The 113076-nt window shown below is 63.8% G+C and carries 105 protein-coding genes, 1 tRNA gene, 1 other RNA gene and 1 riboswitch (2 of these 108 running past the window's edge); of the genes, 49 read left to right on the top strand and 58 right to left on the bottom strand.

Features of this window, described 5'->3' with window-relative positions; translation table 11 throughout:
- The 9 genes from ACEN42_RS12625 to ACEN42_RS12585 form a co-directional block, all read right to left on the bottom strand.
- On the bottom strand, positions 1–1269 hold the 5' portion of the coding sequence (locus tag ACEN42_RS12625) for an ABC transporter ATP-binding protein (RefSeq protein ID WP_371880115.1). It extends 801 nt beyond the left edge of the window; the window shows 1269 of its 2070 coding nt (coding positions 1–1269); its start codon is at positions 1267–1269; its stop codon lies off the left edge, out of view.
- Positions 1266–2129, bottom strand: coding sequence for an ABC transporter permease (locus ACEN42_RS12620; RefSeq protein WP_238209921.1), 864 nt, complete (start codon positions 2127–2129; stop codon positions 1266–1268). The genes ACEN42_RS12625 and ACEN42_RS12620 overlap by 4 nt, the downstream gene beginning before the upstream one ends.
- The gene (locus ACEN42_RS12615; RefSeq protein WP_035497877.1) at positions 2126–3145 is read right to left on the bottom strand and encodes an ABC transporter permease; all 1020 of its coding nucleotides are present in this window, start codon (positions 3143–3145) and stop codon (positions 2126–2128) included. Before ACEN42_RS12615 ends, ACEN42_RS12620 begins: the two co-directional genes overlap by 4 nt.
- Positions 3146–4807, bottom strand: a complete 1662-nt coding sequence (locus ACEN42_RS12610; protein WP_371880114.1) for an ABC transporter substrate-binding protein — start codon at positions 4805–4807, stop codon at positions 3146–3148.
- Between the two features lie 145 nt (positions 4808–4952).
- The gene (locus ACEN42_RS12605) at positions 4953–5435 is read right to left on the bottom strand and encodes a cupin domain-containing protein (RefSeq protein ID WP_187607346.1); all 483 of its coding nucleotides are present in this window, start codon (positions 5433–5435) and stop codon (positions 4953–4955) included.
- A gap of 90 nt (positions 5436–5525) precedes the next feature.
- Positions 5526–7631: an elongation factor G gene (gene fusA / locus ACEN42_RS12600; protein WP_371880113.1), complete on the bottom strand. Its 2106-nt coding sequence runs from the start codon at positions 7629–7631 to the stop codon at positions 5526–5528.
- 214 nt (positions 7632–7845) lie between these two features.
- Positions 7846–8310 (bottom strand): DUF192 domain-containing protein, encoded by a 465-nt coding sequence (locus tag ACEN42_RS12595; RefSeq protein ID WP_035497881.1) that lies wholly within the window; start codon positions 8308–8310, stop codon positions 7846–7848.
- A 252-nt stretch (positions 8311–8562) separates the two neighbouring features.
- Complete coding sequence (locus ACEN42_RS12590; RefSeq protein WP_075583803.1) at positions 8563–8769, bottom strand: hypothetical protein; 207 nt, start codon at positions 8767–8769, stop codon at positions 8563–8565.
- A 384-nt stretch (positions 8770–9153) separates the two neighbouring features.
- Positions 9154–9729 carry a pseudouridine synthase gene (locus ACEN42_RS12585; RefSeq protein WP_371880112.1) on the bottom strand — a complete coding sequence of 192 codons (576 nt, stop codon included), beginning with the start codon at positions 9727–9729 and terminating at the stop codon, positions 9154–9156.
- A 205-nt stretch (positions 9730–9934) separates the two neighbouring features.
- On the opposite strand from ACEN42_RS12585, the gene icd reads away from it, so the two are divergent.
- A complete protein-coding gene (gene icd, locus ACEN42_RS12580) occupies positions 9935–11191 on the top strand; it encodes an NADP-dependent isocitrate dehydrogenase (protein ID WP_238209924.1) in 1257 nt (418 codons plus the stop codon).
- 158 nt (positions 11192–11349) lie between these two features.
- Here the strand turns inward: icd and ACEN42_RS12575 are convergent, their stop codons facing one another.
- On the bottom strand, positions 11350–11556 hold the full coding sequence (locus ACEN42_RS12575; RefSeq protein ID WP_035497884.1) for a cold-shock protein: 207 nt from the start codon (positions 11554–11556) through the stop codon (positions 11350–11352).
- A 519-nt stretch (positions 11557–12075) separates the two neighbouring features.
- Here ACEN42_RS12575 and clpS point away from each other — a divergent pair.
- Positions 12076–12390: an ATP-dependent Clp protease adapter ClpS gene (clpS, locus tag ACEN42_RS12570; RefSeq protein ID WP_014190611.1), complete on the top strand. Its 315-nt coding sequence runs from the start codon at positions 12076–12078 to the stop codon at positions 12388–12390.
- Entirely contained in the window at positions 12387–14690 is a 2304-nt protein-coding gene (gene clpA, locus ACEN42_RS12565; RefSeq protein WP_238209925.1) for an ATP-dependent Clp protease ATP-binding subunit ClpA, read from the top strand. Before clpS ends, clpA begins: the two co-directional genes overlap by 4 nt.
- 69 nt (positions 14691–14759) lie before the next feature.
- On the opposite strand, the gene dut is transcribed toward clpA, so the two are convergent.
- The 6 genes from dut to ACEN42_RS12535 form a co-directional block, all read right to left on the bottom strand.
- Positions 14760–15206, bottom strand: a complete 447-nt coding sequence (gene dut, locus ACEN42_RS12560) for a dUTP diphosphatase (protein ID WP_187607343.1) — start codon at positions 15204–15206, stop codon at positions 14760–14762.
- 11 nt (positions 15207–15217) lie between these two features.
- On the bottom strand, positions 15218–16219 hold the full coding sequence (locus ACEN42_RS12555; RefSeq protein WP_371880111.1) for an LLM class flavin-dependent oxidoreductase: 1002 nt from the start codon (positions 16217–16219) through the stop codon (positions 15218–15220).
- A 4-nt stretch (positions 16220–16223) separates the two neighbouring features.
- Positions 16224–17432, bottom strand: coding sequence for a bifunctional phosphopantothenoylcysteine decarboxylase/phosphopantothenate--cysteine ligase CoaBC (gene coaBC, locus ACEN42_RS12550; RefSeq protein WP_187607341.1), 1209 nt, complete (start codon positions 17430–17432; stop codon positions 16224–16226).
- A gap of 57 nt (positions 17433–17489) precedes the next feature.
- Positions 17490–17996 carry a signal peptidase II gene (lspA, locus tag ACEN42_RS12545; protein ID WP_187607340.1) on the bottom strand — a complete coding sequence of 169 codons (507 nt, stop codon included), beginning with the start codon at positions 17994–17996 and terminating at the stop codon, positions 17490–17492.
- Entirely contained in the window at positions 17996–20827 is a 2832-nt protein-coding gene (gene ileS, locus ACEN42_RS12540; protein ID WP_371880110.1) for an isoleucine--tRNA ligase, read from the bottom strand. The genes lspA and ileS overlap by 1 nt, the downstream gene beginning before the upstream one ends.
- 92 nt (positions 20828–20919) lie before the next feature.
- The gene (locus tag ACEN42_RS12535; RefSeq protein WP_035497892.1) at positions 20920–21915 is read right to left on the bottom strand and encodes a bifunctional riboflavin kinase/FAD synthetase; all 996 of its coding nucleotides are present in this window, start codon (positions 21913–21915) and stop codon (positions 20920–20922) included.
- Between the two features lie 150 nt (positions 21916–22065).
- Between ACEN42_RS12535 and purN the strand changes: the two genes are divergently transcribed.
- The 6 genes from purN to nadC all read left to right on the top strand — a co-directional run bounded on the left by purN (position 22066) and on the right by nadC (position 28948).
- On the top strand, positions 22066–22716 hold the full coding sequence (gene purN / locus ACEN42_RS12530; RefSeq protein ID WP_371880109.1) for a phosphoribosylglycinamide formyltransferase: 651 nt from the start codon (positions 22066–22068) through the stop codon (positions 22714–22716).
- Positions 22713–24011 carry an RsmB/NOP family class I SAM-dependent RNA methyltransferase gene (locus tag ACEN42_RS12525; protein ID WP_187607336.1) on the top strand — a complete coding sequence of 433 codons (1299 nt, stop codon included), beginning with the start codon at positions 22713–22715 and terminating at the stop codon, positions 24009–24011. Before purN ends, ACEN42_RS12525 begins: the two co-directional genes overlap by 4 nt.
- Before the next feature lie 3 nt (positions 24012–24014).
- On the top strand, positions 24015–25379 hold the full coding sequence (locus tag ACEN42_RS12520; RefSeq protein ID WP_371880108.1) for a mechanosensitive ion channel family protein: 1365 nt from the start codon (positions 24015–24017) through the stop codon (positions 25377–25379).
- Between the two features lie 241 nt (positions 25380–25620).
- Positions 25621–26817 (top strand): acyl-CoA desaturase, encoded by a 1197-nt coding sequence (locus tag ACEN42_RS12515; protein WP_035497896.1) that lies wholly within the window; start codon positions 25621–25623, stop codon positions 26815–26817.
- Positions 26818–26936: 119 nt separating this feature from the next.
- The gene (gene nadA, locus ACEN42_RS12510; protein ID WP_371880107.1) at positions 26937–28064 is read left to right on the top strand and encodes a quinolinate synthase NadA; all 1128 of its coding nucleotides are present in this window, start codon (positions 26937–26939) and stop codon (positions 28062–28064) included.
- A complete protein-coding gene (gene nadC / locus ACEN42_RS12505) occupies positions 28064–28948 on the top strand; it encodes a carboxylating nicotinate-nucleotide diphosphorylase (protein ID WP_371880106.1) in 885 nt (294 codons plus the stop codon). Before nadA ends, nadC begins: the two co-directional genes overlap by 1 nt.
- Here the strand turns inward: nadC and nadB are convergent.
- From nadB to radC, 4 genes are all read right to left on the bottom strand, one after another.
- Entirely contained in the window at positions 28945–30543 is a 1599-nt protein-coding gene (gene nadB / locus ACEN42_RS12500) for an L-aspartate oxidase (RefSeq protein WP_187607332.1), read from the bottom strand. The genes nadC and nadB overlap by 4 nt on opposite strands.
- Positions 30544–30727: 184 nt before the next feature.
- Positions 30728–30895: a 50S ribosomal protein L33 gene (rpmG, locus tag ACEN42_RS12495; RefSeq protein ID WP_007180630.1), complete on the bottom strand. Its 168-nt coding sequence runs from the start codon at positions 30893–30895 to the stop codon at positions 30728–30730.
- A gap of 11 nt (positions 30896–30906) precedes the next feature.
- Entirely contained in the window at positions 30907–31140 is a 234-nt protein-coding gene (gene rpmB, locus ACEN42_RS12490) for a 50S ribosomal protein L28 (RefSeq protein ID WP_008351171.1), read from the bottom strand.
- A 244-nt stretch (positions 31141–31384) separates the two neighbouring features.
- Positions 31385–32059, bottom strand: a complete 675-nt coding sequence (gene radC, locus ACEN42_RS12485; RefSeq protein WP_238210523.1) for a DNA repair protein RadC — start codon at positions 32057–32059, stop codon at positions 31385–31387.
- Positions 32060–32335: 276 nt separating this feature from the next.
- Between radC and ACEN42_RS12480 the strand changes: the two genes are divergently transcribed.
- From ACEN42_RS12480 to ACEN42_RS12450, 7 genes are all read left to right on the top strand, one after another.
- Positions 32336–32791, top strand: coding sequence for a peptidylprolyl isomerase (locus tag ACEN42_RS12480; protein ID WP_035497901.1), 456 nt, complete (start codon positions 32336–32338; stop codon positions 32789–32791).
- A 2-nt stretch (positions 32792–32793) separates the two neighbouring features.
- A complete protein-coding gene (gene ispH / locus ACEN42_RS12475) occupies positions 32794–33756 on the top strand; it encodes a 4-hydroxy-3-methylbut-2-enyl diphosphate reductase (protein WP_238295178.1) in 963 nt (320 codons plus the stop codon).
- 431 nt (positions 33757–34187) lie between these two features.
- The gene (locus ACEN42_RS12470; protein ID WP_371880105.1) at positions 34188–35414 is read left to right on the top strand and encodes a branched-chain amino acid ABC transporter substrate-binding protein; all 1227 of its coding nucleotides are present in this window, start codon (positions 34188–34190) and stop codon (positions 35412–35414) included.
- Between the two features lie 213 nt (positions 35415–35627).
- Complete coding sequence (locus ACEN42_RS12465) at positions 35628–36578, top strand: branched-chain amino acid ABC transporter permease (RefSeq protein WP_035497904.1); 951 nt, start codon at positions 35628–35630, stop codon at positions 36576–36578.
- 24 nt (positions 36579–36602) lie between these two features.
- Positions 36603–37772 (top strand): ABC transporter permease subunit, encoded by a 1170-nt coding sequence (locus ACEN42_RS12460; protein WP_035497905.1) that lies wholly within the window; start codon positions 36603–36605, stop codon positions 37770–37772.
- A 15-nt stretch (positions 37773–37787) separates the two neighbouring features.
- A complete protein-coding gene (locus ACEN42_RS12455; protein WP_371880104.1) occupies positions 37788–38564 on the top strand; it encodes an ABC transporter ATP-binding protein in 777 nt (258 codons plus the stop codon).
- 17 nt (positions 38565–38581) lie between these two features.
- Positions 38582–39286: an ABC transporter ATP-binding protein gene (locus ACEN42_RS12450; RefSeq protein ID WP_008351154.1), complete on the top strand. Its 705-nt coding sequence runs from the start codon at positions 38582–38584 to the stop codon at positions 39284–39286.
- A gap of 672 nt (positions 39287–39958) precedes the next feature.
- Here the strand turns inward: ACEN42_RS12450 and ACEN42_RS12445 are convergent.
- The 3 genes from ACEN42_RS12445 to ACEN42_RS12435 form a co-directional block, all read right to left on the bottom strand.
- Entirely contained in the window at positions 39959–40381 is a 423-nt protein-coding gene (locus ACEN42_RS12445) for a GNAT family acetyltransferase (RefSeq protein WP_371880103.1), read from the bottom strand.
- Entirely contained in the window at positions 40378–41562 is a 1185-nt protein-coding gene (locus ACEN42_RS12440) for an acetylornithine transaminase (RefSeq protein WP_238295181.1), read from the bottom strand. Before ACEN42_RS12440 ends, ACEN42_RS12445 begins: the two co-directional genes overlap by 4 nt.
- A gap of 275 nt (positions 41563–41837) precedes the next feature.
- The gene (locus ACEN42_RS12435; protein ID WP_371880102.1) at positions 41838–42869 is read right to left on the bottom strand and encodes a CDP-6-deoxy-delta-3,4-glucoseen reductase; all 1032 of its coding nucleotides are present in this window, start codon (positions 42867–42869) and stop codon (positions 41838–41840) included.
- A gap of 86 nt (positions 42870–42955) precedes the next feature.
- Between ACEN42_RS12435 and ACEN42_RS12430 the strand changes: the two genes are divergently transcribed.
- Positions 42956–43969 carry an NAD-dependent epimerase/dehydratase family protein gene (locus tag ACEN42_RS12430; RefSeq protein WP_371880101.1) on the top strand — a complete coding sequence of 338 codons (1014 nt, stop codon included), beginning with the start codon at positions 42956–42958 and terminating at the stop codon, positions 43967–43969.
- Here the strand turns inward: ACEN42_RS12430 and ACEN42_RS12425 are convergent.
- The 5 genes from ACEN42_RS12425 to ACEN42_RS12405 form a co-directional block, all read right to left on the bottom strand.
- The gene (locus ACEN42_RS12425) at positions 43966–44142 is read right to left on the bottom strand and encodes a hypothetical protein (protein WP_035497911.1); all 177 of its coding nucleotides are present in this window, start codon (positions 44140–44142) and stop codon (positions 43966–43968) included. The genes ACEN42_RS12430 and ACEN42_RS12425 overlap by 4 nt on opposite strands.
- A gap of 123 nt (positions 44143–44265) precedes the next feature.
- Complete coding sequence (locus ACEN42_RS12420) at positions 44266–45105, bottom strand: alpha/beta hydrolase (protein ID WP_371880100.1); 840 nt, start codon at positions 45103–45105, stop codon at positions 44266–44268.
- A 70-nt stretch (positions 45106–45175) separates the two neighbouring features.
- Positions 45176–45898, bottom strand: a complete 723-nt coding sequence (locus tag ACEN42_RS12415) for a pseudouridine synthase (RefSeq protein WP_371880099.1) — start codon at positions 45896–45898, stop codon at positions 45176–45178.
- A 191-nt stretch (positions 45899–46089) separates the two neighbouring features.
- Positions 46090–47190, bottom strand: a complete 1101-nt coding sequence (locus ACEN42_RS12410) for a TIGR03118 family protein (RefSeq protein ID WP_371880098.1) — start codon at positions 47188–47190, stop codon at positions 46090–46092.
- 109 nt (positions 47191–47299) lie between these two features.
- Entirely contained in the window at positions 47300–49120 is a 1821-nt protein-coding gene (locus ACEN42_RS12405; protein ID WP_371880097.1) for a hypothetical protein, read from the bottom strand.
- A 325-nt stretch (positions 49121–49445) separates the two neighbouring features.
- On the opposite strand from ACEN42_RS12405, the gene ACEN42_RS12400 reads away from it, so the two are divergent.
- Positions 49446–49862, top strand: coding sequence for a hypothetical protein (locus ACEN42_RS12400; RefSeq protein ID WP_371880096.1), 417 nt, complete (start codon positions 49446–49448; stop codon positions 49860–49862).
- Positions 49859–50020: a hypothetical protein gene (locus ACEN42_RS12395; RefSeq protein ID WP_371880095.1), complete on the top strand. Its 162-nt coding sequence runs from the start codon at positions 49859–49861 to the stop codon at positions 50018–50020. Before ACEN42_RS12400 ends, ACEN42_RS12395 begins: the two co-directional genes overlap by 4 nt.
- A 111-nt stretch (positions 50021–50131) precedes the next feature.
- Here the strand turns inward: ACEN42_RS12395 and ACEN42_RS12390 are convergent.
- From ACEN42_RS12390 to ACEN42_RS12380, 3 genes are all read right to left on the bottom strand, one after another.
- Positions 50132–50216: transfer RNA gene (locus ACEN42_RS12390), tRNA-Leu, on the bottom strand.
- A 115-nt stretch (positions 50217–50331) separates the two neighbouring features.
- Positions 50332–51492, bottom strand: coding sequence for an ABC transporter substrate-binding protein (locus tag ACEN42_RS12385; protein WP_371880094.1), 1161 nt, complete (start codon positions 51490–51492; stop codon positions 50332–50334).
- A 55-nt stretch (positions 51493–51547) separates the two neighbouring features.
- Positions 51548–52489, bottom strand: coding sequence for a CysB family HTH-type transcriptional regulator (locus ACEN42_RS12380; protein ID WP_035508205.1), 942 nt, complete (start codon positions 52487–52489; stop codon positions 51548–51550).
- 225 nt (positions 52490–52714) lie between these two features.
- On the opposite strand from ACEN42_RS12380, the gene ACEN42_RS12375 reads away from it, so the two are divergent.
- The 6 genes from ACEN42_RS12375 to cobA all read left to right on the top strand — a co-directional run bounded on the left by ACEN42_RS12375 (position 52715) and on the right by cobA (position 58833).
- Positions 52715–54391 carry a nitrite/sulfite reductase gene (locus ACEN42_RS12375; protein ID WP_371880093.1) on the top strand — a complete coding sequence of 559 codons (1677 nt, stop codon included), beginning with the start codon at positions 52715–52717 and terminating at the stop codon, positions 54389–54391.
- 10 nt (positions 54392–54401) lie between these two features.
- Positions 54402–54941: a DUF934 domain-containing protein gene (locus ACEN42_RS12370; RefSeq protein WP_371880092.1), complete on the top strand. Its 540-nt coding sequence runs from the start codon at positions 54402–54404 to the stop codon at positions 54939–54941.
- Between the two features lie 3 nt (positions 54942–54944).
- Positions 54945–55667 carry a phosphoadenylyl-sulfate reductase gene (locus tag ACEN42_RS12365; RefSeq protein ID WP_371880091.1) on the top strand — a complete coding sequence of 241 codons (723 nt, stop codon included), beginning with the start codon at positions 54945–54947 and terminating at the stop codon, positions 55665–55667.
- Between the two features lie 89 nt (positions 55668–55756).
- On the top strand, positions 55757–56719 hold the full coding sequence (gene cysD / locus ACEN42_RS12360) for a sulfate adenylyltransferase subunit CysD (RefSeq protein ID WP_238210525.1): 963 nt from the start codon (positions 55757–55759) through the stop codon (positions 56717–56719).
- 27 nt (positions 56720–56746) lie between these two features.
- On the top strand, positions 56747–58060 hold the full coding sequence (locus ACEN42_RS12355; protein ID WP_222946641.1) for a GTP-binding protein: 1314 nt from the start codon (positions 56747–56749) through the stop codon (positions 58058–58060).
- A 17-nt stretch (positions 58061–58077) separates the two neighbouring features.
- Positions 58078–58833, top strand: a complete 756-nt coding sequence (gene cobA / locus ACEN42_RS12350; RefSeq protein ID WP_187607294.1) for a uroporphyrinogen-III C-methyltransferase — start codon at positions 58078–58080, stop codon at positions 58831–58833.
- Positions 58834–58907: 74 nt separating this feature from the next.
- On the opposite strand, the gene ACEN42_RS12345 is transcribed toward cobA, so the two are convergent.
- The 5 genes from ACEN42_RS12345 to lptF form a co-directional block, all read right to left on the bottom strand.
- Positions 58908–59330, bottom strand: a complete 423-nt coding sequence (locus ACEN42_RS12345; protein ID WP_238209957.1) for a type II toxin-antitoxin system VapC family toxin — start codon at positions 59328–59330, stop codon at positions 58908–58910.
- Positions 59330–59575, bottom strand: coding sequence for an AbrB/MazE/SpoVT family DNA-binding domain-containing protein (locus ACEN42_RS12340; protein WP_187607293.1), 246 nt, complete (start codon positions 59573–59575; stop codon positions 59330–59332). Before ACEN42_RS12340 ends, ACEN42_RS12345 begins: the two co-directional genes overlap by 1 nt.
- A gap of 90 nt (positions 59576–59665) precedes the next feature.
- Entirely contained in the window at positions 59666–60037 is a 372-nt protein-coding gene (locus tag ACEN42_RS12335) for a sirohydrochlorin chelatase (protein WP_371880089.1), read from the bottom strand.
- 22 nt (positions 60038–60059) lie between these two features.
- Entirely contained in the window at positions 60060–61208 is a 1149-nt protein-coding gene (gene lptG, locus ACEN42_RS12330) for an LPS export ABC transporter permease LptG (protein ID WP_187607291.1), read from the bottom strand.
- A gap of 4 nt (positions 61209–61212) precedes the next feature.
- A complete protein-coding gene (gene lptF / locus ACEN42_RS12325; protein WP_238295196.1) occupies positions 61213–62304 on the bottom strand; it encodes an LPS export ABC transporter permease LptF in 1092 nt (363 codons plus the stop codon).
- A 171-nt stretch (positions 62305–62475) separates the two neighbouring features.
- On the opposite strand from lptF, the gene ACEN42_RS12320 reads away from it, so the two are divergent.
- The 3 genes from ACEN42_RS12320 (at position 62476) to ACEN42_RS12310 (ending at position 64877) form a co-directional block, all read left to right on the top strand.
- Positions 62476–63999 carry a leucyl aminopeptidase gene (locus ACEN42_RS12320; RefSeq protein WP_371880088.1) on the top strand — a complete coding sequence of 508 codons (1524 nt, stop codon included), beginning with the start codon at positions 62476–62478 and terminating at the stop codon, positions 63997–63999.
- Between the two features lie 7 nt (positions 64000–64006).
- Positions 64007–64423: a DNA polymerase III subunit chi gene (locus tag ACEN42_RS12315; RefSeq protein ID WP_238209963.1), complete on the top strand. Its 417-nt coding sequence runs from the start codon at positions 64007–64009 to the stop codon at positions 64421–64423.
- A 112-nt stretch (positions 64424–64535) separates the two neighbouring features.
- Positions 64536–64877: a DUF2486 family protein gene (locus ACEN42_RS12310; protein ID WP_187607288.1), complete on the top strand. Its 342-nt coding sequence runs from the start codon at positions 64536–64538 to the stop codon at positions 64875–64877.
- 69 nt (positions 64878–64946) lie between these two features.
- Here ACEN42_RS12310 and ilvD read toward each other — a convergent pair whose 3' ends face one another.
- Entirely contained in the window at positions 64947–66620 is a 1674-nt protein-coding gene (ilvD, locus tag ACEN42_RS12305; RefSeq protein WP_371880087.1) for a dihydroxy-acid dehydratase, read from the bottom strand.
- Between the two features lie 109 nt (positions 66621–66729).
- Between ilvD and ACEN42_RS12300 the strand changes: the two genes are divergently transcribed.
- Together ACEN42_RS12300 and lgt are read left to right on the top strand one after the other, a co-directional pair.
- A complete protein-coding gene (locus tag ACEN42_RS12300; protein WP_238295201.1) occupies positions 66730–67689 on the top strand; it encodes a LysR family transcriptional regulator in 960 nt (319 codons plus the stop codon).
- A gap of 36 nt (positions 67690–67725) precedes the next feature.
- Positions 67726–68628, top strand: a complete 903-nt coding sequence (gene lgt / locus ACEN42_RS12295) for a prolipoprotein diacylglyceryl transferase (protein ID WP_238209975.1) — start codon at positions 67726–67728, stop codon at positions 68626–68628.
- A 29-nt stretch (positions 68629–68657) separates the two neighbouring features.
- Here the strand turns inward: lgt and ACEN42_RS12290 are convergent, their stop codons facing one another.
- The 5 genes from ACEN42_RS12290 to ACEN42_RS12270 all read right to left on the bottom strand — a co-directional run bounded on the left by ACEN42_RS12290 (position 68658) and on the right by ACEN42_RS12270 (position 70950).
- Positions 68658–69389, bottom strand: coding sequence for an SIMPL domain-containing protein (locus ACEN42_RS12290; protein WP_371880086.1), 732 nt, complete (start codon positions 69387–69389; stop codon positions 68658–68660).
- Between the two features lie 76 nt (positions 69390–69465).
- Positions 69466–69924 carry an EVE domain-containing protein gene (locus ACEN42_RS12285; RefSeq protein WP_035508242.1) on the bottom strand — a complete coding sequence of 153 codons (459 nt, stop codon included), beginning with the start codon at positions 69922–69924 and terminating at the stop codon, positions 69466–69468.
- A 70-nt stretch (positions 69925–69994) separates the two neighbouring features.
- A non-coding RNA gene (gene ssrS, locus ACEN42_RS12280) (6S RNA) lies at positions 69995–70176 on the bottom strand.
- Between the two features lie 94 nt (positions 70177–70270).
- A complete protein-coding gene (locus tag ACEN42_RS12275) occupies positions 70271–70585 on the bottom strand; it encodes a cell division protein ZapA (protein WP_035508245.1) in 315 nt (104 codons plus the stop codon).
- A complete protein-coding gene (locus tag ACEN42_RS12270) occupies positions 70582–70950 on the bottom strand; it encodes an ATPase (RefSeq protein WP_187607283.1) in 369 nt (122 codons plus the stop codon). Before ACEN42_RS12270 ends, ACEN42_RS12275 begins: the two co-directional genes overlap by 4 nt.
- Before the next feature lie 258 nt (positions 70951–71208).
- A riboswitch (cobalamin riboswitch) is annotated at positions 71209–71534 on the top strand.
- A gap of 79 nt (positions 71535–71613) precedes the next feature.
- Between ACEN42_RS12270 and ACEN42_RS12265 the strand changes: the two genes are divergently transcribed.
- The 6 genes from ACEN42_RS12265 to cobC are packed head-to-tail and all read left to right on the top strand — an operon-like array spanning position 71614 to position 77670.
- Positions 71614–73488 (top strand): TonB-dependent receptor domain-containing protein, encoded by a 1875-nt coding sequence (locus ACEN42_RS12265; protein WP_371880085.1) that lies wholly within the window; start codon positions 71614–71616, stop codon positions 73486–73488.
- A gap of 35 nt (positions 73489–73523) precedes the next feature.
- Entirely contained in the window at positions 73524–74522 is a 999-nt protein-coding gene (locus ACEN42_RS12260) for a FecCD family ABC transporter permease (RefSeq protein WP_371881122.1), read from the top strand.
- Entirely contained in the window at positions 74519–75295 is a 777-nt protein-coding gene (locus ACEN42_RS12255) for an ABC transporter ATP-binding protein (protein ID WP_371880084.1), read from the top strand. The genes ACEN42_RS12260 and ACEN42_RS12255 overlap by 4 nt, the downstream gene beginning before the upstream one ends.
- Positions 75296–75305: 10 nt before the next feature.
- On the top strand, positions 75306–76358 hold the full coding sequence (cobT, locus tag ACEN42_RS12250) for a nicotinate-nucleotide--dimethylbenzimidazole phosphoribosyltransferase (protein WP_371880083.1): 1053 nt from the start codon (positions 75306–75308) through the stop codon (positions 76356–76358).
- Positions 76358–77116 carry an adenosylcobinamide-GDP ribazoletransferase gene (locus ACEN42_RS12245; RefSeq protein ID WP_371880082.1) on the top strand — a complete coding sequence of 253 codons (759 nt, stop codon included), beginning with the start codon at positions 76358–76360 and terminating at the stop codon, positions 77114–77116. Before cobT ends, ACEN42_RS12245 begins: the two co-directional genes overlap by 1 nt.
- Complete coding sequence (cobC, locus tag ACEN42_RS12240) at positions 77101–77670, top strand: alpha-ribazole phosphatase family protein (RefSeq protein ID WP_371880081.1); 570 nt, start codon at positions 77101–77103, stop codon at positions 77668–77670. The genes ACEN42_RS12245 and cobC overlap by 16 nt, the downstream gene beginning before the upstream one ends.
- A gap of 619 nt (positions 77671–78289) precedes the next feature.
- On the opposite strand, the gene ACEN42_RS12235 is transcribed toward cobC, so the two are convergent.
- The 4 genes from ACEN42_RS12235 to cobU are packed head-to-tail and all read right to left on the bottom strand — an operon-like array spanning position 78290 to position 81681.
- The gene (locus tag ACEN42_RS12235; protein ID WP_371881121.1) at positions 78290–79180 is read right to left on the bottom strand and encodes a cobalamin-binding protein; all 891 of its coding nucleotides are present in this window, start codon (positions 79178–79180) and stop codon (positions 78290–78292) included.
- On the bottom strand, positions 79180–80175 hold the full coding sequence (gene cobD, locus ACEN42_RS12230; RefSeq protein WP_371880080.1) for a threonine-phosphate decarboxylase CobD: 996 nt from the start codon (positions 80173–80175) through the stop codon (positions 79180–79182). Before cobD ends, ACEN42_RS12235 begins: the two co-directional genes overlap by 1 nt.
- A gap of 1 nt (position 80176) precedes the next feature.
- A complete protein-coding gene (gene cbiB, locus ACEN42_RS12225; RefSeq protein ID WP_371880079.1) occupies positions 80177–81118 on the bottom strand; it encodes an adenosylcobinamide-phosphate synthase CbiB in 942 nt (313 codons plus the stop codon).
- A 5-nt stretch (positions 81119–81123) separates the two neighbouring features.
- Positions 81124–81681, bottom strand: coding sequence for a bifunctional adenosylcobinamide kinase/adenosylcobinamide-phosphate guanylyltransferase (gene cobU / locus ACEN42_RS12220; RefSeq protein WP_371880078.1), 558 nt, complete (start codon positions 81679–81681; stop codon positions 81124–81126).
- A 56-nt stretch (positions 81682–81737) separates the two neighbouring features.
- Between cobU and ACEN42_RS12215 the strand changes: the two genes are divergently transcribed.
- Entirely contained in the window at positions 81738–83213 is a 1476-nt protein-coding gene (locus ACEN42_RS12215; RefSeq protein ID WP_371880077.1) for a cobyric acid synthase, read from the top strand.
- Here the strand turns inward: ACEN42_RS12215 and ACEN42_RS12210 are convergent.
- The gene (locus ACEN42_RS12210; protein ID WP_187607272.1) at positions 83207–83626 is read right to left on the bottom strand and encodes a PaaI family thioesterase; all 420 of its coding nucleotides are present in this window, start codon (positions 83624–83626) and stop codon (positions 83207–83209) included. The two genes, ACEN42_RS12215 and ACEN42_RS12210, sit on opposite strands and share 7 nt — an antisense overlap.
- Before the next feature lie 197 nt (positions 83627–83823).
- Between ACEN42_RS12210 and ACEN42_RS12205 the strand changes: the two genes are divergently transcribed.
- A complete protein-coding gene (locus ACEN42_RS12205) occupies positions 83824–84450 on the top strand; it encodes a division plane positioning ATPase MipZ (RefSeq protein WP_371880076.1) in 627 nt (208 codons plus the stop codon).
- Positions 84451–84501: 51 nt separating this feature from the next.
- Here the strand turns inward: ACEN42_RS12205 and panD are convergent, their stop codons facing one another.
- The 4 genes from panD to ACEN42_RS12185 form a co-directional block, all read right to left on the bottom strand.
- Complete coding sequence (gene panD / locus ACEN42_RS12200) at positions 84502–84888, bottom strand: aspartate 1-decarboxylase (RefSeq protein ID WP_035508291.1); 387 nt, start codon at positions 84886–84888, stop codon at positions 84502–84504.
- 10 nt (positions 84889–84898) lie between these two features.
- Positions 84899–85738, bottom strand: coding sequence for a pantoate--beta-alanine ligase (panC, locus tag ACEN42_RS12195; RefSeq protein ID WP_238209992.1), 840 nt, complete (start codon positions 85736–85738; stop codon positions 84899–84901).
- A gap of 70 nt (positions 85739–85808) precedes the next feature.
- Positions 85809–86636 (bottom strand): ScpA family protein, encoded by an 828-nt coding sequence (locus tag ACEN42_RS12190; RefSeq protein ID WP_371881120.1) that lies wholly within the window; start codon positions 86634–86636, stop codon positions 85809–85811.
- An 86-nt stretch (positions 86637–86722) separates the two neighbouring features.
- Positions 86723–86911: a DUF3460 family protein gene (locus ACEN42_RS12185; RefSeq protein WP_187607389.1), complete on the bottom strand. Its 189-nt coding sequence runs from the start codon at positions 86909–86911 to the stop codon at positions 86723–86725.
- A gap of 389 nt (positions 86912–87300) precedes the next feature.
- Between ACEN42_RS12185 and ACEN42_RS12180 the strand changes: the two genes are divergently transcribed.
- Positions 87301–89046 carry an autotransporter assembly complex family protein gene (locus ACEN42_RS12180; RefSeq protein WP_371881119.1) on the top strand — a complete coding sequence of 582 codons (1746 nt, stop codon included), beginning with the start codon at positions 87301–87303 and terminating at the stop codon, positions 89044–89046.
- A gap of 34 nt (positions 89047–89080) precedes the next feature.
- Positions 89081–93217, top strand: a complete 4137-nt coding sequence (locus ACEN42_RS12175) for a translocation/assembly module TamB domain-containing protein (protein ID WP_371880075.1) — start codon at positions 89081–89083, stop codon at positions 93215–93217.
- A gap of 67 nt (positions 93218–93284) precedes the next feature.
- On the opposite strand, the gene metG is transcribed toward ACEN42_RS12175, so the two are convergent.
- On the bottom strand, positions 93285–95414 hold the full coding sequence (metG, locus tag ACEN42_RS12170) for a methionine--tRNA ligase (RefSeq protein ID WP_371880074.1): 2130 nt from the start codon (positions 95412–95414) through the stop codon (positions 93285–93287).
- Positions 95415–95640: 226 nt separating this feature from the next.
- On the opposite strand from metG, the gene ACEN42_RS12165 reads away from it, so the two are divergent.
- Both ACEN42_RS12165 and ACEN42_RS12160 read left to right on the top strand, forming a co-directional pair.
- On the top strand, positions 95641–95820 hold the full coding sequence (locus ACEN42_RS12165; RefSeq protein WP_238295726.1) for a type II toxin-antitoxin system HicA family toxin: 180 nt from the start codon (positions 95641–95643) through the stop codon (positions 95818–95820).
- Positions 95821–95855: 35 nt separating this feature from the next.
- On the top strand, positions 95856–96275 hold the full coding sequence (locus ACEN42_RS12160) for a type II toxin-antitoxin system HicB family antitoxin (RefSeq protein WP_238295727.1): 420 nt from the start codon (positions 95856–95858) through the stop codon (positions 96273–96275).
- A 237-nt stretch (positions 96276–96512) separates the two neighbouring features.
- Here the strand turns inward: ACEN42_RS12160 and ACEN42_RS12155 are convergent, their stop codons facing one another.
- Entirely contained in the window at positions 96513–97169 is a 657-nt protein-coding gene (locus tag ACEN42_RS12155) for an OmpA family protein (RefSeq protein ID WP_035508304.1), read from the bottom strand.
- 264 nt (positions 97170–97433) lie between these two features.
- Here ACEN42_RS12155 and apbC point away from each other — a divergent pair, with 264 nt between their 5' ends.
- The 4 genes from apbC to ACEN42_RS12135 all read left to right on the top strand — a co-directional run bounded on the left by apbC (position 97434) and on the right by ACEN42_RS12135 (position 102299).
- On the top strand, positions 97434–98522 hold the full coding sequence (apbC, locus tag ACEN42_RS12150; protein WP_371880073.1) for an iron-sulfur cluster carrier protein ApbC: 1089 nt from the start codon (positions 97434–97436) through the stop codon (positions 98520–98522).
- Between the two features lie 119 nt (positions 98523–98641).
- Positions 98642–99175, top strand: coding sequence for a superoxide dismutase family protein (locus tag ACEN42_RS12145; RefSeq protein ID WP_187607265.1), 534 nt, complete (start codon positions 98642–98644; stop codon positions 99173–99175).
- 163 nt (positions 99176–99338) lie between these two features.
- Complete coding sequence (dcd, locus tag ACEN42_RS12140) at positions 99339–99908, top strand: dCTP deaminase (RefSeq protein WP_035508313.1); 570 nt, start codon at positions 99339–99341, stop codon at positions 99906–99908.
- Between the two features lie 105 nt (positions 99909–100013).
- Complete coding sequence (locus ACEN42_RS12135; protein ID WP_035508355.1) at positions 100014–102299, top strand: arginine/lysine/ornithine decarboxylase; 2286 nt, start codon at positions 100014–100016, stop codon at positions 102297–102299.
- Positions 102300–102374: 75 nt separating this feature from the next.
- Here ACEN42_RS12135 and gstA read toward each other — a convergent pair whose 3' ends face one another.
- From gstA to ACEN42_RS12115, 4 genes are all read right to left on the bottom strand, one after another.
- Positions 102375–102980: a glutathione transferase GstA gene (gstA, locus tag ACEN42_RS12130; RefSeq protein ID WP_250483200.1), complete on the bottom strand. Its 606-nt coding sequence runs from the start codon at positions 102978–102980 to the stop codon at positions 102375–102377.
- A gap of 184 nt (positions 102981–103164) precedes the next feature.
- A complete protein-coding gene (locus ACEN42_RS12125; RefSeq protein ID WP_371880072.1) occupies positions 103165–104097 on the bottom strand; it encodes a bestrophin family protein in 933 nt (310 codons plus the stop codon).
- A gap of 154 nt (positions 104098–104251) precedes the next feature.
- A complete protein-coding gene (gene argH, locus ACEN42_RS12120) occupies positions 104252–105655 on the bottom strand; it encodes an argininosuccinate lyase (RefSeq protein ID WP_035508320.1) in 1404 nt (467 codons plus the stop codon).
- Between the two features lie 69 nt (positions 105656–105724).
- Positions 105725–106531 (bottom strand): helix-turn-helix transcriptional regulator, encoded by an 807-nt coding sequence (locus ACEN42_RS12115; protein ID WP_371880071.1) that lies wholly within the window; start codon positions 106529–106531, stop codon positions 105725–105727.
- Positions 106532–106642: 111 nt separating this feature from the next.
- Here ACEN42_RS12115 and ACEN42_RS12110 point away from each other — a divergent pair, with 111 nt between their 5' ends.
- Complete coding sequence (locus ACEN42_RS12110; RefSeq protein WP_371880070.1) at positions 106643–107407, top strand: methyltransferase domain-containing protein; 765 nt, start codon at positions 106643–106645, stop codon at positions 107405–107407.
- Between the two features lie 646 nt (positions 107408–108053).
- Here ACEN42_RS12110 and ppc read toward each other — a convergent pair.
- The gene (ppc, locus tag ACEN42_RS12105) at positions 108054–111113 is read right to left on the bottom strand and encodes a phosphoenolpyruvate carboxylase (RefSeq protein ID WP_187607259.1); all 3060 of its coding nucleotides are present in this window, start codon (positions 111111–111113) and stop codon (positions 108054–108056) included.
- A 335-nt stretch (positions 111114–111448) separates the two neighbouring features.
- Between ppc and hemC the strand changes: the two genes are divergently transcribed.
- Positions 111449–112456, top strand: a complete 1008-nt coding sequence (hemC, locus tag ACEN42_RS12100) for a hydroxymethylbilane synthase (RefSeq protein ID WP_371880069.1) — start codon at positions 111449–111451, stop codon at positions 112454–112456.
- A protein-coding gene (hemDX, locus tag ACEN42_RS12095) for a fused uroporphyrinogen-III synthase HemD/membrane protein HemX (protein WP_371880068.1) crosses the window boundary here: on the top strand, positions 112456–113076 show its beginning. It continues 1503 nt past the right edge of the window; the window shows 621 of its 2124 coding nt (coding positions 1–621); its start codon is at positions 112456–112458; its stop codon lies off the right edge, out of view. The genes hemC and hemDX overlap by 1 nt, the downstream gene beginning before the upstream one ends.

The raw sequence follows: 113076 nt of genomic DNA, 5'->3' as shown, positions 1-113076 counted from the left end.
GGGCGATACGAGTCCGAGCAGCAGCTTCGCGAGCGTCGTCTTGCCGCTGCCCGATTCGCCGACGAGCCCGAGCGTCTCGCCTTGCACCAGATCGAGCGAGACGTCGTGCACGGCGCGCACTTCTTCATCGCCGACACGGAAGGTCTTCGAGAGATTGCGCGCGGAAAGCGCGAGCGGCTGATCCTCGCCGTTTGCCACGTACACCGGCGTTTCTTCGGTGGAGCGCGGCAGCGTCTGCGCGCGTTCGTGATAGTGACAACGCGCCATCTGATCGCCGTGCGCCGACGCGACGCGATAGGGCGGCGGCGCGTCCTTGAGACAGCGCTCGTCGGCGAGCTTGCAGCGCGGCGCGAAGATGCAGCCCTGCGCGATCGATCCCGGCAGCGGCAGCGATCCGGGAATCGTGTCGAGACGCCCGCTCTCCTTGCTGCGGCTTTCGCGCGGCAGACAGCGCAACAGACCGACGGTGTACGGATGCCGCGGCCGCGCGAACACGTCGGCGGTCGTGCCTTCCTCGACGAGCTTGCCCGCGTACAACACGCCGACGCGATCGCACATGCGCCCGATCACCGCGAGATTGTGGCTGATGAAGAGCACGGCCGTGCCGAGCTCCGCGCGCAACTGCGCGATGAGATCGAGCACTTCGGCTTCGACGGTGGCGTCGAGCCCGGTGGTCGGCTCGTCGAGAATCAGGAGCTCGGGATTGCACGCGAGCGCCATCGCGATGACCACGCGCTGCTGCATCCCGCCCGACAACTGATGCGGATAACTCTCCATCACGCGCTCGGGCGAGGCGATGCGCACGCGCCGGAGCATCTCGGCGGTGCGGGACAGCGCTTCGTCGGCGGATGCGCCCGTGACTTCGAACGCCTCGGAGACTTGCCGCGCAATCGTGAGCGACGGATTCAGCGCGCGCCCCGGGTCCTGATAGACCATCGACACCGCATTGGCGCGCATGCCGCGCAGCGCGTCGGCGTCGAGCGATGCGACATCGCGCCCGGCAATCGAAATGCGGCCCGCCTTCACGCGCCCGTTGCGCGGCAGGTACCGCAGCACCGCGAGCGCGGCGGTCGACTTGCCGCAGCCCGATTCGCCGACGAGTCCATACGCCTCGCCGCGCTTCACGCGCAACGTGACGTCCTGCAGCACCTCGCGCTCGCGTCCGCGCGAACGATAAGCGACCGTCAGGCCGACGACGGTGAGCGCGTCGGCGTGATCGCCCTTCGCGGCGCCGAAAGTGGGAAAAGCCGATGGCGGCGGTCCGTTCATCGGTCGAGCACTCCTTGCACGGCATCGGCGACGAGATTCACCGCGATGACCAGCGACGCGATCGCGGCGGCATCGAAAACGACGGTCCACCACGCGCCGCCCGCCATCAGCGTGTAGCTTTCGGACAGCGCGAGGCCCCAGTCGGCCGACGGCGGCTGGATGCCGAAGCCGAGGAACGAGAGCGTCGCGACGGCGAAGATCGCATAGCCGAGACGTACCGTTGCCTCGACGATGATCGGCGGCAGCACGTTCGGCAGAATCTCCGCGAACATGATGTACACCGCGTTCTCGCCGCGCAGTTGCGCCGCCAGCACATAGTCCAGATGGCGCTCGCTCAGGACGGCCGCGCGCACGGTGCGCGCGGTGATCGGCGCGAACGTCAGGCCGATCACGAGAATCACCGTCGTGTTGCTCGCGCCGACTGCGGCGAGCGCGAGCAGCGCGACGATCACGAGCGGCAGCGCCAGCATCGCATCGATCACGCGGCCGATGACGGCATCGACCCAGCCGTCGAAATAGCCGACGACGAGCCCGATCGCCGTGCCCGCCGCGGTGCCGAGCAAGGTCGCGAGCGGCGCGATGGTCAGGATGTCGCGCGAGCCGACGATCACGCGCGCGAACACGTCGCGGCCGAGCTGATCCGTGCCGAACCAATGATCGCCGGACGGCGCGACGAGCGAGTTGAGCGGATCGGATGCGTAGGGATCGTGCGGCACGAGCCAATGGCCGAAGAGCGCGCACACGACCCAGAAGAGCAGGATCAGCACGCCGATATCGAACGTGGCCGAGCGCATCAGCGCGTTGAGCGCTTCGAAGCGGCGCGGCTTGACGGGCGCCTGAGGCGCGACGGTCGTGCTCATCGCGCGTCTCCGTCCGAATCGGCGGTGCGCAGACGCGGATTGAGCACGACGTAGAGCGCGTCCGCGATCAGATTCGCCGCCGTATAGATCACGCCGATGCTCAGCACGCCCGCTTCGAGCATCGGGAAGTCCTTGCCCCGCGCGGCGGTGTAGATCAGCGAGCCGATGCCCTGATAGTGGAACAGCGTCTCCACGACGACCAGCCCGCCGATCATGTAGCCGAGCTGCGTCGCGGCGACGGTCACGGTCGGCAGGAGCGCATTGCGCAGCACGTGGCGAAGAATCACGACGTGCTGCGGCAGGCCCTTGAGGATCGCCGTGCGCGTGTAGTCGGCGTCGAGCGCCTCGACCGTGCCCGCGCGCGCCATCCGTGCGATATAGCCGAAGAACACGAAGACGAGCGGCAGCACCGGCAGGATCAGATGCTCCAGTTGCGTGAAGAAGCCCGCGCCGGCGGGCGCGGTCGCTTCGATCGGCAGCCATTGCAGCCACACGCCGAAGATCAGGATCAGCACGATCGACGAGACGAATTCCGGCACGACCGTCGCCGTCAGTCCGCCGATGCTGATGAGCCTGTCGATCCAGCGTCCCGCGTGCAACGCCGCGTAGACGCCGCCCGCGATGCCGAGCGGCACCACGACGACGAACGCGAGCGCGCCGAGCTTCGCCGAGCTCCACAGCGCGTTGCCGATGAACGGCGCGACCGGCGCGCGAAACGCATAGGACTCGCCCATGTCGCCGCGCAGGAAATGGCTGATCCAGCTCGAATATTGCGTGAGCAGCGGCCGATCGACGCCGAGCTGATGATTGAGCGCCGCGACGGCGCGCGCATCGGCGAGCGGGCCGAGGATCGCGCGGCCGACGTCGCCCGGCAGAAGCTGGCCGCCCGCGAAGACGATCATCGACAGAAGCCAGAGCGTGACGAGCGCGAGCAGCAGCCGCACGCCGATGAAGCGCACGACGCGTTTCATTTTGGCGAAGTCGGCTACGTGCGCCGTCGGCGTGACCGTGCTCATTTACGCCGATACCGTCGCGCGGTCGAACCACATCTGCGAGATCGCGTTGAAGCGCACGCCCGAGACGTTGGCGCGCGTGACGATCAACTGGTCGTAGAAGTAGGGGATCACGACCGGCGTTTCGTCGAGCAACAGGCGCTGGATCTGCCCGGACAGCTTTTTCTGCGACGCGACATCGAGCGCCGCGACGAACTGCGCGACGAGCTTGTCGTAGTCGGGATTCTTGAAGTGCGCCGCGTTCCAGGTGCCCGCGCTCGTCAGCGGCGCGTTGAGGAACACGTTCGGCACGCCGCGATGCCCGTAATCCGTGATGCCGAGCGGCGAATCCAGCCAGTCCGACTTGCCGAACGCGCCCGAGCCGTAATACAGGTCCTGGCTTTCCACCTTCAACTGGATGCGAATGCCGATCGCCTTCGCCGCGTTCTGCACGACGACCGCGAGATCGGGAATCTCCATGTACTTCTCGGTGGTGAGCGTGACGTCGAAGCCATTGGCGACGCCGGCTTCGCTCATCAGCTTCTTGGCCTGCGCGATGTCGATCTTGCGTTGCGGCACCGTGAGATCGCTCGACGGGAAGACCGGCGCGAACGGGCTGTCGTTGCCGCCGGTCGCGCGGCCGCGAAACAGTCCCTTCACGATGACTTCGCGATCGATGGAAAGCGCGAGCGCCTGACGCACGCGCTTGTCCTTGAACGGCGCCATGTCGCAGCGCATGTGAATCTGGCGATGCGAGCTCGACTTCGTGCCGAGCACCTTGAATTGCGGATTCGTGAGTATCGAAACGCCGCCCTGCACGGTGAAGTCGCCCATCACGTCGGCCTGGCGGCCTTGCATCGCGAGGAGTTGCGCCTGCTGATCGGCGTAGAAGGAGAAGGTCACGCGATCGGGCAGCGATTTCTCGCCCCAGTAGTCGGGATTACGCACGAACGACGCGCCGACCTTCGGCGTGTATTTTTCGAGCTTCAGCGCGCCCGTGCCCATGAACGTCTTTTCGTAGGGCCCGGTGAAATTCGCCGGCAGGATCACCGCGTTATACGTATCCGAGGAAACGTAATACGGGAAATTGCCATTGGGCGCGTCGAGATGGAATTCGACGGTGTGATCGTCGATGGCCTTCGCCGAATCCTTCGACAGCACGCCCTTCAACACCGACAACGCCGCCGAGCCCGCGCCCGGATCGGACAGGCGATTGAACGTGGCGACGACGTCCTTCGCGGTCATCGGCTGGCCGTCGTGGAACTTCACGTTCGGGCGCAGCTTGAAGGTCCACACGTCGCCCTTCGCATTCGACGACCACGACAGCGCGAGCGCGGGTTTGAGCGTCAGATGTTCGCTGTCGTCGTCGATGAGGAATTCGCCCGTCTGATTGATGAGCGCGAGACCGGCCGCGTCGGTGACGGTGAGCGGATCGACGGCGCCCGCGGGCATCAGATGCGCGACGCGGATCGTGCCGCCCGGCTTGCCCGCGCCTTGCGCGCGCGCGCCCGGCATGCCGAGAAGGCCGCCCGCCGTGAGCGCCACGCCGAGCATGCTCGCATGGCGCAGCAGCTCGCGGCGCGTGAGGCGCCCGGCCAGGAACTCGTCGATCGCGTGATTGCCCAGTTCGCCCGCATGCGGGCGGGCGAGGTCGAGGAGATGCGCGTCGGTCGAAGGTTTTTTCATCGTGTGCGGATGTTGTAGTTGTCGTGCTCGCCCGGGCTTCGCGCCGCGCGAGCGATCAGGTTAGCCGCGCCGAAAAGCGCCGCCGCGTCTTTGGCCGGTAGCAAGGCGCGCGCCGAGTCTGCGTCGCGCGTGTCTCGCGCCCGCTTCAGTGATCGTGCGGATGCTTGTGAATCGGATCGACCCAATAGACTTCCTCGGGCTTTTCCACGGCATCGATGTTGAGATTCACCACCACCGCTTCATTGTCGCTGCGCACGAGCACGCATTCGAGCGGATCGTCGGTGCTGGCATTGATTTCCTGATGCGGCACGTAGGGCGGCACGAAGATGAAATCGCCGGGACCGGCCTCGGCGGTGAATTCCAGATGCTCGCCCCAGCGCATGCGCGCCTGACCGCGCACGACATAGATGACGCTCTCGAGCGCGCCATGATGATGCGCGCCCGTCTTCGCATTCGGATGGATCGTGACCGTGCCGGCCCAGATCTTCTGCGCGCCGACGCGCGCCGCGTTGATGGCGGCCGCGCGGTTCATGCCCGGCGTCTGCGGGGTGTTGGTGTCGAGCTGATCGCCCTTGATGACCTTGACGCCGTGTTCGCGCCAATCGGTATGCTGATGTGGGTCGCTCATGTCGGTTTATCGTCTGCGGATAAGGAAAGTCCGTTGCCGCCACCAACAGAGCGAGCAACGGACTTCCGATACTACACGGTTCGATAGCGATTATTTCGCTTTCGAGTTGATGATCGCCTCGGACACGTTCGTCGGCGTCTCGGCGTAGTGCTTGAACTCCATCGTGTAGGTCGCGCGGCCCTGCGTGAGCGAACGCAGCGAGGTCGAGTAGCCGAACATCTCGGCGAGCGGCACTTCCGCGCGCACGAGCTTGCCGCCGCCGCCCGCTATGTCTTCCATGCCCTGCACGAGCCCGCGCCGGCCGGACAGATCGCCCATCACGTTGCCCATGAATTCCTCGGGCGTCTCGACTTCGACGGCCATCATCGGTTCGAGCAGCACCGGCCTCGCCTTGCGCATCGCTTCCTTGAAGGCGATCGAGCCTGCCATGCGGAACGCGTTTTCGTTCGAATCGACGTCGTGATACGAGCCGAAGGTCAGCCGCACCTTAACATCGACGACGGGATAGCCCGCGAGCACGCCTGCCTTGAGCGTTTCCTGAATGCCCTTGTCCACGGCCGGGATGAATTCGCGCGGAATCACGCCGCCCTTGATCTGGTCGACGAACTCGTAGCCCTTGCCCGGGTCCGGCTCCAGCGCGATCACCGCATGACCGTACTGGCCGCGCCCGCCCGACTGCTTGACGAACTTGCCTTCGATGTCCTCGACCTTGTTGCGCACCGTCTCGCGATACGCGACCTGCGGCTTGCCGACAGTCGCCTCGACGCCGAATTCGCGCTTCATCCGGTCGACGAGAATTTCGAGGTGCAGCTCACCCATGCCGGAGATGATCGTCTGGCCGGATTCCTCGTCGCTCGCCACGCGGAACGACGGATCTTCCTGCGCGAGACGATTCAGCGCGATGCCCATCTTCTCCTGGTCGGCCTTGGTCTTCGGCTCGACGGCCTGCGAGATCACCGGCTCCGGGAAGATCATGCGCTCGAGGATGATCACGTGATTCGGATCGCAGAGCGTGTCGCCGGTCGTCGCTTCCTTGAGACCGACCGCCGCCGCGATGTCGCCCGCGCGCACTTCCTTGATTTCCTTGCGCTCGTTCGCGTGCATCTGCAGGATGCGGCCGAGGCGCTCCTTCTTTTCCTTCACCGGGTTGTAGACGGTGTCGCCCGAATTCACGACGCCCGAATAGGTGCGGAAGAAGATCAGCTGGCCGACGAACGGGTCCGTCATGATCTTGAACGCGAGCGCGGAGAACGGCTCGTCATCGCTCGGATGGCGTTCCGCTTCCTTGTCGTCTTCCGTGTGGCCGAGAATCGCGGGCACATCGACGGGCGAGGGCAGATAGTCGATCACCGCGTCGAGCATCGCCTGCACGCCCTTGTTCTTGAACGCGCTGCCGCACAGCATCGGCACGATCTCGTTGGCGATGGTGCGCTTGCGCAGCGCCGCCTTGATCTCATCTTCCGTCAGGCTCTCGTGATCTTCGAGATATTTTTCGAGCAACTCCTCGCTCGATTCGGCGGCGGCCTCGACCATCTTCTCGCGCCACTCGTGCGCGAGCTCCTTGAGATTGTCGGGAATCTCCTCGTAGTTGAACTTGATGCCCTGGCTGTCGTCGTCCCAGACGATCGCCTTCATCTTCACCAGATCGACGACGCCCTGAAAATGCTCTTCCGCGCCGATCGGAATCTGGATCGGCACCGCGACGCCCTTGAGGCGCTCGGCGATCTGCCGCTGCACGCGAAAGAAGTCCGCGCCGACGCGGTCCATCTTGTTGACGAACGCAATACGCGGCACCTTGTACTTGTTCGCCTGACGCCACACGGTTTCCGACTGCGGCTGCACGCCGCCGACCGAGTCGTAGACCATGCACGCGCCGTCGAGCACGCGCATCGAGCGCTCGACCTCGATCGTGAAATCGACGTGTCCCGGCGTGTCGATGATGTTGATCCGGTGTTCCGGATAGTTGCCCGCCATGCCTTTCCAGAAGGCCGTCGTCGCCGCGGAGGTGATCGTGATGCCGCGTTCCTGCTCCTGCTCCATCCAGTCCATCGTGGCCGCGCCGTCGTGAACCTCGCCGATCTTGTGCGTCACGCCGGTGTAGAAAAGGATGCGCTCGGTAGTCGTCGTCTTGCCGGCATCGATGTGAGCGCTGATTCCTATATTCCGATAGCGCTCGATGGGAGTCTTGCGGGGCACGTGAACCTCCTGTGGATGTGTCGACCCTGGCCACCATGCGGCGGCCATCGGCGCGACCTGAAGTGGTGAGATGCGTCGCGCTGAATCTTTTTAGGATAGCGCGTCGGCAAGCTCTTTGCAGGAATCCTGCCAGCCCGGAGGAAGGGACTTTTCGGACGCAAAAAAACCGGCGTGCCTTGCGACGACGCCGGTTTTCCGATCGGGCGAAGAGGCTTTACTGCGCGCGCGGCAAGCCCTTGAGCTGCATGCCGGGCTTGATGCCCTTCGCGGCGAACCAGCCCTTGGACATTTCGAGCGCGTACACGCCGTTGTTGCGCGGGCAGTGATTGTTCTCGGTTTCGGCCTGCATTTCGTCGATGTCGGTGATCGTGCCGTCTGCGCGAATGAACGCGATCGACAACGGGATCAGCGTGTTCTTCATCCAGAAGCAATGCACGGCGTTTTCGTTGAACACGAAGAGCATGCCTTCGTTCGGCGCGAGCTGCGTGCGATACATGAGGCCTTGCTCGCGATCGGCATCGTTCGCGGCGACGGCGGCATCGATCACGTACATGCCCGCGGTGAGCTTCGCGCGCGGGAAATCGGATGGTTGCTTGGCGCCGGGCGGCATCGTCTGGGCCTGCGCGAGCGGCGCGGCCGCGAATGGCAGCAACAACGCGATCACACATGCGCGAATCATGGCGGCGATGCGCGAGCGCCGGGCCGAAGCCGTCGAACTGAATGGTGACACCAAGGCACGCAACAACAGATTCACGACGATGCTCCTCTCAAGACAAACGTTGTGCCGGAAAGCCGGCGGCCCCGCGCATGTTACTCGATGCGCAAGCACAAAACAAAAGGGCAGACGCCTTGCGGCCATCTGCCCTTCAACGCCGTAAAAACGGCGGTAATGCTCGTTCTTGACTTCGCTATACCGCCGTTTACAACGAACTTACTGAGCTGCCGAAGCGGCTTCCGGAGCCGAAGCGGCTGCCTTCTTGTGCGACTTGTGCGACGACTTGTGCGACTTCTTGTGCGCCGTCGACTTGTGAGCCGACGAAGCAGCTGCCGGAGCAGCAGCGGCCGGAGCCGAAGCTTCTTGTGCGAAAGCGGCAGTTGCGAACAGGCCAGCGACGAGAGCAGCGATCAGTTTGTTCATCTTGTGAATCCTCAGCTTGAGTTAATTAACCAAACGACCCGGTCATTGAGTCATGTCGGTAAACGAGCCACCTACCTTTCGGTTGACAGTCGCTTCGATAAATTAATCGCGATACGACTGTGAACGCTTGAACCTTTCAAACTCCCTGGAGCACACAGGTTGTTGTAATCAGTTTTTCGCTCATGCCGGATAGCTTTACGCGGCATCTGACGCCCTTAACGCATCGCGAGAGGAGTCGGTTGACGCGATTTACAGAGAATTGCGCAGCAGACCAAAAAAATATTCGATTCGAGACACGCGCTACTCGATCTTCATGACACTGCCTTTAAGCGCATCGCAATGATTCGAGCAATGTCGCTTATTTTCGGGATAGTTGAATGCGATTCAACGAAGGCGTTGCCACGGCGCGCCCGGCGGAACCTCAACGGTCTCGCCCGGCGCGATGTCGAGCGTGAAGATATCGAGCGCGCCGATCGCGACGCGCACGAGCCGCAAGGTCGGAAAGCCGACGGCCGCGGTCATGCGTCGGACCTGCCGGTTCTTGCCTTCGGTGATGGCGAGTTCGATCCACGTCGTCGGGATGGCGGCGCGATAGCGGATCGGCGGCGTGCGCGGCCAGAGCGCGCCGGTGTCGCGTTCATCGACGAAGCGGGTGCGGCAGGGGCGCGTCACATAGTCGCCAAGATCGACGCCTTTCGCGAGACGCGCGAGCGTGGCTTCGTCGGGCGCGCCTTCGACTTGCGCCCAGTAGCGCTTAACGAGCTTGTGGCGCGGCTCCGCGATGCGCGCCTGCAACGCGCCGTCATCGGTGAGCAGGAGCAGGCCTTCGCTGTCCGCGTCGAGCCTGCCCGCGGGATACACGCCCGGCGTCTTCACCCAGTCGCCGAGCGACGCGCGCGTTTCGTGCGCGGAGAACTGGCAGATGGTGCCGAACGGCTTGTTGAGGGCGATGAGTGACATGCGAGGCGGCGCGTGGCGTGATCGGATGCGGCATCTTAATGCATGCGCATGGCCGCCTCGGGCGCGCCGGGGCAGGCCAGCATGGTTAGAATGATGTCGTGACCAACATCGGGGCTGTGCGTCGTCGCCCCCGCATGCTGCATCGCATCGCTCTCTATCCAGTTTGTTTGCTCCCATTCAAGTCCGGCCTTATTTGGAGTCGACCATGCCGTATCAGCACATCAAGGTTCCGGCGGACGGTGACAAGATCACCGTCAACCCGGATTTCTCGCTCAACGTTTCGGATCAGCCGATCATCCCGTACATCGAGGGCGACGGCACGGGCGTCGACATCACGCCGGTGATGATCAAGGTCGTCGATGCGGCGGTGGAAAAGGCCTACGGCGGCAAGCGCAAGATTCAATGGATGGAAATCTTCGCGGGCGAAAAGGCGACGCGCGTCTACGGCCCGGACGTGTGGCTGCCGGACGAATCGCTCGACGCGGTGAAAGACTACGTCGTGTCGATCAAGGGGCCGCTCACGACGCCTGTCGGCGGCGGCATCCGGTCGCTGAACGTGGCGCTTCGTCAACAGCTCGATCTGTATGTGTGCCTGCGGCCGGTGCGCTATTTCAAGGGCGTGCCGTCGCCGGTGCGCGAGCCCGAAAAGATCGACATGGTGATCTTCCGTGAGAACTCCGAAGACATCTATGCGGGCGTCGAATGGCCGGCGGAATCGGCCGAGGCGAAGAAGGTCATCAAGTTCCTGCGCGAGGAAATGGGCGTGACGAAGATCCGTTTCCCGGATTCGTCGGGGCTCGGCATCAAGCCTGTGTCGCGCGAGGGCACGGAACGGCTCGTGCGCAAGGCGATTCAATACGCGATCGACCACGACCGCCGCTCGGTGACGCTCGTGCACAAGGGCAACATCATGAAGTTCACCGAAGGCGCGTTCCGCGACTACGGCTACGCGCTCGCGCAGAAGGAATTCAACGCGGAATTGATCGACGGCGGTCCGTGGATGAAGGTGAAGAACCCGAAGTCGGGCAACGACATCGTCGTGAAGGATGTGATCGCCGACGCGTTCCTGCAGCAAATCCTGTTGCGCCCGGCCGAATACGACGTGATCGCGACGCTCAACCTGAACGGCGACTACATCTCGGACGCGCTGGCGGCGCAGGTGGGCGGCATCGGCATCGCGCCGGGTGCGAACATGTCGGATTCCGTCGCGATGTTCGAAGCGACGCACGGCACGGCGCCGAAGTACGCGGGCAAGGACTACGTGAATCCGGGCTCGGAAATCCTCTCGGCCGAAATGATGCTGCGACATCTGGGCTGGGTGGAAGCGGCGGATTGCATCATCGCGTCGATGGAGCAGTCGATCCTCTCGAAACGCGTCACCTACGACTTCGCACGCCTGATGGAAGGCGCGACGCAGGTATCGTGTTCGGGATTCGGACAGGTGATGATCGAGAATATGTGAGGACTCACCTCGGTTCGATGTGTTAAATAAAAACCCCGGAAGGCCTACGCCTTTCGGGGTTTTTAAATTGCGCCCGCGCCTCATATGCGAGAAAGCGCAGGGCGCAAAAAAACCCGGCGCAAGGGCCGGGTTTCACGAGGCAAAGTCCGATCGAACGGTCAGGCCGATTCCTGGATGTTCGAAGCTTGTTTGCCCTTAGGTCCCTGGACGATCTCGAAGCTGACCTTCTGGCCTTCTTTGAGAGTCTTGAAACCGTTCATTTGAATCGCCGAGAAATGTGCGAACAGATCCTCGCCGCCTTCATCGGGCGTGATGAATCCGTAGCCTTTCGCGTCGTTGAACCACTTGACCGTACCAGTAGACATTCGTACTTCCCCTCTAACTCTTGTCGCACCCAGAGCACGCTCGAAATGCGGCCACCCCACAATGTGAACCGCCCCCTCCTCACAAGCTCACCTCGGCCTCTTTTTTCGTCCGTGGTTGGCCCCCGGAAAAAAGTGCCAGTTTGATTGTTAAATCTCTTAAATCGGGTGTCAAGGAATTTTTGGGATGGCCGTTAAGCTCGTTGCAAAGAGCGCATTCGTAGGGTAATTCCTGCTTTGCGTGTGCGCTGCCGTCCAAGCACGCCATCTTGAAAAGTCGCATAATCGACTCACTTGTGTGTTACCTGGCGGCCCGCGGCGCCTGGTGCTCGGTTTGTTTTTTTTGAAGCTGTGCGATACTCGTTTTGACGAGGTGCAAGCGGGCCGCGCCGAAGCGTTGGGCAGCGGCAGGATTCGATGGACGGTAGCTGCGCAATTGCAGTTTTCAGCGTTTCATTCCGACCGGGCGGTTGGTGCTGGAGCGGTGATTGCGGGGACGTCCGTGTTGTTTAGAATGGGTGTATGGCGATCAATCCCAACAAGCAGGATGGCACTGTACTGGAGCGGCAGGAGCAGAAGCTCAAGAAGCCGGCTATGTACAAGGTGGTGCTGCTGAATGATGACTTCACGCCGATGGAATTCGTCGTGATGGTCGTGCAGGAATACTTCAATAAAGATCGTGAGACTGCGACGCAGATCATGCTGAAGGTTCATCGCGAAGGCAGGGGAGTTTGTGGGGTCTACACGCGGGATATCGCGTCGACCAAAGTTGAGCAAGTCGTTAGCCATGCAAGGCAAGCGGGACATCCGCTGCAGTGCGTGATGGAGGAAGCATGATTGCCCAGGAACTGGAAGTCAGTCTGCACATGGCGTTTATGGAAGCACGTCAGGCGCGGCACGAGTTCATAACGGTCGAGCATCTCTTGCTCGCCCTGTTGGACAATCCGACCGCGGCTGAAGTGTTGCGCGCCTGCGCAGCCAACATTGAAGATTTGCGTCAGAACCTGCGCAATTTCATTCATGACAACACGCCGACCGTGCCGGGCACGGACGACGTCGATACTCAGCCGACGCTTGGTTTCCAGCGCGTGATCCAGCGCGCGATCATGCACGTGCAATCGACCTCGAACGGCAAGAAGGAAGTGACCGGCGCGAACGTGCTGGTGGCGATCTTCGGCGAGAAGGACTCGCACGCGGTGTACTACCTGCAGCAGCAGGGCGTGACGCGTCTGGATGTCGTGAATTTCATTTCGCACGGAATCGCCAAGACGAACACCGGCGACGCCGCGAAGACGAACAGCGAAGCCAATCCGGAATCGGAAGACGCCGCCGCGCAGAAGGAAACGCCGCTTGCGCAGTTCACGCAGAATCTCAATCAGCTCGCGAAGGACGGCAAGATCGATCCGCTGATCGGCCGCGAGCTGGAAGTCGAGCGCGTGGTGCAGGTGCTGTGCCGCCGGCGCAAGAACAATCCGCTGCTCGTCGGTGAAGCTGGCGTCGGCAAGACCGCGATCGCCGAAGGCCTCGCCTGGCGCATCACGCGCGGCGAAGTGCCGGACATTCTGGCTGATGCGCAGGTGTACTCGCTCGACATGGGCGCGCTGCTCGCAGGCACGAAGTATCGCGGCGATTTCGAGCAACGCCTGAAGACGGTGCTCAAGGAACTGAAGGAGCGTCCGCACGCCATTCTGTTCATCGACGAAATTCATACGCTGATCGGCGCGGGCGCGGCTTCGGGCGGCACGCTGGATGCATCGAACCTGCTGAAGCCGGCGCTGTCGTCGGGGCAGTTGAAGTGCATCGGCGCGACCACGTTCACGGAGTATCGCGGCATCTTCGAGAAGGACGCGGCCTTGTCGCGTCGTTTCCAGAAAGTGGATGTCACCGAGCCGACTGTCGAGCAGACCGTCGCGATCCTGCGCGGCCTCAAGACGCGTTTCGAGGAGCATCACGGCGTGAAGTATTCGTCGGGTGCGCTGTCGGCGGCGGCGGAATTGTCGGCGCGCTTCATCACGGATCGTCATTTGCCGGACAAGGCCATCGACGTGATCGACGAAGCGGGTGCCGCGCAACGCATCCTGCCGAAGTCGAAGCAGAAGAAGACCATCGGCAAGAGCGAGATCGAAGAGATCATCTCGAAGATCGCGCGCGTGCCGCCGCAGAGCGTGTCGCAGGACGACCGCAGCAAGCTCCAGACGCTCGATCGCGATCTGAAGGCAGTCGTGTTCGGTCAGGACCCGGCCATCGATGCGCTGTCGGCATCGATCAAGATGGCGCGCGCGGGCCTCGGCAAGACGGACAAGCCGATCGGCGCGTTCCTGTTCTCCGGCCCGACGGGCGTCGGCAAGACGGAGGTCGCGAAGCAACTGGCGTTCACGCTCGGCATCGAGTTGCTGCGCTTCGACATGTCGGAATACATGGAGCGTCATGCGGTCAGCCGGTTGATCGGCGCGCCGCCGGGCTATGTCGGGTTCGACCAGGGCGGTCTGTTGACCGAAGCCGTCACGAAGAAGCCGCATTGCGTGCTGCTGCTCGACGAAATCGAGAAGGCGCATCCGGACATCTACAACGTGCTGCTGCAGGTGATGGACCACGGCACGCTGACGGACAACAACGGCCGCAAGGCGGATTTCCGCAACGTCATCATCATCATGACGACGAATGCGGGCGCCGAAACGATGGGCAAGTCGGTGATCGGTTTCACGTCGCGGCGCGAGTCGGGCGACGAAATGGCCGACATCAAGCGCATGTTCACGCCGGAGTTCCGTAACCGTCTGGACTCGATCATCAGCTTCCGCTCGCTGGACGAGGAAATCATCCTGCGCGTGGTCGACAAGTTCCTCATGCAACTGGAAGATCAGTTGCACGAGAAGAAGGTCGATGCAGTCTTCACCGATGCGTTGCGCAAGCATCTCGCGAAGCACGGTTTCGATCCGCTGATGGGCGCGCGCCCGATGCAGCGTCTGATTCAGGACACGATCCGTCGTGCACTGGCCGACGAGCTGCTGTTCGGCAAGCTGCTCAACGGCGGCCGCGTGACGGTGGATGTCGATGCGGACGACAAGGTGCTGCTCACGTTCGACGAGAACTCGACGCCGCCGCGCAATCCGAATCCGGAAGCAATCGAAGTGGATTAATCGTAGGGGTCTTTGGAAGTGAAAACGGCGCGGTTTCGACCGCGCCGTTTTTTTTCGTGCCGAAAAAGCTCAGTGCTTGCCCGTGCTGCCGAAACCTCCCGCGCCGCGCTCGCTCGCTTCGAAGTCATCGACGATATTGAACGCCGCCTGCACGACAGGCACGATCACCATCTGCGCGAGACGTTCCATCGGGTTGAGCGTGAACGCGGTATCGCCGCGATTCCATGTCGAGACCATCAGTTGGCCTTGATAATCCGAATCGATCAGCCCGACGAGATTGCCGAGCACGATGCCGTGCTTGTGGCCGAGACCCGAGCGCGGCAGGATCAGCGCGGCGTAGCCTGGATCGGCGAGATGAATGGCGAGGCCGGTCGGCACAAGCACGGTCTGATGCGGCTCGATAACGAGCGGCGCATCGAGACACGCGCGCAGATCGAGGCCCGCGCTGCCGGGCGTGGCGTAGGCGGGCATGAAGTCGCGCATGCGCGCGTCGAGAATCTTGACGTCGAGTTTCATGGATCGATGTTTCAGCGGCCGAGCTCGAACGCTTCGGCCAAAAGTTGATAGGACCGCGTGCGTGCGGCGTAGCTGCCGGCGACCGTTATCACGATCAGTTCGTCGGCTTCGAATTGTTCCTGCAGCGCGTGCAGCTTCTCTGTCACGCGTTCCGGCGTGCCGATGATGCTCCGCGCTTTCTCATGCGCGATCACCGCGAGTTCGCGCTCGCCGTAGACCTGCGAGATGCCCTGCGCGATCGATGGAATCGGCTGATTGAGCCCGTACGCCATCTGCACGCGGCGCAGATCGACCGCGCGTTCGAGCGCTTCGGCTTCGCGATCCGTATCGGCGCAAATCGCGAACACCGCCGCGGCGAGATACGGCTTCGCTTCGTGACCCGGCGTGAAGCGCTCGCGATACGCCTCCGCCACACGATGCCCATATTGCGCGTTGATGAAATGCGCGAACGCGAAACGGATGCCGAGCTGCGCGGCGAGCAAGCCGCCGAAATCGCTCGAGCCGAGCATCCACAGTTCGGGACGCGTGTCGATCTGCGGTTGCAACAGCACGCCCTTGGCGCGCGAGTCGTCGGGAAGCTTGCCGCTGAAAAGCGCGATCAGTTCGGCGACTTGCTGCGGGAAAATATCGCCGCGATTGTACGAACCCGCTGCGACCGCCTGCGCCGTGTGCATGTCGCCGCCGGGCGCGCGACCGACGCCGAGATCCACGCGATTCGGGAACAGCGCTTCGAGCATCAGGAATTGCTCGGCGACCTTGAACGACGAGTAATACGGCAGCATCACGCCGCCCGAACCGATGCGGATGCGCTTCGTCAGACTGCCGATGCGCGCGAGCATCACTTCGGGACACGGGTTCGACACGCCGTACAAGCCGTGATGCTCGGCGCACCAGTAGCGCGTATAGCCGAGATCATCGGCGAGCTGTGCGAGGTCGAGCGTCGCGGCGATGGCGTCAGCGACGCTGTGGCCGTGGATGACCGGCGTCTGGTCGAGAACGGAGAGCTTGGTCATCGTGTCAGGAGAGCAGCGGGCCGCCGGTTTTCGGCGCGCGTTTGGCGATTTCCGCGATCAGCGTGCGCGCGAGTTCCTGCTTGCCGGCGCGCGGCAGCGGCGTTGTTCCGCTTGCTTCGAAAAGCACGACTTCGTTGTCGTCGCGGCCGAACGTGAGCTGTCCGATATTGCCGATCAGGAGCGGTACGCCCTTGCGCTGGCGTTTCTCCGCGCCATGCACGTCGAGATCGCCGCTCTCGGCCGCAAAGCCGACGCAGTAGGGCGGATTCGGCAACTTCGCCACCGTCGCGAGAATGTCCGGATTTTCGACGAAGCTGAACGTGGGCAACGCATCGCCGGTCTTCTTGATCTTGTGCGCGCTGACATGATCCACGCGCCAGTCCGCGACCGCCGCCACCGCGATGAAGATGTCCGCATCGGGCGTCGCGGCCATGACGGCGTCGTGCATCTGCTGCGCGGTCTGCACGTCCTCGCGATACACGCCCCACGGCGTCGGCAACGACACCGGTCCGGCGACGAGATGCACATCCGCGCCCGCCTGCGCTGCCGCGCGCGCAAGCGCGAAGCCCATCTTGCCCGACGAGCGATTGGTGAGGCCGCGCACCGGATCGAGCGGCTCGAAGGTCGGGCCTGCCGTGATGAGCACGCGCTGGCCGCGCAGAATCTTCGGCTGGAAGAACGCGCAGATCGCTTCGAATGCGGCTTCCGGCTCGATCATGCGGCCGTCGCCGACTTCGCCGCACGCCTGCGAACCCGAATCCGGTCCCAGCACTTCGACGCCGTCGGCGCGAAGCTGCGCGACGTTGCGTTGCGTCGGCGGGCTCTGCCACATCTGCCGGTTCATGGCCGGCACCACGAGCAGCGGACAATCACGCGCGATGGCGAGCGTCGAGAGCAGGTCGTCGCACATGCCGTGCGCGAGCTTCGCGAGAAAGTCGGTGGAGGCGGGCGCGATGACGATGGCATCCGCCTCGCGCGAGAGATCGATGTGCGGCATGTTGTTCGGCATGCGCGCATCCCACTGCGACGTGTACACGGGACGGCCCGAAAGCGCCTGCATCGTGACCGGTGTGATGAACTGCGTGGCCGCTTCGGTCATCACGATCTGCACGGTCGCGCCGGCCTTGATGAGCAAGCGCGTGAGTTCCGCGATCTTGTAACAGGCGATGCCGCCGGTCAGCCCTAAAACGAGATGTTTGCCCGCGAGTTCCAACTTGCCTCCATCGCAAAGAAAGAGCGGCTCCGTGTGAAGGGAGCCGCACTGGAAACATCACTTCGAACCGCGCACGCGCCGCAATTCGTCGAACACCAGCAGCACCGCGCCGACGGTGATCGCGCTGTCGGCCAGATTGAACGCCGGCCAGTGCCACGCGTGAACGTGAAAGTCCAGAAAGTCGATGACGTGACCGTACGCGATCCGGTCGATCACGTTGCCGATCGCGCCGCCCATGATGAGCGCGAGCGCTGTGCAGAAGAGCCGCTGTCCCGAATGCTTCTTGAGCAGATAGCAGATCACGACTGCCGCGACGACGCCCAGCGCCGTGAACGCCCAGCGCTGCCAGCCGCCCGCCATCGCGAGGAAGCTGAACGCCGCGCCGCGGTTATAGACGAGCAGCAGGTTGAAGAAAGGCGTGAGCGCGTGCGGATCGCCATAGGCAAATACGCGCTGCACGGCGATCTTCGTCAACTGATCGAACAGGATCACGATCAGCGCGACGCCGAGCCACGGCGCAAGCGATCCACTGCTGGAAGTTTGTTTCGCCATCGTTCGAGCCATTATGCTGCGCCTCGCGTTTCGCCGGCGCCGAAGAGGTTGGAGAAGCAGCGGCCGCACAGACCCGGATGATCCGCGTGCGAGCCGACGTCCGCGCAGTAGTGCCAGCAGCGCTCGCACTTCATGTAGCTCGACGCGGTGACATCGACGCCTTCTTCCGCTTCGCCCGCCACTCTTTCCAGCCCGGCCGATGACGTGATGAGCACGAAGCGCAGCGCATCGCCGAGGCTCGCGAGCGCGTCGTAACGCGCGCCGCTCGCGCGGACCACCACTTCGGCCTGCAGCGACGAGCCGATCTGGTTCGCCGTGCGCGCTTCTTCCAGCGCCTTCGTCACGTCGCCGCGCGCGTTGCGGATGAGCGTCCACTTGTCGAGCAGTTCGCCCGAGCTCGCGATCTCCGGATACTGCGCGTAGACCTCGGTGAAGATCGTATCCTGACCGGGCTTGAGCACCTTGTACGCTTCTTCCGCCGTGAACGAGAGATACGGCGCGACCAGACGCAGCAGCCCATGCGCGATGTGGTACAGCGCAGTCTGCGCGCTGCGGCGTTCGCGCGAATCGGCCTTCGTCGTGTAGAGACGGTCCTTCAGCACGTCGAGATAGAAGCCGCCGAGGTCTTCCGAGCAGAACGTCGCGATCTTCGCGACCACCGGATGGAACTCGTACTTCTCGTAATGCGTGAGCGCGTCGTTCTGAAGGTTGTGCGTGAGCGCGACCGCGTAACGATCGATTTCGAGCCAGTCCTGCACCGGCACCGCGTTCTTGTCGAAATCGAAGTCCGACAAATTCGCGAGCAGAAAGCGCAGCGTGTTGCGGATACGCCGGTAAGTCTCCGTCACGCGCTTCAGGATTTCCTCGGAGATCGCGAGCTCGCCCGAATAATCTGTCGACGCGATCCACAAGCGGATGATTTCCGCGCCGAGGCGATTGGACACCTCATGCGGATCGATGCCGTTGCCGAGCGACTTCGACATCTTGCGGCCTTCGCCATCGACGGTGAAGCCGTGCGTGAGCAGCGCGTCGTAGGGCGGACGGCCATCGAGCATCGACGCCGTGAGCAGCGACGAATGGAACCAGCCGCGATGCTGATCCGAGCCTTCGAGATACAGGTCGGCCGGGAATTGCAGCGAATCCTTGTGCGAGCCGCGCAGCACGTGCCAGTGCGTCGTGCCGGAGTCGAACCACACGTCGAGCGTGTCGCGGTTCTTTTCGTACATGTTGGCGTCGTCGCCGATCAGTTCGCGCGGATCGAGTTTCTGCCACGTTTCGATGCCGCCTTCTTCGACGCGCTTCGCCACTTCCTCCAGCAGCTCCGGCGTGCGCGGATGCAGCTCGCCGGTTTCCTTGTGCACGAAGAACGCCATCGGTACGCCCCACTGACGCTGGCGCGAGAGCGTCCAGTCGGGCCGGTTCGCGATCATGCTGTAAAGACGCTGCTTGCCCCACGACGGATAGAACGCCGTGTTCTCGACGCCTTCGAGCGCGGTCTCGCGCAGCGTCTTGCCGCCGTCTTTGGGCGTGACATCCATGCCGGCGAACCATTGCGACGTGGCGCGATAGATGATCGCCGACTTGTGGCGCCAGCAGTGCATGTAGCTGTGCGTGTACTTCTCGCTCTTAAGAAGCGAGCCCGCGCCTTCGAGCGCCTCGACGATCTGCGGATTCGCTTTCCAGATCGACAGCCCGCCGAAGAGCGGCAGCGATTCGATGTAGTGGCCATCGCCCATGACGGGGTTGATGATGTCGGAATCGGCCATGCCGTGCGCCTTGCACGACACGAAGTCTTCCACGCCATACGCCGGCGACGAGTGCACGATGCCCGTGCCGCTTTCGGTCGTCACGTAGTCGCCGAGATAGACGGGCGACGTGCGCTTGTAGCCCGGATGCGCGGCCGCGAGCGGATGATGGAAGCGCAGGTTCGCAAGCTTTTCGCCGGTCGCCGTGGCGATGACTTCGCCCGCGAGGCCGTAATTCTGCAGGCACGCTTCGACGCGCTCCTGCGCGAGAATCAGCAGGCCGCGCGGCGTATCGACGAGCGCGTAGACGATCTCCGGATGCACGTTCAACGCCTGGTTGGCGGGAATGGTCCAGGGCGTCGTCGTCCAGATGACGATGCCGCCTTCCGCCTTCGGCAACCCATTCAGGCCGAACGCCTGCGCCGTCTTCTCGGGTTCGGCGAACGCGAACATCACGTCGATGGTCGGATCGGTCTTGTCTTTGTACTCGACTTCCGCTTCCGCCAGCGCGGAGCCGCAGTCGAAGCACCAGTTCACCGGCTTGAGGCCCCGGAACACGTAGCCCTTTTCCATGATCTTGCCGAGCGCGCGGATTTCGCCCGCCTCGTTGGCGAAGTTCATCGTCTTGTACGGATTGTCCCAGTCGCCCAGAACGCCCAGACGCCGGAAGCCGACCTTCTGCTTCTCGATCTGCTCGCCCGCGTAGGCGCGCGCCTTTTGCATCACTTCAGCGGCGGGCAGCGACTTGCCGAACTGCTTTTCGATCTGGATTTCGATCGGCATGCCGTGGCAGTCCCAGCCCGGGACGTAGACCGCATCGAAGCCCGCGAGATTGCGCGCCTTGACGATCATGTCCTTCAGGATCTTGTTGACCGCGTGACCCAGGTGGATGTCGCCGTTCGCGTACGGCGGGCCGTCGTGCAGGATGAACTTCTTGCGGCCTTTCGAGGCGGCGCGGATCTTTTCGTAGATCTTGTCGTCCTGCCATTGCTTGACCCACGCGGGTTCACGCTTGGGCAGGTCGCCGCGCATCGGGAAGGGCGTGTCGAGCAGGTTGACGGGATACTTCGAAGAGGCTTTCTCTTTCTTGTCGCTCATGAATGACTCGGTGAATTCGGTGAGACGGCGCTTGATTCAGCGCGCGATACGTCGATGGCGGGGCAGCGGGCGGCGCAGACAGCACCGCGCGCTCACCTAATTCGGTCGGTCGCCGAAATGGCGAAGCCGGTGGCGCGGCTGCCGGCGTTGCTCGCGGGCGGAAGGCCGAAATACGCGCGTGCGTTGTCGACATCCTTGGCGATCGCGGCGGACAGCGTTTCGAGGTCGACGTACTTCTCCTCGTCGCGCAGCTTCTTCAGGAATTCGACACGCACGAGCTTGCCGTACGCGTCGCCGTGCCAGTCGAGCACGAAGACTTCGAGCAGCACGCGGCCGGAATCGTCGACGGTCGGACGCAGGCCGAGGCTCGCGACCGCGGGCAGCGGTTCGTCGGCGAGACCGTGCACGCGCACCACGAAAATGCCCGCGAGCGCCGGCCGCTTGTGCGCGATCGGCAGATTCAGCGTGGGAAAGCCGAGATCGCGGCCGAGCTTCGCGCCGTGCACGACGTGCCCGCTGATGATGTAGGGGCGCCCGAGCGCGACTTGCGCCGCGTCGAGATCGCCCGCGACGAGCGACGCCCGCACCGACGACGATGAAATGCGCGCGCCGTTCGGATGCGCGACCGTGGCCATCTGCTCGACCTCGAAGCCGTACTTTTCGCCGGCGGCTTTCAGGGAATCGAAGTTGCCCGCGCGTTTCGCGCCGTAGCAGAAGTCGTCGCCGACCATGACCCAGCGCGCATGCAGGCCATCGACGATGACGTTCTTCACGAAGGTGTCGGGCGACTGTCCCGCGAACGTCTTGTTGAAATGCTCGACCACCACGCGATCGACGCCGTTGGTGCGCAGCGCTTCGAGCTTGTCGCGCAGCATCGCGATACGCGGCGGCGCGCCCGCCGGATTGAAGAACTCGCGGGGATGCGGCTCGAAGGTCATCACGCAGACCGGCAGGCCGCGCGCGTCGGCGGCGGCCCGCACGTGCGCGAGCAGCGCCTGGTGACCGCGATGGACACCGTCGAAATTGCCGATGGTCAGTGCGCAGGGCGCCCGGCTTTCGGCATTGGGGAGGCCGCGAAAGACTCTCACGATAGGCGATGGTCGATGGGAGGGGCTGATGCTGCAAAGCGTTAGATTATAAACGCTCGCACGGGAGGAGGGGCGCGAGCGGCCCGGCTCGACGCTTAACCAACCCAGTTTGGCACGATTTTCGCCCCCTTCGAATGATAAAATCCGCGGATGAAAAAAATCGTCATTCTGATCTCCGGACGCGGGAGCAACATGGAGGCCGTCGTGCGTGCGTGCGCCCGCGATGGCTGGCCAGCCCGCATCTGCGCGGTCATTTCAAATCGGCCCGATGCCGCCGGATTAGGCTTCGCGGCCGCGAACGGCATCGAAACCAAAGTGGTGGATCATCGTAAGTTCGATGGGCGCGAATCGTTCGATGCCGCGCTCGCGCAGGAAATCGATCGTTTCGAACCGGATCTCGTCGTGCTGGCGGGCTTCATGCGCGTGCTGACGGACGCCTTCGTCGCGAAATACGCGGGGCGCATGCTCAACGTTCATCCGTCGCTGCTGCCGAGTTTTCCGGGCTTGCGCACGCATCAGCAGGCGCTTGACGCCGGCGTGCGCGTGCATGGCGCGAGCGTGCATTTCGTCACGCCGACGCTCGATCACGGGCCGATCGTCGCGCAAGGCGCGGTGCCGGTCGTCGCCGGCGACGATGCCGCGGCGCTCGCCGCGCGCGTGCTGAAGGTCGAGCACGACATCTATCCGCGCGCGGTGCGCTGGTTTATCGAAGGGCGTTTATCTATCGAGGGCGAACGTGTCGCCCTCGCGCCGTCTGAGCCGCAATGGCTCTTTGCCGACATTGCCGGGGAGGGCGTATGAGGCTGCATGGATTTCTGATCGGACAAACCGAAACTCTGCTCGCGGATGTGCTCCGCTTTTCCGGCCCCGCCGATGCCGCGACGAGCCGCTTCTTCCGCGCGCATCCGAAGCTCGGACACGGCGAGCGCGGCGTGATCGCCGAGGCTGTCTTCGCCGTGCTGCGCCGGAAGATGGAGTTTTCTCACCTCGCGGAAAGCGGCAGCGGCAATCAGGCGCGCCGTCTCGCGCTGCTCGGGCTGATGCAGACCGCCGGCCTCTCTGCGCTGAAGCCGTTCGTATCGGCGGACGAGTATCAATGGCTCGCGCAAGTCTCGAAGATCGATCCGGCGAGCCTGCCGGTGCGCGTACGCACGAACCTGCCGCAGTGGATCTACGACGCGATGGGCAAACGCTTCGCGCCCGAAGAACTCGCGCAGCTTGCCGCGGCGCTGAACTATCCCGCGCCGCTCGATCTGCGCGTGAATCCGATCAAGGCAACCCGTGAAGCCGCGCTGAAGGCGCTGACCGAAGCGGGCATCGACGCGGGCGAAATGCCGTTCGCGCCGTTCGGCGTTCGCGTCGACGGCAAGCCGGCGCTGACGCGTCTCGCACCGTTTCAGGAAGGCTGGATCGAGGTGCAGGACGAAGGCAGCCAGTTGCTCTGCTCGCTGATGGCGCCGCGCCGTGGCGAGATGATCGTGGACTTTTGCGCCGGTGCGGGCGGCAAGACGCTCGCGCTCGGTGCGATGATGCGCTCGACCGGCCGTCTCTACGCGTTCGACGTGTCCGATCGCCGTCTCGCCAAGCTGAAGCCGCGTCTGGCGCGCAGCGGGCTTTCGAATGTGAATCCGGTGCTGATCGACAGCGAGCACGACGCGAAGATCAAGCGCCTCGCGGGCAAGATCGATCGCGTGCTCGTCGATGCGCCGTGCTCCGGCCTCGGCACCCTGCGCCGCAATCCCGACCTTAAGTGGCGCCAGTCGCCCGCGACCGTCGCGGAGCTCACGCCCAAACAGCTGTCGATCCTGACGAGCGCCGCGCGTCTCGTGAAAGTCGGCGGCCGTCTCGTCTACGCGACGTGCTCGATGCTCGAAGCCGAAAACGAAAACGTCGTGAAGCAGTTCCTCGAAGCGCATCCGAACTTCCGCGTCGTGCCCGCGCGCGACGTGCTGGCGGAGCAGCGCATCGATCTGGACACGGGCGAGTTTCTGTCGCTCTGGCCGCACAAGCACGGCACGGACGGCTTCTTCGCCGCGGTGCTGGAGCGCGTTCCAGACGCCGCGAAAGCACCGAAAGCGGCCGAAGAAACCGCGTAAGCAATGCAGAACCACTTCCTGAGCGAACTCTCCGCGCGGCTCTTCCGCGATTTCGGCGAGCCGGAAGTGATCTGGCAGGTGGCGGTGCTGCTCGGCCTGCTCTTGGTCGCCTGGTGGTGCGCGCGTCTGCTTCGCAAGAAGCTCGATGCGCGCCGCCAGTCGCGCTTCGAAGCCGTGCGTTTCGGCGCGGAAAGTCTCAACAAGGCGTTGTTTCCGTTGCTCGGCACGATTTTCGTGTCGATCGCGCAGGTCGTGCTGGCGCCGTTCATCCATACATCGTTCCTGCGTCTCTCGCTCGTGCCGCTGTGCGGCATCACCGTCATCTATACGATGCTCTATGTCGCGCGGCGCGTGTTCAGCCGCGGCCAGGCGGAGCACGAGGCGAACGCGCTGCTCTATCTGTTCGAGAAGCTCGTGACGGTGATCGTCTGGATCGCGATGGTGCTCACCGTGATGGGCATTCAAGACGACGTCGTGCACTGGATGGCGAGCGTGCGCTTCAATTTCGCGAATGCGCACATGACACTTCTCTCGCTCGCCTCGGGCGTGCTGTGGGTGTGCGTGACGCTGATTGTCGCGATGTGGGCGGGCGCGCTGCTCGACGATCGCCTGATGCGCGCCCGCTCGCTCGATGCGAATCTCAAGGTGGTGCTCGCGCGCGTCGGCCGGGCGCTGATGATTCTCGCCGCGATTCTTGTGAGCCTGTCGATCGTCGGGATCGACATCACGGTGCTCGGCGTGTTCGGCGGCGCGCTCGGCGTCGGGCTCGGGTTCGGCTTGCAGAAGATCGCGAGCAATTACGTGTCGGGCTTCATCATTCTGCTGGACCGCTCCTTGCGGCTAGGTGACATGATCAATGTCAGCGGAAGTCAGGGCACGGTTACGCAGATCCGCACGCGCTATACGGTCGTGCGCGGGCTGGACGGCATCGAAACGCTGATTCCGAACGAAAAACTCATCACCGACGTAGTACAGAACCACTCGTCGTTCCTCACGCGCGGCAACGCGAAGATCGCGGTGCAGGTGAGTTACCGCTGCGACGTCGAACGAGCGATGCAATTGCTCGTCGATGCGACGCAGGGCGTGGAGCGCGTGCTGCAGGACCCGGCGCCCGCCGCACTGCTTGCGAGTTTCGGCGCGGACGGCATCAATCTGGAGCTGAGTTTCTGGATCGAGGAGGCCGCGAAGGGCACGGGCGGCGTAAAGTCGCAGGTAAACCGTGCAGTTTGGCGGCTATTCTGCGAGCATGGTATTGAAATCCCGTACGCGCAGCGCGAAATAAGGATTGTCGATGACGCCGGCCAAATGACCGGCAAATCGGTACTAAATGCCGAACATGGCGACCCAGGCGTTGCGCCTGTCGCCTGATTGCGGATCGACAGGATCGATCTTTCGATTTGGCCGGTGAACCAACACCAATTCGGGGCGTGAGATTTCCCTCGTTTTGGTACGATTCAAAAAATTTCACCTTTAGGACAAAGACTTGGAACGCATGAAGTAGAATGCGATCGAACCTGCGCACGTTCCTTTCACGTGCACAACAAGTTGCCCGAAGTCAGTTTTGACTGGCCATTTTTCCCGAATTTCACAGCTACACAGGTAAACTGCCTTGCTGAATTCTTCCCTCGAATTTCTCGCCAACGGATTGCTCGACTTTTCCTGGTGGCAGATTCTGCTGTTCACGCTTGCGATGACTCACGTCACCATCGCCGGCGTCACTATCTATCTGCACCGGTGCCAGGCGCACCGCGCGCTGGATCTGCATCCCGTCGCGAGCCATTTCTTCCGCTTCTGGCTGTGGATGACCACGGGCATGCTGACCGGTCAGTGGGCGGCGATCCACCGCAAGCACCACGCGAAGTGCGAAACCGAGGAAGATCCGCACAGCCCGCAGACGCGCGGCATCTGGAAGGTGCTGCTCGAAGGCGCGGAACTCTATCGCACGGAAGCGAAAAATGAAGAAACGATGCGCAAGTTCAGTCACGGCACGCCGAACGACTGGATGGAGCGCAACGTCTACACGCGTTACCCGATTCTCGGCATCAGCGTCATGATGGTGATCGACGTCGCGCTGTTCGGCATCGTCGGGCTGTCGGTGTGGGCCGTGCAGATGATCTGGATTCCGTTCTGGGCGGCTGGCGTCGTCAACGGTCTCGCGCACTTCTGGGGCTATCGCAACTTCAACTCGGCGGATGCGTCGACCAACATCTTCCCGCTCGGCATTCTGATCGGCGGCGAAGAGCTGCATAACAATCACCACACGTTCGCGACCTCGGCGAAGCTGTCGAGCAAGTGGTACGAATTCGACATCGGCTGGATGTATATCCGCCTGATGTCCATGGTCGGCCTCGCGAAGGTGAAAAAGGTTGCGCCGACGCCGAAGCTCGCCGCGAGCAAGGCAGTCGTGGATCAGGACACGTTGCAGGCCGTGCTGTCGAACCGCTACGAAGTGATGGCGCGTTACGGCAAGGCGCTCAAACGCGCCTACGCGCAGGAACTGGCGAAGCTGAAGGAAGCCGGCGCGCGCGAGAAGTATCAGTTGATGCGTGGCGCGCGCGGCTGGTTCCACAAGGAAGAGGACGGCCTGAACGAGCCGCAACTCAAGCAATTGCCGGAACTGACCTCGGACAACCAGAAACTGCGTACGTTCATCGAACTGCGCAAGGACCTGTCGGCGATGTGGGACCGCTCCAATGCATCGCGCGAGCAACTGGTCACGCAATTGCAGGACTGGTGCCATCGCGCGGAAGAGAGCGGCATCAAGGCGCTGCAGGATTTCGCATTGCGTCTGCGCCGCTACGCCTGACGCGCGATATCCGTTAAAATTTAAGAACGTCACAAGACCCCGCTCTGGCGGGGTCTTTGTTTTTTGGCGGCCGATTTTCGCATTTCGTTTTGCTTAAGCAGCGAGTGGGGATAGGAGACATGGAAGCGATCAGGAGCGTCGAGTACGACCGGCCGCAAGGCCTGACGTGTGGGGTGGGCGAGGCGTGGGCACGCGTGCCGGACGCGCCATCGGCCGAGCGGAAGCGCGAGTTGAAGGAACGCATTCGCGCCCTGCTGAAGCGGGAAGAGGCGGTTCTGGTCGCGCATTATTATGTCGATGCCGAACTGCAGGAACTGGCCGATGAAACCGGCGGCTGCGTCGCCGATTCGCTGGAAATGGCGCGTTTCGGACGTGATCACGCAGCGAAGACGCTGGTCGTCGCGGGCGTGCGCTTCATGGGCGAGACCGCCAAGATCCTGAGTCCGGACAAGCGCGTGCTGATGCCCGATCTCGACGCGACATGCTCGCTCGATCTCGGCTGCCCCGCCGACGAGTTCTCCGCGTTCTGCGATGCGCATCCAGACCGTACCGTCGTCGTGTATGCGAACACGAGCGCTGCCGTGAAGGCGCGCGCGGACTGGATGGTTACCTCGTCGATCGGCCTGGAGATCGTCGCCGATCTCCACGCGCGCGGCGAAAAGATTCTTTGGGCGCCCGACCGTCACCTCGGCGGTTACATCCAGAAGAAGACCGGCGCGGACATGCTGCTGTGGCAAGGTTCGTGTCTTGTCCACGACGAGTTCAAGGGCATCGAACTCGACCTGCTGCGTAACGAATATCCCGACGCGAAAATCCTCGTGCATCCGGAATCGCCGGAAGCGGTCGTGGCGCTCGCGGATGTGGTCGGCTCGACCACGCAACTGATCGATGCCGCCGTGAAGCTCGACGCAAAACGTTTCATCGTCGCGACGGATCTCGGCATCCTGCACAAGATGCGGCTCGCCGCGCCGGGCAAGACTTTCATCGAAGCGCCGACCGCCGGCAACAGCGCGACCTGCAAGAGCTGCGCGCACTGCCCGTGGATGGCGATGAACGGCCTGGCGAACCTTGCCGATGTCCTGGAACGTGGTCACAACGAAATCCACGTCGATCCGGCTATCGGGCTGCGCGCGCGCGTGCCGATCGACCGCATGCTCGACTTTGCCGCGCGTCACAAGAAGCGCGTGCAGGCCAGCGGCGATCTGGCGAAAGACGCGACCTTGTTCACGAATGTGGGGGCCGCGTGATGGCGGGTTCCGTGTTCTATGCGCCGATTTTCGACGAGATCCGCGCCCAGTACGGCCAGGCATTCGACGCGGCGCTCGTGCGCAATGTCGTCGATGCGCTCGATGAAGATGTCGGCGCTGTCGATCACACCGGCCGTCTCGTGCCCGCCGACGCGCGACGCACCGCTCGCATCATCGTGCGCGAGGAAGCGGTGCTGTGCGGTGTGCCGTGGTTCGATGAAGTGATGCGTCGCGTCGATCCGTCGATCGAAGTCGAATGGAAGTATCGCGAAGGCGATCGCATGGCCGCGAATTCGCCCGTCGTGCTGCTGAACGGCCCCGCGCGTTCGCTGCTGACGGCGGAGCGCAACGGTCTCAATTTCCTGCAACTGCTCTCGGGCGTCGCGACCGCGACGCGCCGTTACGTGGAGGCGATCGAAGGCACGCGCGCGCGCATCCTCGATACGCGCAAGACGCTGCCGGGCCTGCGGCTCGCGCAGAAGTACGCGGTGCGCGTGGGCGGCGGCGCGAACCAGCGGCTCGCGCTCTACGACGGCATCTTGATCAAGGAAAACCACATCGCGGCGGCCGGCGGTGTCGGCGCGGCGATGGACGCGGCGCTCGCGCTGAGTGCGGGCGTGCCGATTCAGATCGAAGTGGAAACGCTGGAGCAACTCGAAACGGCGTTGGCGCATCGGGCCGAATCGATCCTGCTCGACAACTTCACGCTCGAGACGATGCGCGATGCCGTGCGCATCACGGCGGGCCGCGCGTTGCTCGAAGTGTCGGGCGGCGTGAACTTCGACACGGTCCGCGCGATCGCGGAAACCGGCGTCGATCGCATCTCGATCGGCGCGCTCACGAAGGACGTGCGCGCGACCGATTTCTCGATGCGGTTGCTTTAAATACTCGTGCGGCGCGCGACCGGCGGCATCAGTACCGTCGGCAGCGCCTTCGGCAAAGTCTCGGGCCAGTCGCGGCTGTAGTGCAGACCGCGGCTCTCGCGCCGCGAGCACGCGCTTTCGACGATCAGCGAAGCCACATCGACGAGATTGCGCAGCTCCAGCAAATCGCGGCTCACCTTGAAGTTCGCGTAATACTCGTGGATCTCGTCGCGCAAGAGCGCAAGCCGATGTTGCGCGCGCGCGAGGCGCTTGTCCGTGCGCACGATGCCCACGTAGTTCCACATCAGACGCCGCAGTTCATCCCAGTTGTGCGCGACGACGACTTCCTCGTCCGGATCGGACACGCGGCTTTCGTCCCAGTCGGGCAATTCGGCGTGACAGCCGTTCGAGAATCCGTCGGCTTCGATCGCTTGCGCGGCCGCGCGGCCGATCACGAGGCATTCGAGCAGGGAATTGCTCGCGAGCCGGTTCGCGCCGTGCAGACCCGTGTACGACGTCTCGCCGACCGCATACAGCCCCGGACGGTCCGTGCGCCCCGCGAGATCGCTGACGACGCCGCCGCACGTGTAATGCGCGGCGGGCACGACCGGAATCGGCTGCTTCGTGATATCGATGCCGAATTCGCGGCAGCGCGCGAGAATCGTCGGAAAGTGCTCTTCGAGAAAGGCGCGCGGCTGGTGGCTGATGTCGAGATACACGCAGTCGATGCCGCGCTTCTTGATTTCGAAATCGATCGCCCGCGCGACGATATCGCGTGGCGCGAGTTCGGCGCGCTCGTCGTGCGCGGGCATGAAACGCGTTCCGTCGGGCAGGCGCAGGACACCGCCTTCGCCGCGCACCGCCTCGGAGATGAGGAACGACTTCGCGTAGGGGTGAAAAAGACACGTCGGATGGAACTGGATGAACTCCATGTTCGCGACGCGGCAGCCGGCGCGCCACGCCATCGCGATACCGTCGCCGGTCGCGGTGTCGGGGTTCGTCGTGTAGAGATAGACTTTGCCCGCGCCGCCCGTCGCCAGGACGGTGTGCGGCGCCTGAATCGTCACGGTGCGGCCGCTGTTTAGATCGAGCGCGTAGAGTCCGTGGCAGCGATGCCCCGGCAGCCCGAGACGGTCCGAGGTGATCAGATCGATCGCGTAATGATCTTCGAGTACGGTGATGTTCGGATGATTGCGCACGCGTTCGCCGAGCGTCGTGACGACGGCGTGGCCGGTCGCGTCCGCCGCGTGGATGATCCGTCGATGGCTATGGCCGCCTTCGCGCGTCAGATGGAAGCCGAGCTCGGCTGAGACATCGCGCGTAAAGGGCACGCCTTCGTTAATGAGCCATTCGATCGCCGCGCGTCCATTCTCGACGATGAAGCGCGTCGCGGCTTCGTCGCACAGGCCGCCGCCGGCCACGAGCGTATCGTCGACGTGGTTGTCGACGCTGTCGGCCGAATCCAGCACGGCCGCGATGCCGCCCTGCGCCCAATCGCTCGCGCCGACGCTCACCGCGCGCTTCGCGAGGATCGCGACGCGCCGCGTTTCAGCCAGATTCAGCGCGACGCTCAGACCCGCGAGTCCGCTCCCTACGATCGCTACATCGAAATTCATGCTGCCGGTTCTCCGTCCGTGTTCTCTTCGATAGCCGGCAAGCATAACCCGCATGAACACTCGGTGACAGTGAAAACCCCCGCACGATCGTGTGTAAAGCGCGTGAAAAGAGCGCCGAAAAACAAAAAGCCCCGCGTTTGCGGGGCTTTTTGCTGTCTTCGTACAGGAATCTCTAAATCAAGAGTTACTTGATCTTGGTTTCCTTGTACTCAACGTGCTTGCGGACGACGGGATCAAATTTCTTGATCAGCATCTTTTCCGGCATGTTGCGCTTGTTCTTGGTCGTCGTGTAGAAGTGACCCGTGCCTGCGGTCGATTCCAGCTTGATCTTGTCGCGTGCGCCCTTGGCCATTTGCGTGCTCCTTAGATTTCACCGCGTGCGCGCAGGTCTGCGAGCACGGCGTCAATACCGTTCTTGTCGATCAGGCGCAGGCCGGCGTTCGAGACGCGCAGACGGACCCAGCGATTTTCACTTTCAACGAAGAAACGGCGGTTCTGCAGGTTCGGCAGGAAACGACGCTTGGTCTTGTTGTTTGCGTGGGAAACGTTGTTGCCCGACATCGGGCCTTTCCCAGTTACTTGGCATACGCGTGCCATGAGGACACTCCTAAATACACGTTAAGTCTGAGTGGAACGCTCGAATCGAAGCACTCGCTTCCAGTTCGATGCCTCTTATCGCCCAATTTGCCGATCGGGGACTTGGCAGCACGGTTATGCCAATGAGGACTGCGCTCAGTTCATCCTAGGATGAACCGTACCCAGAACAGGTGGGTTGAGAAAAGCAAACGCGGATTGTAACAGGAAAAACGCTGCAATATCAAACCATTTATGGTCTTTTCGATCACAGCCAGCCGTGCCGCGCGAACGAGAACACTTCGTTCGCGGCCACGACGATGTGATCGAGCAGCCGCACATCGATCAGCGTCAGGGCGTCCTGCAGCGTCTTGGTCAGCCGCCGGTCGTTCGCGCTCGGATCGACGCCGCCTGAAGGATGATTATGCGCGACGATGAGCCCCGCCGCGTTCAGGGTGAGCGCGCGCCGGACGATCTCGCGCGGATACACCGCGACCCGCGTGAGCGAGCCGCGCGCCGACTCTTCCGCGTGCAGCAACTGATGACGCGCGTCCAGATACAGGCAGATGAACACCTCGTACGGCCGCGTGCCGATCAAGAGCCGCAGATAGTCCTCGACCGCGCCCGGCGCGTTCAACAGCTCGCGATCGCGCGCTTTCTCCGCGAGCGCTCGCCGGCAGAGTTCGGAAACGGCCAGGAGGGTCGCGGCGCGAGCCGGCCCGATGCCATGCTGCTCGCGCAACTCCGCGGCCGACGCGTCGAGCACGCCGCGCAGCGATCCGAAGCGGCGCAAGAGCTGGCGCGCCACATCGACGGCCGTCACACCGGAGACACCGGTGCGCAGGAACAATGCGAACAGTTCCGCGTCCGACAGCGATGCGGGACCGGTATCGAGCAGGCGTTCGCGCGGACGGTCGGCGCGCGCCCATTTGCGGATGGACATGAAGGGCGCGACCTTGGCGATGTCGTCGTCGGGCGAGGCGGGCGCCTTCACGAGTCGCAGATCGGCGTTCATCGCGGCCCTCCGGGACGTCTTGTCGCGCGTGCCGGCGCACGCAGGACACGGCCCCGTGACGCGTCACGACACAACTCTGTCTTACAATAGCGGTTTTGGCGTCCGGTTCGCACCGGCGCCGCGCGGTTCGCTGCCTCGCGCCGAAGAGCCGCCCCATGCCGGGCCCGCGCCCTGCCTTCAAACGAACGGCCACATCCAATACTCATGAGCATCATCGATATCTCCGAGGTGAAACCCGGTTCGCACGTCACGCTTCATTACCGGCTCGCGCTCGCCGACGGTGCTGACATCGTCAACACGTTCACGGACAAGCCCGCGACGCTCCTGCTCGGTGCAGGCCAGCTCGCGGAACCGTTGGAAGAGATTTTGCTGGGGCTGAAGGTCGGCCACCATTCGACCTTTCAGCTAACGCCCGACCAGGCGTTCGGGCCGCGCAATCCGGAGCTCGTCCAGTGGGTGTCGCTCGCGACGCTGCGCGAAAACAGCATGATCGGCGAGGATTTTTCTCCCGGCGATCTCGTCGAATTCAACGCGCCGGGCGGCGGACGCTACGCGGGCGTGCTGAAGGAAGTCGGCGAGACCGCGGCGCTGTTCGACTTCAACCACCCGCTCGCGGGCCAGGCGCTCGTCTTCGAAGTGAAAATCATCGGAATTTTGTAACCATGATTGAAAGCCTCAACGAAGTTCAGACCGACGTCGAAATCCTGCTCGCGCAGCCGCGCGGGTTCTGCGCGGGCGTCGATCGCGCGATCGAAATCGTCGAGCGCGCGATCAAGCTGTTCGGCGCGCCGATCTACGTGCGTCACGAGATCGTCCATAACGCCTATGTCGTCGCGGATTTGCGCAAGAAAGGCGCGATCTTCATCGAAGAACTGTCGGACGTGCCCGAAGGCGCCACGCTGATTTTCAGCGCGCACGGCGTCTCGAAGGCGGTGCGCGGCGAAGCCGAGGCGCGCGGCCTGCGCGTGTTCGATGCAACCTGCCCGCTCGTGACCAAGGTGCACATCGAAGTCGCGAAGATGCGTCAGGAGGGCTTCGACATCGTGATGATCGGCCACAAGGGACATCCGGAAGTCGAAGGCACGATGGGTCAGTCGGGCGAGGGCATGCATCTCGTCGAAGATATCGAGGACGTGCTGAAGCTCGATCTGCCCGATCCGCAGCGCATCGCGTACGTCACGCAGACGACGCTTTCGGTCGACGACGCCTCCGCGATCATCGACGCGCTCAAGAACAAGTACCCGGACGTCAAGGAACCGAAGAAGCAGGACATCTGCTATGCGACGCAGAACCGCCAGGACGCGGTGAAGTTTCTCGCGCCGCAATGCGATGTCGTGATCGTCGTCGGCAGCCCGAACAGCTCGAATTCGAGCCGTCTGCGCGAAGTCGCCGAGAAGCGCGGCATCCCCGCCTATATGGTGGATTCGCCGACGCAGATCGATCCGCGCTGGGTCGAGGGCAAGAAGCGCATCGGCGTGACGGCGGGCGCATCGGCGCCGGAAGTGCTGGCTCAGGCCGTGATCGCGCGCTTGCGCGAACTCGGCGTGCGCAACGTGCGCTCGCTCGAAGGCATCGAGGAGACGATCTCGTTTCCGCTGCCGCGCGGGCTGTCGTTGCCGCAGTGAATCCGGCAGAGTCTTCAGAAAAAGCGCCTCCGGCGCTTTTTTTTTTCGCCCGAAATAAAGCCGCGCGACGCGCGAAAAGGAACCCTTGGGCGAGATACGAAACGAAGCTTGTGCACCGTTTGAGGGCGCGCGCCAGTAAGGCGTTTTCTTCTAAATCGCTTAAGGGTTTGCCCGTAAATCCGATAAGCAAACGTAACCCTGGCATTCCGGCCGAATAAACCTGTTTTCGTTATGGTGCAACTACTGCACAAAATCGAATCGCAACCCGGTTGCGCTTTTGCGGAAAAATAGCCGGGAAATGGTGGTTGCAATGCTGGAAAACCCCGCCACGCAAGAATATTGCTCGTCTCATATTTAGCGTTACAATGCGCGCGTCTTGAGGCCAGAAGCGTTCACGACGACTGTTTTTAGAGGCGCAGGAGACCTATTTGATGCGATTCAAGTTTGCTCACGCCGTGTCCATCGCGGCTGCGGTTGCAATGGCAACTGCATGCGGCAAGAAGGACGAAGGCGGGGCGAGCACGGCAGCGTCGGCGGCGAGCTCCGCCGCGGTGGCGGCCGCGTTCACGCCGGCTTCCGTGCCGGCGAGTGAAGCAACCGTCGTGAAGATCGGTCATGTCGCGCCTCTGACGGGCTTGCAGGCCCACCTCGGTAAAGACAATGAAAATGGCGCGCGTCTGGCACTGGAAGAGATCAGCGCGCAGGGTTTGACGATCGACGGGCATTCCATCCGCCTCGTGCTCGACGGCCTGGACGATGCAGCCGATCCGCGCGTCGGCACCGAAGCCGCGCAGAAGCTCGTCGACGACCACGTGATCGCGGTGATCGGTCACATGAACTCGGGCGTGTCGATCCCGGCGTCGAAAATCTACAGCGACGCGGGCATCGCGCAGATTTCGCCTTCGACGACGAACCCGGAATACACGAAGCAAGGTTACAAGACGACGTTTCGCGTCGTGGCGACCGACGCGCTGCAAGGCCCGGTGCTGGCCAGCTACGCGATGAAGACGCTGCATGCGAAGAAGGTCGTCGTGGTGGATGATGCGTCCGCCTATGGCCGCGGACTGGCCGACGAATTCGTGAAGTCGGTGCAGGCTGGCGGGGTGAAGGTCGCCGCGCGCGAGGCGACCACCGAGAAGGCCCGCAATTACAAGGCGATTCTCACGAAGATCAGGCGCATCCAGCCGGACGTCGTGATGTACGGCGGCATGGACGTGACGGGCGGCCCCTTCGCCAAGGAAGCGGCGGCGCTCGGCATCAAGGCGAAGATTCTCGCTGGCGACGGCGTCTGCACCGACAAGGTGGCCGAACTCGCCGGCGATGCCGTGCAAAACATCATCTGCTCGGAAGCGGGACTCGCGCTTTCGAAGATGGACAAGGGAGCGGACTTCGAAAAGAAGTACGAAGCACGCTTCCACACGCCGGTGCAGATTTACGCGCCGTTCACGTATGACGCGATGTACGTGATCGTCGATGCAATGAAGCGTGCGAACTCCATCGAAGCGCCCAAAGTCCTCGCTGCGATCGCCTCGACCGACTACAACGGTCTGACGGGGCATATCGCATTCGACGACAAGGGCGATCTGAAGGCGGGGACGATCACGCTGTACGACTTCAAGGATAAGAAGAAGGACGTACTCGACGTCGTCAAGCAGTAGGCAGTCTGGCGGCGCCAGCTATCCGGCGGCGCTGTTTTCGTATCCGTCCGTGAAACGCTCGCAGCCTCATCCGGCGGCGGGCGGACGATCGGCGCTCAACCTTTACCGGTTTTTTAAAAAGTACGCGCAGTGCCGCTTCAGATTTCGCTTCCCACCGGTTTATCGGCCGGTGATAAAGGCGTAATCGAATCGCACGGGGCTAAGGAGCTTTAAATGGATATTTTCATCCAGCAGATCCTCAACGGTCTGGTGCTTGGCAGCGTCTACGCCATCATCGCACTCGGCTATACGATGGTGTACGGCATTCTCGGCATCATCAACTTTGCGCACGGCGACGTGCTGATGGTGGGCGCGATGGTTGCGCTCTCGGCCATCGGCGTCATGCAGAATCACGTTCCCGGCTTGCCCGGGCCGATCATGCTGACGATCGCGCTCGTGGTCGCCGCAGTGGTTTGCGCGCTCGTCGGCTACACGATCGAAAAAGTCGCGTACCGGCCGCTGCGCAAGGCGCCGCGTCTCGCGCCGCTGATCACCGCGATCGGCGTATCGATTCTGTTGCAGACCGTCGCGATGATGATCTGGGGCCGCAATCCGCTGGCGTTCCCGCAGCTCCTGCCGACCGATCCGATTAACGTGATCGCCGCCGACGAAACCCGTCCGGGCGCCGTGATCTCGATGACCGAAATCGTGATCATCGTCGTCGCGTTCATCGTGATGGCCGGCTTGCTGCTCCTCGTGCACAAGACGAAGCTCGGCCGCGCGATGCGCGCCATCGCCGAGAACCCGGCCAACGCGTCCCTCATGGGCGTGAACCCGAACTTCGTGATCTCCGCGACCTTCATGATCGGCTCGGCGCTGGCTGCTCTGGCCGGTGTGATGATCGCGTCGGAATACGGCAACGCCCACTTCTACATGGGCTTCATTCCCGGCCTGAAGGCGTTCACGGCGGCGGTGCTGGGCGGTATCGGCAACCTCGGCGGCGCGATGGTCGGCGGCGTGCTCCTCGGCCTCATCGAACAGTTGGGCGCTGGCTATATCGGCAACCTGACGGGCGGCGTCTTCGGATCCAACTACCAGGACGTGTTCGCGTTCATCGTGCTGATCATCGTGCTCGTGTTCCGTCCGTCGGGTCTGCTCGGCGAACGTGTCGCGGACCGCGCTTAAAGACCGTGTGAGGAGCTCATAAAAATGACTTCGATTCAACCTATCGAGCCGTCCACGACGCTCATCCCCGAGAAGAACATGACGAAGACGCTGGTCGTCGGCGTCATCACCGCGATCTTCGTGATCGCTGCGCCGATGGTCATCGGTGCAGCGGGCGGCAACTACTGGGTCCGCGTGCTCGACTTCGCGATGCTCTACGTGATGCTCGCGCTCGGCCTGAACGTAGTGGTCGGTTTCGCCGGCCTGCTCGACCTGGGCTACATCGCGTTCTACGCGGTGGGCGCGTATGTCGCGGCGCTGCTGTCGTCGCCGCAACTGACCACGCAATTCGAATGGATCGCGCATCTCGCGCCCGGCGGATTGCATGTGCCGTTCCTCATCATCGTGCCGTGCGCGATGGCGCTCGCGGCGACCTTCGGCGTGCTGCTCGGCGCACCGACGCTGCGTCTGCGCGGCGACTACCTCGCGATCGTGACGTTGGGGTTCGGGGAAATCGTCCGGATCTTCATGAACAACCTCGATCGTCCGGTGAACATCACGAACGGTCCGAAGGGCATCACGGGCATCGATCCGGTGACGGTGCTGGGCTTCAACCTGTCGCAGACGCATGAGTTCTTCGGCATGAAGTTCCCGTCGGTGTACATGTACTACTACCTGTTCGTGCTGTGCGCGCTGTTCGTGATCTGGGTGTGTACGCGCCTTCAGCACTCGCGTATCGGCCGCGCATGGGCCGCGATCCGCGAAGACGAAATCGCCGCGAAGGCGATGGGCATCAACACCCGTAACGTGAAGCTGCTCGCGTTCGCGATGGGCGCGTCGTTCGGCGGTCTCTCGGGCGCGATGTTCGGCGCGTTCCAGGGCTTCGTGTCGCCGGAATCGTTCACCTTCTGGGAATCGATCGTCGTGCTGGCGTGCGTGGTGCTGGGCGGCATGGGCCACATTCCGGGCGTGATTCTCGGCGCGGTGCTGCTCGCCGTGTTCCCCGAATTCCTGCGCTCGACGATGGGCCCGCTGCAAAACGCCATCTTCGGCCATCAGATCGTCGATACCGAAGTCATCCGTCAGCTGCTCTACGGTCTGGCGATGGTGCTGATCATGCTGTATCGCTCGGAAGGCCTGTGGCCCGCCGCGAAACACGAAGACAAAATCGCGAAGATCGCGAAGCGCAGCGGCAAGAAGCCGGTGCGCGCATAAGGCGGAGATCAGAACATGAGCGAAAAGCAAATACGACTTTCCGTCAAGGGCGTCAACAAGCGCTTCGGCGGCTTGCAGGCTTTGTCGGATGTGGGCCTTCAGATCGAAGAAGGCACGATTTACGGTCTGATCGGCCCGAACGGCGCCGGCAAAACGACGTTCTTCAACGTGATCACCGGTCTCTACACGCCGGATTCGGGCGAGTTCAAGCTCGATGGCCAGGCATATACGCCGACGGCGGTGTACCAGGTGGCGAAGGCGGGCATCGCGCGCACGTTCCAGAACATTCGCTTGTTCGGCGGCATGACGGCGCTCGAAAACGTGATGGTCGGCCGTCACGTGCGCACGAAGCACGGTCTGATCGGCGCGGTGTTCCAGACGCCCGCCGAGCGCCGTGAAGAGCGCGAGATCAAGGAGCGCGCGCTCGAACTGCTCGAATACGTCGGCGTGCTGCAGTACGCGGACTACACGTCGCGCAATCTGTCGTACGGTCACCAGCGGCGTCTGGAGATCGCACGCGCATTGGCCACCGATCCGAAGCTGCTCGCGCTCGACGAACCTGCCGCCGGCATGAACGCGACGGAGAAGGTCGAACTCACGCGTCTGCTCGACAAGATCCGTTCGGACGGCAAGACGATTCTGTTGATCGAACACGACGTGAAACTCGTGATGGGATTGTGCAACCGCATGACGGTGCTCGATTACGGCAAGGTGATCGCCGAAGGTCTGCCGCAGGACGTGCAGAAGGACCCGAAGGTGATCGAGGCATATCTGGGTGCGGGGGTGCACTAATGGCGACCACAAGCGCAATGTTGAAGGTCAAGGGTTTGCAGGTGAACTACGGCGGCATCCAGGCGGTGAAGGGTGTCGATCTGGAAGTCGGGCAGGGCGAACTGGTTACGCTGATCGGCGCGAACGGCGCGGGCAAGACCACGACGATGAAGGCCATCACGGGCCTCAAGCCGTACTCGGGTGGCGATATCGAGTACATGGGCCAGTCGATCAAGGGCGTGCCGACGCATGAACTGCTCAAGCGCGGCCTCGCGATGGTGCCGGAAGGCCGCGGCATTTTCGCGCGCATGTCGATTCTTGAAAACATGCAGATGGGCGCGTATCTGCGCAACGATTCCGATGGCATCCAGAAAGACACCGAGCGCATGTTCGGCTTCTTTCCGCGTCTGAAGGAACGCGCGTCGCAGTATGCGGGCACGCTCTCGGGCGGTGAACAGCAGATGCTCGCGATGGCGCGTGCGCTGCTTTCGCGTCCGAAGCTGCTCTTGCTCGATGAGCCGTCGATGGGGCTCTCGCCGATCATGGTCGAGAAGATCTTCGAAGTGGTGCGGGAGATCTCGAAGGAAGGGCTGACTGTGCTGCTCGTGGAGCAGAACGCGCGTCTCGCGTTGCAGGCGGCGAATCGCGGTTATGTGATGGATTCGGGCACGGTGACGATGTCCGGCGACGCGAAGGTCATGCTCGATGATCCGAAGGTGAGAGCGGCTTATCTGGGGGAGTAAGGGGCGGTCGTTCGGCTACGCGTGATTCCGCCGGATCCCATTATCGTGTTGGTCTATTGGCGCTGCCCCTGTGCGGGGCGGCAGTTACTTTCTTTGCTGCTGCAAAGAAAGTAACCAAAGAAACAGCTCTCCCCAGCCTAAGCACTTCACACCGGCCGCGGCACAGGCGATTGGCCTAATGGCCCGGCAATAGCGAGTGCCCCCACAAGCAGACAAGGGCTTGGATCGCGCACGGTCTGACTCATCGCACCACAGAACAAACTGGTTCAGCACCGAATAGCTCCGGCCCGCTTCGCGGCCGATGGGTCAATCGGGTGTGCGTACGCTTCGTCTTCGATGGTTTCCCTTGCATACCCGGCGGCAGCGCGCAGCGCTGTGCCGAAGCTCTTTGGTGCTGAACCAGCGCGCTAAAACGTCTAGCTCGTCAGACCGTGCGCGAGCCAAGCCCGGTTGGGCCTTTGGGGGCGACACTTAGGCGAGTGCCACCGCGGGCTGGCAAGCATGGCCAACGTGCGTGTGACCGCGGGCGGTGACTAGCTGCTTTCTTTGGTTACTTTCTTTGCAGCAGCAAAGAAAGTGACCCCCGCCCCGGGGAGGGGCAGTGCTAATAAACCGACACGAAAACGGGATCCGGCGACCTCCGAACCCGAGCCGACTCAATCGAAACGCTGTTCAAAGCCGCTTGCCGAGACTCACGACTTCATCCATCCGATACCCGAGCTTTTCGTAGAACCCACGCAACTCGGTCTTAACCGACAGAATCTGCAGATTCACCTTCGGACAGCCAAGTTTCGTCAACACAGCTTCCGCGTGCATCATCAACGCGCGGCCATGACCGCGCCCACGAAGCGATGGCGTGACGGCCAGCGAATACACCCACCCGCGGTGACCGTCATACCCGGCCATCACCGTGCCGATGACCTCGCCATCAACTGCACCGACGAAGAACAGCTCCGGCTGCATCTTCATCTTGTTGGCGATCGACAACGCAGGATCGCGCTGCGGCCGCGATGCATCCGCGTACTCCGGAAACACATCGCGCCACAGGGCGATCACCGCATCGCGATCGCCTGCATCGAAGCTACGGATGATCACAGCGAATCGAGCACCGAACGCAGCATCGTCATCATCTGATCGATCTCGTCCTTCGTCACGTTGAGCGCCGGCATGAAGCGCAGCAGGTTCGGACGCGCGGCGTTGAGCAACAGGCCGTCGGGCTGCATCAGGCGCGCCTTCTCAACGATCTGCGGACCCTTGTCGCTATCGAGCAGCAGCGCGCGCAACAGGCCTTCGCCGCGCTCGCCCTTGAAGCCGCGCTCGTCGGACAGTTTCAACAGTTCCTGCCGCAGATACGCGGCTTTCTCGCGCACTCCTTCGAGGAAGCCCGGCGCAACGAGTTGCGAGATCACCGAGTAACCGGCTGCCGTCATCAGCGGATTGCCGTTATAGGTGCCGCCCTGATCGCCCGCATCGAAGCACGCGACATCGGCCTTCGACAGCAGCGCCGCGAGCGGCACGCCACCGCCGATGCCCTTGCCGAGCGTCATGATGTCCGGCTCGACGCCCGACAACTCGTACGCGAACAACGTCCCCGCACGGCCGCAGCCGCTTTGCACTTCATCGACGATCAGAAGGATGTTGTGCTTCTTCGTCAGCTCGCGCAGTTGCTGCATGAATTCGCGCGTCGCGGGAATCACGCCGCCTTCGCCCTGGATCGGCTCGAGCATCACGCCGACGGTCTTCTCGTTGATGAGCTTCTCGACCGAAGCGATGTCGTTGAGATCGGCCTTCGGAAAGCCCGGCACCTGCGGCGCGTAGATCGTGTCCCAGCCAGCCTTGCCGCTCGCGGACATCGTCGCGATCGTGCGGCCGTGGAAGCTGTGATCGAAGGTGATGATCTCGAACGCGCCGTTCTTGAACTTCTTGCCCCACTTGCGCGCGAGCTTGATCGCGCCTTCGTTCGCTTCGGCGCCGCTGTTGGCGAAGAACACCTTGTCGAAGCAGCTGTTCGCGGTGAGGAGCCCGGCGAGCTGCGCCATCGGCGCGTTGTAGAACGCCGGCGAAGGATTGATCAGCGTGCGCGCCTGCTTTTCCATCGCCTCGATCATGCCTTCGTTGCAGTGGCCGAGCGAGTTGACGGCCCAGCCCTGGATGAAGTCGAGATAGCGCTTGCCCGTGTTGTCGTAGAGCCAGGAACCTTTGCCGTGCGTGAACACGATCTCGGGACGGTTCGTGATGTACATCAGCGAATCAACGGGGTACTCATTGAAATTCATGACAGCGGGCTCCACGAAGGCTAGTGCGAGAGAAAGAGGAAAACGATGCGGAAAAAACAAAAGCCACGGATTTCCGTGGCTTCATTTCGTACGCTTCGAACAAACCGAACCGTGAGCGCAATGCATGACGAGCCAGCGGCATCCCTAGGGAAGCGGCGAGCGGCGACGTCGAAGTGCGTTCAGGATTTTGATCATTCGCGAAGGATACGTTAAGCGGTTGCTGCCTGTAAACCGCGCACGCGGATTTTTTGTCCGCGTGCGGACTACGTGCAACATCACACGGGATGCGCCAGATCCGCCGCGCTCGTGAACGAATCCGCGTAGAACTCGTCCTCCGGCAGGCGATGATGCTGCGTGAAATCGCGCTGCGCCGATTCCACCATCACGGGCGCGCCGCACGCGTACACCTGATAGCTGCTCAAGTCTGGCAGATCTTCGATGACAGCGCGATGAACGAAGCCCGTGCGGCCCGTCCAGTTGTCGTCGGCGTCGGGTTCGGAGAGCACCGGCACGAACGTGAAGTTCGGGATGTCCTTCGACCATTGCGCGGCGAGCTCCATCATGTAGAGATCCTTCTTGCGGCGGCCGCCCCAGTAGAGCGTCATCGGGCGGTTCAGGTTTTTGAACACCGCATGCTCGATGATCGCCTTGATCGGCGCGAAGCCGGTGCCCGACGCCAGCAGCACGATCGGCTTGTCGGATTCGTCGCGCAGGAAGAACGTGCCGAGCGGGCCCTCGAAGCGCAGGATGTCGCGCTCTTTCATCGCGCCGAACACGTGATCCGTGAACGTGCCGCCGGGCATGTGGCGGATGTGCAGTTCGAGCGGGCCTTCGTGATGCGGCGGGCTCGCCATCGAATAGCTGCGGCGCTTGCCGTCCTTCAGGATGAATTCGATGTACTGGCCCGCGTAGTACTGCAGGCGCTCGTTCGCGGGCAGTTGCAGCTTCAGTTCGATGACATCGTCGGCACGGCGTTCGAGCGCATTCACGCGGCACGGCAGCTTTTTCACCTGCACGTCGCCGACGCCCGCGACTTCGCGCACGTCGATTTCGAGGTCGGTCTGCGCGGTCGCGCAGCAGAAGAGGGCCATGCCGCGGGTCTTTTCGTCGTTCGACAACGCCGACGAAGAATGCGGCGCCTGCTCGACTTCACCGCTCACGACGGCGCCCTTGCACGAGCCGCACGCGCCGTTCTTGCAGCCATATGGCAGGCCGATGCCCTGGCGCAGCGCGGCGGTCAGGACCGGTTCGTCGGGTTCTACTTGAAACTGCCGGCCGCTTTGCCGGAGCGTTACGTTGAAAGCCATAGATCGATTTCTGCGATGTGTGGAGTTGTCTCGTTCATCTTGTTCGACGCCGCACGCGGGTTTCGGGCGACGGATAGAATGCCCGGATGATCGCCACTCGAAACCTTCGCCGCGCGCGTGTCCTGATCGTCGGGTGCGGCGATGTCGGCATGCGCGCGCTGCCGCTTCTGCATGCGCGTGCCGGCGCGCCCCGCGTCGTCGCGCTCACGCATCATCCGGAGCGCGCGGGCGAGTTGCGCGCGGCCGGCGCCACGCCGATTTCCGGTGATCTCGACCTGCGCCGCAGCCTCGGAAGGCTCGCGGGCCTCGCGCGCGACGTGCTGCATCTCGCGCCGCCGCAGCGCGACGGCGATTCCGACCGTCGCACGCGCGCGCTGATTGCCGCGTTGCGCCGCCCGCGCCGCTCGGTGGCGCGCGGCGCAAAGACTCACTGGCTGCATCCGGATCGAGCCGGAAAAACGTCTTTCATTGTACCCGACGGCCTTCGCGCGGCCACGAAGCGGCGGACCGGGCCGGGCACGCGCTTCGTCTACGCCAGCACGACCGGCGTGTACGGCGACTGCGCCGGCGCGTGGATCGACGAAACACATCCGGCGCGGCCGGAGAACGAGCGTGCGCGACGGCGCGTTTCGGCGGAGCGGCAACTGCGCGCGGCGGGCGTGGGAAGCGGGTGGCGCGTGTCGATCGCGCGGATTCCGGGCATTTACGCGGCCAATCGCTTGCCAGTTGCGCGCATCGAAAAGGGCATGCCCGCGCTCATCGAATCCGACGATGTCTACACGAATCACATTCACGCCGACGATCTCGCCGCGATCCTTTTGCGCGCGCTCGCACGCGGGCGGCCGCAGCGCGTCATCAACGCCTCGGACGATACGGACCTGCGCATGGCGGATTACTTCGACCGCGTGGCCGATGCGTACGGGCTGCCGCGTGTGCCGCGCATTTCGCGGCAGGAAGCCGAAGCGCGCCTGGAACCGGTTACGCTTTCGTTCATGCGCGAATCGCGACGGCTCTCCAACGCGCGCCTGAAGCGCGAACTGGGCTACGCGCTACGCCATCCAACGGTCGACGATTTCCTGAAAACGGCCACGCGGCGCTAGATCAGCGCCGGGATCGTTTCGAGCAGGACGAAGCACATCAGCGCGCCGATCAATGCGCCGATGAGATTCGGCGAATACTTGTGGCGCATGTGCATGACGATGGCCAGCACCCCGATGAGCACAGCGCTCAGCGCGACGAACGCAATCATCGCGACGGTCAAGTGGGAGACCATGATGCCCTCCTGCTTTTTTGATAGTCATTTTTGGTATCCGTAAGACCAGTATATGAGTGTGGACGGCGGAAGGCATGCTGCGCCGCAGCGCCCGCCATTGAGGGCTTTCACCGATTTGCATGCTCAATGCGCGTCGATGAAGGCGAGCACGTCCGTGAAAACCGGCGAACCCGCGCGTTGCGCCGCCGAAATCGCATCGACGAGCTGAACGTGGCCGAGGCCCGCGTAGGTCTTCAGCTCGACGGCGTCGTCGTGTGCGCGCAACGCGTCGGCGAATCGCGTGCTGTTCGACGGATCGACGACGGTATCGGCGGTGCCGGTCGCGAGCAGCATCGGCGGTTCGTGGCCGGTGACGAAGTCGATCGGTAGCGTCTGCCCGCGCAGCGCCTCCGGAAAGATGTCCGACATATGCGCTTCGCGCGGCGGGATGGCCGCATACGGGCCCGCGAGGCCGATCATCCCGCGCAGTTCCGACTTCGACATGCCGTGCGCCGCGAGATAGCGCGGATCGGTCGCGAGCATCGCCGCGATATGCGCGCCCGCGGAATGCCCCATCACGACGATACGGCCGGGATCGCCGCCGAAGTCGCGCGCATGTTCGCGGCTCCAGCGCACGGCGGCCGCGGCGTCGTCGATGAAGCCGGGGAAGATGGTTTCGGGATACACGCGGTAGTCCGGCACGATCGTCACGATGCCGCGCTGCGCGAGCGCCTGTGCGACGCCGCGTGCGTCCGCGCGCTCGCCGCCTTGCCAGCTCCCGCCATAGAAATACACGACGACGGGCCGCGCGCCGTTCGTGCGGCTGTGCGGGGCATACACGTCGAGCTTCTGGCGCGGTGCGGCGCCGTAGGCGAGGCCATCGGCCTGCTCGTCGTTCTGCGCGCGCGCCCGCGCACCGGCGAGGCCGGACGCGCACGCGACGAGCGTCAGGGAAATGAACCGCCGTCTCGCCGGGATGTGCATGATGGGTTCGTCCTTCGATGTGATCGAACAACGGCTGCGATGCATCCGGCGCGGCGGCTTCGAAGCGAAGCTACGGCGTCGTATCCGGCTCCCGGCGCAGCGCGGCGAGATCGGCTTCATCGAGCCAGCGCCATGCGCCTTCGGCAAGCGTGCCAGGCAAAGCATAACCGCCCACCCGCTCGCGATGCAGTTTCTCCACGCGGTTCCCGGCGGCCGCGACCATGCGCTTCACCTGATGATATTTGCCCTCGAGCACGGTGAGTTCGACGAGCCGCTCGTCGCGTCGCACGGCCGCGAGCGCGGCGCTCGGTTTCGACTCGCCGTGCAGCAGCACGCCATCGCGCAGCTTTGAGAGCTGTGCATCGTCGAGCGGATGGCGCACGGTCGCGAGATAGACCTTCGGCACCTTCCGTTTGGGCGACGTGAACGCGTGAACGAACGCGCCGTCATCGGAGAGAAGGAGCAGGCCGGTGGTGTCCTGGTCGAGCCGGCCGACCGACTGTACGCCGCGTTCGACGAACTGCGGCGGCAGCAGATGAAACACGCTCAGATGATGCTGCGGATCGCGCGAGCATTCGTAGCCCGCCGGCTTGTTGAGCGCGATGTACGCCTTCTCGCGATACGGCCAGAGATGATCGTCGACTTCGAATTCGAGACCGGGCGTGACGGGAAGCTCGGCATGCGGATCGTCGCGCACGACGCCCGCGATGCGCACGCGGCCTTCGGCGACGATGCCGCGGCACTGGCGGCGCGACCCGAAGCCTTGGGAGAAGAGGAGGGTTTCGAGGTCCATCGGATGAGCGGAGTTGAAGCGCGCATTCTAGCAAGCCGCGCTTTCGATCCGCGTTCGCCGGACGCGTCTCGCATCGGCGATACAAAAAGAGCGCCGCCCGAACCGCGGGCGGCGCCGAGCGTGGCGATGCGCATTCGGACGAAGGGGCGTCCGGGGCCGGCGTCATCGCCCAGGGAAACGCGCTGCGCGCTTCATTGCATGTCGATGCGGCCGTACACGCCGTCGGCTTCGAAGTTCGGTCCGGCCGCGAAGAAGAGCGTGTTGGAGGGCTGCGCGCTCAGGTTGTTGCCGAACGCGATGCCCCACAAGCCGCGCTGCACGAGCGGCGTGCCGTCCGTATTCATGAACTGGCCGACGAACGCGCCGCTATTCGGATCGAACGCGTTGATCGTGCCGTCGCCGAAATTGCCGACGAGAATGTCGTTGCTGAAGGTGCCGAAGTTGCCGGGAGCCTGCGCGATGCCCCACGGCGCATTCAGCGGGCCGTTCGCCGCGAAGCGCTGCATCAGGTTGCCGTCGAGGTCGAACACGTCGACGAAGCCCTGGCCCGCGCCCGGCACGTCGTCCTCGGCGTCGCTGTCCTGCTTCGCGTAGGTGACGAAGATCTTCGAGCCGATCGCCTGGATGCCGAAGGGCGCGAAGCCCGCTGGAAGCTGCGTGTCCGTGAAGCCGCCGGGCACGACGATTTTCGTGAAGGTGCCGTCGAAGACGTCGATTCTGTTGTTGTGGAAGTCGGTGGCGTATAGGCGATGCCCGCCCGCCGCCGTGGTGGCGATCGCGAGTCCCTTGTAGATGGCGCCCGATGCGCTCGAATCGACGGCGGTGAACGCGTGCGTCATGTCGACGGCGGGCGCCCACGCGGTGATCGAGCCGCCTTCGCCCGCGAAGATGAATGCGGCGACGCCCGACTTGCCGTTGCGCGCGATCGTGAGATCCGGTCCTTTGTTGAAGACGATTCCGGTGGGAGTGGCCGGACCGTTCGCGGTCGCGGGAATCGACACGACGAGCGATTGAACGACGCCGTTGCCGTCATAGAGCGTGGCCGTTTGCGTGCCATTGTTGGCAACCCACACGAAGCCGTTCGGATTGAACGCGACGCCCCAGCCGTTCTTCAGGTTCGGGTCCGTGTGCGGCGCGGGCACGGCGCCATCGGAGACGACGATCGACATCTTGAAGCGTGTCGCCGCCGGCATGTTGTCGCTCGAGCTGCCGCCGCCGCACGAGGCGATGCCCGTCAATGTCACGACCGCCGCGGCGCAGACGATGAAGCGGCTCCACAATCCGGATTGCATGATGGTGACTCCTTCGGCAGCGAAGCGCCGTCAGTTCGTTCGTCACCTCTAAACGGATGGGCCTCGCGGCTTATTCCGTTCGCAATCCGTGCGCTTGTTTCGATGCGTGTCAGTGCGCGTCGCCGCGTCCCTTCGATGTCACCGGCACGCCGAGCCCGAAAAGCGTGAAACGCGAGTCGTCGTCATCGCCCGACATCGCGGGGTGCCGCGAGCCTGCGGTCCAGCGGCCATCGAAGGTCATCGTCGGGACGATCGGCTTCGGTATGCCGCTGGCTTGCCGGAAGTATTCGGTATTGGTCTCGTTCTGCACGGCGAGCGCACGGCGCAAGGTCGCCTGCGTCTGCCCGTTGCGCGGATCGAGCGACACCGCGCGGCGCGCATTGCGCAATGCGCACGCGGCGTCCATGTTCGCGACGCAATTGCGCGCGCTCGCCATCGCGCCGTCGCGCGCGCGTTCCTGACGCGACAATTCGGCCGCGAGCTGCTGGATTTCCGGACTGCGCGGCTCGCTCGCATAGAGGCCGCGCATATGGCGGCGCGCGGTCGTGAGATCGCGGTTGGCGAGCGCTTGCTGGAGCGACGCGATGCTTCGTGCGACGGCAGCGGGAAGCGGGTCCGCGACCGGCGGTGCCGGATGTGTTGCGGGTTTCTCGGCGGCTGCGATCGTCGGGGTGCTTCGAGGCGGCTCGGTCGTGCGCGCGACGGGCGTGGGCGTTTGAGTTGACGGTTTTGCAGGGACCGGGGCAGCCGTTGTCAGCGTCGTGCTGACACGCGGTTCCGGTTTTTGCACCGATGCGATGACCGGCGTCGCCGGTTTGATCGACGGCGCAGCGGCGGCGACCGGCGTGTTCGTCGTCGTGTTCGGTGTTGCGGGCTTCGCAACGGCTACGGCCGCGGATGACGCGATGCCGGGCGACGGCGGATTCGCCGTGGTGTGTGCCACTGGCGCGGCGGGCATCGGCGGCTTCGCGGCGGCCAGCGTGCTAGCCGATGCAGGCGCGCCTGCGGCGACGACGCGCGGTGCGACCGACGGCGCTTCTGTCGTCGCACGCGCTACGACCGGAACGCTCGGCGGCTTCACCGGTGCGGCGGCAGCCAACGTGCTAGCCGATGCAGGCGCGCTCGTGGCGACGACAACGCGCGGCTCGATGCGTGGTGCGACCGACGGCGCTTCCGTCGTCGCACGCGCTGCGAGCGGAACGCTCGACGGCTTCGCGGGTGCGGCGGCGGCCAACGTGCTGGCCGATGCAGGCGTGGTTGCGGCGACGACAGCGCGCGGCTCGACGCGTGGTGCGACCGACGCGGGTTCCGTCGTCGCACGCGCTGCGAGCGGGGCGCTCGGTGAGGCAACGGCGTGTTCTTCGCGTGCGTGATTCGCCTTCGCGATCGCCGCGGCCGACGCCGACGCCGACGTGCCGGCCTGCGCACTCGCCGAATCCGCTTTGGGCCGCATCAACGATGCATGCCGCGCAACGTCTGCGCCCTGCGCGCCGGACGCGCGGTCGCGAACCGAGCCCGCCACGCTGATGCCCGGATCGTCGCTGACCGGGGGAGCGTTGTCATCCAGACGCGCATAGAAGTAACCGCCGACCGCAATGCTCGCGACCACGCCGCTGACCAGCACGGCGATGGTCGTATGCGCGGACTTGCGGCGCTGCTCCTGCGCATCGCCAGGCTCGATGAAGTTCGGATAGGACGTCAACATCCTGCGCCGCACGAGGCGCTGCAGCCAGTGGCTGTCATCCCAATCGACGATATCGAGTTGCGCAGGCACCGGCACGGGCGCGCGGGTCTCCGCGCGGCTCGTGAAAATCGCGCCCTGGCGATCGGCGCCGCAGGACGGGCAGGTGTCTTCCTCGGCTGGCGAAACCGTGCTGCAGCGTTTGCAGATGACGGAGTCGAGTGACAGCGAGTATTCAGGTCGATTCATGTCGTACCCTTCTTCGAGTTATGGCTCGACGCATCGCGCGAGCGGGTCACGACATCGAGATGGTCCTAAGCAACCCGAAATGCGGGCGCTGCGCGAGCGAGCATCCCCGTGATGCTCCTCGCGCCGGGATTCTGAATGCCGATGGGAGGTATTTTTGCGGCGCGCGGTTAAACGCGTCTACGCGATTGCGCACATTCGCGAATCGTGACGTCAGGAAGAAACGATAACGACGCCTGTGCGGACACGACATAGCCATCTGGATGACTTCCCGCAAATGTTTGCGCGGGCGAAATTGCGTGTCATCAGATACGAAAGGATGATGACAATGCAATCGAACGGCTTTGACGCGACGGCGCGGCAGTTGATAGTCGGACTGCCACTGTTCATGGGCATGATCGAATACATCTTGCGAGTGGCGCTGAAGCAGCCCGGGAAGGACGATTTCTTTCCGATCTCGCTCGTCGCCTCCAGCGTCAGTCTGAACATTGCGCTGGCCGCGCTGCCGGGCGAACTGCGCGGCGGGTTCTGGACGTCAGCGCAACGAATCAGTCAGGCGATGTTTATCGCGAATCTGGGAATTTTCGCCTCTCTGATTGGCGTGCTCCTGTGGATATACTTGCTCGTGGCTTCGTTTAGTGAAGAGGTCCGAGGAATCTTGCCGCTTCATCCGTTGCGAGATTCTTTGGTCTACTATCTATTTTCAATTGCATTGAATGAAAGCAAGGCTAGGGTGGCGAAATGATGAACTTCGTTTTGGGATTTTTTCGAGAGTACTGGCCGGTCGTGGTCGCGTGTGCGTTCGCCAGGTTCGGCGTACCGGTTGTGGTCGACTGGCTGTTTCGCAACTTCGCCAAGGAGGCGCCACAAGGTGGGACGGAGCGGCGTTCGGGCGTCGATTGACGCGGGTTGACGCGAATAGATCAACGCGACGCGATCTTGGAGTACGTCCAGGAACGGCCTAGCCCAAACGCAAAAAAGCCGCTCACGACGGAGCGGCTTTTTCAGTAATCCTGGTGCCCAGGGCCGGAATCGAACCGGCACGCCTTGCGGCGGGGGATTTTGAGTCCCCTGCGTCTACCAATTTCACCACCTGGGCCTTGATCGACTCGTACCGCAACACACCGCAGCAACAAGCCAATCGAGTCGGCGATTATGACCGAAAACACCGCCGCCGGCAAGCAGCAACGGCGGCGTTTTCGCAAGCTCGGGCTTTACTGGGCGAGATACGTGAACGCGCCGTTCCTGATCACGCCCATCACGCTCGCGCGCTGATCCAGGCCGACGTGATCCGTCGCGCTCGTATTCACGACGCCGTTCGGCACGACGAGCTCATGCGCATGCTCCAGTTCCGAGCGCAGCGCCACGCGAAATTCCTTCGTGCCCGGTTTGCCGGACTTGAGCGCGCGCGCGACGGCGTCCTGCAGACGCGGATAGACGCCCGCCGCATCGCCCGCGAATTGCGTGACCGTGCCCTTGCCGTACTTGTCCTCGTAGGCGTTCACGAACGCGAGCGCGGCCTTTTTCGACGGATGATCCGCCGGCAGCGTCCGGGCGACGACGACCGGTTGCGTCGGGAACAGCGTGCCTTCCACGTCCTTGCCGCCGAGCTTGATGAACTCGGGCGTCGCGATGCCGTGCGTCTGGTAGATCGCGCCCTTGTAGCCGCGCTCGACGAGCGTGCGCTGCGGCAGCACCGTCGGCGTGCCCGCGCCCGCGATCAGCACCGCGTCGGGCTTTGCCGACATCAGCTTGAGAATCTGGCCGGTGACGCTCGCATCGGTACGGTTGAAGCGCTCGCTCGCGACGATCCTGATATGGCGCAGATCGGCGAATTTGGTGAACTCGTTGAGCCAGCTATCGCCGTAGCTGTCCGCAAAGCCGATGAAACCGACCGTCTTCACGCCGTGATTGGCCATGTAGCGCGTCATCACGTCGGCCATCGCGCGGTCGGTCTGCGCCATCTTGAATGCCCACACCTTCTTGCCTTCCTGCGGCTCCACGACCGACGCCGAGCCGATCAGCGTGATCATCGGCGTTTCGGATTCGGCGACGGGATCGAGCGCGGCAAGCGCGGCAGGCGTGATGTTCGGCCCGACGATCACATCGACATGATCCTCGCTGATGAGCTTGCGGATGTTGCGCACGGCCGCGCCCGGGTCCGAGCCGTCGTCGAGGATGATGTACTCCGCGTTCTGCCCGGCGATGGTTTTCGGCCACATCAGCATCGCGTTCTTGCTGGTGATGCCGATCGCGGCGGCGGGGCCGGTGCTCGACAGGTCGATGCCGACCTTCAGTTGCGCGTGCGCGGCCGCGGCGATTACAGACAAGGCAACGCCGGCAGCGAGCCGGCGCGTGAACTTCGACAGCGTCATCGGAAAGGTCTCCAGGGGAGTGAATTTTTTGAGGCAGCGTGCGCCGCCATTTTATTCAGAGCTCGTAGCTTTCGTGCTCGCCGGTAAGCGCCTGTTCGATCAGCTTGCGGTTCAGCGACGGCGACAGCAGCTCGACGAGCGTATACACATAGCTGCGCAGATACGCGCCCTGCTTGAGCGCGAGGCGCGTCACGTTCGTGCCGAACAGATGGCCGACCGGCATCGCGCGCAGATGCTTGTCGCGCTCCGGATTGAACGCGATATCCGCCAGAATCCCGACGCCGAGCCCCAGCTCGACGTAAGTCTTGATCACGTCCGCATCGATGGCCTCGAGCACGACGTCGGGCGTCAGATTGCGCCGGGCGAACGCCTGATTGATCTTCGTGCGCCCGGCGAACGACGCTTCGTAGGTGATGATCGGGTATTGCGCGAGATCGTCGAGCGTGAGCGTCTTGCGTTCGAGCAGCGGATGATCCGGCAGCATGACGGCGAGGTGCTGCCACTGAAAGCAGGGCAGCGACACCAGTTCCTTATAGTTGGCGATCGCTTCGGTGGCGATGGCGATATCCGCCTGATCGTGGATCACCATCTCGGCGACTTGCGTCGGGCTGCCCTGCAGGATCGAAAGGTGGACCTTCGGAAAGCGCTTCTTGAACTCCGCGATTGCCGCCGGCAGCGAATAGCGCGCCTGCGTGTGCGTGGCGGCGATGACGAGATTGCCCTGATCCTGCGCCGCGTAATCTTTACCGACACGCTTCAGACTTTCCACTTCCTGCAATATTTTCTCGACCGACGCGAGGATGATGCGCCCCGGCTCCGTCAGCGATCTCACGCGCTTGCCGTGCCGCGTGAAGATTTCGACGCCCAGCTCGTCCTCCAGCTCGATGATCGCCTTCGAGACGCCCGGCTGTGATGTATACAGCGCCTTCGCGGCTTCCGTCAGGTTGAAGTTCTGCCGGACGGCCTCGCGCACGAAGCGGAACTGGTGCAGATTCATATATAACTCAGCCGCATATCAAAGTAATTTTTCAGTCGTTTGCAATATATAGCAGGTTCTTTACTATCAGTCCAATTTTTCCAATATCCATATCTCTATCTGTCATAAGCAAATGAGCGTTTCGTCTGAACGACGCTCGCGACAGGGACTCAATGGATATTCGATGGATGAGACGCGCGACGTAACCTAGGACGCCGCGCCTTGACAAGAACTTGGGGCCCCCGAATGTACCAATACGATCAGATCGACCAACGCATCGTCGACGAACGTGTCGCGCAGTACGCTGACCAGGTCCGCCGCCGGCTGTCGGGCGAATTGACCGAAGAGGAATTCCGTCCGCTGCGTCTGCAAAACGGCCTGTACATGCAGCGTCACGCGTACATGCACCGCATCGCGATTCCGTACGGCAACCTGCGCAGCGACCAGCTCCGCATGCTCGGCACGATCGCGCGCGAGCACGACCGCGGCTACGGTCACTTTTCGACGCGCACCAACATCCAGTTCAACTGGGTCGAGCTCGAAGAAACGCCGGAAATCCTGCGCAAGCTGGCTTCGGTGCAGATGCACGCGATACAGACTTCGGGCAATTGCATCCGCAATATCACCGCCGACCAGTTCGCCGGCGTCGCGCCCGACGAGCAGGTCGATCCGCGTCCGTGGTCGGAAATCCTGCGTCAGTGGTCGACGTTCCATCCGGAATTCGCGTGGCTGCCGCGCAAGTTCAAGATCGCGGTGAACGGCTCGGCGGAAGACCGCGCGGCCGTGCAGATCCACGATCTCGGCGTGTATCTTAAGAAGAACGCGCAGGGCGAAGTCGTGATGGACATCCTCGCGGGCGGCGGTCTCGGCCGCACGCCGATCGTCGGCGCGATCATCAAGCGCGATCTGCCGTGGCAACACCTGATCACTTACTGCGAAGCCGTGCTGCGTGTGTACAACCGCTACGGCCGCCGCGACAACATGTACAAGGCGCGCATCAAGATTCTCGTGAAGGCGCTGTCGGCGGAGAAGTTCTCGAAGCAGGTCGAGGAAGAGTGGCAGCATCTGAAGGACGGCCCGTCGACGATCACGCAGGAAGAAGTCGATCGCGTGTCGAAGTTCTTCGCGCCGCCGGTCTACGAAAAGCTCGCGGACACGGATGCCTCGTACGAAAAGCATCTGATCGAAAGCAAGCCGTTCGCGCGCTGGGTCGAGCGTAACGTGCGTCCGCACAAGGTGCCGGGCTATGCGGCGGTGACGCTGTCGCTGAAGCAGCGCCATATCGCGCCGGGCGACGCCACCGACAAGCAGATGGAGGACGTCGCCGCGCTCGCCGACGAGTTCTCGTTCGGCGAAATCCGCGTGTCACACGAGCAGAACCTGATTCTCGCGAACGTGAAGAAGCGCGACCTGCATACCGTGTGGGAACGCGCGAAGGCGCTCGGTTTCGCGACGGCGAACATCGGCCTTCTGACGGACATCATCGCGTGCCCGGGTGGCGACTTCTGCTCGCTCGCGAACGCGAAGTCGATCCCGATCGCGCTCGCCATTCAGGACCGTTTCAACGATCTCGACTACGTGCACGATCTCGGCGACCTGTCGCTGAACATTTCGGGCTGCATCAACGCGTGCGGTCATCACCACGTCGGCAACATCGGCATTCTGGGCGTCGATAAGGACGGCTCGGAGTGGTATCAGTTGACGCTCGGCGGCGAGCAGAGCTCGGGCGCGACCGGCGCGCATCTCGGCAAGGTGATCGGCCCGTCGTTCTCGGCCGAAGAGATGCCCGACGTGATCTCGCAAGTGATCGATACCTTCGTCGACAACCGCATGGAAGGCGAGCGCTTCATCGAGACGTTCGGCCGCATCGGCATGGCGCCGTTCAAGGAGCGCGTGTACGCATCGCGCCAGGCTCACGCTTAAGGATTTGCAAATGACGTTGATCATCAAGAACCGCGCCGTTATCGAAGACGATTTCACCGTCGTGCGTGCCGCCGAAGACGGCGCGCTGCCCGCTGTCGATGCATTGCCCGCCGGCAAGATCATCGTGCCGTTCGCGCTGTGGAAAGAGCACAAGTCGGCGATCGTCGCGTCGCGCGCGAAGGAAGACATCGGCGTGTGGCTCGCGCCGGACGACGAACCCGCGGACCTCGCGCCGGACTTCGGCGTGCTGTCCGTGATCGCGGTCGACTTCCCGGTGTTCCGCGATGGCCGCGGCTTCTCCATCGGCCGCCTGTTGCGCGAGCGTTATCAGTGGACGGGCGAACTGCGCGCGATCGGCGACGTGCTGCGCGATCAGGTGCTGTTCCATTCGCGTTGCGGCTTCGATGCGTTCGCGGTGCGCGCGGACAAGGACATCAACGACGCGCTCAACGCGTTCAGCGAATTCACCGAGCTGTACCAGGGCGCGACCGACAATCTCGAACCGCTGTTCCGCCGTCGCGCGGCGCTCGTCGCAGCTCTCGGAGCCTGATGCATGACCCCTGAATTGCAAGCCAAGGTTGAACGCCTGGATGCGCTGCTCGATTCGATCGCGGCGCGCCATCAGAGTGTCAAGCTAGCCAGCAGCCTCGCCGCCGAAGACATGGTGCTCACGCACGCCATTCTTTCGCGCGGCGTGAAGATCGGCATCTTCTCGTTGAACACGGGCCGCCTGCATGCGGAAACGCTCGGCATGCTCGACATCGTGAAGGCGCGCTACGGCTACGACATCGAGCAGTTTCATCCGAAGCAGGACGCGGTCGATGCCTACGTGCGCGATCACGGCCTGAACGCGTTCTACGAAAGCATTGATTTGCGCAAGAGCTGCTGCCATATCCGCAAGGTCGAGCCGCTCAATCGCGCGCTGTCGGATGTGTCCGCGTGGGTGACGGGCCAGCGTCGCGAACAATCGGTGACGCGCGCCGAGCTGCACGAGGAAGAGCACGACGCGCCGCGCGGCATCGCGAAGTTCAATCCGCTCGCGGACTGGAACGAGACCGACGTGTGGGATTACCTGAAGGCCTTCGATGTCCCGGTGAATCCGCTGCATGCGCGCGGCTATCCGAGCATCGGCTGCGAGCCCTGCACGCGCGCGGTGCGTCCTGGCGAAGACAGCCGGGCGGGCCGCTGGTGGTGGGAATCGCGCGACACGAAGGAATGCGGCCTGCACATCACGAACATCAAGATCGTCGAAGAAGCTCCGAGCTCGGCGATCTGAGGCGCACAAGACGCCGCATCAAACCCTGTCATTGAACGCATCGTCGCTTTGGAAATCGCATGACGCTGCATAAAAAAGGATCGACGAACATGAGCACGACGCTCGACTCAACCGTCACCGCACCGATCGCCAACAAGGCGACCCGCATGGATCACCTGGATTGGCTCGAAGCCGAGTCGATCCACATCATTCGCGAACTCGTCGCGGAATGCAGCAAGCCCGCGCTCCTGTTCTCGGGCGGCAAGGATTCGGTCGTCGTGCTGCATCTCGCGCTCAAGGCGTTCGGTCTCGGCGCGGGCCGCGCGACCCAGTTGCCGTTCCCGCTGGTGCATATCGACACGGGTCACAACTTCCAGGAAGTGATCGACTTCCGCGACGCCCGCGCGGCGGAAATCGGCGCGGAACTGGTCGTCGGCCATGTGGAAGATTCGATCAGGAAGGGCACCGTGCGCCTGCGTCGCGAGACGGATTCGCGCAATGCCGCGCAAGCGGTGACGCTGCTCGAAACCATCGAGGAATACGGCTACACGGCGATGATCGGCGGTGCGCGCCGCGACGAAGAGAAGGCGCGCGCGAAGGAGCGCATCTTCTCGTTCCGCGACGAATTCGGCCAGTGGGACCCGAAGGCGCAGCGCCCGGAACTGTGGAGCATCTACAACGCGCGTCTGCATGCGGGCGAGCATCTTCGTGTGTTCCCGATCTCGAACTGGACCGAGCTCGACGTGTGGCAATACATCGCCCGCGAGAAGCTCGAACTGCCGTCGATCTACTACGCGCATGACCGCGAGATCATCCGCCGCAACGGTTTGCTCGTGCCGCTCACGCCGCTCACGCCGCTGCGCGAGGGCGAAACGTCGGAAGTGGCGCAGGTGCGTTTTCGGACCGTCGGCGACATCAGCTGCACGTGCCCGGTCGCGAGCGACGCCGACGATGTCGAGAAGATCATCGCCGAAACGGCCGTGACGGAAATCACGGAGCGCGGCGCGACGCGCATGGACGACCAGGCGTCCGAAGCCGCGATGGAACAGCGCAAGAAACAAGGTTATTTCTAAGCCACACGCCCCAAGGAACGAAGAATCATGAGTATTTATCAAGCTGAAGACCTGGGCGTGTTGCGCTTCATCACGGCGGGCAGTGTCGACGACGGCAAGAGCACGCTGATCGGCCGTCTGCTGTACGACAGCAAGGCCGTGCTGTCGGACCAGTTGTCGGCGATCTCGCGCGCGAAGAACAAGCGCACCGTCGGCGACGAAATCGATCTGTCGCTGCTGACGGACGGCCTCGAAGCCGAGCGCGAGCAGGGCATCACCATCGACGTCGCGTACCGTTATTTCGCCACCGCCAAGCGCAAGTTCATCATCGCCGACACGCCGGGCCACGAGCAGTACACGCGCAACATGGTGACGGGCGCATCGACGGCGCATGCCGCGATCATTCTCGTCGACGCCACGCGCGTCACGTTCGAGAACGGCGTCGCGCAACTGCTGCCGCAGACCAAGCGCCACAGCGCGATCGTCAAGCTGCTCGGCCTGCAGCACGCGATCGTCGCGATCAACAAGATGGATCTGGTCGATTACAGCGAAGCGCGCTTCAATGAAATCCGCGATGCGTATGTCACGCTCGCGCATCAGCTCGGTCTGTCGAACGTGCGCTTCGTGCCGGTGTCGGCGCTGAAGGGCGACAACATCGTGACGGCGAGCGAGCGCATGCCGTGGTACGCAGGCGAGCCGCTGCTCGATCTGCTCGAATCGCTGCCGGTCGCGCAGCCGAACGATCAGGCGCTGCGTTTCCCGGTGCAGTGGGTCGCACGCCAGGACGGCTCGCAGGCCGACGATTTCCGCGGCTACATGGGCCGCGTCGAGGCGGGCGAAGTGCGCGTCGGCGATTCGATCCTCGTGCTGCCGGCCAATCGTGAAGCGAGCGTCGCCGAGATCATCGCGCCGGTGCCGGGCGGCGTCGCGCCGGTGGATCGCGCTTTCGCGGGCCAGACGGTGACGATTCGCCTGACGGAAGATGTCGATGTTTCGCGCGGCGATACGTTCGTGCCGGCATCGCAGAAGGTCGAGCCGACCAGGAAGCTCGAAGCGGACATTTGCTGGTTCGACGAAGAGCCGCTCTCGCCGCAGCGCAAGTATTTGCTGAAGCAGACGACCAACACGGTGTTCGCGCGCATCGGCGCGGTGAAGCAGGTGCTGGACGTGCACACGCTGTCGCATTCGGTCGATCGCACCACGCTCGCGATGAACGATATCGGCCGCGTGGCGCTCACGCTGCAGAAGCCGATCGTCGCGGACGAGTACGATACGCATCAGGGCACCGGCGCGTTCGTGTTGATCGACGAGGCGACGCATCACACGGTCGCGGCCGGTATGATTCGTGCCATTGCTGGCTAATATCGACGGACAAGCGTATGGGTAAGGTCTATCTGATCGGAGCGGGGCCGGGCGCGGCGGATCTCATCACCGTGCGCGGCATGCGCCTGCTCGAACAGGCGGATGTCGTGTTGCACGACGCGCTCGTAGAACCGGCGATGCTCGACTACGCGCCGAATGCGAAGAAGATTGCCGTCGGCAAGCGTTGCGGACAGCGTTCGACGGCCCAGCATTTCATCAACAAGCAGATCGTCGATGCGGCGCTGGAGCATGGCGTCGTCGTGCGTCTGAAGGGCGGCGATCCGATGCTCTTCGGCCGCGCCGACGAGGAAATGCGCGCGCTCGAAGCGGCGGGCATTGCGTTCGAAGTGGTGCCGGGCATCACGGCGGCGCTCGCGAGCGCCGCGACGCTCAAGCGCTCGCTGACCCTGCGGGGCGTGGCGCGCAGCGTCGCGCTGGCGACCCATTCGCGCGCCGCCGACAGCGATGAAATCCGCGAGCAGGCAAAGGCGGATTCGCTCGTGTTCTACATGGGCCGCGACAGTGCGCCGGATATCGCGCAGCAGCTTATCGATGCGGGCCGTCCGGGCTCGACGCCGGTCGCGATCGTCGAAGCGTGCAGCACGCCGCGCGAGCGCACGCTGACGTTGACGCTGGCGCGCATGGCGCTGGGTGAGGCGCAGGAATGGCTGGACCCGTCGCAGCCGAGTTTGCTGATGATCGGCGAGGCGTTTCGCGAACGGGCGGCGGCTAAGCCGAAGGTGCATCTGAAGGGGATGCAGGCGGCGGCGTGATGCCGGTTGGGCTGGCGGACAAGAAAAAAAGCGCACCGGAGACGGTGCGCTTTTTCGTTTCCGGACCTCGAGATTCAAAAGTCTACGAGCCTGATCTTCTTCTTTTTTGAATTGGCCGCCAGAACGGTATCGAGCGTCGCGATCGTCTTTGCCTTGCAGTCCAGTGCGGTAGCGAGATGAAGCGCGTCTCCCGCACGGAGCCCGGTCGATGCGTCGAGCGTGAGAACAGCTGCGTGGTGGAATACTGGCGGCTCGATCGGCGTGAGTTGCAGATCGCTCGCGCACATTCGTTCGAAGCTGCGCCACGCAAAAGCGGATTGATCTTCGGTCATCTGACCGCTTCGCCGTTTGATGCCGAGCGCACTGGCAAACTCGGTGACGCACCACGCTCCGGAAATCAGTTCGTCCCTGACGGATGCGTACCAGTTCGAAACGGCGGCGGTCATGCGCTCGTGGACGCATAACGCGACCAGAACGCTCGTATCGACGTAAATCATCAGTAGCGCGCGCCTCTGCGGAGTTCGTCGATGACGGAATCGGTCATCGGCATGGCGTCCCGTGATTCGGCCAATTCCTCCGCGAACGCCCGACGGTCCCATTTGGCGGCACGAAGGCAGATTCCGCCGTCTACCGTGAGGTTGACCTGCACCTGGTCGCCCTCGGAAAGGCCGGTGTGCCGCAGATAGTCGGCGGGGATGCGCACTGCGAGGCTATTGCCCCATTTGGAGATGAGCAGGTTCATGCGGAACTCGATCGGATATACGAAAAGGTATATCCGAGTATATGCTTTTCGAATCGCGTGGCGCCACTCGGCCGAACGGCCAACGCTGAACTACCGACCGACCTGCCGCAAACAATACTGCGCTACCGCATCCAGCACCGCATCATCCTCACCGACTGCCGTCGCACAGGAAATCTCGACATCCGGATGCGCCGCCCGGCACTTCTCGACGATTTCCGGCAAATCCTTCCTCACATGCCCGCCTTGCCCGAAGAACACGGGTACGACCGTGATCGCATCGCAGCCATCGGCGGCCAACTGCGCGACGGCGGTGGGCAAATCGGGCGACATCAACTCGAGAAACGCCAGTGAAACCGGCCAGCCGCGCAAGCTCCGCAGCTTCACGGCAAGGCGCTCGAACGGCTCGGCCCAGCGCGAATCGCGTGCGCCGTGACCGAACAGGATGATGCCGTGCGTCTTCATCGCGCGCTCCTCGGAAGAAACGTCAGTGCCGCTCCACCCACTTCAGGCCCACCAGCCCGATCACGAGATAGGCGAGGGCGGGCGCCGCCGCGGTGATCGGCGCGGGCCACGTGTTCAGATTGCCGATATGCGAGAACAGCGTGTTGACGAGCTGAAAGCTCATCCCGATCATGATGCCGCCGAACACCTTCATGCCGACCACGCCCGCACGCGTATGCAGATACGCGAACGGCAGCGAAAGAATCAGCATCACGAACACCGCGAACGGATAGAGAATCTTGCGCCAGAACGCGATCTGATACCGCTGCGTGTCCTGATGATTTTCCGTCAGATGCTGGATATAGCGGAACAGGTTGAACATCGACATCCGATCCGGCGACACCAGCAGGACCGACAGAATCTGCGGCGTCAGCTCCGAGCGCAACGAATATTCGGGCAGCGTGCTCTGCGTCGCACGATAGACCGGATTCAACGCGTCGCCGGGATTCGCCGCCTGCGGGGGCGCGTCGTTCAGTTGCGTGTCCGTCACGCCCGTGAGCTTCCAGTGGCCCGGCGGCTCATACACGCCGCTCTTCGCGATGCGCACGTTCGTCAGACGGAACTTCGAGTCGAATTCGTAGATGCGCACGTTGGCGATCGTCGTGTCGGGATTCAGCGTGCCGACGTTGACGAAGCGCGTGACTTGCTCGCCGTTCTCCTTGGCCGTCAACGTGTCCTTCACCCACACGCCCGACTGAAAATTCGACGACACCGACGAGCCGAGCGCCTCCAGCCGCACGCGCTCGGACAACTGGTCCGTGTAAGGCCCGACCACTTCGCCGATCAGATACGTGATGAGCACCATCGGAACGCCGATCTTAAGCAGCGAACGCAGCGCGGCGCCGGTCGAGAGCCCCGACACGCGGAAGATCGTGAACTCCGAAGCCGCCGCCATCTGCGCGAACACGTAGATGGCCGAAATGAGCGCGGCGACGGGGATGATCTCGTAGAAGCGCGAAGGCGTCTGCAGCGCGACGCGCAGCACCGCGAGCGTGAACTTGTAATTGCCGTGCCCGACCGTGTTCAGTTCGTTGATCAGGTCGAAGAAGAAGAACAGGCCCGAGAACGCAAACAGGATGAAGATGAACGCGAGATAGATCTGGCGCGCGAAATATCGTTCGTAGATGCGCATCGCGTCAGGCCCCCTTCGACAGCGACGGGAGCTTGAAGAGCGGCCGGTTGCGAATCCGCAGCCAGAAGATGAACGCGACGAGCGCGCCGACGACGATATGCAGTCCGACGAGACCCACGCCGAACGACAGCTTGCCCTGTTCGATCCACGACTGCACGACGTTCAGCAGATTCGAATAGGTGAGGTAGATCAGCACGGCCATCACGAGATTGATCGTGCGGCTGCGGCGCGGGTTCTGATACGAAAGTGGAATGGCGAGCAACATCAGATTGATGGCGATGAGCGGCAGACCCACGCGCCACGCGAACTCCGCGAGATTTTCCTGAGTAGGATTGGCGAGCAGGTCCGGCGTGGAGATGCCCGTCGTGGTCGGTGTATTCACGAACTGGTGACTCATTATCTTCACACCGTATCGCTCGAACTCCATGATGCGGAAGTTCGGCTGGCCCGGCTCGCCGTCGTAACGGCGGCCGTTGTCGAGCACGATGAAGCGGTCGCCGTCGGGGCGCGTTTCGGTATGACCGTTCTTCGAGACGATCACGTTGACCTTGCCGCCTTCCGTGCTCGTGACGAACACGTTCTCGACGTGCCCCTGATCCGGCGACATCTTCTCGATGAAGAACACGCGATGGCTCGACGGCGATTCGCGGAACTGTCCCGGCGCGAGCAGCGACACTTCATCGCGCTGCTGAAAGCGCTGCTTGATGAGCTTGCTCTGCTGGTTCGACCACGGCCATCCGACGAACGCGAAGAACATGATGAGGATGATGATCGGCGTGGAGAACACGGCGATCGGCTTGATGAGTTGCGTCTGACTGACGCCCGACGCGAGCCACACGACCATTTCCGAATCGCGATACCAGCGCGTGAGCACGAAGAGAATGGAGACGAACAGCGTCACGATCAGCATGACCGCGAGATAGCCGATGACGGTGAGCCCGATCAGCACGACGACGTCTTTCGGGTCGATCTGACCTTGCGCCGCGAAGCCGACGATGCGAATCATCATCGTCGTGAGCATGATCGTGAGCAGCACCATGAACACGGCGCCGGCCGTGTACGCGAGTTCGCGCTGCAGGGAGCGTTCGAAGATCATTGAATTTTTGCTTGGAGCCGGCGGCGATGCGGAAATCTTGCACGCATCTCGTGGCTTACGGGAAGGGTATTCGCTTACCCTCACGCCGCCCGCCTGTGACCGCCGCGGAAAAAATAGCGGATAATTGCGGCTTTCATCCTTCAGCCAAGATTTTATCCGAGGATAAGCGCGATGGACTTTAGCATAAAAGCCTGTGATTGGAGCAAGGGCGAGGCAAATGGTTTCCTTACCGGGAAGTCGGATGTCATCGTGCTCGGCATCTTCGAAGCGCAGACGCTCACGGGCGCCGCGCGCGACATGGACGTCGCCACCAAAGGCCTGATTTCGCGCGTCGTGAAAGCCGGCGACATGAGCGGCCGCGCGGGCACCACCCTGATGGTGCCCGAAGTCACGGGCATCGGCGCATCGCGGGTGCTGCTCGTCGGTCTCGGCAAGCAGGACGCCTTCAATCAGAAAGCCTATGGCGAAGCCGTGCGCGCCGCATGGCGCGTGGTGCTCGGCTCGAAGATCGGCCAGGCGACCTTCACGCTCGCGCAACTGCCGATCCAGGAACGCGCCGGCGACTGGGCCGTGCGCGCCGCGATCCTCGCGCTGCGCGAGCTGACCTATAAGTTTACGCAGATGAAGAGCAAGCCCGACAACGGCGCTCGCTCGCTCAAGAAGATCGTGTTCAGCATCGATTCCGCCGACGAGAAAGCCGCCAAGGTCGCGGTGAAGCAGGGCGTCGCGATTGCGAACGGCATGGACCTCACGCGCGATCTCGGCAATCTGCCGCCGAACGTCTGCACGCCGACCTATCTCGGTCAGACCGCGAAGAAGCTCGGCCGCGATTTCAAGCTGAAGGTCGAAGTGCTCGGCCAGAAGCAGATCGAAGCGCTCAACATGGGCTCGTTCCTGTCGGTCGCGAAGGGTTCGGTCGAGCCGCCGCAGTTCATCGTCATGCATTACCAGGGCGCCGGTGCGGCCGCGAAGGGCAAGAACGCGCCGGTCGTGCTGGTCGGCAAGGGCATCACGTTCGATTCGGGCGGCATCTCGATCAAGCCGGGCGAGGCGATGGACGAGATGAAATACGACATGTGCGGCGCGGGCTCCGTGTTCGGCACGATGCGCGCGGTCGCCGAGATGGGCCTCAAGCTCAACGTGATCGGCGTGATCCCGACCTGCGAGAACATGCCCGCGGGCAACGCGGTGAAGCCGGGCGACATCATCACCGCGATGAACGGCACGACCATCGAAGTGCTCAACACCGACGCCGAAGGCCGCCTCATCCTGTGCGACGCGCTGACCTATGCGGAGCGCTTCAAGCCTGCCGCCGTGGTCGATATCGCGACGTTGACGGGCGCGTGCATCATCGCGCTGGGTCACCACAACACGGGCCTCTTCTCGAAGGACGATGCGCTCGCGGGCGAACTGCTCGACGCGTCGCGCGAGGCGGTCGATCCGGCGTGGCGTCTGCCGCTCGACGACGAGTATCAGGATCAGCTCAAGTCGAATTTCGCGGATCTCGCGAACATCGGCGGACGTCCGGCGGGCAGCGTGACGGCGGCGTGCTTCCTGTCGCGCTTCGCGACGGCTTATCCGTGGGCGCACCTCGATATCGCCGGAACCGCGTGGAAGAGCGGCGCGGCGAAGGGCGCGACGGGCCGTCCCGTGCCGCTGCTCTCGCAGTTCCTGATCGATCGCGCCGGCGCCTGAAGCAGGCATGACGCGCATCGACTTTCATACGAATGTCGGCGATCCGCTCGCGTACGCCTGCCGCCTCGCGCGCAAGGCGTACCTGAGCGGCAAGCCGCTCGTCGTGCTCGCCGAACCGCAGCGCCTCGCCGCGTTCGACGAGCAGTTGTGGACTTTCCAGCCGCTCGAATTCGTGCCGCACTGCATGGCGAAGAGTCCGCTCGCGGAGGACACGCCGGTGGTGCTCACGTCGAATCTGGACGACGCGCCGCATCATCAGGTGCTCGTGAATCTCGGCGCGCCAGTGCCCGCGCAGTTCGCGCGCTTCGAACGGCTCGTGGAGATCGTCGGCAGCGAGGGCGATGAACTCGCCGCGGGCCGCGAGCGTTATCGGTTCTATCGCGATCGCGGCTATGTCATCGAGACGCACAATCAGGGCGGTTAGCCGCACAGAGGCCGCGTCCGCGCTGCACTAAGCTCTGCTCACACATGGCGCTTCGCGTGAGACCCGAGTCAGCACGGATGCGCACACGCTGGCCGACAGGAGACCTTTGAATATGACCGACAAGCCCGAATCCTTCGATTCGTCCATCCCCGTTTTGACCGATGTTGTCGTGCCCGGCAAGCCGGAATATGCACGCGCGCCTTCCGCCGATGAAGCCGCGATCGAATACGACGCACAGCGGATCGCGGAGCAGTTGCGCGGCCGCTTCACGAGCTTCCTGACGGGCGACGCCCGCGCGCTGATCGAAGACCGCTGCCGGGAAGTGTTGCGCGAGCAATCGACGCAACTCGTGTCCGCGATCACGCGCGAAGTCGCGATGGCGCTCGAAGGCCGGATGAGCGAATGGGTGCGCGACGCGGTTGAGAACGAGTTGCGGCGGCAGCGGGGCGAATGAGCGCGTTTCATATGGAATGAAGAAGGGGCGCACGCGCGCCCCTTTTTTTATCCGCGTCGCGCGCTCGATTTATCCCGTCACCGCGCCTTTATTAGCCGGCTGCGCGAGCGCCGCGAACTTCGCCAGCACGCCGCGCGTGTACTTCGGCGCGGGCTGTTTCCACGCGGCACGGCGGCGCGCGAGTTCCGCATCGTCCACATTCAGTTGCAAGAGCAGCTTGTGCGCGTCGATGGTGATCGAATCGCCTTCGTGCACGAGCGCGATCGTGCCGCCCGCGTACGCTTCCGGCGCGACATGGCCGACCACCATGCCCCACGTGCCGCCCGAGAAGCGCCCATCGGTGATGAAGCCGACCGATTCGCCCAGCCCCTTGCCGATGATCGCCGATGTCGGCGCGAGCATCTCCGGCATGCCCGGGCCGCCGACCGGGCCGAGATAGCGCAGCACGAGAATATCGCCGGGCTTGATCTTGTCGGCGAGAATGGCGTCCATCGCGCTTTGCTCGTCCTCGAACACGCGCGCGGGGCCGGTGATGACCGGATTCTTCAGGCCGGTGATCTTCGCGACCGCGCCGTCTTCCGCGAGATTGCCGCGCAGGATCGCGAGGTGCCCTTCCTTGTAGAGCGCCTGTTCGATCGGGAAGATGACCTTCTGATCCGCACGCGGTTTGCTCGGCACGTCCTTCAGTTCTTCGGCGATCGTGCGCCCCGTGATCGTGATGCAGTCGCCGTGCAGAAGGCCCGCATCGAGCAGGATCCGGAGCACTTGCGGGATGCCGCCGGCCTTGTGCAGATCGGTGGCGACGTACTGGCCCGACGGCTTCAGATCGCAGATCACCGGCACTTTCTTGCGCATGCGCTCGAAGTCGTCGATGCTCCATTCCACTTCCGCCGCATGCGCGATCGCCAGAAAGTGCAGCACGGCGTTGGTCGAGCCGCCCGTCGCCATGATGAGCGCGACCGCGTTTTCGATCGATTTCTTCGTGATGATGTCGCGCGGCTTCAGATCCTTCTTCACCGCCTCGACGAGCACGCGCGCCGACTCCGCGGCGGAATCGACCTTCTCCTGATCCGGATTCGCCATCGTCGACGAATACATCAGCGACATGCCGAGCGCCTCGAACGACGAGCTCATCGTGTTGGCCGTGTACATGCCGCCGCACGAGCCGGTCGACGTGCACGCGTTCTTCTCGACGCCCTTGAAATCCTCTTCCGACATCCGGCCCGCCGTGAATTCGCCGACCGCCTCGAACGACGACACGATCGTCAGATCGCGGCCCTTCCAGTTGCCGGGGCGGATCGTGCCGCCGTACACGTAGATCGACGGCACGTTCATGCGCGCCATGCCGATCATGCCGCCCGGCATGTTCTTGTCGCAGCCGCCGATCACGACGACGCCGTCCATCCACTGGCCCTGCACCGCGGTCTCGACACAGTCCGCGATCACTTCGCGCGACACGAGCGAGTACTTCATGCCTTCGGTGCCCATCGACATGCCGTCGGAGATCGTCGGCGTGCCGAAAATCTGCGGATTCGCGTCGGACTTTCTGATCGCTTCGATGGCCGCGTCCGCCAAGCGCTGCAGGCCGGCGTTGCACGGCGTGATGGTCGAATGCCCGTTCGCGACGCCGATCATCGGCTTGTCGAAGTCTTCCTCCTTGTAGCCGAGCGCGTAATACATCGAACGATTGGGCGAGCGCGCGACGCCCTGGGTGATGTGCTTCGAGCGGCGATTGAAGGCCATGATGTGCTCCTTGAGGGGATGTTTTTGCTCTAGTGCAGCAAGAATGCAACTCCCGCGATGTGTCTGTCCAATATATTATTCAAGGCTTATTAGGTCGCAAAAAATATCAATGGAGCAGAGAAGTCCGCCCATCGAGTTGCGTCTGTTGCGCTACTTCGTGACGGTCGCCGAAGAGATGCACTTCGGCCGTGCCGCCGCGCGTCTCGCGATGACGCAGCCGCCGCTCTCGCAGGCGATCCGCGCGCTGGAAGAGGCGCTCGGGGTCGCGCTTTTCGTGCGCACGAAACGGACCGTCGAGCTCACGCCCGTCGGCAAGGATCTGCTGCCGGAAGTGCGCCGCCTGCTCGCATCCGCCGACACGCTGCGTCCGCTCGCGCAGTCGCTCGCGCGAGGCGAGGCGGGCGTGCTGTCGCTCGCGTTCGTTTCCACCGCCGACTACGGACTTTTGCCAGCGCTGCTGCGCGATTTCGGCGCGCGTTACCCCGGCGTGCGGCTGCAACTGACCGAGGCGACGAGCGACGTGCAGATCGAGGAACTCGTCGCCGGGCGTATCGACGCGGGTCTTGTGATTCCGCCGCTGCCGCCGCGCCATGCCACGTCGCTGTCGTATGTGGCGGTGGCGCGCGAGCCGCTCGTCATCGCGATGTCCGCCGATGCCGCGCTACAACTGGGGCAGGGCGCCGACGAATGGGCCGACACCCCCGTCGATCTGCACGATCTCGCCGCCGCGCCGCTCGTCGTCTTTCCGAGGCGTCTCGCGCCGGGTTTGTATGACATCATCATGGGCTGCTACGGCGCGGCCGGCCTCACGCCGCGTATCGGCCAGGAGGCGATCCAGATGCAGACCATCGTGAGCCTCGTGTCCGCCGGGATGGGCGTCGCGCTCGTGCCGCATTCGCTGCGTCATCTGCGGCGCACGGGCGTCGTGTATCGTCCTCTGCGGCCGCTGAACGCGTCGGCGATGCTCGTCGAAACCGGCCTCGTGTGGCGCGCGGCGGAAGTGAGCCCGGTGCTCGCCGGATTCATCGAGATCGTCCGTTCGCGGGCCGAAAGCGCGGGTTCTGTATGATTCGCCCTTGTAGTTCGCTCTAGCTCCCACATCAGAATGCTCATACATCCCAATTTCGATCCCATCGCGATTCATCTCGGACCGCTCGCCGTGCGCTGGTACGGCCTCATGTATCTGGTGGCGTTTGTATCGGCCATCGTCATCGGCCGCCTGCGTCTGCGCCTGCCTTACGTGGCCGCGCAAGGCTGGACCGTGAAAGACATCGACGACATGCTGTTTTACGGCGTGCTCGGCACGATTCTCGGCGGGCGCATCGGCTACGTGGTCTTCTATAAGGCAAGCTATTACGCGGCGCATCCGCTCGATATCTTCAAGGTCTGGGAAGGCGGGATGTCGTTCCACGGCGGCTTTCTCGGCGTGACGCTCGCGATGGTGCTGTTCGCGTATCATCGGAAGCGCACCTGGCTCCAGGTGACGGATTTCGTCGCGCCGATGGTGCCGCTCGGCCTCGCGGCGGGGCGTCTCGGTAACTTCATCAACGGTGAGCTGTGGGGCCGCGTGACGGACCCGAACGCGCCGTGGGCGATGCTCTTTCAGAGCTCGACGAACGACGACGCCATCTGGCTCGCTAAAAATCCGCAACTCGACGCGCAATACCATCTCACCGAAATCTTCCAGCGCTATCACATGCTGCCGCGTCATCCGTCGCAGTTGTACGAGATCGCGCTCGAAGGGCTCGTGCTGTTTATCGTGATCTGGACGTTTTCGCGCAAGCAGCGTCCTGTCGGCGCGATTTCAGCGCTGTTTCTGATCGGCTATGGACTGGCGCGCTTCACCGTGGAATTCGCGCGCGAGCCGGACGATTATCTCGGCCTTCTCGCGCTCGGCCTCTCGATGGGCCAATGGCTCTCGCTGCCGATGATCATCGCCGGCGTGCTGATGATGGTGTGGGCGTACAAGCGCAATCTGCGCCTGCCGCCCGAATCGGCGAAAGCCTGAGCGATGCGGGGCGCGCGCCCCGCATCGATTCAACGCCCCATCTGCACCGAACCCGACACGTCGACGGTCACCGTCGTCGTGCCGGCTTCCATCGCGATCGGCGCGGCCATCTTCGCATCGGCGCTCATCGCGCGCGATTGCATCATCATGACCGGACGCGGCTGCACGCCGCTGTGCCCGACGTTCACTTCCCGAATCGTGAAATTGCTGTAGCCGAAGCCTTGCGCGGCGGTTTGCGCCTGCTTGCGGAACGAATCGATGGCCTGCGTGACGAGCTTCTGCTCGGCCGCGCGCTGCGATTCGGGCGACAGCGAGAACCCGACGCTGCCCACCTGCATCGACGAACTCATCTTGCCCGCGAGCTTCGACGCCGCCGCGAAGTCGTGCGATTCGAGCACGACCTCCGTGCGGCCGCGCCACGCGGAGATCTTGCCGTCGCGATCGGTGGATGGATACACGGTGAACGAGCCGCTCTTCGCGGTCACGCCCTCGACGCCCTTGGCTTCGCGCAATGCGGCCTCGGCGCGCTGATTCAGCGTAGCGGTGAGCGACGAGGGATCGGCCGCTTCCTGCTCGTAGAAGAGCGTGATGTTGACGACATCCTGCGGCACTTGCGCGCTCGCCTGCGCCGAAAGAGAAAGCACGCCCGAAGGTTGCGGCTGGGTAATCACCGTCTGCGCGGCGGCCGTTTGAGAAAGGGTGAACGCTGCGCCCGACATCGCGAGGAGCGCGAGTGCGGCAGCGGTTTTCTTGTTGATCATCGAAGGACTCCGAACGCGGGATATCGCGTGATTCGCGACGGGATTTAGTCGCGGCCTTCGTGTCGTAAGTTCCTTGTTAGACGAGTTGTTCGGTAATAAAGCGCCACTGCGCTTCGGTCACCGGCGTGATCGACAGGCGATTGCCGCGCGCGAGCACCTGCATGTCCGCGAGCGCCTCGTGTTCACGCAATGCAGCGAGCGGAATCAGCGCGGTCTTCTTCACGAACTTGACATCGACGAGCATCCAGCGCGGCGTTTCCTGCGTGGACTTGGGATCGTAGTAATCGCTCTTCGGATCGAACTGCGTGGGATCGGGATACGCCGTCGAGCACACCTTCGCGATGCCCGCGATGCCCGGCTCTGGACAGCTCGAATGATAAAAGAGCACGCCGTCGCCGATCTGCATCTGATCGCGCATGAAGTTGCGCGCCTGATAGTTGCGCACGCCTGTCCACGGCAAGGTTTTTTTCGGCGCGTGCGCGAGGTGATCGATGCTCGCTTCGTCCGGTTCGGACTTCATCAGCCAGTAGCGCATGATTGTTCGTTATGCGGAATCGACGATGCAAATGAAAACGGCACCGGAAAAACCGATGCCGTTCTTAAGATGGGTCCCCGCCACGGCCGCTAGGCCGGCATCCTGAACCTGGGTTCAAGATTGGTCGCGGTAAGCAACACTTCGGGTACATCGGACTAGCGACGCGCGCGCCCGTGCTGCAAGGTTCCGCAACCGTGCCAATGTGACATTGGTTCAAGGAATATATGACCTTGGCGCACCAGGCAGGGAAACGTCACTCTACACCAATCGTTTGCCTTTCGCAGCCCCGCCGCAGTTTCTTTTTTCGATTGACATTGCGCGCCGATTGCCTCGACGCACAGACATCTCACTGCACTTCGTATTGCGCGATGACAGCGCCGAGCTGCTCGTTCATCGAATGCATCGTGCGACGGATTTCCTCGGCGGGGAAGGCCTCGCCGTGACGCACGCTGTCCTGCAGCTTAAGCAATTCCGACGCCAGCGAGAGCGCTGCCATCACCGCGATGCGATCCGTGCCGCGCACGTTGCTTGCATTGCGCACCTTGTTCATCTCGGCATCGACGCGCGCGACCGCTTCGCGCAATGCGCCTTCCGTTTCCGGCGAGCACGCGAGGCGATACGGCTGCCCGAGAATGGAGACTTCGATCTGCGTGGTCGTCATGCCTTCTCTCCTTGATGATGCTCGCCGTGCAATTCCGCTTCATGTGCTTCGCGGGAATCGGCTTCGAGGAGATCGAGTTGATTGTCGGCTTCGTCATGCTGCCCGGATTTCGCGCGCGGCAGCTTTTCGAGAATCGCGTTGAGGCGTACTTGCGCGTCGTCGATTTTCGCGGAGAGCGAATCGCGTTCGGATTGCAGCGTGTCGCGCTCTTCACGCACTTGCGCAAGCTCGGCCTGCACGTTCGCATAGTCGGCGCGCAGTTGTTCGAGTTGGTCTTGCAGCGCCTGGCGCGCCTGATTGTGGCGCTCGCTGATCTGGATCAGCCGGCCGATATTTCCTGACAGTGATTCGAGTTCGTTGAGCATGTGCTGCGTCCTCTAAAGACCTCGCATTTTAGCGCGGTTCAACGGAGCTTCCGATAATTGTCTCGTTTCGAGACGTAACAACATGCGATCTTGCGCTTAATCCTTCGAATCAAGCGCATGTCGACATGCATTCGTGTGCAGAAAACGCGAGCGCTGTTGATGGCTCGTGATGACAGGCCGGCCGATTCTCGTTCGATTCGTCATGTGCCGCGCCCAACTGTCCGCGCCGTTTTCTTGACGGCCCCAACACGCGCTCCTACACTTGCCGCACTTTTTGGTGCTCGCATTCGCGGATCTCGCGGATGCAGTCAAACGGGAAACAGGGAGCGAAGTCTCCGAAGTCCGACCGGGACCAACCTGGGACGAGCCAACCTGTGCTGCCCCCGCAACGGTAAGCGACCGCAACGCAAGTTGCAAGTCGTCTCATGCGCGTTTTTGCAGCGCGAGCGTGTGGATTTTCATCACACCGGGTTCATCGCCCGAATCGACTGCAAGAAACGTGTCGACGCCACTGCGCACGATGCGCGGGAAGGCGAGACGATTCATCGCCAGCCCGGATACCGGCCAGAGTTCGACGCATCGGCGCTGATCGCGCGGTGCGTTCGTCGCGCATCGTCCTCGCGGGGAGCGGGGTCGCGCTCACGCGAAACGGACACTTCATTCATGGTATTGCCACAGGCCGCCCTCAAGAACGGCCGCTCTCGTCATGGCGCGCTCGTTGCCGCGGTCATCGGTTTGCCGCTCGCCGGCGCCGCACATGCCGCCGATGACGCTTCGCAAACGCTTGCTCCTGTCGTCGTCACTGCGACGCGCGCGCCGCAGCCGCTCGCCGAATCGATCCCGCAGACATCGGTGTTCGATGAGCAGGACATCGCCGACGCCAACGCCGACGATGCGCTCGGCCTCATCGCGCTTGCGCCCGGCGTGCAGATCACGCGCAACGGCGGGCCGGGCGCGACTTCGGGGCTCTACATACGCGGCGCGGCGTCGTCGCAATCGCTCGTTTTGATCGATGGCGTGCGCGTCGAATCGGCGTCGCTCGGCGCGGCGCAGTTGTCGCAACTGATGCTCGATCAGATCGGGCGCGTCGAGGTCGTGAACGGCAATGTGTCGGCTTTGTACGGCTCGAATGCGATCGGCGGCGTCGTGCAGATCTTCACGAAGGAAGGCGAGCCGCATCCGCCGCGCTTCAACTTCGAAGCCGAGTACGGCAGCTATCACACGCAGCGTCAATCGGCGGGCGTGAACGGCGCGCTCGACAAGGACGGCCGCACGACCTTCAGCCTGAACGTCTCGCGCGAGAAGACCGACGGCTTTTCGTCGATCGATCCGAATATCGCGCCGGGCGCGAATCCGAACGCGAACGGCTATCTGAACGAGAGCGTCGCGGCGACGCTGCGTCACCAGTTCAGCGACAAGTGGGACGCGGGCGTGCGCTTCCTGCAATCGAACGGCATCAGCAGTTTCGACGATGCCTACGGCCTGCCGACCGATATCAACGAATCGCACGATCGCGTGCGCTCGGCGTCGGTGTTCGCGAACGGCAGGATCACCGAAAACTGGACCACGCACTTCACGATCGCGCAGGGACAGGATCGCGCGAACATCGAGCAGAACGGCGTCTATACGAACCGCTTCGATTCGGAGAACCGTCAATACACGTGGCAGAACGATGTCAGGATCACCGATGCGCACAAGCTGCTTTTCGGTTACGAGCATCTCGATCAGACGCTCGATTCCGATCAGCTCAGCGCGCCCGATCGTCACGTGAATTCGGTGTTCGCGGGCTACGTGGGGCACATCGGCGCGAGCGAATTGCAGGCGAATCTGCGTCACGACCAGTATTCCGATTTCGGCGGCGCGAACAGCTACTATCTGGGCTACGCGTATAACTTCGACGCGCACTGGAAGGCGAGCGCGAGCTATGCGGCTTCGTTTCGTGCGCCGAGCTTCGACGATCTCTACTATCCGTTCAGCGGCAATCCGTCGATTCAGCCGGAGCGCAGCCATTCGGTCGAGGCGGCGTTGCAGTACGCATCGAATGCGCTGGGCGTCGCGCGCGTGACGCTGTTCCAGACGCGCTATTCGAATCTGATCGACTATGTGTCCGACGGCGGTTTCTACTATGTCGCGCAGAACGTCGGGCGCGCGAAGGTGCAGGGCATCGAAGGATCGTGGGCGGGACACGTCGGCGCAACCGATGTGCGCGCGGGCGTCACGTTCCAGAATCCCGTCGACGAGACGAATCACGAAGATCTGACGCGGCGCGCGCGGCGTTTCGCGACGCTTACGGCGCATCGCACGATCGGGCGCTGGCGTGTCGGCGGCGAGTGGATCGTGAGCGGACAACGCAGCGACTACGATTCGACGCTCGCGGGGTATGGCATCGTGAATCTATCGGCGCGCTACGACATCTCGAAGTCGTGGTACGTCACGGCGCGCATCGACAATCTGTTCGACAAGGACTATGAACTTGCGTACTCGTACAACACGCCACGACGCGGCGCGTACATCACGTTGGGCTGGCATCCGTCGTGAGCCACGCGCCTGAGCGGCTTGCGCGTCCGCGCGCGATGAACGCGAGCCGCGCGGCGGCGATCTGGATCGCGCTCGGCGTCGCGACGTTCATCGTGCTCGTGGCGTCGCTCATGACGGGCAGCGTGACGTTGCCCGTATCGCGTGCGCTCGGCGCGCTCTTTCACGCGAACGCCGCGACGCCCGATATCGCCGACGAGATCGTGCTCACGCTACGTTTGCCGCGCGCGCTCGCGGGCTTCGCAACGGGTGCGCTGCTCGCGATGGCCGGCGCGCTGCTGCAAGTGCTGCTGAGGAATCCGCTCGCGGAACCTTATGTGCTCGGCGTGTCCGGCGGCGCGGCGACGTTCGCGCTTGCCGCGATGCTCGCATCGGTGCCGTGGTGGGGCGTCGATATCGCGGCGTGCGCGGGCGCGTTCGCATCGATCGTCGTCGTGCTCGGACTCGCGCGCAAGGACCTTTGGCAAAGCGGACAGGATGCGTCGCCGAGACTCTTGCTGACGGGCGTCGTGATCGCGTCGGGATGGGGCGCGCTGATCACGCTGATTCTGAGCATCGCGCCCGAGAACCGGCTGCGCGGCATGATCTTCTGGCTGACGGGCGATCTCAACGGCGCGGCGGCGCCGTGGCCCGCGCTGATCGCGCTCGCTGTCGCGCTCGTCGCGATCGTCCCGGTCGCGCCGCAATTGAACGTGCTGCTGCGAGGCGACGCTACCGCGCGTGCGCTCGGCGTGCCCGTCGAACGATTGCGCCTGCGCGTGTATCTCGTCGCATCGATCGCCGCGGCGGCTGCGGTGACGACGGCGGGGACCATCGGCTTCGTCGGGCTCGTCGTGCCGCATCTGCTGCGCCTCGCGTTCGGCAACGATCAGCGCATGCTCGTGCCCGCCGCCGCGCTTGCGGGCGGCCTCGCCGTGATGGCCGCCGACCTCGTCGCGCGCACCGTGATCGCGCCCGCGCAATTGCCGGTGGGCGTCGTGACGGCGTTGATCGGCGTGCCGATGTTCCTGTGGATGCTCCTGCGGAGACCGCGATGACCCTGCATCTCGATGCCATCGTGCTTCGCGCGGGCGCGCGCACGCTCATCGACGGTCTCACGCAGACGATCGCGGCGGGCGAAGCGTGGTGCATCGCCGGGCCGAACGGCGCGGGCAAGACGACGCTCATCAATGTGCTCGCCGGACTCGCGAAACCCGCATCGGGCCGCGTGTCGCTCGATGGCCGCGCGCTCGCCGCATGGCGCGCGGCTGACCTCGCACGTCGACGCGCATTGATGCCGCAAGCCGCGCACGACGCCTTCAGCGCGACCGTGCTCGACACCGTGCTGCTCAACCGCTTTCCGTATCTCACCGGCTGGGGCTGGGAGAGCGAAGACGACCGCAGCGCGGCGCGCGCCGCACTGGAAACGCTCGGCCTCGCGTCCTTTGCCGCGCGCGACGTGCTGACGCTCTCGGGCGGCGAACGCCAGCGCGTCGCACTGGCCGCCGTGCTGTGCCAGAACGCGCCATGCCTGTTGCTCGACGAACCGCTTTCGCATCTCGACCTGCATCATCAGATCGACTGTCTGCACGCGTTGCGCGACGCCGGGCGCGAGCACAAGCGCACCGTAATCTTCTCGTGCCACGATCTGAATCTCGCGCGCCGTTTCGCGACACACGCGCTCCTGCTCGACGGCCACGGCGGCGCGCACGCGGGCCTCGTCGCCGACGTCCTCACGCCTGAACGCGCGAGCGCGGCATTCGGCTATCCGCTCGCGTTGATTCGCGACGGCGAGCATGAAGCGCTCGTGCCTTCCATTCATCGCCCTTGAAGGAATTTCGATGTCCACGCTCAACGACATCCCGCTGCCCCGCGCACTCGACCGCGCGCTCGAAGCAGAACTGCGCCGCATCATCGACATGAAGACGAAACCGCCCGGCAGTCTCGGGCGGCTCGAATCGCTCGCGCTGCAAATGGGCCTGATACAGCGCACGACGAAGCCGCGCATCGAACGTCCCGCGATGATCGTGTTCGCGGGCGATCACGGCATCGCGAAGGAGGGCGTGAGTTCGTTTCCCCAGGAAGTGACGGCGCAGATGGTCGCGAATTTTCTGACGGGCGGCGCGGCGATCAACGCGTTGTCGCGCTCGGTCGGCATGTCGCTGGAAGTCGTCGATGCGGGCGTCGCGACACCGATTCCCATCGATCATGGATACGAACGTCTGTCGCTCGGACCCGGCACGCGCAACTTCGCGCAAGAGCCTGCGATGTCGCGCGAGACCGCGCTCGAAGGCATCGCGCGGGGCGCTGCGCGCGTGCGGCATCACGCGTCGCTCGGCACGAACGTGATCGGCTTCGGCGAGATGGGCATCGCGAACACGTCGGCGGCGGCGTGTCTGATGAGCCGTCTGTGCGATCTGCCGATCGACGAATGCGTCGGACGCGGCACGGGCCTCGACGATCACGGCCTCGCGCACAAGCGCGATGTGCTCGGCCGCGCGCTCGCGCTGCATCGCGATGAAGGCGATGCGATCGACACGCTCGCGACCTTCGGCGGCTTCGAAATCGCGATGATCGCGGGCGCATATCTCGCCGCCGCATCCGAGGGCATGACGATTCTCGTCGATGGCTTCATCGCGACATCGGCGTTGCTGGTGGCCGCGAAGATCGCGCCCGAGGTGCTCGACTACTCCGTGTTCGCGCATGCGTCGAACGAAACGGGGCATCGGCGCATGCTCGCGCATTTCGATGCCGCGCCGCTGTTGGAGCTCGATCTCCGGCTCGGTGAAGGCACGGGCGCGGCGCTCGCATTGCCGATCCTGCGCGCGGCCGTCGCGTTCATCGACGAGATGGCGAGCTTCGAGTCGGCGGGTGTGTCGAACAAAGCCGACTGATGCGACCGCTCGACGAACTGCGCTACTTCTTCACGGCGCTCGGCTATTTCACGCGCGTGCCGGTGCCGCGCTGGGTCGGCTTCGAGCGCGAATATCTGAACGCGGCGGCGCGTTACTTTCCGCTCGTCGGCGCGATGGTCGGTGGCGTCGCGGCGCTCGTCTATCTCCTGTCGCTGCGCGTGTTTCCGGCGGGTGTCGCCGTGTTGCTTTCGATGGCCGCGACGCTCGTCATGACCGGCGCGTTCCATGAAGACGGACTCGCCGATTGCGTCGATGCGTTCGGCGGCGCGTACACGCGCGAGGATGCGCTGCGCATCATGCACGACTCGCGCATCGGTGCATTCGGCGCGATTGCGCTGGTGATCGCGATTGCGTTGAAGTGGCAGGCGCTCGCTGCGTTGCCGCCGCAGCGCGTCGCGATGACGATGATCGCCGCGCACGCCGCGAGCCGCGCGTTCGCGATCAGTTATCTCGTCACGCTCGATTACGTGCGCGCCGAGGGCAAGGCCAAGCCGGTCGCGCAGCGCATGAGTCTTGCGTCGTTCGCGCTGGCGCTCGTGTTCGGCTTGCCGTGGCTCTTCGTGATCGACTGGAAGCTCGCGTGCTTCACGATCGGCGTGCTTATCGTTTTGCGGTTTTTTATCGGGCGATACTTCGTGCGTCGCATCGGCGGGTATACGGGCGATTGCCTCGGCTTCGCGCAGCAAGTGTTCGAAATCACGATCTATCTCATCGGGCTCGCATGGATCTCGTCCTGATTCGACATCCGGAAGTCGCTATCGAAGCGGGCGTGTGCTATGGGCAAACCGATGTGCCCTTGCGGTGCGATGTGCGCGATCTCGCTGTCGCATTGACGGAGCGGATGAAGGCGTTGAACGTGCCCGCATGTGTCGATGGATGGCACGCGAGCCCGCTTGTGCGATGCGCATCGCTGGCACGTGTCCTTTCCGCCGATGTGCATCTCGACGCGCGTCTTTCTGAAATGCACTTCGGCGCGTGGGAAGGCCGTGCGTGGGACACGATCGATCGCGCGCTTATCGATGCCTGGGCCGGTGATATCGAACATGCGCGTCCGCACGGCGGCGAGAGTTTGGCGCAGTTCGCGCAGCGCGTCGTTGCGTGGTTTGAGGCGACATGCGTCGGTCGGAGTGCTGTGCATGTTGTCGCTCATGCGGGTGTTATGCGCGTGCTTGCGGCGCATCTTCTCGGTATTTCTTATGAGAACGCGTTGCAATGGTCGATTGATTTTGGTGGGGTCGGTTGGTTCAGGTGCGTGCGCGGGGAGTGGGTTCTGGTGCGGTGGAATGCTTAGGCTTTCGCCGGATCCCGGTTTCGCGTCGGTTTATTAGCACTGCCCCTGTGCGGGGCGGCAGTCACTTTCTTTGCTGCTGCAAAGAAAGTAACCAAAGAAAGCAGCTCGTCCAAGCCCGCGGTCACACGCAGTTTGGCCATGCTTGCCAGCCGGAAGTGGCACTCGCCTAAGTGTCGCCCCCACAGGCCCAGCCGGGCTTGGCTCGCGCACGGTCTGCCATCCTAAATGTTTTAGCGCGCTGGTTCAGCACCAAATAGCTTCGGCACAGCGCTACGCGCTGCCGTTGGGTATGCGAGGGAAACCATCGAAGAAGCCCGCGCACACCCGATTGACCCATCGGCCGCGAAGCGGGCCGGAGCTATTTGGTGCTGAACCAGTTTCTTGTGTGGTGCGATGTGTCAGACCGTGCGCGGTCCAAGCCCCGTAAGACCTACGAGGGCACTCGCTACAGCCGGGCCATTAGGCCAATCGCCTGTGCCGCGGCCGGTGTGAAGTGCTTAGGCTGGGGAGAGCTGTTTCTTTGGTTACTTTCTTTGCAGCAGCAAAGAAAGTGACCCCCGCCCCGGGGAGGGGCAGTGCTAATAAACCAACAACAAAACGGGATCCGGCGAAAACCCAGCTATTTCCCCCTCCGCCCGCGCGCAATTTCAAGATCGCGGCAAAGCTCCGCCGCACCAATTGCGAGCCGAGGAGTCGGCCGACTGATGAGATCACCATCGATGCCAAAAAGATTCCCCCGAGCGACCGCCGTCAACGATGTCCAGCGCTTCCATCGCTCAAGCGCAGGCAACCGGCGATCCGGTTTCGTCGCGCCGGGCGTCGCGGTGACGATCGCTTCCGGATTCGCTGCGAGCACGGCTTCGGTCGATATCGTCGGCACGCGCGGCTTTTCCGCCGCGAACACGTTCACGCCGCCGCACAGTCCGATCACTTCGTCGAAGACGTTGTCGCGATTGAGCGTCATCAGCGGATCGTCCCAGACCTGATAGAACACGCTCACGGGCGGCCGCGCCGCATAGCGCGCGCGCAGTTGCGCGATATCGCGCGTGAACGCATCCGCACTCGCGCGTGCTTGCGCTTGTGTGCCGAGCAGCGCGCCCAGCTTGTCGATGCTCGCGGCGATATCGTCGAGATGTTTCGGCTCGCTGAAGTAGATCGGAATGCCGAGCGCCGTCAGCCGGTCCATCTGACGCGCCGCGTTCCCATGCCGCCACACGACGATCAGATCGGGATGCAATGCGACGATGCGTTCCAGGTCGAGCGCCTTGTTGTCGCCGACGCGCGGAATCGCCTGCGCTTCCTTCGGATAATCGCTATACGTCACTGCGCCGACGATGCGCGCGCCGCCGCCCGCCGCGAACAGCAGCTCGGTCACGTGCGGCGCGAGACTGACGACACGTTCCGCGGGCTTCGCGAGCGTGACCGGCGCGCCGCTGTCATCGGTGACGGTGATCGCATGCGCTCGCGCGACAGCGAAGCCGATCAGCAAGGCGATCACACCACGCAACATCACGCGCAAACCTCCTGCAATGCGAGCGACAGGCGCGCCCAGTCGCCTTCCGCGCCCGGCAATCCGATGCGCAGACTCGGCGTCATGCCGGGCAGATCGAAGAGACGCGTCCAGATGCCGCGCAATGCGAGCGCGTGTTGAAGGTCCTTGGCTCCCGGCGTCGGTGTCCACGCGAAGAGCGGCGTCGCGCGCACGTCGAAGCCGTGGCCCGCGATCAACGCGGCGAGGCGTGCGCCGTCGCGTTGCAACCGTTCGCGCGTTTCGCGCTGCCAGTCGATATCGGCGAATGCGGCCATGACCGCGTGACGTGCCGGACCGCCGACGGTCCACGCGCCGAGCGCGTTGCGCAATGCATCGACGATCGAAGGCGCGGCCAGCACGAAACCCGCGCGGATGCCCGCAAGCCCGAAGAACTTGCCGACCGAGCGCAGCACGATCAGCCCTTCGCGCGCGGTTTCGCTCGCCAGCGACGACGCGGGATCGACATCGGCGAACGCTTCATCGACGATCAATATGCCGCCGCGCGATGCAAGCTGCGCGTGCCAATGCAGCAGGGTTTCGCGTGAAATGTATTCCGCCGTCGGGTTGTTCGGATTCGCGACGATGACGTGATCGAGCGTATCGGGCAGCTCGCGCCGGGTGATGTCGAGCGTCGCGATTGCGTGTTCGGCGCGCGCGAACGCCGGCGCATATTCGCCGTAAGCGAGCGGCGCGACGCCCGCCGTCGCGCGCCGCAAGAGCGCAGGCAGCGCGCGGATCGCCGCCTGCGAGCCCGCGACCGGCAACGCGAAAGGTGCGCCGTAATAGCGCGCGGCGCAATCGGCGAGGCCGTCGTCGTCTTCGGGCAGACGCCGCCATGCATCGGGCGGGACGGGCGGCACCGGAAAGCCGCGCGGATTGATACCCGTCGAAAGATCGAGCCAGTCATCGAAAGGAATCGCGTAGCGTCGCGCGGCCTCGCGCAGATTGCCGCCGTGCCGGATCGGATGCGTCATGTCAGCCGCTCGTGGTTACGCTGATCGCGGCGAAGACCAGCAACGCCACGAGCCACATGAGCATCGCGCGCTCGACGAGCCTCAGCGCCGCGACCACATGCTTCGGGTTCGCCGTGTGACCCGCGCCGAGCGTCGGGCGCGTTTCGAGCACGCTGTGATAAATCGCCGCGCCGCCGATCAGCACGTTCAAACTGCCCGCACCCGAGGCCATCACGGGACCGGCGTTCGGACTGTCCCACGAGCGCGCTTGCGTGCGCCAGCAGTGCCAGGCCATGTGCGTATCGCCCGCGAGCGCGTAGCTCGCAGCCGTGAGACGCGCGGGAATGAAATTGAGCACGTCGTCGAAGCGCGCGGCCGCCCAGCCGAAGCGCAGATAGCGCGGCGTGCGATAGCCCCACATCGCGTCGAGCGTGTTGGCTAAGCGGAACATCAGCGCGCCGGGGCCGCCCGCGATGGCGAACCAGAAGATCGCGCCGAAGATCGCGTCGTTGCCGTTTTCCAGCGCGGATTCGACGGCCGCGCGCGAGAGCGCGTTCTCGTCGGCCTGCGACGTGTCGCGCGACACGATGCGCGAGGTCAGCGTGCGCGCGTGGTCGATATCGCCGAAGCTCAGCGCGCGCGCAATCGGCGCGATATGTTCGCGCAGGCTCTTCGCGCCGAGCGCGAACCACAGCAGCAGCACATGCACGAGGCACGCATAAGCGAATGGCAGCGCGCCGACGAGCAACCACGCGATGCCCACCGGCGGCACGATCAGCACGAACCACGCGACGATGCCCGCCGGCCGCGCGCGACGGCCGGTGTTCATGCGCGCTTCGAGCTGCGTCGCGAGCTTGCCGAAGCCGACGAGCGGATGCCGCGCGCGCGGCTCGCCGAAGATGCGATCGACGATCACGCCGAGCACCGCGAGCAGGGCCATCGCGTAGGCGGAGAGCAGGAGCATCGCGCTTATCCCTTGAGCGCGAGCGGCAGACCCGCGACCATCAGCGTCGCGTGCGCGCTCGCGGCGGCGACGCGCTGATTCAGGCGGCCGAGCTCATCGACGTAAAGGCGCGTGACCGAGCCGAGCGGCACGACACCCAGACCGATTTCATTGCTCACGACAATGACCTTGCCGCGCACGCTCGCAAGAGCCGCATCGAATTGCGCGAAGGCTTCGCGCGCGCTGTCGGGCAGGACGGCGATTTCTTCGCTCGCGCTCGCCGATGTGAAGAGCAGATTCGCGAGCCACAGCGTCAGGCAGTCGATCAGCACGCAATGCCCGGCGCGATCCGCTTCGCGCAATGCGCCCGTGAGATCGAGCGGCGCTTCGATCAGCGACCAGTGCGCGGGCCTGCGTTCGCGATGATGCCGCACGCGCTCGGCGAACTCCGCATCGCCCAGATGTTCGATCGGGGCCGTCGCGATATACGTGACGGGCAGCCCGCTGTCGGCGGCAAGACGTTCCGCGCGGGCGCTCTTGCCGGAGCGCGCGCCGCCGAGGATGAAAGTGAGATCGGGGGTCATCGCGATATTGTACTGACGGGCTAAGATAGCGCGTCGCTCTTCATGGGAATCACCCGATGTCTTTCACGCCACGCGGCACGCTGATGATCCAGGGCACGACGTCCGATGCCGGCAAGAGCACGCTCGTCGCGGGCCTGTGCCGACTCGCGCGGCGCGGCGGCGTGCGGGTCGCGCCGTTCAAGCCGCAGAACATGGCGCTCAACAGCGCGGTGACCATCGACGGCGGCGAGATCGGCCGCGCGCAGGCTTTGCAGGCGGTCGCGGCGGGCGTGCCCGCGCGCATCGACTTCAATCCGGTGCTGCTCAAGCCGACGAGCGATCGCGGCGCGCAGGTCATCATCCACGGTCATGCGCACGCGAACCTCGATGCGCGCGCTTATCACGACTACAAGCGCATCGCGTTCGACGCCGTGCTCGCGTCCTACGCGCGTCTGCAAGACGAATTCGATGCGGTGATCGTCGAAGGCGCGGGGAGTCCCGCCGAGATCAATCTGCGCGATGGCGATATCGCCAACATGGGCTTCGCGGAGCGCGTCGATTGCCCGGTCGTGCTCGTCGCCGATATCGATCGCGGCGGCGTGTTCGCGCATCTCGTCGGGACGCTTGCGTGCTTGTCGGAGAGCGAGCGGGCGCGCGTTCGCGGCTTCGTCATCAACCGGTTTCGCGGGGATATCGGCTTGCTCGAACCGGGGCTCGACTGGCTCGTCGCGCAAACGGGCAAGCCGGTGTTCGGCGTGCTGCCGTATCTGCACGGCCTCACGCTCGACGCCGAAGACATGCTGCCGAGCCAGCCGCACGTGCGCCGCGATGCGGCCGCGTTGAAGGTGATCGTGCCGGCGCTGCCGCGCATCAGCAATCACACGGATTTCGATGCGCTGCGTGCGCACGCCCAGGTCGATTTCAGCTATGTGCGCGCGGGCATCGCGCCGCCCGCCGCCGATCTCATCGTGCTGCCCGGCTCGAAGAGCGTGCAACGCGATCTCGCGTGGCTGCGCGAGAACGGCTGGGATCGCGCGATCGAGCGGCATCTGCGTTACGGCGGCAAGGTGCTGGGCATTTGCGGCGGCATGCAGATGCTCGGGCGCACGATCGATGATCCGGATGGCGTCGAAGGCGCGGCGGGTTGCGTGAACGGGCTCGGATTGCTCGATCTTTGCACCGTCCTCACGCAGCGCAAGCAGTTGGAGAACGTCGCCGGACGGTTGACGATCGGCGATACGCGAGCGCCCGTGCGCGGCTACGAAATCCACATGGGCCGAACGCACGGACCGGCGCTCGCGCGGCCGCTCGTCGCGCTGGATTCGGGATGCTTCGACGGCGCCGTTTCCGACGACGATCAGATCGCCGCGACCTATCTGCACGGCGTGTTCGATACTCCCGAAGCCTGCGCCGCGCTGCTCGCGTGGGCGGGCGTGGAGAACGCCGAGCCGCTCGATTATCCGGCGCTGCGCGAGGCGTCGCTCGATCGGCTCGCAGATTCGTTCGCGCAATCGCTCGATCTCGACGCGCTGCGAGCCGCCTTCGCTCAATAAAGAATCATCTGCGTGCAGCGAAACATCGCGATGAGCTTGCCTTCGCCTGTGGTCACGGTCGCGTCCCACACCTGCGTGCTGCGCCCGAGATGCACGGCCGTGGCCTTCGCGACGATCTTCCCTTCGCGCGCCGTCGAAACATGGTTGCTCTTCAGTTCGAGCGTCGTGAAGTTCTGCGCCTTCTCCGGCAGATGCGCGATGCACGCATAGCCGCAACACGTATCCGCGAGGCCGACGACGGTCGCCGCGTGCAGAAAGCCGTTGGGCGCGAGCAGTTCCGGGCGGATCGTGAGTTCGCCGTTCAATTCGCCCTGATCGAGCGAAATCAGTTGCACGCCGAGCAGATCGGGCAAACGGCCTTTCTGGCGGTTGCGCAGAAAATCGAGCGTGACATCGGGACGGAGCTGGGTCATGGGCGGTAGGAGTCGGAAAAGATGACGAATGCCGATATTGGCGGAGAATACGGCACGGCCGTTCGGCCAGCGTGCCGGATGCATCACTTTTGCCGATAATATCAACGCTCGAATCATGCACCTGTTCTTGTAACGACGAAAATCGTGCGCGCTGGGCGGCCAAACGCCCGCGCGCTCAACAAAATCCGGGACACTTCATGACCGTGATCGTGGTGGCAAATCCGAAAGGCGGCGTGGGCAAAAGCACGCTCGCAACCAATCTGGCCGGGCATTTCGCGTCGGAAGGCGAGTGGGTCGCGCTCGCCGATCTCGACAAGCAGCGCTCGTCGCACGCATGGCTCTCGCTGCGCGTCGACACGCTGCCGAAGATCGAGGAATGGAACATCGACGTCGATTCTCCGATGAAGCCGCCCAAAGGTCTGGAGAAAGCCGTCGTCGATACCCCCGCCGGCGTGCACGGCAATCGACTCGCGCTGGCGCTTGAACTGGCGGACAAGGTCATCGTGCCGCTACAGCCGTCGATGTTCGACATCCTCGCGACGCAGGACTTTCTCGCGAAACTCGCGAAAGAAAAGGCGGTGCGCAAAGGGGCGATCGAAGTCGGCGTGGTCGGCATGCGCGTGGATGCGCGCACGCGCTCGGCGGACCAGCTGCATCGCTTCGTCGAAGGGCTCGACCTTCCTGTGCTCGGCTTTTTGCGCGATACGCAGAACTACGTCCAGCTCGCCGCGCACGGCCTCACGATCTGGGACGTGGCGAAGAGCCGCGTCGAGAAAGATCTGGAGCAGTGGGAGCCGATCCTCGAATGGGTGTCCAAAAAATAAAAAAGCCGGCGTCCCGCAGGAAAGCGCCGGCTCGTGCGAGGGAAGAGGCGATTACGTCCAGTTCTGCGTCGGGACGTGATCGCGGCTGCCCTTGATACGGTTGTCGTCGTCGACGAACACGAGATTCGGCTTCCAGCCCGCCTTGATCTCTTCCTCATCGACCTGCGCGAACGCCGCGATGATCACGAGATCGCCCAGTTGCGCGCGACGCGCGGCCGAGCCGTTCAGCGAAATCATGCCGCTGCCGCGCTCGCCCTTGATCGCATACGTGGTCAGACGCTCGCCGTTGTTCACGTTCCAGATGTCGATCTGCTCGTTCTCCATCAGGTTCGCGGCCTCGAGCAGGTTCTCGTCGATCGCGCACGAGCCTTCATAATGCAACTCGCAGTGCGTGACCGTCGCGCGGTGAATCTTCGATTTGAGCATGGTGCGTTGCATGATGCTTCCTTCAGATTTCGAGATTGTCGATGAGGCGCGTCGAGCCGAGTTTCGCGGCCGCGACCACGACGAGCTCGGCGTTCGCGTCGGCGTCCGCTTCGCCCGGCGGCAGCAGGTTCGAACGCTTGCGCACGCTGATGTAATCGGGCTTCCAGCCGCGCTCGGCGAGCGCGTTCATCGCGTCGCGCTCGAGTGCGGCGATATCGCGATTGCCCGACAGCACCGCTTCGCGCACGCGCTGCAACTGCTCGGCGAGCTTGGGCGCTTCGGCGCGCTCAGCCGCCGACAGGAAGCGGTTGCGCGACGACAGCGCGAGTCCGTCCTCGTCGCGCACGGTCTCCGCGGCGACGATTTCCGTGGGCAGCGCGAACTGGTGGCACATGGCGCGCACGATCATCAGTTGCTGATAGTCCTTCTTGCCGAACACCGCGACGCGCGGCTGCACGCACGACATCAGCTTCATCACGACGGTGCACACGCCCGTGAAGAAGCCGGGGCGGAACTCGCCTTCGAGAATGTCGCCGAGATTGTGCGGCGGATGCACGCGATACTCCTGCGGCTCCGGATACATGTCCCGCTCGGTCGGCGCGAACAGCACGTAGACGTTTTCTTTCTGCAGCTTGTCGATGTCGTCCTGAAGCGTGCGCGGATATTTGTCGAAGTCCTCGTTCGGGCCGAATTGCAGACGGTTCACGAAGATGCTCGCGACGACCGGATCGCCATGCTGGCGCGCGAGGCGCATCAGCGAGAGATGGCCTTCGTGGAGGTTGCCCATCGTCGGGACGAAGGCGGTTCGGTTTTGGCCGCGCAACTGGTCGCGCAGTTCATGGATGGAGCTGATGACTTTCATCGAGCGGGTGTCTCCTGGCGGGCGGCGTGATTCAGCGTCGCACCGAGGCTAGGGAATGGATAAGCGAATTCTAGGCGGGCGAGTACGCGAGTCTCACGTAGATCGGCGCGTATGGCTCGGGCTGCGTGATTTCGATCAGCGATTCGCGCGACAGCTCCAGCATCGCGATGAAGTTCACGACGACCACCGGCACACCGCGCGAAGTGTCGAAAAGCTCCGTGAACTCCATGAAGCGCGCGGTCTGCAGCCGCCGCAGGATCACGCTCATGTGCTCGCGCACCGAAAGCTCCTCGCGCGAAATCTTGTGATGCTGCACGAGCTTCGCGCGCTTGATCACGTCGGCCCACGCGGCGCGCAGGTCGTTCATGTCGACATCGGGGAAGCGCTGTTCGGCGGACTGCTCGATATAGATGTCCGCGCGCAGGAAGTCGCGGCCGAGCTGCGGCAACTGGTCGATCTTCTGCGCCGCGAGTTTCATCTGCTCGTATTCCAGCAGACGGCGCACGAGCTCGGCGCGCGGGTCTTCGGCGTCCTCGCCGGTGTCGGCCTTCTTGACCGGCAGCAGCATGCGCGACTTGATCTCGATCAGCATCGCCGCCATCAGCAGATATTCCGACGCGAGCTCCAGATTCGATTCGCGGATCTGGTCGACGTAACCCAGGTATTGCGCGGTGACATCCGCCATCGGGATGTCGAGCACGTTGAAGTTCTGCTTGCGGATGAGGTAGAGCAGCAGGTCGAGCGGGCCTTCGAACGCTTCGAGAAAGATTTCGAGCGCGTCGGGCGGAATGTAGAGGTCAGTGGGCAGCTTCCAGAGCGGCTCGCCGTAAAGATGCGCGATCGCGACGCCGTCGATCGTGTCGGGCGTCGAATCGGTCGCGGGCCTGGCGAGCGCCACCACCCGGTCTTCCCGTGCATCGTCGCGCTTGCCCTCGTGCGGCGCATGCGCGGACGATTGCGGCTCGTGGCCGGCTGCGCTCACGTTCAGAAGTTCTGGTAGTAGACGTAGGGCGTCTGGTTCACGCGCGCCTGCTGCTGCGAGCTGCGCTCGTCGAGGTCGATCGGTTGCTTGTCCCACAGAAGCGCGCGGCCGCGACGCTGTTCTTCTTCCAGCGACGGCTTTTGCTCTTTCAACTGATTGATGAACTGGGTGATATCCGACTGATACATGATCCGGCTTCCGTTGGGGTCGAGGCGACAAGCCTCTTTTGACGATATCGGCGCACGCGGCAACCCGCATTGCGCCTGTGATTTTGCCTTTTGGCGCAATTTTACCGCAAGCGTGCGGCGGCAACGCATATCGGCGCGCCGCTGTTTCGCGTCTTGAAAGGCGCACGCGCGTGCACGTTTTGCGGAACCCGGCAGGCGCACAGCCGTCAAAAAGGCCCACGTCTCGCGCGAGATCGGCCGTCTTACGGTGCCGGCGCACGCCGATGTGGTGAAATAGCGCCTGCGCCCGCTTGCACATCGGCTGCACGTTTTCCTTTCATTCCCACTCATCCCGATGCCGGAGGTCACGTTTGGCGGGGCGTTCGTTTGATCCGCTGCGCGCGTTGCGCGTGATGCCGCCACGCGTGCGACGCTGGCCGGCCCTGATCGTCGCGTTGATCGCGTTCGGCCTCGCCACGCCCGCATTCGCCAAGTACGAGGTCGATGTCGACGCGCCGCGCAGCGTGAAGAAGCTGCTCAAGGAAAACCTCGACATCGCCCGCTTCGCCAAGCGCGACGACGTGAGCGACGACCAGTTCCAGTTCCTCGTCACCGCGACGCCCAAGGACGTGCGCGATCTCGTCGCGACCGAAGGCTATTTCACGCCGGTCGTGCGCACGGACGTCACGACCGTCGACGACAAACGCAACGTCAAGGTGAGCGTCGATCCCGGCCCGCGGACGATGATCGCTTCGGTGCAACTGCATTTCACCGGCGCGGTGACGACCGAGGACCGCGCGCAGGAAAACGCGGCGCGTTTCGCCCTTTCGGTCAGCGAAGGCGATCCGTTCACGCAAGGCGGCTGGGACGACGCGAAGAACGCCGCGCTGAGAGCGCTGCAGTCGAAGCGCTATCTCGGCGCGAAAATCGTGCGCTCGCAGGCGCGCATCAATCCTCGCGCGCATCTCGCCGATCTCTCCGTGACCTTCGACAGCGGTCCGACCTTCACGCTCGGGAAGCTCGACGTGAGCGGGCCGAAGCGCTATCCCGCATGGATCGTCGATCACGTGAATCCGATCCAGGACGGCGAGATCTACGACGTCGCGCGCATCAACGAGCTGCAGCGGCAGATCCAGAACACGCCGTACTACGCGAGCGTGGCGATCGATGTGGACAACGACGTCAGCAAGCCGGTCGAAACGCCGCTGCATGTGAAGGTGAGCGAGTATCCGTACAACAGCATCCGCTACGGCGTGGGTTACGCAACGGACACCGGTTTTCACATCCAGGGCGCATACAGCTATCTCGATACCTTCGGCAAGGCGTATCCGTTCACGATTTCCGGCCGGCTCGACCAGACGCAGCAGTACGGCCGCGTGCAACTGGCGATGCCGCCGGATTCTCACGGCTGGGTGAACGCCGTATTCGGGTCCTACACGATCACCGATGTGTCCGACACGAACATCTACAGCGCGCGCGTCGGCGTGCAGCGTTCGCGCTCGCGTCAGAACATCGACACGACGTTCTCGCTGACCTTCTACGACGATCGCCTGACGCAGAACGAGCCGAATCCGTCGACGGCGCGCGCGCTCGTGCCCGCATGGAGCTGGGTGCGCCGCGACGTCGACGATCCGCTGTTCCCGCGCCGCGGCAACATCATCCGCGCGGAGGCGGGATTCGCCGTCAAGGGCGTGATGACCGATCAGACGTTCGCGCGCCTCTACACCAACGCGCTGCAATATGTGCCGCTCGGCAAGAACGATTTGCTCGTGTTTCGCGCGGAGTTCGGCGGCGTGTTCACGAGCGGGTCGTCGAGCGGCGTGCCCGCGTCGCTGCTGTTTCGCGCGGGTGGCGCGAACTCGGTGCGCGGATACAGCTATCTGGGTATCGGCAACAACGTCGCGGGCTCGGTCTTGCCGACCAAGTACATGGTGACGGGCAGCAGCGAATATCAACACTGGTTCACGCACGACTGGGGCGGCGCGGTGTTCTTCGACATCGGCACCGCGACCGACACCTGGAGCGAGCGCGTGTTCCAGCCGGGCGTGGGCGTCGGTGCGCGCTGGCGCAGTCCGGTCGGCCCGGTGAACGTCGACCTGGCGTATGGATTCAAGAACAAGAGCATCAAGCCGTATCTGACGCTCGGCATCGCGTTCTGATGCGCGTGCGAACGATGAAGGAAAGCGAACCGGCATGACGGACCCGACGAAGCAAGCGGACGCCGAAGCCCCGCCGCCCGGCAACGAAGGCGGCGACGACGGCGGCGCGAAGAAGACGCCGCCGCGCAAGAGCGGCTGGCGGCGGCTTGCGCGCTGGATCGGTGCGCTCGTGCTCGTCGTCGTGCTGATCGCCGCGCTCGCGGTCGGCGGCGTGTTCTTCGTGCTGACGACCGAACGCGGCACGCGCTACGCGTGGGACGCAGCGACCTCGCTCCTCAAGGGACAACTGACCGGCAAGCTCGACGGCGGCGCGATCGCGACCGGCATGCAACTGCGCGACGTGCACTGGAAGGACGGCAAGGGCACGGACATCGCGGTCGACAGCGTGTCGGGCCGCTGGGCGCTCACGCGCGAGCCGCTGCGCTTCACGATCGACTATCTGCACATCGGAACGGTCGATGCCCGCATCGCGCCGTCGAACGAACCGAGCAAGAAGACGGAACTGCCGAAGGACCTGCGCATTCCGATTCAACTGGCGATCAACGATCTTTCCGTCGAGAAGCTGCGCCTGCATCAGGGCACGACGACCACCGAATTCTCGCGGCTGCTTTTCAACGGCCGCAGCGACGGGCAGCATCACCAGGCGACGGTTCAGCGTCTCGACACGCCGTTCGGCTCGGTGACGGCGTCGCTGAAACTCGATGGCGGCGCGCGCCCGTTTCCGCTCTCCGGCGACGCGGGTTATGCCGGCAAGGTCAACGGCGAAACGGTGAACGTGAGCGCGCGGCTTTCCGGCGCGCTGGAAGACCTGATCGCCGACGTCGACGCGAGCGGCATGAAGCTCAACGGCCGCGCGCATGTCGAGGCGTTGCCCTTCGCCGACGTGCCGCTCAAATCCGCGCTCGTCACCTTCGATCACGTGAATCCGCAGGCATTCAGCCCGGGCGCGCCCGAGGCCGATCTGGCCGTGCGCGCCGAGGTGAAGCCGGTCGAAGGCACGGACCCGAAGGCGTTCGTCGTGAGCGGGCCGGTGTCGATCGTCAACGCGAAGCCCGGTTCCATCGACAAGAAGCTGCTGCCGCTCATCGACGCGCGCGCGAACGTGCGTCTCGACGCCTCCGAACAAAGCATCACCGACCTCAACGTGCGGCTCTTGAAGAACGCGACCGTGACGGGCGGCGGCGCGCTCGCGGGCGGCAAGGGCAAGTTCGACCTGAAGATCGCGAAGCTGGACCTGAACGCGATCGAACCGACGCTGCGCCCGACGGATTTCGCCGGGCCGGTCGGAATTGTCCTCGCGGGCGACACGCAGACCATCACCGCCGATCTCAACGATCCGAAAGCGGCGATCCGCGCGCAGGCCAAAGTGAAGCTCGATCCGAAGCAGACCACGCTCGACGACGTGAAGCTCACGGTCGGCAAGGGTCGCGTCGAACTCAACGGCGCGCTCAAGAAGGACGCCAATTCGAGCTACGACCTGAAGGCGAAAATCGTCGACTTCAATCCGCTGCTGTTGCAACAGCAGTTGATCGCGCAGAAGCCCGCGCCCGCGAAGAAAGGTGCGCCGAAGAAGCCTGCCGCGCCGGCGCGCGTGATCGAAGCCCGCGTGAACGGCACGCTCGCCGCATCGGGCCAGCTCGCGCCCACGCGCGCGACAAAGGCCACGTTCAAGCTCAACGACAGCATGTACGACAACTTGCCGATGACGGGCGAGGGCACGGTGCAGGTCGCGGGCACGCGGCTGTTGCCGAGCAAGGCGTCGCTGTCGGTGGCGGGCAATAACGTCGATCTGAACGGCAGCTTCGGCGCGCCCGGCGACCGGCTGCGCTTCAAGGTCGATGCGCCCGCGCTCGAACGGCTCGGCTTCGGCATCACGGGCACGGCCAAGGCGGACGGCGATGTGACCGGCTCGATCGCGCATCCGAATATCGCGGCGAACTATCAGGCCGATGGCGTCGTGTTCGGCGCGAACCGCGTCGGCCATGCGGAAGGCCGCGCGGATATCCGCGATGGCGCGAACGGCGCGCTCGTCTTCACGCTGAAGGCACGCGACGCGAGCACGGAGGACGTCGAAATCGCCAACCTCGACGCGAATCTGAACGGCACGCGCGCGCATCACACGCTCGACGTCACCGCGACCGGCAAGGTGCGCGGCCAGCCGGTGAATCTCGCGCTCGGCGCGGCCGGCAAGTTCACCGACGCGCCCGATGGCCCGCACTGGGACGGCTCGATCACGAAGCTGTCGAACAGGGGCACGCCGTCGCTGAATCTCGAATCGCCGCTGACGGTGAGTTATGGCCCGAAGCGCCTCGTGCTCGGCGCGACGCGCCTCGTCGCGGAAGGCGCGGTGCTGAATCTGAAGTCGTTCGCGATGGAAAACGGCCGTCTGCAATCGGCGGGCACGCTCACGAATCTCTCCGTGCCGCATCTGCTCGACGTGCGTCAGGAGCTGACGGGCGCGGAGCCGCCGATCCGCACCGACCTCGTCTTCGACGGCGACTGGAACTTCTCGCTCGGCGCGACCGCGACGGGCTACGCGCAGATCAAGCGACGCGGCGGCGACGTGACGATCGACGGCACGCGCGGCCTCTCCGCGCTCGGCATCTCGGATATCGCCGCGCGCGTGGACTTCAGCGGCGGCAATCGCCTGAACGCGTCGCTGCATGCGCAGGCGAGCCGTATCGGCGTGATCGACGCGAACGTGCACACGACGCTCGTCGATCGCGACGGCATGCTCGCCCTAGACGACAACGCGCCGCTCACCGGCGGCATCGACGCGAATGTTCCCGAACTGCGCACGACGGGCGGGATGCTCGGCGCGAACTATCTGCTGGGCGGGAAGATCGCGCTCAAGCTCGTGATCGCGGGGATCGTCGCGAAGCCGAATCTGTCGGGCTCGCTCACCGGCGACAACCTCTCCGCGACGGTCGTCGATCAGGGCGTGCAACTGAAGGACGGCATCATTCGCATCGCGCTGTCCGAGAATCTCGTCGATCTTCAGAAGGTGGAGTTCCACGGCGCGAGCGGCACGCTGCGCGCGACCGGCAAGGTGCGGCTCGACCAGCAGCAGCCCGATCTGACCGCGAGCATCATCGCGGACAAGCTGGAGCTGTTCGCGTCGCCGGATCGCGAGCTGATGCTGTCGGGCAGCGCGACCATCGCCAACGCGGGACTGCAGGGCGGCATGGCGATCGATGGCAAGTTCACCGTCGATCACGCGCTCATCGATCTGCCGGAATCCTCCGCGCCCTCGCTCGGCGACGACGTCGTGATCGAGCGCCCCGACGGCACGATCAAGGGCGGCAATCAGCCGATCACGGCGGCGACCGAGAAGCCGGTCGGGCCGTTCACGCCGCGCGCCAATATCGCGATCAATCTCGGTGATCGCTTCCGCTTCAAGGGCGCGGGCGCGGATCTCGGGCTCGCCGGCACCATCACGGCGATGAGCGCGCCGAACATGCCGCTGCGCGCCGTCGGCAACGTGCGCGTGACGACGCCGGGCTCGTCGTACTCGGCCTTCGGACGCAAGCTGAACATCGAGAACGGCTACTTCACGTTCAACGGGCCGGTGGCGAATCCGGGCATCAACATTCTCGCGATGCGGCGCAATCAGGAAGTCGAAGCGGGCGTTCAGGTGACGGGCACCGTGCAGGCGCCGGTCGCCAAGCTGATCTCCGAGCCGAGCGTGCCCGACAACGAAAAGCTCTCGTGGCTCCTGTTCGGGCACGGCACGGATCAGGGCAACAACGTCGGCCAGCAGAGCGCGATGACGAGCGCGCTTGCGCTGCTCGGCAGCAAGGGCGGCGCGAAGATCGCGCAGACGGTCGGGCTGGACGAGTTCACTGTCGGTTCGAGCGAAGTGGGCCTGACTGATCCGCAAGTCGTGCTGCTGTCGAAGGCGATCAACGAGCGGCTCGTGATCGGCTATGAGCAGGGGCTGCAATCGGCGGGCAACGCGGTCAAGGCGACGCTGAACCTGTCGCGGTTCTGGGCCGTGACGGCGTATGGCGGGACCTATCAGGGCGTCGATCTGTCCTATACGCGGCGGTTCAATTCGTGGGCGCGACTGTGGGCGTCGTCTTCGTCGGCTGCGCGGGCGTCCGCGGCGGATTCCGCGTCGGGGGCGTCGGGCGCGTCGGCGGCGGATCCTTCCACGCCGGATCCGGACTGAGCTTGCGCGCGCTTCAACGAAAAAGGGCACGCGAATCGCGTGCCCTTTTTCAGTTCTTCGAACCTTCTTACTTCACCCGCATGCCCGGTTTCGCGCCGCTATGCGGCTCGAGAATGTAAAGCCCCGGTTCGGCCTTCTCATCCGTCGCCGAAGCCGCCAGCACCATGCCTTCCGACAGCCCGAACTTCATCTTGCGCGGCGCGAGGTTCACGACCATCACGGTAAGCTTGCCGATCAGATCCTGCGGCTGATAGGCCGACTTGATGCCCGAGAACACGTTGCGCGTCTTGTCCTCGCCGACGTCGAGCGTCAGTTGCAGCAGCTTGTCGGAGCCTTCGACCGCCTTGCAATCGACGATCTTCGCAATGCGCAGATCGACCTTCGCGAAATCGTCGATGGAGATGACGCCCGGTTCTTCCTGTTTTTTCGCAACGGTCTTGGCCGGAGCGGCCGCGGCCGTTTCGGCGGCCGGCGCGAGTGATTCGCGATTCGCGGCCAGCAAGGCCTCGATCTGTTTCGGATCGACGCGCGTCGTCAGATGCTTGTACGCGTTGATCGCATTGGTCGACGACAGCGGCTTCGCGGCATCGGCCCAGACGAGCGGCGCGATGCCGAGGAACGCTTCGACCGATTCCGCCAGCTTCGGCAGCACCGGCTTCAGCGCGAGCGACAGCAGACGGAACGCTTCGAGGCTCACGCTGCACGTCTCATGCAGCGCGACGGCATTCGCCGGGTCTTTCGCCTGATCCCACGGCTTCGAGGTATCGACGTAGGCGTTGACGGCGTCGGCGAGTTCCATCGTCGTGCGCAGCGCGCGGCCATATTCGCGCGATTCGTAGAAGCCCGCGATCTGCGGAATCGCCGAGCGCAATTGCGTGACGAGCGGATGATGCATCGCGCTGTCCTGCACGCGGCCATCGAAGCGCTTGATGAGGAAACCCGCCGCGCGGCTCGCGATGTTCACGTATTTGCCGACGAGATCGCTGTTCACGCGCGCCTGGAAATCTTCGAGGTTCAGGTCGATGTCTTCCATCGTGCTATTGAGCTTCGCCGCGAAGTAGTAGCGCAGCCACTCGGGGTTGAGGCCCGTGTCGATCACGCTCTGCGCGGTGATGAAGGTGCCGCGCGACTTCGACATCTTCGCGCCGTCGACGGTCAGAAAGCCGTGCGCGAATACGTTGGTCGGCGTGCGATGGCCGGAGAATTCGAGCATCGCCGGCCAGAAAAGCGTGTGGAAATACAGAATGTCCTTGCCGATGAAATGGTACTGCTCGGCCTTCGCGCCGGGCTTCACCCACTCGTCGAAATTCACGCCGATGCGATCCGCGAGATTCTTGAAGCTCGCGTAATAGCCGACGGGCGCATCGACCCAGACGTAGAAGTACTTGCCCGGCGCGCCTGGAATCTCGAAGCCGAAATAGGGCGAGTCGCGCGAGATGTCCCAGTCGGCGAGTTTGGCTTCGCCCTTGTCGCCGAGCCATTCGCGCATCTTGTTGGTGGCTTCGGGCTGCGCGAGGCCGCTCACCCAGCCGCGCAGGAAATTCTCGCAGCGCGGATCGGAGAGCTTGAAGAAGTAGTGCGTAGACGTCTTGCGGATGGGCGTCGCGCCCGACACGACCGAGTACGGGTTGATGAGTTCGGTCGGCTGATAGGTCGAGCCGCAGACTTCGCAGTTGTCGCCGTATTGATCTTTCGCGCCGCACTTCGGGCACTGGCCCTTGATGAAGCGGTCCGGCAGGAACATTTCCTTGACCGGATCGTAGGCCTGCTCGATGTCGCGCGCCTCGATCAGCCCCGCTTGCTGAAGCGCGCCGTAGATCGTGTTGCAGAGGACGCGGTTTTCCTCGGCATCGGTCGAATAGTAGTTGTCGAACGAGATGCCGAAGCTGTCGAAGTCACGCTTGTGCTCTTTCCACACGCGCTCGATCAGTTCTTTCGGCGTGATGCCTTCCTTTTCGGCGCGCAGCATGATCGGCGTGCCGTGGGTGTCGTCGGCGCCGACGTAGTAGACCTCATGGCCATGCATTCGCAGCGACCGAACCCAGATATCCGTCTGAATGTACTCGACCATGTGGCCGATATGAATCTGACCGTTCGCGTACGGCAACGCGGACGTGACGAGGATCTGGCGGCGGCCGCTTTCATTGACGGAGGCGGCAGGCGCGGCGGTGGCAGTGGCTGAAATCGGTGCTGACATAAAGGCGCGGCCCGTGTGGGAGTGCTGGGGGTTGGGGAAAAAGCGGATTTTGATTTTAGCAGGGCGGGGGGAGAGGGCGCGGGGGCAGAGGTGGAAGGCTGGATTCGAGGCGTGTTTTTGCTGCTTGTGTGCAACTACAAAATACATCAAAAAAGTTGCATTTTTCGCTTAGCAGGATATAACATTCGTGTTGTATTTTTGAGCCTTCGATACTCGCGGAGGGCGCATGAAATACAGTGAGTTCAGGAAGTGGTTGCGTAAGCAGGGCGCGATTTTTACTCCTGCAAAAGGCAGCCATTTCCGTGTGACACTCAACGGCAAGGCCACCATCTTTCCCGATCACGGCAGCAAGGAGATGGGCACGGATTTGGTGGTGCAGATCAAGAAACAGCTTGGGCTGAAATAAGCGAGGGATCGATGTTCTTTGGAGAACACACCGTCATGCTGTCCTATCCAGTGAATCTGGAACTCGACACGAACAACACTTATCTGGTCACATTTCCCGACATACCGGAAGCCATTTCCGTTGGGGAGGACGAAGGCGAGGCACTCATCAACGGGCTCGACGCACTGGAAAGCGCCATCGAGATTTACTTCGACGAAAAGCGCGAAGTGCCGATGCCGTCGAAACCGAAGAAGGGTCAGCCGGTCGTTACCTTACCCGCGCTGGTCGTTTCGAAGGTGCTGCTTCAGAACGAAATGCTCCGCCAGGGCGTGCGCAAGTCCGAACTTGCGCGGCGGCTCAACGTCCACATGCCGCAGGTCGACCGCCTTCTCGACCCGCGTCATTCGTCGAAGCTAGAAGCGATCGAAGCCGCGTTTCTTTCATTGGGCAAGCGCCTGAAAATCTCGCTGGCGTGAGCCGGATCGCCCCGATCGCGATTCACGCGCCCAAAAAAAACCGGGGTCCAATCGGGCCCCGGAGCAACAACGACAAGAGGAGAATGGCAGGTGATGGCATCGCCATCCACCTACCGTAAAGACAGACAGCGGCACTGCGTCCAAGTTTCAAATTTTTTTCAGACGACTGAACGCCGTGAACTCCGCGCTCTGATCGCCGCCTTCGCGACGGCGCATTCTCCTTTCAAATCAATTGCTTTACTGCACCTGACCCGGCTGCGCGGTGGCGCGCAGATAGATTTCCACGCGGCGATTCTGCGCGCGGCCCGCTTCCGTCGAGTTGTCCGCGATCGGCTGATTCTGGCCCATGCCCGACGCCGCCAGACGCTGCGCCGGAACGCCGTGCGTCGCGATGTACGACGCCACGCTCTGCGCGCGGTTCTGCGACAGCGTCTGGTTGTAAGCCGCCTGGCCGGTGTTGTCCGTATGGCCGACGACGCTCGCGATCAGCTCCGGATGCTGCTGCATCGTTTGCGTGACGGAGTTCAGCACCGGATCGAACGACGGCTTGATCGCGTAGCTGTTCGTATCGAACGAAATCGAGTTGGGAATGTTCACCTTGAGCGAGCCGTCCTGCTGCTCGGTCACTTGCGTGCCCGTGCCCTTCGAGTCGCCGGAAATCTTGTTCTTGATCGACTGCCAGTTGTAGCCGGTGATGCCGCCCACCGCCGCGCCCGTGGCCGCGCCGATCGCCGCGCCCTTGCCGCCGCCGAAAATCGCGCCGATGCCTGCGCCGGTCGCGGCGCCAACGCCCGTGCCGACCGCCGTGTTGGTGCCTTGCTGCGATGCGCAGCCTGCGACGAGCGCGCCTGCCACCGCGAACACGGACAGACGGGTGAAGAATTTGGTGTTCATATTAATCTCCTTGAATCGACAAGCGTTTCGGCGCGAGAAGCGCCGACAGTGCGAAAGGGTCTTCGGACGAGCCTCCGGGCGAGCCTCTACAATAAAGAGAAAGGCGCCCGGCTGCCCGATGCGATGCGTCCCCGGAAAGATTTTGCAGCGGGATAGTGCAGTGCCCGCGCGTCACGCGCAACGGCGCTAACAAATACTTTCAATTTCTTCAGTTTGTTGTTGCGCGTCGCAGCGCTTTAGCAACAAGCGTTCCATGGAGTTTCGATGAGCATTGACCGCGCGAAGATCGACACCGCACTCGCCACACTGACCGATCCCAATACCAACCGCAAGTTCGTCGATACGAAGAGCATTCGCAATGTATCCGTCGATGGCGCGAACGTCGCGGTGAGCGTCGTGCTCGGCTATCCGGCGAAGACGCAGTTCGGCCCGATCCGCGAGCAGGTGCAGGACGCGCTGCGTCAGGTGCCGGGCGTCGCGAACGTGACCGTGGACGTGTCCTCGCAGGTTGTCGCGCACGCGGTGCAGCGCGGCGTGAAGCTGCTGCCGAACGTCAAGAACATCATCGCGGTGGCGTCGGGCAAGGGCGGCGTCGGCAAGAGCACGACGGCCGCGAATCTCGCGCTCGCGCTCGCGGCGGAGGGCGCGTCGGTCGGCATGCTCGACGCGGATATCTACGGCCCTTCGCTGCCGATGATGCTCGGCATCACCGGCCGGCCCGAATCGCCCGACAACCAGACGATGAACCCGCTCGAAGGCCACGGCATCCAGGCGAATTCGATCGGCTTTCTGATCGAGCAGGACAACCCGATGGTGTGGCGTGGCCCGATGGTGACATCGGCGCTCGAGCAGTTGCTGCGTCAGACCAACTGGAAGGACCTCGACTACCTCGTCGTCGACATGCCGCCGGGCACGGGCGATATCCAGCTCACGCTGTCGCAGAAGGTGCCGGTGACGGGCGCGGTGATCGTCACGACGCCGCAGGACATCGCGCTGCTCGACGCGAAGAAGGGCTTGAAGATGTTCGAGAAGGTCGGCATTCCGATTCTCGGCATCGTCGAAAATATGAGCACACATATCTGCTCGAATTGCGGTCACGAGGAGCATATCTTCGGCGCGGGCGGCGGCGAGCGCATGGCGAAGGAATACGGCGTCGAAATTCTCGGCCAGTTGCCGCTCGATATCTCCATTCGCGAGCGCACCGACGCGGGCCAGCCGACCGTCGTGTCGCAGCCGGAGAGCCGTATCGCGGAGACGTATCGCGCGATTGCGCGGCGCATCGCGATCTCGATCGCCGAGCGTCAGCGCGACATGACCTCGAAATTCCCGAGCATCGTCGTGCAGAACACCTGATTTCGAGCACACGATCGAATCTGCGCGAGCCTTGTGCAATGCGGCTCGCGGTATCATGTCGCCTTCGATGCGCGGCAGCGTGGACGCACTGGGCGTCGGCGGGCCGCCGAGAGGATCGCATGGGACACAGATTCGACGGGAGGGCGCTTCACGCCTTGATCGCGACGGCCGCTTGCAGCGTCATGCTGAGCGGTTGCGGCCTCATCTTCCAGAATCATGAAAAGCGCGCGGACGCGGTCCTGCAACCGACGCCCGGCAACGCGACGCGCGGCACCGTCACGTTGATCGAGCGCGCGGACGGCGTGCAGGTCTCCTACAACCTGACGGACATGCCGCCGAACAGCGACCACGCGCTGACCGTGCACGAGCGCGGCGACTGCATCGCCGTCAACGAGCAGGATGCGAGCCCGGTGTTCGCGCTGCCTTCGGAGCGCAGACGCGCGACGTCGCGTGTCGAAGGCGAACTCGGCAATATCCACGCGGACGCGACCGGCGCGGCGACGGGCTTCATCGTCGCGACCGAGGTGTCGCTCGACGGCGTGCGCTCGGTCATTTCACGCGCGATCATGCTGCATCGGGAAGCGGTGGACCCTTACGCGAGCGCGCCGCACAACGTGGGTCCGGCGCTCGCTTGCGGCGTGATTCGCCGCTAGATGCCGCGACTTTCGCGCCGCGCCCGACGCGCTCGCCTGATCGCGTAAAATACGCGCTTTCGTCTGGCCCGCGTGGCGAGCATCGCCGCCGGAGACCTTGCCCCGTTTCACTGCAGGCGGCGGTCGCGAGACCCGAGCCGTTCACCGTTGAGTAGCGTTCCCTATGAGCATCAAGTCCGACAAGTGGATTCGCCGCATGGCCGAAGAGCACCGAATGATCGAGCCGTTCGTGCGCGATCAGGTGCGCGTGACCGAGGACGGCCGCAAGATCGTGAGCTACGGCACGTCGAGCTACGGCTACGACATTCGCGTCGCCGATGAATTCAAGATCTTCACGAACATCAATTCCACGATCGTCGATCCGAAGAATTTCGACGAGAAATCGTTCGTCGATTTCAAGGGCGATGTCTGCATCATTCCGCCGAATTCTTTCGCGCTCGCCCGCACGGTCGAATATTTCCGCATTCCGCGCTCGTGCCTGACCGTGTGTCTCGGCAAATCGACCTATGCGCGCTGCGGGATCATCGTCAACGTGACGCCGTTCGAGCCGGAATGGGAAGGCTACGTGACGCTCGAATTCTCGAATACGACACCTTTGCCTGCCAAAATCTACGCAAACGAGGGCGTCGCCCAAGTCCTGTTCTTCGAAAGCGATGAAATGTGCGAGACGTCGTACGCGGATCGCGGCGGGAAGTATCAAGGGCAGCACGGCGTGACGCTGCCGAAAACCTGATCATCGCCGCGCTTTCAGAAACGCACACGGCAAACGCTTGTCGAAAGACCGCTGGCTTCGAGATCGCTTCTCGGGCAGCGGTCGTTCCATTTGGAGAATCGCCTCATGAAGTTCCGCTTTCCCGTCGTCATCATCGACGAAGACTTTCGCTCCGAGAACATCTCGGGTTCCGGCATTCGGGCGCTCGCCGAGGCGATCGAGAAAGAAGGCGTCGAAGTCCTCGGCCTGACGAGCTATGGCGATCTCGCCGCGTTCGCGCAGCAGTCGAGCCGCGCGTCGTGCTTCATCTTGTCGATCGATGACGACGAGCTGTTGCCTTACGCCGACAACGTCGTCGTGGAAGGCGACACGCCGGAGCTGGCGTCGGCGATCGTCGCGCTGCGTGCGTTCATCAACGCTGTGCGCCGCCGCAACGCGGACATTCCCATCTTCCTGTACGGCGAAACGCGCACCTCGCGCCACTTGCCGAACGACATCCTGCGCGAGCTGCACGGCTTCATCCACATGTTCGAGGACACGCCGGAGTTCGTCGCGCGGCACGTGATCCGCGAGGCGAAGGTATATCTCGATGCGCTCGCGCCGCCGTTCTTCAAGGAACTGGTGCAGTACGCGGACGAGGGTTCCTATTCGTGGCACTGCCCGGGGCATTCGGGCGGCGTCGCGTTCCTGAAAAATCCGCTGGGGCAGATGTTTCACCAGTTCTTCGGCGAGAACATGCTGCGCGCGGACGTCTGCAACGCGGTCGAGGAACTCGGCCAGCTGCTCGATCACACCGGGCCGGTTGCGGCGTCGGAGCGCAACGCGGCGCGCATCTTCGGCGCGGATCATCTCTTTTTCGTGACCAATGGCACGTCCACGTCGAACAAGATCGTGTGGCACGCGACCGTCGCGCCGGGCGATATCGTGCTGGTGGACCGCAACTGCCACAAGTCGATCCTGCACGCGATCACGATGACCGGCGCGATCCCCGTGTTCCTCACGCCGACGCGCAACAACTTCGGCATCATCGGGCCGATTCCGCGCGACGAGTTCAAGCCGGAGAACATCCGCAAGAAGATCGAGGCGAATCCGTTCGCGCGCGAGGCGCTCGCGAAGAATCCGAAGGTGAAGCCGCGCATTCTGACGATCACACAGAGCACGTATGACGGCGTGATCTACAACGTCGAGATGATCAAGGACCTGCTCGGCGACATGCTCGACACGCTGCATTTCGATGAAGCCTGGCTGCCGCACGCCGAGTTTCACTCGTTCTATCAGGACATGCACGCGATCGGCGCGGGCCGTCCGCGCACGGGCGCGCTCGTGTTCGCGACGCACTCCACGCACAAGCTGCTCGCCGGCATTTCGCAGGCGTCGCAGATTCTCGTGCAGGACAGCGAGAACAGCGCGTTCGATCGGCATCGTTTCAACGAGGCGTATCTGATGCACACGTCGACGTCGCCGCAATACGCGATCATCGCGTCGTGCGACGTCGCGGCGGCGATGATGGAAGCGCCGGGCGGCGAGGCGCTCGTGGAGGAATCGATCGCCGAGGCGCTCGACTTCCGCCGCGCGATGCGCAAGGTCGATGCCGAATACGGCGACGACTGGTTCTTCAAGGTGTGGGGCCCGGACGCGCTGGCGGAAGAGGGCATCGGCGACCGCGAGGACTGGATGCTGAAGCCGAACGACCGCTGGCACGGCTTCGGCGCGCTCGCCGAAAACTTCAACATGCTCGACCCGATCAAGGCGACGATCATCACGCCGGGACTCGACGTGGACGGCGAATTCGGCGAGTCCGGCATTCCGGCCGCGATCGTGACGAAATATCTGGCGGAGCACGGCATCATCGTGGAGAAGACCGGGCTGTACTCGTTCTTCATCATGTTCACGATCGGCATCACCAAGGGCCGCTGGAACTCGATGGTCACCGAGCTTCAGCAGTTCAAGGACGACTACGACAACAACCAGCCGCTGTGGCGCGTGCTGCCGGAATTCGTCGCGCAGCATCCGTCGTATGAGCGCATCGGCCTGCGCGATCTCTGCGGGCAGATTCACAGCGTTTATCGCGCGAACAACATCGCGCGTCTGACGACGGAGATGTATTTGTCGAGCATGGAGCCGGCGATGAAACCGTCCGAAGCGTTTGCGAAACTCGCGCACCGCGAGATCGACCGCGTGCCGATCGACGAACTCGAAGGCCGCGTCACGTCGATCCTGCTCACGCCGTATCCGCCGGGCATTCCGTTGCTGATTCCGGGCGAGCGTTTCAATCGCACGATCGTCGATTATCTGCGTTTCGCACGCGAGTTCAACGAGCGCTTCCCGGGTTTCCACACGGATATCCACGGCCTCGTCGGCGAGATGATCAATGGGCGTATCGAGTATTTCGTCGATTGCGTGCGCAATTGATGCTTGCCTGATCCGCTGCTGCAAAAACAAACGGCCCTGCAAAAGGCCGTTTGTCATTTCAGGAACGCCGATCGTTCAGATCAGGCCTTCCGCCTTCATCGCCGCGTGCACGCCCGGACGCGCGCCGACGCGCTCCTGATACGCGACGAGCGCCGGCCACTTGCCGAGGTCGAGATCGATGTACTTCGCCCAGCCGAGCACGGTGAAGAGATAAGCATCGCCGATGCTGAATTCGTTGCCGAGCAGGAACTGCTTGTCGTCGATTTGCTGCGCGACGTAGGCGAGACGGCGTTCGAGATTGGCCATCGCGGCTGCTTTCGAGTCGCTGCTCGCGGCCGGATTGAAGAACGGCGAGAAGTTCTTGTGCACTTCGGTGCCGATGAACGTCAGCCAGCTTTGCAGGCGATAACGCGCCATGCCGTCGTTGAGCGGCGCGAGATGCTTGGCCGGCACCTGGTCGGCGATGTACTGCATGATCGCGGGGCCTTCGGTCAGCAGTTCGCCGTTGTCGAGCAGGAGCGCGGGGACGTAGCCCTTCGCGTTGATCTTGTTGAAATCCGCGCCGCTCGCGGTGAGCTTGGTCTTGAGGTCGACGGCTTCGATTTCGTAAGCCAGTCCGGATTCTTCGAGAGCAATATGCGATGCGAGGGAACAGGCGCCTGCTTTGTAGAACAGTTTCAAAACAATTTCTCCAGGGTGAGTCGGCACGATTATGAAGGAAGTCGTTTGTGCGTGGCTGACCGGATTGTGAAATTGTCTGTGTCGTGGGTGGAGATAAATGCCTGCGTTAAATCGGATTTTTCGTGCGTTTATTCTGGATTGCCAAGTATAGAGTTGAGATTCAACGCTCGAACCCAACGACTCGTTAATCGATCACGAACTTTCGCGGCAAGGTCGGGCCGCCAGCCGGCGGCATCGCAAACCCGGCATCCGCGGCCATATCGTGAAGCGCGATCTCGATGCTCTCGCACATCGCGTTCAGCGCGAGGTCGTTCTCTTCGAGGCCGAACGGATCTTCGATCTGCGCGGCGATCGCTTCCAGCGCCATGAACGCATACGCCACCAGCAGCGCGAACAGCGGCGTGAGCACCCCGGCGCCATCGACGAGCCCGAACGGCAGCATCACGCAGAAGAGGTAGATCGTGCGATGGATCATCACCGAGTACGAAAACGGCAGCGGCGTGGTCGCGATGCGCTCGCATCCGCCGATCACATCGGAAAGCGCGTTCAGATTGTGCTGAATCGCGAGCATCGCATAGCCGTCGAGCGTGCCTTCGCGCCTGCGCTCGGCGACCCATTCGCCGAGCCAGAGCAGAATCAGCGCGGGCCGGTACTTCGCGGCCGCGACGCGCGCGTGCAAATCGGATGGCAATCGCGGAGCCAGGTCAGAGAGCGCATCGGTGCCGCGCAACTGATGCCGAAGCGCATGCGCCAGTGCGCCGAGCGCCGCGAGGAAAGGCCGCGACTGGGCGCGGTCCCGCGGCTCCGGCAGCGATAAAACCTGCTGCGCCAGTGCGCGCGACGTGTTGAGCAACGTCCCCCACAATTTGCGGCCTTCCCACCAGCGCTCGTAACTGGCGCCATTGCGAAACCCGAGAAACACGGCAAGCGCGATACCCACGAGTGCGAACGGCGGCGTGCCGAGGCCGATCGGATAATGGCGCATGTGGTCGTGCATGAAAATCGCCGCCACCGACAGCGCGAAGATCAACCCGAGGCGCGGCAGCAGTTGCGGCAGCACGGACCCGTGCCACACGAACAGCAGTCGAAACCAGTTGAGCTTGGGGCGGATGATCATGACGGGTCGTTTCGATGAGCGCGAGTCAGCAACATCCGATTATCTCGAAAATACCGGCCGTCGCGCAGAGACATGGCGACGCGTCCGGAAAAGAAAAAGGCCGTCCATGCGAACGGCCTTCGATGTCACGCGGCAAACGTGGCGGGCGGCACGATCAAAGCGATTCGCGCGCCGCCTTCGCCGCCGCGCGCACCTGATCCGGCGCGGTGCCGCCGGGGTGATTGCGGCTCGCGACCGAGCCCTCGAGCGTCAGATATTCGAACACGTCCTCGCCGATCAGATGTGCGACGTTCGGCAGTTCGCGGCGCATCTCGTCGAGCGACAAATCGGCGATATCGCACTCGCGATCCACGCAAATGCGCACCGCATGCGCGACCGCCTCGTGCGCGTCGCGGAAGGGCAGGCCGCGCTTCACGAGATAGTCCGCGAGATCGGTGGCGGTCGAGAAGCCTTGCAGCGCCGCCGCGCGCATCGCTTGCGGCTTGACCGTGATGCCCGCCGCCATTTCCGCGAAGATGCGCAGCGTGTCCGCGACCGTATCGACGGTATCGAAGAGCGGTTCCTTGTCTTCCTGATTGTCCTTGTTGTACGCGAGCGGCTGGCCTTTCATCAGCGTGAGCAGCGCCATGAGATGGCCGTTCACGCGGCCCGTCTTGCCGCGCGCCAGTTCGGGCACGTCGGGGTTCTTTTTCTGCGGCATGATCGATGAACCCGTGCAGAAACGGTCCGCCAGATCGATGAAGCCGACGCGCGGGCTCATCCACAGCACGAGTTCCTCGGAGAAGCGCGATACGTGCGTCATGACGAGCGCGGCCGCCGCCGTGAATTCGATCGCGAAGTCGCGGTCGGACACCGCATCGAGCGAATTCGCGCAGATGCCGTCGAAGCCGAGCGTCTTCGCGACCGCGTGACGATCGATCGGATAGCTCGTGCCGGCGAGCGCCGCCGCGCCCAGCGGCAGACGGTTCACACGCTTACGCAGATCGCGCATGCGCTCGGCATCGCGCGAAAACATCTCGACGTAGGCGAGCAGGTGATGACCGAAGGTCACCGGCTGCGCCACCTGCAGATGCGTGAAGCCCGGCATGATGGTGTCGGCGTGTTTCTCGGCCATGTCGATGAGCGCGAGACGCAGATCCGTAAGCAGGCCGCCGATACGGTCGATCTCGCCGCGCAGCCACAGGCGGATATCGGTGGCGACCTGATCGTTGCGCGAGCGGCCGGTGTGCAGGCGCTTGCCGGCATCGCCGATCAGCGCCGTCAGCCGCGCTTCGATGTTCAGGTGCACGTCTTCCAGATCCAGCTTCCACTCGAACTCGCCGCGCTCGATTTCGCCCTTGATCTGCGCCATGCCGCGCTCGATGGCGGCGAGATCGTCGGCGCCGATGATCTTCTGCGCCGCGAGCATCGACGCGTGCGCGAGCGAGCCCTGAATGTCGACGAGCGCGAGCCGGTTGTCGAAGAACACCGACGACGTATAGCGCTTGACGAGCTCCGACATCGGCTCGGAGAAGCGAGCCGACCAGGCTTCGCCTTTTTTGTGGAGTTGGGACGTCATGGTGATTTTCTCAACGGAGGGTTTGGCTTCGATTCGACTTCGGGAAGACGAAAATTTTAACATTCGGCACTATTCGGACCCGACGAGGATCACGAGCTTCAAATCTTCCCGATGCGCCGGCTTGAACGTGATCTGGTTGAACACGAGAGGCCCGCGCGACGGATGATTGAACGCGCGTTCGCCGCCTTCGCGCTCGAACACGTCCTGCGACGCCCAGAATCGCGCGAAGGCGGCGCTCGCGGCGCTCAGATCGTCGATGAGCGTGCGGGTCGGTGCGTCGTTCAAATGGCGGATCGAATCGGCGCGGAATTCGGCGGCGAGGCGTCGCGCGCGCGTTTCCCAATCGACGATCAACGCGCGCGCCGCCGGCGATGTGAACGTGTAGGTCAGCAGGTTGCGGTCATGCTCCCCATCCAGCCAGCCGACGAATAACGCCGAGGCATGCTCGTTCCAGCGCAGCGCGTTCCACTGACGGTCGAGCACGTAGGCCGGTGCGCCGATCAGCGCGACTGTCTGCAGCAGCGCGGCGGGCGCGTCCTGGCTGGCGGGATCGGGCTCGGCGGGATCGCGCTGGGCGGCGAGTTCGAACAGATACGCGCGTTCGGCGCGCGACAACTGCAGCGCGACGGCGATGCGCGCGAGCGCATCGGCGGAAGCGGACACGGGACGGCCTTGCTCGATCCACGTGTACCAGGTCGGGCTCACGCCGCACAGTTGCGCGACTTCCTCGCGGCGCAGGCCGGGCGTGCGGCGGCGCGGACCGGCCGCGAGACCGACGGCCTGCGGCGAGAGCCGTTCGCGATGCGCGCGGATGAATTCGCCGAGCGCATGCGCGGGCGTTTCGGCGAGGGGTTCGGTTTTGTCGGTGTGATTCATTCAAACGTCGACAGGTGGTTTCTATACCGGAATATCTGCACAACTTGTACTGGTACAACGTGGGCTCTATTGTAGCGGGCAGACCTTCCCCACATCGAACCGGAGAGCGCGATGAAACACCACGACCAGGTCGCAGACGCATTCGGCAGCACTGCCGCCGCCTATCTCACGAGCGCCGTCCACGCGAGCGGCGCCGATCTTCAGAGCCTCGCGGCGACTTTCGCGGCCACATGCGGCAACGCGATCGTGCTGGACATGGGCTGCGGCGCGGGGCACGCGAGCTTCGCGATTGCGCCGCATGTGCGGGAGGTCGTCGCGTACGACATCGCGCCGCAGATGCTCGCGACGGTCGAAGCCGCCGCGAAGGAGCGCGGCCTGACGACGATCCGGACGCAGCAGGGCGCCGCCGAAACGCTGCCGTTCGCGGACGGCACGTTCAACTGGGCCGTGAGCCGTATGAGCGCGCATCACTGGCGCGACGTGCCGGCCGCGTTGAGGGAAGCGCATCGCGTGCTGAAGCCGGGCGGACGGCTCAGGTTCATCGATATCGCGGGTATCGACGATCCGCTCTACGACACGCATATTCAGGCGATCGAACTTCTGCGCGATGCGTCGCACATCCGCGACTATCGCGCCGATGAGTGGATCGCGATGCTCGATGAAGCCGGTTTCGATGCGCAGGTGACCGAGCGCTGGCGCATTCCGCTGGAATTCGAGTCGTGGGTGACGCGGATGCGCACGCCGGCCGAGCGCGTGGTGGCGATCAGGTCGATGTGGACCAGTGCGCCCGATGAAGTGCGCCAGTACTTCGGGGTGAAGGACGATTGCTCGTTCGAGCTGGATGCGGTGATGATCGAGGGGAATCGGAGGGGGTGAAGGGTGTTGGGCTTCTATGGATGGCCCGGTTTCGCGGTGGTCTATTAGCACTGCCCCTCCCCGGGGCGGGGGTCACTTTCTTTGCTGCTGCAAAGAAAGTAACCAAAGAAAGCAGCTCGTTCAGGCCCGAGGTCACACGCACGTTGGCCATGCTTGCCAGCAGGAAGCGGCACTCGCCTAAGTGTCGCCCTCGAAGGTCTAACTGGGCTTGGCTCGCGCACGGTCTGACGCATCGCACTACAGAACAAACTGGTTCAGCACCATATAGCTCCAGCCCGCTTCGCGGCCGACCGGTCAATCGGGTCTGCGCGCGCTTCTTCTCGACGGTTTCCCTCGCATACCCAACGGCAGCGCGTAGCGCTGTGCCGAAGCTCTTTCGTGCTGAACCAGCGCCCTAACGCAACTAGCTCGTCAGACCGTGCGCGAGCCAAGCCCGGTCAGTCCTTTGGGGGCGACACTTAGGCGAGTGCCACTACCGGCTGGCAAGCATGGCCAACGTGCGTGTGACCGCGGGCGGTGAGAAGCTGCTTTCTTTGGTTACTTTCTTTGCAGCAGCAAAGAAAGTGACTGCCGCCCCGCACAGGGGCAGTGCTAATAGACCGACGCGCAAACGGGATCCGGCGAAAACCCCGCCACACCCCTACCATCACCCCGTATTCCGCAACCCCGCCGCAATCCCGTTGATCGTCAAATGAATCCCGCGCCGCAAGCGCACGTTCTGATCTCCCGCGCGATGACGCTTCAACAGTTCGACCTGCAAGTGGTTGAGCGGATCAAGATACGGAAACCGGTTCTTGATCGACCGCGCGAGCAGCGGATTATCCGCAAGACGATCGCTCTTCCCGGTGATCTCGGCGAGCACGTCCGACGTGCGCTGATGCTCCGCGACGATCTTGTCGAACACCGTCTTGCGCAGCTTCCTGTCCGTGACGAGCTGTGCATAACGCGACGCAACCGCGAGATCGGTCTTCGCGAGCACCATGTCCATGTTCGACAGCAGGTTTTTGAAGAACGGCCACGTCTTGTGCATCTTGCGCAGCGTAGCCAGCCGCTTCGCGCGTTCATCGTCGGAGCCGGACTTGTCGAGATAGGCCGTCACCGCGCTGCCGAAGCCGTACCAGCCCGTCAGCAACAAACGGCATTGCCCCCACGAGAAGCCCCACGGAATCGCGCGCAAATCCTCGATCTTGCGTTGCTTCGGGTCCTGCAGCTTGCGCGACGCCGGCCGGCTGCCGATATTCAGCTCCGCGATCTCCGAAATCGGCGTCGACAGGAAGAAATAGTCGGTGAAGCCGGGCGTCTCGTAGACGAGCGCACGGTACGCGGCCATCGCGGAATCGGAGAGCGTCTGCATCGTCGCTTCGAATTGCGGCAACTGCGCGGGCGCGTTCTCGTGCGGCAGCAGCGATGCCTCGAGCGTCGCCGCGACCACCGTCTCCAGATTGCGCCGCCCGATCTCCGCATTCGCGAACTTGCTCGCGATCACTTCGCCTTGCTCGGTCAGACGGATTTGCCCGTCGACAGTGCCGGGCGGCTGCGACAGAATCGCCTGATAGGTCGGGCCGCCGCCGCGTCCGACCGTGCCGCCGCGGCCGTGGAACAGACGCAAGGTCGTGCCGCGTTCCTTGAAGAGCGTAACCAGCGCCAGTTCCGCGCGATACAGCTCCCAGTTCGACGTGAGGAAGCCGCCGTCCTTGTTGCTGTCCGAATAGCCGAGCATCACTTCCTGCTCGTTGCCCTGATTTTCGATCAGCTTGTCGATGCCCGGCAGCGCGAAGAACTCGCCCATGATGACCGGCGCATTGCGCAAGTCGGCGATCGTCTCGAAGAGCGGAATCACCATCAGGCCGTCCCGCGGTGAATCGTCTTTGGCGCCCAGATAGCCTTGCAGCACGCCGGTTTCCTTCTGCAGCAGCATCACTTCGAGCAGGTCGCTGACGGTTTCCGTGTGCGAGATGATGTAGTTGCGCACCGCGCGCGCGCCGAACTTCTGACGCGTCTCGCGCGCGGCTTCGAGCACGCCGAGTTCGCTCTTCGCGAGATCGGAATACTGCGCGTAGGGAAGACGCAGCGGACGCGGTTGCGCCAGTTCCTTCAGCAGCACGTCGCGCTTGTGCTCTTCGGACAGCGACGCGTAATCCGCGACGACGCCCGCACGCGCGAGCAACTCGGTCACGACTGCTTCGTGAATATCGGAGCTCTGCCGCAAGTCGATGCTCGCGAGATGGAAGCCGAACACTTCGGCGGCGCGCGCGAGCGGCGACAACCGCAGTGTCGACATCGACGCACCGTGATGCTCCGCGAGCGAATCGATCAGCACGTGCAGGTCGCGCACGAATTCGGAAGCGTCCGCGTAGGGCTTCGCGCGAATCTGCGGCTGGCCGGCGCCCGCGCTGCGCACCGCGACGACGCCTTCGCCGAGCCGCACGCGAGCACTCGCCGCAAGCCGCGTGTACATGCCGATGAGCGCGCGCCGATACGGCTCGTCCGTGCGATGCGGCGACTGATCCGGAGAGGCATCGGCGAGCGCCTTCAACGCATCGCTCGAACCGGCGAGCAGGTTCGACACGGACAATTCCGCGCCGAGCTTGTGCGTCTCTTCCAGATAGTGTTCGAAGATCACGATCGCCTGACGGGTGATCGCGGTTTCGAGCGTTTCGCCGGTGACGAACGGATTGCCGTCACGGTCGCCGCCGATCCAGCTTCCCATCTGGAAGAACGGCGGCAGGCGCACGGGCAGGCCGTGCTCGGCGAGCGCGCCTTCGATATCGGCATAGAGCGCGGGAATCTCCGCGAGGAAGGTCGCGCGATAGTAGGAAAGCGCGTTGTCGATTTCGTCGGTGACGGAAAGCCGTGTTTCGCGCAGCATGCGCGTCTGCCACAGCGACGTCACCCGCGCGCGCAGCACGGCTTCGTTCTGGGCGCGTTCGCGGACGGTCAGTTCCTGATCGCGTTCGGCGAGCAGGCGCGCGATGTCGTGCTGAGCATCGAGAATGCTCTTGCGCGAGACTTCGGTCGGGTGCGCGGTGAGGACGGGCACGATCAGCGCATCGCCGAAAAACTTGTCCAGCAGCTTGCGCGTCGCGCTGATGTTCTTGTGCTCGCGCATCCGTTCGATAGCATAGGCGATCGTGCCGGGCTGCGAAACGGAACCCGCGAGCGCGTGAATGCGGCGGCGGCGATTGTGGTGCCGGTCTTCCGCGATATTCGCCAGATGCGAAAAGTAGCTGAACGCACGCACGACGGACACCGTCTGCTCCGGCGACAGCGCGCGCAGCTTCTTCTCCAGCGTCTGCGCGGCTTCGCTGTCGTCTTCGCGGCGGAACTTCACGGCCGTCTGACGAATGGCTTCCACCACGTCGAACACGGCGTCGCCTTCCTGCTCGCGCAGCACTTCGCCGAGCAGGCGGCCGAGGAAGCGGATGTCCTCGAAGAGCGGGCGGTCCTTGTCGTCGCGGGTGCGGCTCGCGGGTTTCGCAGCGGCCGCGCCGTTGGCGCGCGGCGCTTTCGCTTTGGTCGCGACGCGTTTGGCCGCGGCCTTGATGCCCGGCCTCGGTTTCGGCGCGATCGCCGCTTTCGATGCCTTCGCCGCCGTGGCGGCCTTCGTGACGATGGGCGACGACGCCGGGCGCGGCGCGTCGGAGGAGGAAGACTTGGGCAATGCGGCGTTGCGGCGCGCCGGGCGAGCCGATCCAGAAGACGTCACGTTGGGTTCCTCTCAGAAGCTGCGAAGCCAGGGACCACATCGACGTGATGCAACCCGGACGGGCGCCGCATCGGGCAGGAAACCGCAGGCCGTGCGAACGGCCGTGCGTCAAACCGGCGACAGCATGCCGCGGCGTTTAGCGGGCCCCGAAGCGGTCATCGCGCGCGAAGCGGCCTGCGCCGTCGTTCACCCGGATACAAACGCGCCACGGACGCCCCGAAAGGCGCATCGGACAAGGCTCTCGCGCGCTGCCCATGTGTCAGTGGACTCTGGCGTGCGTGCTACCATTGTTCGCTAATGTCTATTCATCCATCCCGTCATTCGATCGAGCATCAATGAATTCCGAGACGCATTCAACGACACCGCCCGCGAGCATCACCATCGCTTCGCGGGAAAGCCGGCTTGCGATGTGGCAGGCCGAGCATGTGCGGTGTGCGCTGCACAAATTATATCCATCTTGTGACATAAAAATCCTCGGAATGACGACGCGTGGCGATCAGATTCTGGATCGCACGTTATCGAAGGTCGGCGGCAAGGGTCTCTTCGTGAAAGAGCTCGAAGCCGCGCTCGCCGAAGGCCGCGCCGATCTCGCCGTGCATTCGCTGAAAGACGTGCCGATGGAACTGCCCGAAGGCTTCGCGCTCGGCGCCATTCTGGAGCGTGAAGATCCGCGCGACGCCTTCGTGTCGCCGCACTACGAATCGCTGGAAGCGTTGCCTGCGGGAAGTATCGTCGGCACTTCGAGTCTGCGCCGCGAAGCGATGATCCGCGCGCGCTTTCCCGCGCTCGAAGTGCGTCCGCTGCGCGGCAATCTCGACACGCGTCTTGCCAAGCTCGATCGCGGCGAATATGCGGCGATCATCCTCGCGGCCGCCGGACTGAAGCGCCTCGGTCTCGAAGCGCGCATCCGTGCGCTGCTCGATCCGTCGGAGAGCCTGCCGGCGGCGGGGCAGGGCGCGCTCGGCATCGAGATGCGCGCGGATCGCGCCGATCTCGCCGCGTGGCTCGCGCCCTTGCACGACGAACACACCGCGCTCGCGGTCGAGGCGGAACGCGCGGTGTCGCGTGCGCTCGGCGGCAGTTGCGAAGTGCCGCTCGCGGCGCATGCCGTGTGGCGCGAAGGCGCGTTGCATCTGCGCGGCGCCGTGGCGATGCCCGACGGCAAGCGTGTGCTGCGCGCCGAAGAAACCGTGCGTTCGCCCGATCTCGCCGACGCGCTCGCGCTCGGCAAGCGCGTGTCGGCGGATCTCGAAGCACAGGGCGCAATGGATATCGTCAACGCACTCACCACGATGAGCCGCGCCGATGCCCCCAACGCCGCGCCCTCGGGGCCGAAGTCCTGATGGCGAGCGAGCGCCGCGCCACCGTCATCGTCACGCGTCCGGGCGGACAGTCGTCCGCGTTGCTCGCGCTCCTCGCGAGCGCCGGCTTCGACACGCTGGAATTCCCGCTGATCGATATCGCGCCCGTCGCCGACGATGCACCGCTGCGCGCCGCGCTCGACGAGCTCTTTCTGCCGCCCGACGCACCGGGGCGTTACGCGCTGGTGGTGTTCGTGTCGCCGAATGCGATCGATCATGCGTTCGGCCGGCTCGGCGCGCCGTGGCCCGCCGATCTGCCCGTCGCGGTCGTGGGTCCGGGATCGGTCGCGGCGCTCGCGCGGCAGGGCGTGCACGCGCCCGCGCATCGCGTGATCAGTCCATCGACGGAAGACGCTGATCCCCGCTTCGACTCGGAAGCGCTCTACACCGCGATCGAAGCGCATTTCGGCACGAACGGTCTCGAAGGCAAGCGCGTGCTGATCGTGCGCGGCGACGGCGGCCGTGAATGGCTCGCCGAACGGCTCGACGAGGCGGGCGCGCGGGCCGAGAAAGCCGCCGCGTATCGACGTGTGCTGCCGGAGCCGTCGATGCAGAAGTGGGAGCGCATCCACGAACTGCTCGCGGGAAAGCCGCACGCGTGG

The organism is Caballeronia sp. S22, from assembly GCF_964261745.1.
Taxonomy (GTDB): domain Bacteria; phylum Pseudomonadota; class Gammaproteobacteria; order Burkholderiales; family Burkholderiaceae; genus Caballeronia; species Caballeronia jiangsuensis.
Note: the sequence above shows the minus strand (reverse complement) of the source record. Positions and strands in the feature narration are given on the sequence as shown.

What these genes read in the sequence shown, in the direction of transcription:
- ACEN42_RS12620 (WP_238209921.1), bottom strand. Translation starts at nt 2,129, where the DNA reads ATGAGCACGACCGTCGCGCCTCAGGCGCCCGTCAAGCCGCGCCGCTTC.
- ACEN42_RS12615 (WP_035497877.1), bottom strand. Translation starts at nt 3,145, where the DNA reads ATGAGCACGGTCACGCCGACGGCGCACGTAGCCGACTTCGCCAAAATG.
- ACEN42_RS12610 (WP_371880114.1), bottom strand. Translation starts at nt 4,807, where the DNA reads ATGAAAAAACCTTCGACCGACGCGCATCTCCTCGACCTCGCCCGCCCG.
- ACEN42_RS12605 (WP_187607346.1), bottom strand. Translation starts at nt 5,435, where the DNA reads ATGAGCGACCCACATCAGCATACCGATTGGCGCGAACACGGCGTCAAG.
- ACEN42_RS12595 (WP_035497881.1), bottom strand. Translation starts at nt 8,310, where the DNA reads ATGATTCGCGCATGTGTGATCGCGTTGTTGCTGCCATTCGCGGCCGCG.
- ACEN42_RS12590 (WP_075583803.1), bottom strand. Translation starts at nt 8,769, where the DNA reads ATGAACAAACTGATCGCTGCTCTCGTCGCTGGCCTGTTCGCAACTGCC.
- ACEN42_RS12585 (WP_371880112.1), bottom strand. Translation starts at nt 9,729, where the DNA reads ATGTCACTCATCGCCCTCAACAAGCCGTTCGGCACCATCTGCCAGTTC.
- icd (WP_238209924.1), top strand. Translation starts at nt 9,935, where the DNA reads ATGCCGTATCAGCACATCAAGGTTCCGGCGGACGGTGACAAGATCACC.
- ACEN42_RS12575 (WP_035497884.1), bottom strand. Translation starts at nt 11,556, where the DNA reads ATGTCTACTGGTACGGTCAAGTGGTTCAACGACGCGAAAGGCTACGGA.
- clpS (WP_014190611.1), top strand. Translation starts at nt 12,076, where the DNA reads ATGGCGATCAATCCCAACAAGCAGGATGGCACTGTACTGGAGCGGCAG.
- clpA (WP_238209925.1), top strand. Translation starts at nt 12,387, where the DNA reads ATGATTGCCCAGGAACTGGAAGTCAGTCTGCACATGGCGTTTATGGAA.
- dut (WP_187607343.1), bottom strand. Translation starts at nt 15,206, where the DNA reads ATGAAACTCGACGTCAAGATTCTCGACGCGCGCATGCGCGACTTCATG.
- ACEN42_RS12555 (WP_371880111.1), bottom strand. Translation starts at nt 16,219, where the DNA reads ATGACCAAGCTCTCCGTTCTCGACCAGACGCCGGTCATCCACGGCCAC.
- lspA (WP_187607340.1), bottom strand. Translation starts at nt 17,996, where the DNA reads ATGGCTCGAACGATGGCGAAACAAACTTCCAGCAGTGGATCGCTTGCG.
- ileS (WP_371880110.1), bottom strand. Translation starts at nt 20,827, where the DNA reads ATGAGCGACAAGAAAGAGAAAGCCTCTTCGAAGTATCCCGTCAACCTG.
- purN (WP_371880109.1), top strand. Translation starts at nt 22,066, where the DNA reads ATGAAAAAAATCGTCATTCTGATCTCCGGACGCGGGAGCAACATGGAG.
- ACEN42_RS12525 (WP_187607336.1), top strand. Translation starts at nt 22,713, where the DNA reads ATGAGGCTGCATGGATTTCTGATCGGACAAACCGAAACTCTGCTCGCG.
- ACEN42_RS12520 (WP_371880108.1), top strand. Translation starts at nt 24,015, where the DNA reads ATGCAGAACCACTTCCTGAGCGAACTCTCCGCGCGGCTCTTCCGCGAT.
- nadA (WP_371880107.1), top strand. Translation starts at nt 26,937, where the DNA reads ATGGAAGCGATCAGGAGCGTCGAGTACGACCGGCCGCAAGGCCTGACG.
- nadC (WP_371880106.1), top strand. Translation starts at nt 28,064, where the DNA reads ATGGCGGGTTCCGTGTTCTATGCGCCGATTTTCGACGAGATCCGCGCC.
- nadB (WP_187607332.1), bottom strand. Translation starts at nt 30,543, where the DNA reads ATGAATTTCGATGTAGCGATCGTAGGGAGCGGACTCGCGGGTCTGAGC.
- rpmG (WP_007180630.1), bottom strand. Translation starts at nt 30,895, where the DNA reads ATGGCCAAGGGCGCACGCGACAAGATCAAGCTGGAATCGACCGCAGGC.
- rpmB (WP_008351171.1), bottom strand. Translation starts at nt 31,140, where the DNA reads ATGGCACGCGTATGCCAAGTAACTGGGAAAGGCCCGATGTCGGGCAAC.
- radC (WP_238210523.1), bottom strand. Translation starts at nt 32,059, where the DNA reads ATGTCCATCCGCAAATGGGCGCGCGCCGACCGTCCGCGCGAACGCCTG.
- ACEN42_RS12480 (WP_035497901.1), top strand. Translation starts at nt 32,336, where the DNA reads ATGAGCATCATCGATATCTCCGAGGTGAAACCCGGTTCGCACGTCACG.
- ispH (WP_238295178.1), top strand. Translation starts at nt 32,794, where the DNA reads ATGATTGAAAGCCTCAACGAAGTTCAGACCGACGTCGAAATCCTGCTC.
- ACEN42_RS12470 (WP_371880105.1), top strand. Translation starts at nt 34,188, where the DNA reads ATGCGATTCAAGTTTGCTCACGCCGTGTCCATCGCGGCTGCGGTTGCA.
- ACEN42_RS12465 (WP_035497904.1), top strand. Translation starts at nt 35,628, where the DNA reads ATGGATATTTTCATCCAGCAGATCCTCAACGGTCTGGTGCTTGGCAGC.
- ACEN42_RS12460 (WP_035497905.1), top strand. Translation starts at nt 36,603, where the DNA reads ATGACTTCGATTCAACCTATCGAGCCGTCCACGACGCTCATCCCCGAG.
- ACEN42_RS12455 (WP_371880104.1), top strand. Translation starts at nt 37,788, where the DNA reads ATGAGCGAAAAGCAAATACGACTTTCCGTCAAGGGCGTCAACAAGCGC.
- ACEN42_RS12450 (WP_008351154.1), top strand. Translation starts at nt 38,582, where the DNA reads ATGTTGAAGGTCAAGGGTTTGCAGGTGAACTACGGCGGCATCCAGGCG.
- ACEN42_RS12440 (WP_238295181.1), bottom strand. Translation starts at nt 41,562, where the DNA reads ATGAATTTCAATGAGTACCCCGTTGATTCGCTGATGTACATCACGAAC.
- ACEN42_RS12435 (WP_371880102.1), bottom strand. Translation starts at nt 42,869, where the DNA reads ATGGCTTTCAACGTAACGCTCCGGCAAAGCGGCCGGCAGTTTCAAGTA.
- ACEN42_RS12430 (WP_371880101.1), top strand. Translation starts at nt 42,956, where the DNA reads ATGATCGCCACTCGAAACCTTCGCCGCGCGCGTGTCCTGATCGTCGGG.
- ACEN42_RS12425 (WP_035497911.1), bottom strand. Translation starts at nt 44,142, where the DNA reads ATGGTCTCCCACTTGACCGTCGCGATGATTGCGTTCGTCGCGCTGAGC.
- ACEN42_RS12420 (WP_371880100.1), bottom strand. Translation starts at nt 45,105, where the DNA reads ATGCACATCCCGGCGAGACGGCGGTTCATTTCCCTGACGCTCGTCGCG.
- ACEN42_RS12415 (WP_371880099.1), bottom strand. Translation starts at nt 45,898, where the DNA reads ATGGACCTCGAAACCCTCCTCTTCTCCCAAGGCTTCGGGTCGCGCCGC.
- ACEN42_RS12410 (WP_371880098.1), bottom strand. Translation starts at nt 47,190, where the DNA reads ATGCAATCCGGATTGTGGAGCCGCTTCATCGTCTGCGCCGCGGCGGTC.
- ACEN42_RS12405 (WP_371880097.1), bottom strand. Translation starts at nt 49,120, where the DNA reads ATGAATCGACCTGAATACTCGCTGTCACTCGACTCCGTCATCTGCAAA.
- ACEN42_RS12400 (WP_371880096.1), top strand. Translation starts at nt 49,446, where the DNA reads ATGCAATCGAACGGCTTTGACGCGACGGCGCGGCAGTTGATAGTCGGA.
- ACEN42_RS12395 (WP_371880095.1), top strand. Translation starts at nt 49,859, where the DNA reads ATGATGAACTTCGTTTTGGGATTTTTTCGAGAGTACTGGCCGGTCGTG.
- ACEN42_RS12385 (WP_371880094.1), bottom strand. Translation starts at nt 51,492, where the DNA reads ATGACGCTGTCGAAGTTCACGCGCCGGCTCGCTGCCGGCGTTGCCTTG.
- ACEN42_RS12380 (WP_035508205.1), bottom strand. Translation starts at nt 52,489, where the DNA reads ATGAATCTGCACCAGTTCCGCTTCGTGCGCGAGGCCGTCCGGCAGAAC.
- ACEN42_RS12375 (WP_371880093.1), top strand. Translation starts at nt 52,715, where the DNA reads ATGTACCAATACGATCAGATCGACCAACGCATCGTCGACGAACGTGTC.
- ACEN42_RS12370 (WP_371880092.1), top strand. Translation starts at nt 54,402, where the DNA reads ATGACGTTGATCATCAAGAACCGCGCCGTTATCGAAGACGATTTCACC.
- ACEN42_RS12365 (WP_371880091.1), top strand. Translation starts at nt 54,945, where the DNA reads ATGACCCCTGAATTGCAAGCCAAGGTTGAACGCCTGGATGCGCTGCTC.
- cysD (WP_238210525.1), top strand. Translation starts at nt 55,757, where the DNA reads ATGAGCACGACGCTCGACTCAACCGTCACCGCACCGATCGCCAACAAG.
- ACEN42_RS12355 (WP_222946641.1), top strand. Translation starts at nt 56,747, where the DNA reads ATGAGTATTTATCAAGCTGAAGACCTGGGCGTGTTGCGCTTCATCACG.
- cobA (WP_187607294.1), top strand. Translation starts at nt 58,078, where the DNA reads ATGGGTAAGGTCTATCTGATCGGAGCGGGGCCGGGCGCGGCGGATCTC.
- ACEN42_RS12345 (WP_238209957.1), bottom strand. Translation starts at nt 59,330, where the DNA reads ATGATTTACGTCGATACGAGCGTTCTGGTCGCGTTATGCGTCCACGAG.
- ACEN42_RS12340 (WP_187607293.1), bottom strand. Translation starts at nt 59,575, where the DNA reads ATGAACCTGCTCATCTCCAAATGGGGCAATAGCCTCGCAGTGCGCATC.
- ACEN42_RS12335 (WP_371880089.1), bottom strand. Translation starts at nt 60,037, where the DNA reads ATGAAGACGCACGGCATCATCCTGTTCGGTCACGGCGCACGCGATTCG.
- lptG (WP_187607291.1), bottom strand. Translation starts at nt 61,208, where the DNA reads ATGCGCATCTACGAACGATATTTCGCGCGCCAGATCTATCTCGCGTTC.
- lptF (WP_238295196.1), bottom strand. Translation starts at nt 62,304, where the DNA reads ATGATCTTCGAACGCTCCCTGCAGCGCGAACTCGCGTACACGGCCGGC.
- ACEN42_RS12320 (WP_371880088.1), top strand. Translation starts at nt 62,476, where the DNA reads ATGGACTTTAGCATAAAAGCCTGTGATTGGAGCAAGGGCGAGGCAAAT.
- ACEN42_RS12315 (WP_238209963.1), top strand. Translation starts at nt 64,007, where the DNA reads ATGACGCGCATCGACTTTCATACGAATGTCGGCGATCCGCTCGCGTAC.
- ACEN42_RS12310 (WP_187607288.1), top strand. Translation starts at nt 64,536, where the DNA reads ATGACCGACAAGCCCGAATCCTTCGATTCGTCCATCCCCGTTTTGACC.
- ilvD (WP_371880087.1), bottom strand. Translation starts at nt 66,620, where the DNA reads ATGGCCTTCAATCGCCGCTCGAAGCACATCACCCAGGGCGTCGCGCGC.
- ACEN42_RS12300 (WP_238295201.1), top strand. Translation starts at nt 66,730, where the DNA reads ATGGAGCAGAGAAGTCCGCCCATCGAGTTGCGTCTGTTGCGCTACTTC.
- lgt (WP_238209975.1), top strand. Translation starts at nt 67,726, where the DNA reads ATGCTCATACATCCCAATTTCGATCCCATCGCGATTCATCTCGGACCG.
- ACEN42_RS12290 (WP_371880086.1), bottom strand. Translation starts at nt 69,389, where the DNA reads ATGATCAACAAGAAAACCGCTGCCGCACTCGCGCTCCTCGCGATGTCG.
- ACEN42_RS12285 (WP_035508242.1), bottom strand. Translation starts at nt 69,924, where the DNA reads ATGCGCTACTGGCTGATGAAGTCCGAACCGGACGAAGCGAGCATCGAT.
- ACEN42_RS12275 (WP_035508245.1), bottom strand. Translation starts at nt 70,585, where the DNA reads ATGACGACCACGCAGATCGAAGTCTCCATTCTCGGGCAGCCGTATCGC.
- ACEN42_RS12270 (WP_187607283.1), bottom strand. Translation starts at nt 70,950, where the DNA reads ATGCTCAACGAACTCGAATCACTGTCAGGAAATATCGGCCGGCTGATC.
- ACEN42_RS12265 (WP_371880085.1), top strand. Translation starts at nt 71,614, where the DNA reads ATGGTATTGCCACAGGCCGCCCTCAAGAACGGCCGCTCTCGTCATGGC.
- ACEN42_RS12260 (WP_371881122.1), top strand. Translation starts at nt 73,524, where the DNA reads ATGAACGCGAGCCGCGCGGCGGCGATCTGGATCGCGCTCGGCGTCGCG.
- ACEN42_RS12255 (WP_371880084.1), top strand. Translation starts at nt 74,519, where the DNA reads ATGACCCTGCATCTCGATGCCATCGTGCTTCGCGCGGGCGCGCGCACG.
- cobT (WP_371880083.1), top strand. Translation starts at nt 75,306, where the DNA reads ATGTCCACGCTCAACGACATCCCGCTGCCCCGCGCACTCGACCGCGCG.
- ACEN42_RS12245 (WP_371880082.1), top strand. Translation starts at nt 76,358, where the DNA reads ATGCGACCGCTCGACGAACTGCGCTACTTCTTCACGGCGCTCGGCTAT.
- cobC (WP_371880081.1), top strand. Translation starts at nt 77,101, where the DNA reads ATGGATCTCGTCCTGATTCGACATCCGGAAGTCGCTATCGAAGCGGGC.
- ACEN42_RS12235 (WP_371881121.1), bottom strand. Translation starts at nt 79,180, where the DNA reads ATGTTGCGTGGTGTGATCGCCTTGCTGATCGGCTTCGCTGTCGCGCGA.
- cobD (WP_371880080.1), bottom strand. Translation starts at nt 80,175, where the DNA reads ATGACGCATCCGATCCGGCACGGCGGCAATCTGCGCGAGGCCGCGCGA.
- cbiB (WP_371880079.1), bottom strand. Translation starts at nt 81,118, where the DNA reads ATGCTCCTGCTCTCCGCCTACGCGATGGCCCTGCTCGCGGTGCTCGGC.
- cobU (WP_371880078.1), bottom strand. Translation starts at nt 81,681, where the DNA reads ATGACCCCCGATCTCACTTTCATCCTCGGCGGCGCGCGCTCCGGCAAG.
- ACEN42_RS12215 (WP_371880077.1), top strand. Translation starts at nt 81,738, where the DNA reads ATGTCTTTCACGCCACGCGGCACGCTGATGATCCAGGGCACGACGTCC.
- ACEN42_RS12210 (WP_187607272.1), bottom strand. Translation starts at nt 83,626, where the DNA reads ATGACCCAGCTCCGTCCCGATGTCACGCTCGATTTTCTGCGCAACCGC.
- ACEN42_RS12205 (WP_371880076.1), top strand. Translation starts at nt 83,824, where the DNA reads ATGACCGTGATCGTGGTGGCAAATCCGAAAGGCGGCGTGGGCAAAAGC.
- panD (WP_035508291.1), bottom strand. Translation starts at nt 84,888, where the DNA reads ATGCAACGCACCATGCTCAAATCGAAGATTCACCGCGCGACGGTCACG.
- panC (WP_238209992.1), bottom strand. Translation starts at nt 85,738, where the DNA reads ATGAAAGTCATCAGCTCCATCCATGAACTGCGCGACCAGTTGCGCGGC.
- ACEN42_RS12180 (WP_371881119.1), top strand. Translation starts at nt 87,301, where the DNA reads ATGCCGCCACGCGTGCGACGCTGGCCGGCCCTGATCGTCGCGTTGATC.
- ACEN42_RS12175 (WP_371880075.1), top strand. Translation starts at nt 89,081, where the DNA reads ATGACGGACCCGACGAAGCAAGCGGACGCCGAAGCCCCGCCGCCCGGC.
- metG (WP_371880074.1), bottom strand. Translation starts at nt 95,414, where the DNA reads ATGTCAGCACCGATTTCAGCCACTGCCACCGCCGCGCCTGCCGCCTCC.
- ACEN42_RS12165 (WP_238295726.1), top strand. Translation starts at nt 95,641, where the DNA reads ATGAAATACAGTGAGTTCAGGAAGTGGTTGCGTAAGCAGGGCGCGATT.
- ACEN42_RS12160 (WP_238295727.1), top strand. Translation starts at nt 95,856, where the DNA reads ATGCTGTCCTATCCAGTGAATCTGGAACTCGACACGAACAACACTTAT.
- ACEN42_RS12155 (WP_035508304.1), bottom strand. Translation starts at nt 97,169, where the DNA reads ATGAACACCAAATTCTTCACCCGTCTGTCCGTGTTCGCGGTGGCAGGC.
- apbC (WP_371880073.1), top strand. Translation starts at nt 97,434, where the DNA reads ATGAGCATTGACCGCGCGAAGATCGACACCGCACTCGCCACACTGACC.
- ACEN42_RS12145 (WP_187607265.1), top strand. Translation starts at nt 98,642, where the DNA reads ATGGGACACAGATTCGACGGGAGGGCGCTTCACGCCTTGATCGCGACG.
- dcd (WP_035508313.1), top strand. Translation starts at nt 99,339, where the DNA reads ATGAGCATCAAGTCCGACAAGTGGATTCGCCGCATGGCCGAAGAGCAC.
- ACEN42_RS12135 (WP_035508355.1), top strand. Translation starts at nt 100,014, where the DNA reads ATGAAGTTCCGCTTTCCCGTCGTCATCATCGACGAAGACTTTCGCTCC.
- ACEN42_RS12125 (WP_371880072.1), bottom strand. Translation starts at nt 104,097, where the DNA reads ATGATCATCCGCCCCAAGCTCAACTGGTTTCGACTGCTGTTCGTGTGG.
- argH (WP_035508320.1), bottom strand. Translation starts at nt 105,655, where the DNA reads ATGACGTCCCAACTCCACAAAAAAGGCGAAGCCTGGTCGGCTCGCTTC.
- ACEN42_RS12115 (WP_371880071.1), bottom strand. Translation starts at nt 106,531, where the DNA reads ATGAATCACACCGACAAAACCGAACCCCTCGCCGAAACGCCCGCGCAT.
- ACEN42_RS12110 (WP_371880070.1), top strand. Translation starts at nt 106,643, where the DNA reads ATGAAACACCACGACCAGGTCGCAGACGCATTCGGCAGCACTGCCGCC.
- hemC (WP_371880069.1), top strand. Translation starts at nt 111,449, where the DNA reads ATGAATTCCGAGACGCATTCAACGACACCGCCCGCGAGCATCACCATC.